Raw genomic sequence first — 114746 nt, forward strand, 5'->3', positions numbered from 1 at the left:
CGAGTAGGCGGAGAATCCGGCGATGATCAGCTTCGGCTTGTGGCTGCGCGCCAGGCGCTCGACCTCGGCGTAGTCGATCTCGCCGGTCTCGGCGTTCAGGCCGTACTGCACGGCATGGTAGTGTTTGCCTGAGAAGTTGGGTGCCGCCCCGTGAGTCAGGTGGCCGCCGTGGGCCAGGCTCATGCCGAGCACGGTGTCGCCCGGCTTGACCAGCGCCATGAAGGCGGCGGCGTTGGCCTGGGCACCGGAATGCGGCTGGACGTTGGCGTAGTCGGCGCCGAACAGGTCGCAGGCGCGCTCGATGGCGAGCTTTTCAACCACGTCGACATGCTCGCAGCCGCCGTAGTAGCGCTTGCCCGGGTAGCCCTCAGCGTACTTGTTGGTCAGCTGTGTGCCCTGGGCCTCCATCACCGCCCGACTGGCGTAGTTCTCCGAGGCGATCAGCTCGACGTGCGCCTCCTGGCGCGCCACTTCCTCGGCGATGGCGGCGGCGATCTGAGAGTCGAACGAGGCGAGATCTGCTTGGTTCATGTCTGGCTCCTGTTGTTATGCCTGGCGTTATGGCGTTGTCAGGAATGCGGCTGACGGCACGGAGGGTTTCCCCCGAATCTATCGGCAACCCGCAGGGGTAAAAAATTTGTAATCCTTATGCCTGGATAATCGTCGCGCGGAGGCGCCGGCTCACGCTGAAATTAATAGCGGAGACCGCAGGCGAAAGATTGAACGAATGCGACAGCTTTCCTGAACGGCCAGGATGCCGAGGACAACGCGCTTCCGTTGGCGAGCGCCGATCGGCAGTGAAACCCGCATGGCTGGAATGCGCGCGATACGTGAGGGAGCGACACAGCGCTCAGATGGCTGGGCGCGATTCGATATGCAGGAAGAAAGGATCGACCCGGTCGCTGTCCGGGTCACCGGCACGCTTGCGCATTTCCGACGGCGGCATGCCGAAGGCGCTGCGGAAGTGGCGCGAGAAATGAGCCGTGTCGGCGAAGCCGCAACGCTCGCCGATCTCGGTGATGCTCTTGCCGGTGTAGTGCAACAGCCAAAGCCCATAACGCAGGCGCAGATCACGGGCGAACTTCTGTGGTGCCACCCCCAGCGTCTCGCGGAAACGGCGCTCAAGATGACGTCGAGACGTTCCGACCCGCTCCGCCAGCGCATCCATCGAGATCGGCTCGCCCAGATGCTGCTCTAGCACGGCAATGGAACGCCGCACCAGACGATCCTCGATCTTGCCGAACACGACCGGCTGCGGCTGCGGATGCGCGCCGATGCGGGCTTCCTCGAGCAGCATGATGCGCAAGCTCTTCATGGCCCATGCCTTGCCCAGATGCCGCTCGACCAGGTAGGCGGCCAGGTCCGCCCCCGCCGCGCCACCCGCACAGGTCAAGCGATCGCCGTCGTCGATGAAAAGGCGATCTGCCACCGGCTCGATGGCGGGAAAGCGCTGGATCATGTCGCGGTGGTGGTACCAGCTCACGCAACAGCGCCGGCCGACCATCAGACCCGCTTGGATGAGGGCAAAGACACCGGTGCAGACTCCCACCAGCGGAACCTCGGCCGCCGCCGCCCGGCGTAAGTAGGCCAGCGCGGTGGCATCGGCCTGCTCGGCGGTGTCCAGTACGCCACCGATCACCACGATGTAGTCGAAGGCCTCCGGCGCCTGAAAGGGTGCGCATGGCGAGATGGCAGCCCCGCAGCTGGAGGTGGCCGGTTCCCCCGTGCTGGTCATGAAGGTCCAGTGACAGCGCAACTGACGGCTTCGATCGCCCTCGTCGGCCGCGAGGCGCAGACAATCGACAAAAGCCGCAAACGGCATCAGGGTGAAGCGGTGCAGCAGGACGAAGCCGACCGAGAGGGGCTCGCCCCGATAGGGAAGATCCATGGCGGCTCCTACCAGACGTGGGGGGCCGGAAACACCGAGCGGGAATACCTGGCGAATCGACTCTATCGGATTGTACAGGACTGGCAAGGCGCTGTGCGGTACAAGGATTCATGGCATACCCGCCGATCTTTTACGAGCTTTCATCACCAACCTCTTCCGCGCGAAACCGAGCGACTGTCAAGGGCGCCCACGCCTCATCCGATTCCTACCCCAGCTAGCGCTTGACACACCATTGTTCCTTATATAGAACGTTCGTTAAAAGGAACAACCAGGCGGCATCTCCATGGACCCTCTTTCGCTCGACACCCTAGGCCACCACCTGCAAAACCTGCGTCGCGAACGGGGTTGGTCGCTCTCGCAGATGGCGGCTGCCGCGGGCATTGCCAAGTCAAACCTCTCGCGCCTCGAGCAGGGCTGCGGCAACCCGACTCTGGATACGCTATGGCGGTTGGCGGTGCAGCTTGAAGTACCTTTCGGCACCCTGGTGGCACCGATTCGCGCGCCGCTCGGCGAGGATGGCGTGCAGGTGATGCTCATCGATCAAGGGCAGGACAAGCCACGCGTGGATGCCTACTGGATGCGCTGCGCGCCTTACACAGAACGTCGCGCCGAACCCCACACACGCGGCGCTCGGGAGTCGCTGACTCTCATCAGCGGCTGGCTGAAGGCCGGCCCCGAAGGTGACACGCACGCGCTGCGCCCCGGGGACACCTTGACCTTCGCGGCAGACCAGCCGCACACCTACGTCACGCGGGAAAACTGGGCAACGCTGATGCTCAGCGTGATCTACGCCGCGCCGGGAGAGAACCCATGACCCAACCCATCGTGCACGCAGCCCCGCGCGCCTGGCTGACGGGGCTGCGCGAGGCCATCCCGTTGATGAGCGGCTACGTACCGGTCGCCATTTCCTTCGGGCTGGTCGCCACCCAGGCTGGCTTCAGCACCTGGGAGGCGACCCTCATCTCGACGCTCGTCTATGCCGGCGCCTCGCAGTTTCTTTTCGTCAGCATGGTCGCCGCTGGTTCACCGCTGTGGCTCGTGGTGCTAATGACGCTACTGATCAACATGCGCCATGTGGTCTATGCCCCCAATCTCGCTCCCTGGCTGAACCAGGGGCGCTGGTGGCCTTGGCTGATGCACGGACTTACCGACCAGATCTTTGCTCTGGCCCATACGCGTCTACCTCAGTTACCGGAGTCGCAGCGGCTCGGCTGGTTCGCCGGTGCCGCTCTGCTGGCTTGGGTGAGCTGGATCGGCGGCACGGCAGTCGGTGCCGTGGCCGGAGAGGAGCTGACCCGCCGCTGGCCGCTGCTCGGCGAGGTCATGCCTTTCGCCCTGCCCGCCCTGTTTCTGGTACTTCTGGCACCACGCTTCACTGGACTCCGCTGGTCGCTGGCGCTGGGCAGCGCAGTGATCGTCGCGGCGTTACTCACCGAGAAGGGACTGTCCAACGCCGCAATACCGCTTGCCGCCGCCTGTGGCGCATTGTGCTTTTACGTGGTCAGGTTCAACGCAACAGCAGGAGGAAAGCGAGATGAGTAGCGCACTCTGGCTCGCGGTCCTGGCCACTGCGGCAGGCACGCTGCTGATGCGTATACTGCCGCTGCTATGGATGCGACATCGTCTCGAGCGCCGCGAGCGCGATGACGACTTCGACGCCATGCCCCAGTGGCTCGGCATCCTCGGCCCTGTATTGATCGCTGCGGTGCTAGGCAGCTCCCTGGTGCCGAGCCCCTCCATTCTCCTCTACTGGTCAGCGACCGCGTGCGGTGTCGCCATCACTTTGCTCGTCTGGTGGCGCCTGCGCTCGCTAGGCTGGCCGGTAGCGGCCGGAGTATCAGCTTATGGGCTGGTGATCATCATCCTGGGGCTGTGATTCCGCGAGGATGAATCCGGCATCCTCAATCCGACTCCTCTCCCATAGTGGCCGTGTAGTTTCACTCACCAAGCGGTAAAGGATGGTGATTTCTGAAGAGGACGATCTCCCGCCTCATGGCCCAGCGAATCATAGATCACCTTGAATGGGTTCGAATCGTTGAATAACCATCTATGAAACTTAATTAATGCGCCATCACGGTGCACATTTTTTTGCCTTTTAAAAGCGATTTCGCTTCATATCCATGTCTATTACGCACATGAGCTATGCAATTGCTGCATATTGGTGCAGCGAAGTATAGTGAGCGAACCCAATTAATCTTAGGCCACGCCATATGACGTACGTACACGACACTCTGGAAGGACTCCGGAAGAGCAGCCCGGCTCAGGGAGAGTTCTATCAGGCCGCCGAGGAAGTCCTCGAATGCCTGCGACCACTGCTCGAAACCGTTCCGCGTTACCATCAGCACAGTATCATCGAGCGCATTGTTGAGCCGGAGCGGCAGATTCTGTTTCGGGTCTGCTGGGTCGACGATGCCGGCAAGGTTCAAGTCAACAAGGGTTATCGAATCCAGTTCAATTCGGCACTGGGGCCGTACAAGGGTGGCTTGCGCTTCCATCCCAGCGTCAACGCCAGCATCGTCAAGTTCCTTGGCTTCGAGCAGATCTTCAAGAACGCCTTGACCGGCTTGCCCATAGGGGGAGGCAAAGGCGGCTCCAACTTCGACCCGAAGGGTAAATCCGACGGTGAGATCATGCGCTTCTGCCAGTCTTTCATGAACGAGTTATACCGCCACATTGGCCCAACCATCGACGTTCCGGCAGGGGATATCGGCGTAGGGGCACGTGAAATCGGCTACCTCTATGGCCAGTACAAGCGCCTCACGGGACGCTACGAAGGAGTCTTCACCGGAAAGGGCCTCAACTGGGGCGGCTCGCTCGGTCGCAAGGAAGCCACTGGCTACGGCGCAGTCTACTTTGCCCAGAACATGCTCGAAGCACGCAGTGACAGCATCGCGGGCAAGACCTGCCTGGTGTCGGGGGCGGGCAATGTGGCCATCTATACCATCGAGAAGCTCTATCAGCTCGGCGCCCGCCCCGTAACCTGCTCGGACTCGCGCGGAACGATCCACCATCCGGAAGGCATCGACCTCGATACGCTCAAGCTGCTCAAAGAAGTCAAGCGCGCCTCCTTGCGTGAGTATGTCGAGCACCACCCCGAGGCACACTACATCGATGCCCGTGACTACCCTTCCGACGGCCATGCCGTGTGGCGTTTCAAGGGTGACGTCGCCTTCCCCAGCGCCACCCAGAACGAAGTGACCGAAGCGGATGCCATCGCATTGCTGCAGAACGGCGTGCACTGCATCAGCGAAGGCTCGAACATGGCCTCCACCGCAACAGCCGTGGACCGCTTCCTTGGAGCCAAGATCGCCTATGGCCCCGGCAAGGCCGCCAATGCCGGTGGTGTCGCCACCAGTCAGTTAGAGATGGCGCAGAACAGCAGCATGCAACAGTGGTCACTGGAAAAGGTCGATACCAAGTTGCAAACCATCATGGCGGATATTCACCGACAATGTGCCAGCACGGCTGAGGAATTCGACGATCCCACCAACCTGGTGCTTGGTGCGAACATCGCCGGCTTCCGCAAGGTGGCGGATGCCATGATCGACCAGGGCGTGGTGTAAACACTTCACCCCGTTCACGGCCCGACCCACCTGGTCGGGCGCTGTTGGCCTTCCGCAGCCAAGGCGATTCTGCACTATGCTCGAAGTGCCAGTGGCTTCTAAGGAGGGCGACATGGACAAGGCCGTCATCGACGCAATACGGAAAAAAGAGCAGCTACCTGACAGCATGACGGATAGCGAAATAGCTCAGGAATACAAAGGGACATATACCGCAGCCAGAGCCGCTGTGAGCCTGCATCATAAACCGCTCGACCAAGTGCTCGCTGACGCAATGGGTAAAGTGTTCCCATTTATGAAGAAAAAGAAGTAACTGGAGTGACAGCACTTTCCCAGTGCGGGCGTTTTCGGGCAAGGTGTTCTGAACAGAAAGGAGAAACCGATGGACACCTTGCTCATTGTCCCAGCCACCGCAAATCAAGGTTTTTGGCAAAGCTTCACTGTCGATAACTGGATTTCGTTGTTTTCGTCCCTTCTCACCTTCGTTATCGCAGCAGCCGCCCTTGGCCAATGGCGCTCATCACAAAAAGCGCATAGGCAGGAAAATACGCCGATAGTAAAGAGTGACTTTCACTTTCCAGGTGTTAGGCCCGGAATGGTTACTTTGACGAATAGCGGGCTGGGTCCTGCACTGCTCCAGGAAATAAACATTTTTCTTGGGGGAAAAAAGTTTGAAGGGATATTAAAGGAAGCATGTGAAGAGGCCATCCACACGATAGGAGATACTTCCGGAGCCCCTCTTGTGGTAACGCGTAATTATGAGTACCAGAGAGGTTACCCAATAGGTAGAGATGAAACGATCCGCCTTGTTGAATTTCGATTCTTCAACGAGAGCCGGCCAAACGTGGGGGCTATCAAAGAGGAAACAGAGAAGAAAAGCCTTCAAATCGAGGTGGTCTATCAAGATATTTTTGGCAGACGACACGTCGCTCTTGACCCACAACCTGGCAATACCCTATAGATCAGCTTGATTCAGCGTCGCTTGGAAGGTGGATTCGAATCGCTGGGCAGAATGTTCCGCAAAAGGTTGAGAATCCTGAATCTTTAAGCGTTCACAGCTTTGTTCTCAAAACCGCTCCCAAAGGCCAGAAACGACAAAGGGAAATCGAGCTCACCGCTTGATTTCCCTTTAAAATGCTGTGGCGGAGGGGGAGGGATTCGAACCCTCGAAGCCTTTCGACTTACACACTTTCCAGGCGTGCTCCTTCGACCACTCGGACACCCCTCCACATTGTGGTCCTCACGCCTTTTGGCTATGCCTTGTGCGTCAGAACGGCGCAAAGTCTAACGGCTTAAGTATGCGTTTGCAAGCCGGTTTCGGCTTCGAGGATCAGCCGGCAGGCAGCACGGCGTAGTCGCCGCGGGCTTCCAGGCATAGGGTATCGCCGCACCAGAGCTGCTGCGCCAGGCCGATACGGCCACGCCCCCGGCTCGCCAGGCGCTCGGCAAGCGTCTCGGGCCCCCGCCCGCTTTCGGGTTCGCAGGTCAGACGGTAGTCGCCGGTAACGGGAGCCAGGAAGCACTGACCGGCCTCGGCCACCACCACGTCGCGGACGTAGCCGCGCTCGCGCAGCCAGAGGGTGGTCCAGCACCAGCCCAGCAGCGTGGTCTGGGCGGTGAGTGCGCCGCCGAAGCCAGTGCCCTTGTCGTTGAGATTGGGCGCAAGCGCGAGCTCCCAGACCAACCGCTCCCCTTCCCGACGCATCTTTTGTATGCCCAGGTGCTCGACCATGGGGATGGCGTCGCCGAGCCAGGCGAGAAAGACCTGCAGATCGTCTCTCTGGCCGGGGTCGGGCAGCGGCAGGCGCGGATGGGGAACGCCGACTTTACGCATGGCTTCAGGCCCAGCGTTCGACGAAATCGCTGATACGATGCTCGGCGATCGACTTGTGGCGCCCGCCGAGCTGACCGAGGTAGATGAAGGCGATCAATTCGTCTTCCTCTTCCAGGCCGAGCCCCTTGCGCACGGTGGGGTCGAAGGCGTACTTGCCGCTGCGCCACATGGCACCGAGCCCTTGGGCGTGGGCGGCGAGCAGGATACCGTGAGCGGCACAGCCAGCGGAGAGCACCTGCTCGATCTTCGGCACCTTGGGCACATCGGGAGCCACCTTGGCGATCACCGCGATGATCATGGGGGCGCGCAACGGCTTCTTGCGCACCGCATCCAGCTCGGCGTCCTCGATGCTGGGGTCTTCACGATATTCGGCTTCGGCGAAGAGTTCCCCCAGACGTTCGAGGCCTTCGCCGGAGAACTCGATGAAGCGCCACGGGCGCAGCTCCTTGTGATCCGGCGCACGCAGGGCCGCCCGATAGATCGCCTCCATCTGCTCGGGGCTGGGTGCCGGGCCGGTCAACTTGCCCATCGAACTACGCTGGTGCAATAGGGTAATTGCGTCCATACGGTTTCCCTTGTTAAGGAAACACTGCACAAATGTCTGCGCGCGCGAATCACTGCGTTGCGCGGTGCCGAAGCGGCGGACCGTCGGAATCATCACATATACCCCATATGCTCCGGTAGACTCGAAGCCTACGGCTTCTCGCCCCTTCGGGGCCATCCTGCGGGTGTTTGTCGCTTCGCTCGGTGCTGCGCTCCGTGCGCCTTGTGCTTCATTTCGCTCGCCGATTTGTTCAGCGTTTCCTCTAAGTCTTCGACAAAGATCGATCAAACTTTACCAGTTGCTGCGAAGACTGTCGTGCCGGGGCTTACTGTCTCGCCAAGCGCAGGGGCTCCGGCGGCCGTTCGCCGGGCGTGGCACGCCAGGGGCTGATGTCGAGCCCGCCGCGACGCACGTAGCGCGCCAGCACCAGTAGCCGCTCGGGGCGAGCGCGGGCCATCAGGTCGGTGAAGATGTGCTCCACGCAGTGTTCGTGGAAGTCCTGATGTTGGCGATAACCGATCAGGTAGCGCAGCAGGCCCTCGCGGTCGAGTTTGGGGCCACGGTAGCGGATCAGCACGCTGCCCCAGTCGGGCTGGCCGGTCACCGGACAGTTGGACTTGAGCAGGTGCGAGTAGAGCGTCTCTTCGACGATCTCCTCCCCCACCCGCAGGTGCTCGGCGCTGGGCGTGTAGTCGTCGATCTCGACATCGAGCTCGTCGAGGCACTCGCCGGGCAACCGGCACGCAGCGAGCGCTTCGTCATCGACGCCGAACAATTCCACCGTGACCGGCGCCCCGGCCGCCTGGGCCAGGTCGCGCTCGAGCACGTCGATCACCTGCTCGCGGCTTTCGAAGCGGGTCTGATTGAAGCCGTTGAGATAGAGCTTCCATGACTTCGACTCGATCAGGTTGGGCGACTCGGCCGGCAGCCGGAAGCGCGCCACAGCTACCAGCGGCTTGCCGCGGGCGTTGAGCCAGCTGATCTCGAAGGCGTGCCACTCATCCTCGCCGATGAAAGGCAGCTTGCCCTCCTCGATGCCCAGCGGCGCACGATTGGCGGCGCGGGGAATGGGATAGAGCAGCCCGGCATCGTAGTGCTCGGGGTAGGCGGACTCGCGCCCCAGCGGGGCATGTTCGAGCGTATCGGGACGATGATGACTCATGATCGGATACCTTTGCCCTGCTCCAGCATCCACAGGGCGATGCCAAAGAGCACGACGATGAAAGCGACGATGGCGGCCAACGCCCAGCCTACCGGGATGTCGGAAACCCCCAGGAAGCCGTGACGGAATACATTGACCATGTACAGGATCGGGTTGAGCAGCGAAGCGCCCTGCCAGAACGGCGGCAACAGCGAGATCGAGTAGAACACCCCGCCCAGGTAGGTCAGCGGCGTCAGCACGAAGGTCGGAACGATGGAGACGTCATCGAACTTGTCGGCCAGCAGCGCATTGATGAAACCACCGATGGAGAACAGCGCCGCGGTGAGGACCACCACGCCCACGGTCAGCAACGGATGCGCCACGCTGAGGCGGGTGAAGAACAGCGACACGATAGTGACGATCAGCCCAACACCCAGGCCGCGGGCCATGCCGCCGAGCACGAAACCGGCGAGGATCACCCAGTTGGGCATCGGCGAGACCATCATCTCCTCCACGCTGCGCTGGAACTTGTTGGAGAAGAACGATGAGGCCACGTTGGAGTAGCTGTTGGTGATCACCGCCATCATGATCAGCCCGGGCACGATGAAGTCCATGTAGCTGAAGCCATCCATCTCGCCGATACGCGAGCCGATCAGGCTGCCGAAGATGATGAAGTACATGGTCATGGTGATCGATGGCGGCAGCAGGGTCTGCGGCCAGATGCGCGTGAAGCGCTTGACCTCCTTGTACACCACGGTCCAGAGAGCGATGGCGACCTGAGTGGGATTCATTGACTCACCTCCGCCTTCTTGACCGGATTGGCGCGATTCCCCTCCTCCACCATGGAAACGAACATCTCCTCCAGCCGGTTGGCCCGGTTGCGCATGGAGACGACCTCGATGCCGCGCTCGCCCAGGGCGGTGAATACATCATTAAGGCGCTGGCCGCGGTGCACCACCACGGCAAGCTGGGCACTGTCCACCTGCCTTACCTCGAAGCCCTCGATCGCCGGCGCATCTTCTACCGGATGAGCCAGGTCGAGCAGGAAGGTCTCGGTATCGAGTTCGGCCAGCAGGCCGCGCACGCTGGTGTTACGCACGATCTCGCCGTGGTTGATGATCGCCACGTTGCGACACAGGCTCTCGGCTTCCTCGAGATAGTGGGTGGTGAGAATGATGGTGGTGCCCTCGTCGCGATTGATGCGGCGCATGTATTCCCACATGCTGCGACGCAGCTCGATATCGACCCCGGCAGTGGGCTCGTCGAGAATCAATAGCTTGGGCCGATGCATCAGCGCGCGGGCGATCATCAGGCGGCGCTTCATGCCGCCGGAGAGCATGCGCGCGCTGCCGTTACGCTTGTCCCACAGGCCGAGGTCCTTGAGCAGCGTTTCGGCACGGGGCAGCGCCTCGCGCCGCGGCATGCCGTAGTAGCCCGCCTGCGCCAGCACGATGTCGATCACCTTCTCGAACTGGTTGAAGTTGAATTCCTGCGGCACCACGCCCAGGTGATACTTGGCGCGTGCGAAGTCTCGGTCGATGTCGATGCCGAAGATCGAGACCGCGCCGGCGGTTTTCTGTACCAGAGAGCACACGACGCCCAGCGTGGTGGACTTGCCGGCCCCGTTGGGGCCCAGCAGGGCGAAGAAATCGCCCTGCTCGACGTCGAGATCGATGCCCTTCAGGGCGTGAAAGCCGTTGCCGTAGACCTTGGTCAGGCCACGGATCGACAGCGCCGGTTCGGCCATGGGACATCCTTGGTTTAGATGGAAAACGAGTTCAGGACATTAGGGCGCGAAGGAATTTTTCAAGCCTGACCCAGGAAAAACGCAGCGTGACCTCGCCCATGGGCAAGGTAAGCAAATTTTTTTGGGGGAGAAAATGGAGCGGGAAAGGAGATCGACCGGGCTGGCGCACCAGATCACGACCCGAGCCATGGCACCCTGGAAAACGGATAAGGAAATGGAGCGGGAAAGGAGATCGACCGGGCTGGCGCACCAGATCACGACCCGAGCCATGGCACCCTGGAAAATGGATAAGGAAATGGAGCGGGAAAGGAGATCGACCGGGCTGGCGCACCAGATCACGACCCGAGCCATGGCACCCTGGAAAATGGATAAGGAAATGGAGCGGGAAAGGAGATTCGAACTCCCGACCCTCGCCTTGGCAAGGCGATGCTCTACCACTGAGCTATTCCCGCTTATCGACACGGTACGTCGAGGTGGCGTCCCATAGGGGGTTCGAACCCCTGTTCCCGCCGTGAAAGGGCGGTGTCCTAGGCCACTAGACGAATGGGACGCAAAAGACAGGCATGACAACATCACCTGAAAAGATGATGGAGCGGGAAAGGAGATCGACCGGGCTGGCGCACCAGCTCCCGACCCTCACCTTGACCTGCTCACCTGCCGAAGCAGGATTTGGAGCGGGAAAGGAGATTCGAACTCCCGACCCTCGCCTTGGCAAGGCGATGCTCTACCACTGAGCTATTCCCGCATGCACGACAGTCTATGCTATCACTGACGCAACCGCTATCGCTGCTGCAACCGGAAAATGGCGTCCCATAGGGGGTTCGAACCCCTGTTCCCGCCGTGAAAGGGCGGTGTCCTAGACCACTAGACGAATGGGACGCAGCTGGAGCGGGAAAGGAGATCGACGGGGCTGCCGTCGCCGGGCTGGCGCACCAGCTCCCGACCCTCACCTTGACCTGCTCACCTGCCGAAGCAGGATTTGGAGCGGGAAAGGAGATTCGAACTCCCGACCCTCGCCTTGGCAAGGCGATGCTCTACCACTGAGCTATTCCCGCACTCCGGTACCTTGCTGAAGGTGAAAACGAGTGGCGTCCCATAGGGGGTTCGAACCCCTGTTCCCGCCGTGAAAGGGCGGTGTCCTGGACCACTAGACGAATGGGACGCAGCCGTCTCGCTCTCGCCTCAACGAGGTGGCGCGAATGTTACTCAAGCCCCTCGGGGCTGTCAACAGTCGGCCTGGGTTGGCCGAAGGAATGGAAAGCAGCCAGACTTTCGGTGTCAGATGACGAGTCGCATCAGCAGGAGAGAGGCCATGCGCAAGAAGATCGAGAAGAGCGACGCCGAATGGCGCACCCAGCTCACCCCGGAGCAGTACCGCGTGACGCGACAGCAGGGCACCGAGCCGCCCTTCTCCGGCGACTACCAGGTCAGCAACGAGCACGGTATCTACCACTGCGTCTGCTGCAATGCCCCGCTGTTCGAGAACGAGCACAAGTTCGAGGCCCACTGCGGCTGGCCGAGCTTCGACCGACCTCTCGGCCAGGCCGCGGTGGAGGAGCGCTTCGACGAATCACACGGCATGCGCCGCACCGAGGTGGTTTGCGCACACTGTGACGCCCACCTGGGTCACGTTTTCCCCGACGGCCCGCCTCAGACCACCGGACTGCGCTACTGCATCAACTCGGTGGCCATCTCGTTCCACCCCGGCGAATAGCCCGCCCTCTGCCCTGCCAAGGCCGCCCTTCTGCTATGATGGGCGGCCTCGTACGTTTGCAGGAGTGGCACATGCTCGGCTGGTATCCGGGACACATGAACAAGGCGCGCCGCCAGATTCAGGAGGCGCTGCCGGAAATCGACGTGGCGATCGAAGTGCTCGACGCCCGCCTGCCCTACTCCAGTGCCAACCCCATGCTTGCCGGACTGACGCGCCATAAGCCGGTGCTCAAGGTTCTCTCGCGAGCCGACCTGGCCGACCCGGAGCGCACCCGTGAATGGGTGGCGCATTTCGATTCGCTGCCCGATACCCGCGCGCTGGCCGTGACCACCACCAACGCCCGAGAACTCAAGCGCATTCCCAAGCTGTGCCATGAGCTGGCTGGGCAAGTGCGCGCCGATCGAGACGTGCGTGTAATGGTCATGGGCATTCCCAACGTGGGCAAGTCGACCCTGATCAACGGCCTGGCCGGTAAGGCCATCGCCAAGACCGGCAACGAGCCGGCGGTGACCAAGCGTCAGCAGAAGGTGCGCATCCAGGGCCGCGTGGCGCTGATCGACACTCCCGGAGTGCTGTGGCCCAAGATCGAGGATCAGGCCAGCGCCTATCGCCTGGCCGCCACCGGCGCCATTCGCGACACCGCCATCGACTATGTCGACGTGGCGGTGGTCACCGCCGCCGAGCTGGCCCGCCGCTACCCCGAGGCGCTACAGGAGCGCTACAAGCTCGGCGAGCTGCCGCGCTATATCCCCCATCCCGAGGCCGAACGGGTCGAGGCTGACGGCCCCCAGCGCATCGACCTGCTGGCCGTGGCCGGCTTCGACGGCCATGCGATTCTCAGCGAGATCGCCAGCCGTCGCGGCGGCCTGCGCCCCGGCGGCGAGGTGGATCTGCACCGCGGTGCCGAGGTGCTGCTGCATGAATTACGCGACGGCAAGCTCGGCCGCCTGACGCTGGAGACCCCGGCCGACGTGCCCGCCCCCGAAGCCGTTGAAGATACCGCATCGGCTGCGGCTGATGGCGATAGCGGCGAAGGCGCCGAGCCCGCATAATCAACGAGCTCCGGCAACCCGCCTGACCGGAGCCACCGGACATCACAGGAATTCGGACATCTCCATGGACACGCCCTCCCTATTCAGGAAATCGCATAAGCTCGACAACGTCTGCTACGACATCCGCGGCCCCGTGCTCGAGCACGCCAAGCGGCTGGAAGACGAAGGCCAGCGCATCCTCAAGCTCAACATCGGCAACCCGGCGCCATTTGGCTTCGAAGCGCCCGAGGAAATCCTCCAGGACGTGATGCGCAACTTGCCCACCGCTCAGGGTTACTGCGATTCCAAGGGGCTCTATTCGGCACGCAAGGCGATCATGCAGGAGTGCCAGCGCAAGGAGATTCCGGGCGTCGGCATTGAGGACATCTTCATCGGCAACGGCGTCTCCGAGCTGATCGTGATGGCGCTGCAGGCGCTGCTCAATGACGGCGACGAAGTGCTGATTCCCGCTCCCGACTACCCTCTGTGGACTGCCGCCGCCAACCTCGCCGGCGGACGCGGAGTGCACTACCGCTGCGATGAGCAGGCCGATTGGGCGCCGGACATCGCCGATCTGCGCTCCAAAGTGACCAGCCATACCCGAGCCCTGGTGATCATCAACCCCAACAACCCCACCGGCGCGGTCTACCCGCCCGAAGTGGTGCGCGAGATGCTAGAGGTGGCTCGCGAGCACGACCTGGTGGTGTTCTCCGACGAAATCTACGACAAGATCTTGTACGACGGCACCGAGCACGTCTCCACCGCCGCCCTGGCCGACGAGGACCAGCTGGTGGTGACCATGAACGGGCTGTCCAAGAGCTACCGCTGCGCCGGCTTCCGCTCCGGCTGGATGATCCTCTCCGGCAGCGTCGCCATGCAGCGCGCACGCGACTACGTACAGGGTATCAACATGCTCGCCTCGATGCGCCTGTGCGCCAACGTGCCGGCCCAGCACGCCATCCAGACAGCGCTGGGCGGCTATCAGTCGATCAACGACCTGATCCTGCCGGGTGGGCGGCTGTTGGCCCAGCGCGACATCACCTACGAGAAGCTCAACGCCATCCCAGGGGTGTCGTGCACCAAGGCCAAGGGTGCGCTCTACGCCTTCCCGCGGCTCGACCCCAAGGTCTATCCCATCCAGGACGACCAGAAACTGGTGCTCGACCTGCTGTTGCAGGAGAAGATCCTGTTGGTGCAGGGCACGGCCTTCAACTGGCCGGAGCCGGACCACGTGCGCATCGTCACCCTGCCCTGGGCCGACCAGCTCGGCGACGCCCTGGATCGCTTCGCTCACTTCCTGTCGCGCTATCGCCAATGAACCGCCAGAGACGCCGCCGCGAGCCGAAATGACGTTATGCCCTTGAAACCTCCCTTAACGAGCCGTATCTAATCAGCAGATTACAGGCCGAGCTTCCACGGCCCCCGACTCTCATGACGACCGGAGTTTTCCGACGATGATGCGAATATTGCTCTTCCTGGGCACCAACCTGGCGGTGATTATCGTCGCCAGCATCACGCTGCGCCTGCTCGGAGTGGAGGGTTACCTGACCGAGCAGGGCATGAACTTCAACGCCCTGCTGATCTTCTGCTTCATCTTCGGCATGGCCGGTTCGATGATCTCGCTGTTCATCTCCAAGTGGATGGCCAAGCGCTCCACCGGCACGGTGGTGATCGAGCAGCCGAGCAACGCCACCGAGAAGTGGCTGCTCGATACCGTGGCCGAACTCTCGCAGCAGGCCGGGATCAAGATGCCGGAAGTGGGCATCTTCCCCGCACAGCAATCCAACGCCTTCGCCACCGGCTGGAATAAGGACGACGCCCTGGTGGCCGTCTCCGCGGGGCTGCTCAATCGCATGCGCCCGGAGGAAGTGCGCGCGGTGCTGGCCCACGAGATCGGCCACGTGGCCAATGGCGACATGGTCACCCTGGCACTGATCCAGGGCGTGGTAAATACCTTCGTGATGTTCTTCGCGAGGGTGGTGGCGCATCTGGTGGACAACTTCCTGCGCTCTCGCAGCGACGGCCAGGGCGGACTCGGCTTCATGGGCTACTTCGCCGTGGTGATCGTCGCCGAGATCGTGTTCGGCCTGGTAGCCTCGGCCATCGTGGCGTGGTTCTCGCGCTTTCGCGAGTACCGTGCCGATGCCGCGGGGGCCCAGCTCGCCGGCAGCGGCGCGATGATCAATGCCCTGGCGCGGCTCAAGGCCGAGAGCGACATGCCCAACCAGATGCCGGAAACCCTGACCGCCTTCGGTATCAATGCCGGCCAGACGCGCAAGATCATGGAACGCCTGTTCGCCAGCCACCCGCCGCTGGACGACCGGATTCGGGCCTTGAAGGAAGCCGCTTACCGGTAAGCCCGGCTGCTGTGAACCCGGTGCTGTATACCAGAAAGGGCCCGTCGGATGACGGGCCCTTCTCATTGAGCTTCACCTCACGCTCAGCCTCAGCCCCGCGCTCTGCAGCCATGTCGACAAGGCCTGGCCATCGTGACCCAGCTCGACCGCGAGCGTCGAGAATTCCCGACGCAGCGGGTAATTCGCTCGGCAGGCGTCGAAGCCCTTGGCCATGCCCTGCCGATGGCTCTCGCGCAACAAGCTGTCATGGTCGCGACGCACGTCGTAGACCGTGCGCAGGCAGAGCCGCAGCGCCTCCTCCGGCGCCAGCCCGCCCTGTAGCGCCAGCAGCGACACGGGCGGAGCCGGCAGCAGGTCGGTCAGGGCGAGCCGCGCCGGAAGCCCCAGACAGCGTGACAGCGCCGTGTAGACTTGGTGAGTGCCGCGCAGCTTGCCGTCGAGGCTATGGCCGGCGATGTGCGGCGTGGCCAGCTCCGCGAGACCGCGCAGGGTCGGGTCGATGTCCGGTTCGTTCTCCCAGACGTCGAGAATAACGCTGATGTCGCCCGCGTTCGCCAGGCGCTGCCCCAGAGCCCGGCCGTCGACGCAGTCGCCGCGCCCGGCGTTGAGCAGCACCGTGCCGGGGGTCAGCCGGGCGATGCGCGGCGCATTCAACAAATGATGGGTGGCATGCGGGCCTTGGCGAACGAGCGGCGTATGCAGGCAGAGCACGTCGCACTTCTCGACCAAGGTGTCGAGGTCGTCGTAGCCTTCGCCGCCTTCCGCCTCAGCCCGGGGCGGATCGCAGGCCAGGCAGTCGAGACCCATGGCGGCGAGACGAGCCCGCAACCGCCCACCCACGTTGCCCACCCCGACGATGCCGATACGCCGCTCGGCGAGCCGCCAGCCCTGGCGTTCGGCCAGGGTGAGCAGGCTGCCCAGCACGTAGTCGACCACCGCCTCGGCGTTGCAGCCCGGCGCACTGGCAAAACTGATGCCGTGTCGTGCCAGCGCCGCCTGGTCGACGTGGTCGGTACCGATGGTGCAGGTACCGACGAAGCGCAGCGGCGATCCCAGCGCCCTGGCCGCGTCGAGCGTCGCCGCATCCAGCCGGGTAATGGAGCGAATGACCAGGATATCGATATCCGCCAGCGCCGCGGCATCGATCTCGCGCCCTGGCAACCGGACGAGTTCGCCCAGCGGGCCGAAACAGGCCTCTGCTCCCGGCACGTTGGCATCGACCAGTATCTTCACGCTGATTCCCTCTCCATGCAGTGTTCCATGCACGCGGTGTGCTCATGAAGCCGGCATCCCGCGAACCCTCGGCCATGGCTTGTCCAGCCGGCTCGATGCCTTACAATACCGCGACCCGATTCTTCGCGCCGCCCGGGGCGGCGCCTGACGCTTGTGGGAGCCTTCGTGATCGTCCGCTGGGAAAGTGACCATGACTACGTGCTGGTGCATATCCACCAGGACATGTTCGGCGACTGGATCTTCAGCCGCGCCTGGGGGCAGATCGGCACCCAGTTCGGTGGGCTGAAACATAGGCTGGCCGACGATCACGATCAGGCGATGATGTGGCTCGGCGACGAGGCCACCATTCAATCGTCCCGCGGACTGCACAAGGTGCTCGAGGTGGACGCCGAGAGCGACGAGGGACGGGCTGCCGTACGGCAGCTTTCCCTGCTGGACAACGCCTAGGGAAACACTGCAGTACTTCTCTAAAGCAAGTACCGTCGCCCGCTTGGCCGCCGTGCAGGCGCTCCACCCTCCTCTTCCCTTAGGTCCCGGGGTTCTGGTTCGCCAGTCTTCAGCTGCTGCCAGGCAGCCTCGTCGAGCCGGTCTCGCTCGGCCAGCCAGGCCGCCAGGCGCGGCGCCTCGAAGCCCATGTCGAGTTCCTCCCCCGCCTCGTCGACCAGTACCGGGATGCGCACCCCGTAGCGTGCCATCAGGTCGTCGTCTTCGCTGATCTCAACCCTGCTCAGCTTGAGCTCGCCGCGGTGCAGCTGCGACAGCAGCGCCTCGAGCCGTTCGCACAAGTGACAGCCCAGGGTGGTGTAGAGCGTCAGATGCGTCATGCGGCCTCCCGGTGGCGAATCAGGAACACGTGATGAATATCGGGGCGACGCTGGAAGTCGGGGTCGAAGGTGCGCGCCGAGATGTCCTCGATGGCGAAGCGTTCGACCAGCCCCGCGTCGATGTTGAAGCGCCGCTGGTTGTTGGAGAACACCAGGATGCCGCCCGGGGCCAGCCGCGCCATGGCCAGCTCGACCAGGCGGACATGGTCGCGCTGCACGTCCAGGGTTCCCTCCATCCTCTTCGAATTGGAGAAAGTCGGCGGATCGAGGAAGATCAGGTCGAACTGCGCCGAGGCGGTCTCCAGCCAGCGCAGGCAATCGTCGCGCACCACGCGATGCCGCGCCGGGTCGAGCCCGTTCAGGGCGAAGTTGTCGCGCGCCCACTCCAGGTAGGTGTTGGACAGATCCACGCTGACGCTGTCACTGGTCCCGCCGGCCTCCTCGGTGCCCAACGCCGCCTGCACGGTGGCCGCCGCGGTGTAGCAGAACAGGTTGAGGAAGCGCTTGCCGGGCGCCATCTCGGCAAGCATGCGGCGCACCGGGCGATGATCGAGAAACAGCCCGGTATCGAGGTAGTCGCGCAGGTTGACCCATAGCCGGGCTCGCCCCTCGCGTACCTGAAAGCGCTCACCGGTGGCGGCCTGCTTGACGTACTGCGCCTTGCCGCTCTGCTTCTCGCGTCGCTTGATCACCACCTGGCCGGCATCGACGCCAAGCACCTCGGGAATCACCTGCAGGGCATCGTACAGCCGCTTCTGCGCCTGGGCGGGGTTGATCGAGCGCGGCGGCGCATACTCTTGCACGTGTACGCGACCGTCATAGACATCTACCGCCAGCGCATACTCCGGCATGTCGGCGTCGTAGAGCCGATAGCAGGTTTCGCCGCTCTGTTTGAGCCATTTCTTCAGCCGCTTGCGGTTCTTCTCCAGGCGATTGGCGAACATCTGCGCCCCTTCGCTGCGCGATGCGGCCGGCGTTTCTCGCTCGCCCGTGGCTCGCACCTCACCGGTAGCTGGCACATCCATCAGCAGCAGCTTGGCCTCCAGTGGCCCGTTTCTCAGCGAATACTGCTTGTCGGCGCGCAGCCCGATGCGGTGACCCAGATCCGGGTTGGCGGTGAACACCGCGAGGCGCCAGCCGGGAAAGGCATGGCGCACACCCTCGCCCAACGCGCCGTAGAGCGTCACAAGTTCAGGCAACTCCCCCAGGCGTTCGCCGTAGGGCGGGTTGGTGACGATCAGCCCGCGCGTCTTATCGTCCAGCTCGGCCGGCCGCTGCAACTGGTTGAGCGAAGCCCCCGAGAACTCGATCAGTGCCGGAATGCCGGCGCGCATGGCATTCGACTTCGCGGCAGCCAGCGCCGGCGGGCTCTCGTCGAAGCCATACAGGCGGTTGCGACAGCGTTTGCGCCCGATGCTGGCGCGCGCCTCGGCCTCGCGCTTGAGTTCGGCCCACAGCGCCTCGTCGTGCTGTGCCCAGCCATGGAAGCCGAAACGCCCCCGATTAAGGTTGGGCGCCATATCGGCGGCCATCAGCGCCGCCTCGATCAGCAGGGTGCCCGCGCCACACAGCGGATCGACCAGCGCCTCGCCGTCGCGCAGGCGCTGCGGCCAGCCGGCACGGATCAAGAGGGCCGCCGCCAGGTTCTCCTTGAGCGGGGCATGGCCCACATCGCGGCGATAGCCACGCCGATGGAGACTCTCACCCGAGAGGTCCACGCCCAGGGTCAGCCGCCCCCGGTGCAGATGGGCGTAGAGACGCAGGTCGGGACGCTCCAGATCGACACTCGGACGCGCCTGGCCGGCCGCCTGCAAGGCATCGATCACCCCGTCCTTGACGGTCTGAGCACCGAACCGGGTATGACGAATCTGCTCGCTGCGACCATGAAAGTCCACCGCCAGGGTGGCGCCGGGCCGCAGGTGGCGCGTCCAGTCGACGCCCGACACCGCGAGCAGCAGCGCCTCGGGGCGCTCGATGCCCTCCTCGCGCAGCAGGCTGAGCACGATGCGATTGGCCAGCCGCGACCACAGGCAAGCGCGGTAGGCCGCCGCCAGGTCGGCCTGGAAATGCACACCGGCCACGGTGGTCTTATGCGGCTCGGCGCCGAGCGCGCGCAGCTCGTCGGCAAGCAGCTCTTCCAGCCCCTTCGGACAGGTGGCCAGGAAGGTCAGGGTGCGATGTTGAAATGGCTCGTTCATGGGTCGTGCCCGCCCGTACGGCGGGCATATTCCTTTCGTTACAAATTTGTCTCGGTCTTATGACGAAACATGGGTCGACAATGAGCCCCATGATGGGCTAAGACTAGTCATGGTAGCTACTGGAAAGACGCATGCGTTCACTTCGCGGGCCCTTATGCCCCGCATGACCTCGCTCTGCCGTCGTAATGGACTGGGTACGGCTGGCGAACGAACGGTGGAACGCCGGGATGCGCATGTCGTGCGTCCCCAATTGGTACCTTTTAAAGAGGTCATCCGATGAAAAGACAGAAACGTGATCGCTACCAACGCGCCTATGTCCATGGCTACAAGGCCGGAATTTCCGGGCGCTCCCGCGACGACTGTCCCAGTCAGGATGTCAACATACGTGAATACTGGATGAGTGGTTGGCGTGAAGGTCGAGGCGACCAATGGGCCGGCATGACCGGCGTCTCCGGCATTCACAAGAACCCCATGGTGTTGTAACGAACCCGCCACTCATCAACGTCCCTCCGTCATCGACAAGATGGCGCAGTTGAGCTAAGCCCGTGCATGCACGGGCTTTCTTGTTTAGCCCTCCCGACGCCAGCGCTCGCCAAGTTTCCTCACAAGCCGCCTCGCGACTTGCCTGACGCGGCCCTGATCGCGCGGGCACACCCGTCGACCAGCGCGGGTCCGCGATAGATGAAGCCCGAGTAGAGCTGCACCAGGTCGGCGCCCGCCTCGAGCTTGGCCACTGCCGCCTCGCCGCTGTCGATACCCCCCACGCCGATGATCGGCAGCCCCGACAGGCGTTGGCGTAGCTCGCGTATCACCGTGTTGGACGCCTCGAACACCGGCCGCCCCGAGAGTCCGCCCGCCTCGTCGGCATGAGGCAACCCGGCCACGGCGTCGCGCGAGACGGTGGTGTTGGTAGCGATCACCGCGTCGATCCCGCTCCCGGCGATGCTCTCTGCCACCAACCCCACTTCCTCAGCGCTCATGTCGGGGGCGATCTTGACGGCCAGCGGCACCCGCCGCCCCGTAGCCTGGTCCAAGCGGCTACCCGCCTCGCGCAGGGCGCCCAGCAGAGTGTCGAGATGTTCGCCGAATTGCAAATTGCGCAGCCCCGGGGTGTTGGGCGAGGAGATGTTGACCGTCACGTAATCGGCGTGGGCGTGCACTTTCTCCAGGCAGGCCAGGTAGTCATCGACGGCATTCTCCACCGGCGTGGTGAGGTTCTTGCCGATATTAATGCCGACGATGCCGTCGAAATGCGCCGCCTTCACCCGTTCGACCAGGTGGTCGACACCGGCGTTGTTGAAGCCCATGCGATTGATGATCGCGCCGCGCTCCGGCAGACGAAACAGGCGCGGCCTGGGGTTGCCGTCCTGGGGCTTGGGCGTGACGGTACCGACCTCGACGAAACCGAAGCCGAGCGCTCCCAGCGCATCGAGGTGATCGGCGTTCTTGTCCAGCCCCGCAGCCAGGCCCACCCGGTTGGGAAAACGCAGCCCCATCAGCTCCACGGGATCGTCGACCCGCGCGGCGGCGAACCGCCCCGACAGTTTCAGCCGATGCGCCAGGTCCAGGGCCGAGAGCGCAACCCCATGGGCGGTTTCGGCATCGAGGCGAAACAGGATCGAGCGGGCAAGCGCGTACATGGCAACTCCTGGCGGTTGGCTGGCAACGAGGCGGGCGGATTATACCAGCGCCGCGAAGCCAAAACGACGAACCCCGCCATCGGCGGGGTTCGTCTATCGCATATGCTGCTTCGCGCGATCAGGTCTCGCCGTTGCTCTCGGCCAGATCAACCAGCTCGCGCACCGCCACGGCGAATAGCGGGAAGCTCGCCTGAGTACCGCCGCTATGCACCTCGGCGAGCAGGCGACACCAGCGGTCGTGCAGCGAGGCGTGCGTCGACAACCAGTTGTCGACCCGCTCATCGGCTTCACGCCCGACCTCGGATTTGAGCACGCTGATGGTCAGCGCCAGCTGCTGGCGATCGATGTCGTCGCGGAAGGTCTCGCGGGCCTGAGCTTGCCAGCTGTCGCGCACGTGTAGCTCGCTCACCTGCTGGATCATCCAGGGCAGCTCGAGGCGGTTGCCGATTTCGAAGAACACCTCGGCCACGCGCTGCGGTTTCTCGTCGGTCTGGCGTGCCGCCTGGATGATACCGAGCGCCCCGTACAGGCTGCCCGATGCCGCTACCGTGGCGGCCAGCTCTTCGGGCACACCGGCGTCGAGTAGCTCGTCGCGCTTGTGCTCCCAGCGGCTGTGCTCCTCGCCGCGCAGCAGTTCGCCGATATCCTCCTGCAGCTGGGCGACACGCGGAGCGAAGTATTCGATCGCGTCCCGCGTCGAGAGCCCCAGACGCTGGCGCAGGAACCAACGCGTGGTGCGCCGGATCAAGCGCATCAGATCGAGCATCATCGAATACTGCACCTCGCTCGGCACCTGATTGTCCAGCAACTCGATGCGCTCCCACAGCGTGGAGAGCTGGAAGCTGTCGCGGGCAACGATGTAGGCGCGGGCGATGTCGGCGGGATCGGCACCGGTGGAATCGATGAGCCGACGCACGAAGACGATACCCATGTGATCGACCAGGTCGTTGGCCACTTGGGTCGTGACGATTTCCCGCTTCAGGCGGTGTTCGTACATCTCGTCGCGGAAACGCTCGACCAGCACGCGCGGGAAGATCCGCTCCACGTACTGCTGGATATACGGGTCGTCGGGCACGTCCGAGGCCAACACGTCGCCCTTGAGCACGCTCTTGGCGTAGGAGATGAGCACCGAGAGTTCCGGATGGGTCATGCCCTGGTCGGCGTTGGCCCGTTCCTGCAGCACCTCGTCAGAAGGCAGGAACTCCAGTTCCCGGTCGAGCTGGCCGGCGGCCTCCAGTTCGCTGATGAAACGCCGGAAAGGCGCGATGCCGAAGCGCGACAGCCTCAGCGAGAGGTCGAGCGCCTGGGTTTGGCGATAGTTGTCGAGAATGACCAGGTCGGCCACCTCCTCGGTCATGTCCGCCAGCAGCTGATTGCGCTGCTTGTCGGTCATGTCGCCGCGCTTGACCACTTCGTCGATGAGGATCTTGATATTGACCTCGTGGTCGGAGCAGTTCACCCCGCCGGCGTTGTCGATGAAGTCGGTGTTGACCAGCACGCCCTTGGCGGCGGCTTCCATCCGTCCGCGCTGGGTCAGGCCCAGGTTGCCGCCTTCGCCGACCACCCGGCAGTTCAGCTCGTAGCCGTTGATGCGCAGCGCGTCGTTGGCCTTGTCGCCGACCTGGGCATCGGTCTCGTCGCCGGCCTTGACGTAGGTACCGATGCCACCGTTCCACAACAGGTCATAGTGCGACTTGAGCATGGCGCGAATCAGGTCGTTGGGCGAGAGCCGCTCCTCCTCGATGCCGAAGGTCTCCTTCATCTGCGGCGAGATCGGGATGGACTTGGCGCTGCGCTTGAACACGCCGCCCCCTTCAGAGATCAGCGAGGCATCGAAATCCTCCCAGCTCGAGCGCGCCAGCTTGAACATCCTTTCGCGCTCGGCAAAAGTGGCGACCGCATCGGGGTTGGGGTCGACGAAGATATGCAAATGGTTGAAGGCGCCAACCAGGCGAATCTTGTCGGATAGCAGCATGCCGTTGCCGAACACGTCACCGGCCATGTCGCCGATGCCGAGCACAGTGAATTCTTCCTGCTGCGTGTTGAGACCGAGATTGCGGAAGTGGCGCTTCACCGATTCCCAGGCACCGCGCGCGGTGATGCCCATCTTCTTGTGGTCGTAGCCGTTGGCCCCGCCGGAAGCGAAGGCGTCGCCCAGCCAGTGGCCGTACTCGGCGGAGATCTCGTTGGCGATGTCGGAGAAGGTCGCGGTGCCCTTGTCCGCAGCCACCACCAGGTAGACGTCGTCATCGTCGTGGCGGACCACGTCCCGCGGCGGCACCACCTCCCCGGCGACCAGGTTGTCGGTGACGTCGAGCAGCGCGCGGATGAAGGTCTTGTAGCAGGCAATACCTTCCTGCTGGATGGCGTCGCGATCACCGCCCTCGGGCAGGCGTTTGCAGATGAAGCCGCCCTTGGCGCCCACCGGCACGATCACGGCGTTCTTGACCTGCTGCGCCTTGACCAGCCCCAGCACCTCGGTGCGGAAGTCCTCCTGGCGGTCGGACCAGCGCAGGCCGCCGCGGGCCACCTTGCCCCCGCGCAGGTGCACCCCTTCCACGCGCGGCGAGCAGACGAAGATCTCGTAGGCCGGGCGCGGCTTGGGTATGCCGGTAACCTGGCGAGGATCGAGCTTGTAGGCGATGTAGTCCTTGGGTCGTCCGTCGCCACCGGGCTGGAAGTAATTGGTACGTAGCGTGGCCTGGATCAGCTCCATGAAGCGGCGCATCAATTGATCGTCGTTGAGGCTGGCCACACCCTCGAGGTGACGATGGATGCGCTCCACGCAGGCGTCGACCTCGCCCTCCTCGGGGCGCCGGGCCGGATCGAAGCGCATGCGAAACAGGGTGACCAGCTCGTGGGTGATCTCGGGATAATTGGTCAGCGTGGTGGCGATGTAATCCTGGGACATGCCGAAGCGGATCTGCTTCAGGTAACGCGCATAGCCGCGCAACATGGCGACTTCGCGCCAGTCCAGGTTGGCGGCGATCACCAACCGGTTGAAGCCGTCGTTCTCGGCCTCGCCCCCCCAGATACGCTTGAACGCCTCGATGAATGGCTCGCGCATCTGCTGCAGGCTGACCTCGGTGGTGGTGTGATGCTCCAGGTCGAAGTCGTGCAGCCAGTAGCGCACTTCCGGCGTATCGATCTCGTACGGGCGCTCGCCGATGACACGCAGCCCCAGGTTCTCCATCACCGGTAGGACGTCGGAGAGCGGAATCGGGCGGTCGCGCTGGAACAGCTTGAGGTTGACCCCGCTGCCCTCCTCCTCGACCAGTCGATAGAGTGTCAGCGCCAGCGGCTCGCCCTCGTCGAGCTCGGCCAGGTACTGCAGGTCGAAGACCGCCGTGCGAGAGCCGAAGTCATCTCGATAGCTGGCCGGGAAAGCGTCGCGGAAGCGATCCATCAGCCGGTTGGCCTGCTCCTCGCCGTAGCCTTCGATCAGCGCCTCGTGCAGCTCGTCGCGCCAGCTCCGGGCGAGCTGGGCCACCTTGGCTTCCAGACGCTTGAGATCGACCTCGCGGGGCGTCTCTCCGCGGAAGCGCAGGATGAACTGGATGCGCGCCAGAATCGACTCTGAGAGATAGGTGTTGAAGTCGCCGAAGGTGGCGTCGAGCTCTTCGCACAGCAGGTTCTGAATACGCACGCGCAGGTCGGTGGAGAACACGTCGCGCGGCACGAACACCAGGCAGGAATGGAAACGCCCGGAGCGGTCGGTGCGGATGAACAGGCGCACCCGGCGTCGCTCGCGAATGTCGAGGATGCCGAGCGCCGTGCGCGCGAGCTCTTGGGTATCGATCTGGAACAGGTCGTCGCGCGGGTAGACCTCGAGGATCTGCAGCAACTGCTTGCCGTTGTGCCCCTTGGGGTTGAAGCCGGCAATCTCCATCACCGCGCGAAGTTTACGTCGCAGCAACGGAATGTTGCGCGGCGAGTCGTTGTAGAGGCTCGAGGTGAACAGGCCCAGGAAGCGATGCTCACCGATCACCCGCCCTTGCTTGTCGTAGCGGTCGACGGAGATGTAGTCGGGATAGGTAGGCCGATGCACCCGGGCATGGTGGGCACTCTTGGCGAAGGAGAGCAGTTGAGGTACCAGCACGAAGCGATTGCCCTCGATCCCGAGCTCGGTGCGGATGCGCTCCTGATAGCGCGGCAGATCCAGGCGGAACACGCCGAGATCGCTGCCCTCCATCTTGGCCAGCCGGTCGCCGTCGGGGCCGGATTCGACGGTATAGGCGTCGTAGCCGAGAAAGGTGTAGTTGTCGCGCCGCAGCCATTCGAGAAAGGCGATGGCCTCCTCGTGGTCGCCGGCCTCGATCTGCTCGGGGCAGCCCGCCTTGAGCTCATCGATCGCTTGCTGCACGCGCTCGCTCATCGCTTGGTAATCGCCCACGGCGATACGCACGTCGCGCAGCACCTCGTGCAACGACCGCTCGATATCGGCCAGCACCTCGGGGTTGGAGTGGCGATCGATCTCGATGGCGATCAGCGACTCTCGGCTCTCCGGGGCTTGCGTATCGCGCGGCGAGCAGACCTGTACCAGTTCATGGCTGCGATTGCGCTCCACCGCCAGGACGGCATTGTGAATGGCGTGCACGGTCAGCCCGCGACGATTGAGCTCGATGCGCACCGAGTCGACCAAGAACGGCATGTCCTCGTGCAGCACGGCAACGAAGGTATGCGACGACTGCCAGCCGTGTTCTTCGAAGTCGGGATTGAAAACCCTCACCTTGGGTTCGGCATGATCGAAGTGTTGGATGAAGTGCCATACCGAGAGAGTGGCGCCGTAGAGGTCGTCGAGCCGACGGTCGATCAGGTCCTCCAACGGCACCGTGGCGTAGAAATGCCGGGCGAAGGCTTCCACCTCTTCCGCCCGCTCCTTCTCCAGTCGGCTGTCCAGGCGTTCGCGCAACTGCTTGAGAATATCCTGTCGGCCAACTTCGATCGTCTCGTATTGCATCCCTCACCTCGGCTGCCTGGGGCCCGTCTCGGCCCTGGGAATAAAATCGGCGTGGCCCGGGGCCACGTGACGGGAAGCTTACTGTAGCCTCGCGCCGCACCCCATCGACTTGCCAGTCTTCTCATGGAGCATGTCGGTTGTGCATCGAGGCTCGACGTTTTGTCACTTGACATTTCTCGCGGAACGGGAAAATGAAACGGTCTGACGAGCGACGACTCAGGCGAATTTCCTCTCCAGCAGCACCCCGCACTCGCAATGGTGAGTCCAGGGAAACTGGTCGAACAGGGCGAAACGGTTGATCCGATGGGTGCGGCACAAGGTCTCCAGGTTGCGCTCCAACGTATCCGGGTTGCATGAAATATAGACGATTCGTGGGTACTCGCTCAGTTGGCGGCAGCTCACCTCGTCGAGACCGGCGCGGGGCGGGTCCACCAGCACGGTGGAGAAGTCGTAGTCCTCGAGCGCCATGTCCGCCACTCGACGCCCACCCTTGTCGCCACGCAGCGCAGCGGCGAATTCCTCCGCCGACATGCGCCCGACCTCGGCGTTGTCGACGTCATTGGCCGTCAGGTTCTCGCGCGCGCTGGCAACCGAGGTGCGCGAGATCTCGGTGGCCAGCACGCGGCGGAAGTTCTCGGCCAGGGCGATGGTGAAGTTGCCGTTGCCGCAATAGAGCTCGACCAGGTCGCTTGCCTGGCTGCCACGCGTCACGTCGCGTGCCCAGGACAGCATGGCGCGGCTGATCTCGGCATTGGGTTGAGTGAAGCTGTTCTCAACCTGCTGATAGTGCAGCGTGCGGTCATCGACCTCCAGGCGCTCCCAGACGTGGTCGCGTTCGAGTACCAGGCGCTGCTTGCGCGAGCGGCCGATAACGAGAATGTCCAGGCGCTTCTGCAGCCGCCGCGCCTCGTTTTCCCAGGCGTCATCCAGCGGGCGGTGGTAGATCAGGGTGACCAGCGCCTCGCCGGCCAGCGTGGTCAGGAATTCGACCTGGAACAGCCGCCGACGCAGCACATCGCTCTCGAGCAACGCCTCGCGCAGTCGCGGCATCAGTTCGTTGATGCGACGACTGGCCACCGGATAGTCGTCGAGACGAATCACTCGCTTCTTCTTCGGATCGTCGGGGTCGACCTCGAACATGGCGTAGTAGAGATCATCGCCCTCGTGCCACAGGCGAAACTCGCAGCGTTGACGATAGTGGCTCGGGGGGGAGGGAAAGACCTCCAATGCCGGCGGCGAGAAGCGTTCGAACTGGCGGACGATGCGCTCACGCTTGGCCTCGAGCTGCGCGTCGTAGCGAGCGGGTTCGACAACGGGAATGGACACGGCGGCTCCTGTCGCATGCGTGGGTGGAAAAGGTATTCAGCCGACCGTCAGCAGCTGCGGTTCAGCAAAATCGAAGGCGGCGACGGCCCGCACCAGCCGGGCATCGGGCCCCGTTGCCAGGCAGCGGTCTCTCTCCCGGCGCAGTGCCGCCACGCCCATCACCTGAACCGTGCGCTTGGCGATGGCATCGCTTGAGTCCACCAGCTGGATCGTTCGCGGGGCCGCGGCGGAAATTCGCTCTTTCAGAAGGGGGAAGTGGGTACAGCCGAGCACCACGGTATCGAGATCCTGCTGCTGCCATAGCGGCGCGGTGACCGCTCGGATCACGTCGGGGTCCGGGGCATCGCCGGCCAGTACACGCTCGGCCTCCCTGACCAGCGGGTCGGCAGCGACTCGGGTGACTCGGCAACCGGCGGCGAACGCCTCGATCAGGCGGTCGGTGTAGGGGCGCGACACGGTGGCGCTGGTCGCCAGCAAGCCGATATGTCGGCTGCGGCTCAAGACGGCGGCCGGCTTGATCGCCGGCACGGTACCCACCACGGGGACCGCCAGTCGTGCCCGCAGCGCATCCAGCGCCAGCGTGCTGGCAGTGTTGCAGGCCACCACCAGCACGCTGCAGCCGCTAACGGAGACAGCGGCTTCGCACACCGCGAGGATGCGCTCCACCAACCAGGCGTCCGGACGCGTGCCGTACGGCAACATGGCGTTGTCGCATGCATAGACCAGCGCGGCATCGGGCAGCCGCTGGCGCATCGGCGCAACGACCGACAGGCCGCCGACGCCGGAATCGAAGATCAGTATCGGGCCGGACATGACGAAACGGCACTCATGGGAATCGCTCGGCTGCTGCGGGAAAAGCCGTCATTCTAGCAGCTAGCCGAGCGACCTGAAGCCTTCGTCTTGAGGGGGTCACGCCGCCGTTTCGGGGGCTCGGGTCTCGCGAAGTTCGGCGTAGAGTTCGGGATAGGCCTCCTGGAGCCGCTCCAGTTTGGCCGAGGCCCCATCGGGGAGCGCGCTGGTCAGCAACTCCATGTCGTGATCGTCGAAATGCTCGCGGAGCAGCGGGAACAGCAGTTCACGTTCGTCACGCAGATAATTGCGATGTGCGGTGAGATAGGCCCGGAGGTCATCGGCGAAGCGATCCATGGGGATCACGGCATCCATCAGGATCATGTCGATGTCGTCGGACAAACGCTTGAGGCGCTTGCGCAGGGCCTGATAGTCGCTTGACAGACGCTCGGTCAGGTCCCGGCACTCCGGCGCCAGTTCCTGCAGGCGCTGCGAACAGACGCGCTCCAGCGGTACGGTGAAATCTTCCATGTAGCCGAGGATGTAGTCGACCACTTCCCGAACGAGCTGGAAGTTGGGCCGTTCACCGGCAGCCAGGGCTTTCTGCTTGAGCTGAAGGACGTGCAACATGCGCGCCATATTGGCATGATCCTGACGCAGCTGAGTCAGCATGGGCATGTCGAGGCCTCCTCTATGCGATGAGCGGTTATAGTGGTTGGATTCGCGGGACAGAAGCAGGTTCAGTCTTGCCGATGCAATGATGCGGCGCGAAAGGCAGGATGCTGTATCCACCGTAGACCCTTTGATCCGATCCCGCACATCGCCCAAGGTCGTATTGACGACCAACGGCATCCCAAAGCTGTAAAGGAGAAAGTCCTCATGGATCTGTTCGGCCAGGCGTCCGACGCTTCCGCACCGCTGGCCTATCGCATGCGCCCCCGTCGCCTGGAGGATTACGTGGGCCAGCAAGCCCTGGTGGGCCCGGGCAAACCGCTGCGGCGCATGGCCGAGACCGGCACCGTGCGTTCCATGATCCTGTGGGGCCCACCCGGCACCGGAAAAACCACCCTGGCCGAAATTCTGGCCGAAGAGTCCGGCGCCCACCTGGAGCGGCTCTCGGCGGTCATGGCGGGAGTCAAGGATATTCGCGCCGTCGTGGACCGGGCCCGTGCCCTGCAGGCTCAGGGCCGCCCCACCCTGCTGTTCCTCGACGAGATTCACCGCCTCAACAAGAGCCAGCAGGACGCTCTGCTGCCGCATGTGGAGTCGGGCTTGCTGACCCTGATCGGCGCCACCACCGAAAACCCCTCCTTCGAGGTCAATTCGGCACTGCTTTCGCGCGCCCGGGTCTATGTATTGCAATCGCTAGAGCAAGCCGAGCTGATCGAGGTGATGCGTCGCGCACTGAACGATCGCGAGCGGGGCCTCGGTGAACGCCATATCGCCGTTGAGCATGACGTCCTGGCCACGCTTGCCCGCGCCGCGGCCGGCGATGCCCGCCGCGCCCTGGGGCTGCTGGAAACCGCCTGCGACTTCACCCAGGCCGAGGCCGACGGTGAACGCCTGACCCACGATGCGCTGGAAGCGGTGATCGGGCATCAGGCCAGCGCCTTCGACAAGCAGGGCGACCATTACTACGATCTGCTCTCGGCGATCCACAAGTCGGTGCGCTCGTCGCGCCAGGATGCCGCCCTGCTCTACATTGCCCGCTTCATCCAGGGCGGGGGCGATCCGCTCGACGTCGTCCGCCGACTGGCGGCGATCGCCTCCGAGGATGTCGGCAACGCCGATCCGCGCGCCCTGCCCCTGGTGATGGCGGCCTGGGATGCCTATCTGCGGCTGGGTGATTACGAAGGCCAGCGCGCCATCGCCCACGCCGCCATTCATCTCTCCATTGCCCCCAAGAGCAATGCCATCGACCAGGCCTGGAAACGGGCCAAGGCATTCGTCACCGCCCAGCCGCGCCTGGAGGTTCCCACCTATCTGCGCAACGCCCCGACCAAGCTGATGGAGTCGCTGGGTCATGGCCATGGCTATCGCTATGCCCACAACGAGCCGGAAGGCTATCCGGCGGGCAGCGCCCACGACTGCTGGCCCGAGGAACTGCCGCGCGAGGCCTTCTACCGGCCCAGCGAGCACGGCCAGGAAAAGCGTTACGCTCAGCTGATGGCGTGGCGCACCGAACTGGATACCCGGGCCGACCAAGGCAGCACGGACGAGTAGCCACCTGCCGAAAACGGCAGCGACGCCCCGAGGGCGGCGCTGGGTGAAGCAAGAGACGCGATGTCAGGGCACGATCAGTGCGTGTCGCGGATGACGTCGGCCCCGTCAGGAATCTGGAAAGCAAAGCGGCCGTCGTCGAGGTCATGGTTCATGCGTACGTCGCTGAACTCGATGACGGTCTGCTGGCCGGTGCTGTCGGTCATCTGCAGTGCCGCCAGTTGCTGACCGCGGAAGGTCATCTGCAGCTCCTCGAAGAGGGTGTCGTTCGACTTCGGCACCAGCCGAAACGTCTCGTTGTCGCCCTGCTGCTGGTGCGACACCTCGTAACTCTCGGTCAGCTCGCCGGTTCTGCCGGAGAGCAGCAGCGCGGGGGTATGAGTAACGCGCTGGTCCAGCTCCTGCACGGTGACTTGTTCGAGGTCGGGGTCGTAGAGATAGACCTCGTTACCGCCTGAGACCACTTCCTGCTGGTAGGGGGCATCCACTTCCCAGCGGAACTTGCCGGGCCGCGACAACCACATCCGGCCGTTGGCCTGCTGCAGGCGCTCGCCACTGGCGTCGAGGATCAGCTGCTCGAAGCGCGCCTCGTAGGTTTCCAGCGGCTCCAGGATACGCGCCAGACGGTCGGCGCCTTCACTGGCCAAGGCGGCAACGGGCACGGCGATCGTCAGGGCCAGTGCGGCTAGGGTCTTTTTAACGCTCATCACGCTCATCTATCACTCCCTGGGCGGGTTCCGGTTGGATCCTGTCCTTCGGACCCGTTACGTGCCGGCGGGTTGCATTCCCGCCGGTGCTTTCACGGTTGCTGCATGGTTGTCGCTCGCAGCCGACGCCGCCATCAGTTTCCTACCGGCGGCGGCGCCAGCACTTCGCGGCTCCCATTGGTGCCCATGGAGGAGACCACGCCGGCCGCTTCCATGGCTTCCACCAGGCGGGCGGCACGGTTATAGCCGATCTTGAAGCGCCGCTGTACCGCCGAGATGGAGGCGCGCCGGCTCTCGGTAACGAACTGCACCGCCTCGTCGTAGAGCGCATCCTGCTCGGCATCGCCGCCACCCTCGCTGCCGTCGGCCTCGAGCCCGGTCAAGGCTTCGGCCGAGACGCCGCCGGCAAGAATCTCGTCGATGTACTCCGGTTCGCCACGACGTTTCCAGTCCTCGACCACCCGGTGGACTTCGTCATCGTCGACGAAGGCACCGTGTACGCGAGTCGGCAGCCCTGAGCCGGCCGGCAGGTAGAGCATGTCGCCGTGGCCCAGCAGGTTTTCGGCGCCGCCCTGGTCGAGAATGGTGCGCGAATCGACTTTCGACGACACCTGGAAAGCCATGCGCGTGGGAATGTTGGCCTTGATCAGGCCGGTGACCACGTCCACCGAGGGCCGCTGGGTCGCCAGGATCAGATGGATACCGGCCGCCCGCGCCTTCTGCGCCAGGCGGGCAATCAGCTCCTCGACCTTCTTGCCGACGATCATGAACATGTCGGCGAACTCGTCGATCACCACCACGACGTAGGGCAGCTTCTCCAGCACGGGCGGCGGCTCGTGCATTTCCCAGGGCTGCGGCTCCCACAGCGGATCGGCGACCTGCGCGCCGGCGCGCTCGGCCTCGTCGAGCTTGCCGTTGAAGCCAGCGATGTTGCGCACCCCCATGGCCGCCATCAGCTTGTAGCGACGCTCCATCTCGGCGACGCACCAGCGCAGCGCGTTGGCGGCCTCCTTCATGTCGGTCACCACCGGCGCCAGCAGGTGCGGAATGCCGTCGTAGACCGACAGTTCCAGCATCTTGGGGTCGACCATGATCAGACGCAGCTCCTCGGGCGTGGCCTTGAGCAGCATCGAGATCAACATGGCGTTGACGCCCACCGACTTGCCCGAACCGGTGGTGCCGGCCACCAGCAGGTGGGGCATCTTGCCCAAGTTGGCCACCACGGGACCGCCACCGATGTCCTGACCCAGCGCCATGGTCAACGCCGAGGCTTCCTGCTGGTAGCGGTCGGAGTCGATCACCTCGCGCAGGCGGATCATCGCCCGGTGCGGGTTAGGAATCTCGATGCCGACCGTGGGCCGGCCGGGGATCACTTCCACCACGCGCACGCTCTTGACCATCAGCGAGCGCGCCAGGTCCTTGGCCAGGTTGCTGATCTTCGACACCTTCACGCCAGCGGCGGGCTTGATCTCGAAGCGGGTGATCACCGGCCCCGGCCAGGTGTGCACCACCTCGGCCTTGACCCCGTACTCGCGCAGCCGGGTCTCCAGCAGTTCCGCCATGTCGGTCAGTTGCTGCTCGGTGTAGTTCTGCTGATGCGGCTCCGGGGGCGTCAGCAGGCGCAGGCTGGGCAGCTCGCCATCCGGCTCCGGCATGTCGTCGAGCACCGGACGCTGGCTCTGCAGATGCTCCACCGTCCACAGCGCGGGGCCATCCGGCTCGGCAGCCGCGGCACGAGCCTGCTCGGCGGTGGCAACCCGCCCATGCTGCGGCTCGCCTTCGGCATCGAAGTCGCCATCGGCATCGAAGTCGCCATCGGAATCAGGCAAAGCCGCAGCCGGCGTTTCGCGCCAAGAGCGCAGGCCCTCGGCTTGATCGGCGTAATGCCGCGAGGCAGGCTCTTCCGGCGCGCTCGCTTGCGATTCGGACTCGTCGGCTTCGGGCTGGACGTCCTGGCGAGCGTCGGCGCGCTCGTGCGACTCGCCGCCGATCTCGCCCCAACTCAGGCGAGGTTCCTGCGCATCGGCCGGTTCCGCGGGCTGCAAGTCGCCAAGACCCGGCTCGCGACGTGTTGCCTCGCGCTTTCCTGACACCGCCGCATGCGACTCACCCTGCCTCGGAGCCGGCTCGGCAGATGCCCTCGGCTCCTCGGACCGAGCTTCCGGGCGCGCCGCGGCAGGCGTCGCTGCGCGGGCATCTTCGTCATCCGTCGCCCGGAGCGGCATGGCGCCGGTCGCTGTCGGCTCGTCGTGGCGACTGGCCGTGAGCGCACCGGCGACGGTCACAGGCACTGTGTCGCGCTCGGCCCCCAGGCTCGGCTCCGGCGGCGCCACCGAAGCCGGTGTCGGCCGCTGCGAGGCGACCTCTGGCCGTGAGAGCTTCGGCTCGGCCTGACGGGCGCTGTAGGCCGCCTCGGGGCGCTTCGCCGACGGTGTTCGCTCGGGCACGTCCCAGGGAATATCGGTATTGCCGTCGTCGCCGAATTCCGAGGCCAGGCCGGGCTCATGCTGCGGGGAGGCGGCGGCGTCGCGACGACGCCAGAAACGCCAGCGACGGCGCGGCGCGGCGGTGACCGACTCCTCCTTCGGCCCCTCCTCCGTCAGGTCTTCCTCATCGTCCCAATGCGGTTCGTGGCGACCGCGTGCCAGCCCGAACGGGGCTGCCGCCCAGCGCCACAGACGCAGAGAACGATGGCCGATTTCATCCATCACCGTCAGCCAGGACTGACCGGTGAAGAGCGGGAAGCCGCACAGCATGGCCGCGACGGCCAGCAGACCCGTGCCCCCCGATTCGACCAGCGGCACCAACGCGCCGACCAATCCCTCGCCGAGAATGCCGCCCGAGGCATAGGGCAGCACGCTGTCGGGATGGTAGAAATGCAGCGCCCCCAGGGTGGTAGTGCCCAGCAGCAGCAGCACCAGGCCACCCAAGCGCACGGCCAAGGCCGTGGCATCCCATTCGAGGCGTACCTTGCGCGTGCGGATCAACCACCAACCGGCAAAGCCCAGCATGCCCGGCCACCATAGGGCACTGGCGCCGAACAACGAATAGAGCATATCGGCCAACCAGGCACCGAAGGGTCCCATCCAGTTGGCCACCTCGGTTTCCGGGCCACGATGGGACCAGCCGGGATCCGACGGCTGGTAGCTGAACAGTGCCAGCAGCAGAAACACACACGCCGCCAACAGCAAAATGGTGGCCCCTTCTCGAGCCGCGCCGTGCAGGTGGAGTCCCCGGCGTTCGGTCGGCTGCTGGGCGTCTTCCGCCGACTCGCGTCCCGACACGCTCTTTTCCTTTGCACTCAACTCGCCAACCCCCTCGCACCGTACGCGACGGTGCCTCTTCTGAACTTGCCATCCGAAATGGATTCAGCCGCCATCATACCGGGAGTGGAGCCACCGGCACAGTGGCCGCGAAGGCAGTTGAGCCGAAGCGACTCCAGCGTCAGACTAATGTCACCCAAGCCAACGAGGAGCGCCCCTGTATGCTGCCCTGGCTTCCCGAGCGCCCGGTGCGTTTTCCACCCGTCTCGCAGGCCCTGCGCGATCCCGAGGGATTACTGGCCGCCGGGGGCGAGCTGACGCCGGACTGGCTGCTGGCCGCCTACCGGCACGGCATCTTTCCTTGGTTCAGCGACGACCAGCCGATCCTGTGGTGGTGCCCCAATCCGCGGATGGTGCTCTTTCCCGATGAGCTACGCGTATCACGCAGCCTGGGCAAGCGGCTGCGCAACGGCGCCTTTCGAATTACCTTCAACCGCGACTTCGACGCCGTGGTCGAGGCCTGCGCCGCGCCGCGACAGGGCCAGCCTGGCACCTGGATCACCGGCGAGATGCGCGACGCCTACGCTGCGCTGCATCGCCTGGGCTATGCCCGCTCGGTGGAGGTGTGGCGCGACACGCGATTGGTGGGAGGGCTCTACGGCGTGGCCATGGGCCCGATGTTCTTCGGTGAATCGATGTTTTCGCACGAGAGCGATGCCTCGAAGGTTGCCCTGGTCCATCTGGTGACGGCCATGCGCGCCGGCGGCGGCCGCTTGATCGACTGCCAGATGCATACCCGCCATTTGGCCAGCCTCGGGGCGCGCGATATCGCCCGCGCCGAGTTCATCAACTATCTTGAGAAATGCCTGGCGACACGGGATTCGACGGACGGCCATCCGCTGCCCTGCTGGCCGCTGCCCGACGATCCCGCGCGAATCGAGACCCTGTCCGCACTCACTTAGGAGGCGATCCACGTGAGCAGCAATGCGCCTCACCATCCGATTCGGGACCTGCGCTTCTTCCTGACGGTGCCCCACGCCTGTAGCTATCTGGAGGAACGCGAGGCCACCACGCTGTTTCTCGACCCCCAGGAGTCCCATGGTCAGGGCGTCTACGACTCGTTGGCCCTGCTCGGCTTTCGGCGCAGCGGGCGCCACCTCTATCGACCGCATTGCGAGGGTTGCAACGCCTGCCTGTCGGTACGCATACCGGTCAACGACTTTCATCCCAGCCGCAGCCAGCGACGCGTTGCCAAACGCAACGGCGACTTGCGGCTGGTCGAACGTCCCGCGCTGTTCGATGCCGAGCACTACGCACTCTACGAGCGCTACATCGAGGTTCGCCACAGCGATGGCGACATGTACCCGCCGAGCCAGGAGCAGTACCGCACGTTCCTGACCCTCGACGAGCCTTACGCCCGCCTGCTCGAGTTTCGTCTCGGCGAACGACTGCTGGCGGTGTCCGCCTTCGACCGGCTGGAACACGGCCTGTCCGCGATCTATACCTTCTTCGATCCATCATCCGAATGGGAACGTCGCTCGCTCGGTACCTACGCCGTGCTGAGCCTGGTGAACGAGGCCTATCGACAGGGGCTGCCTCATGTCTACCTGGGCTATTGGATAGAAGAGTGTCGCAAGATGTCCTACAAGGAAGCCTATCGGCCGCTGGAAGTGCTCGAAGGCCGCCACTGGCGCCGCCTTCTACCCATGACCGCCCCGGCATAGCGAGGCGCGCTTTGCCTTGACGCTCGGCTTGCGGCACAATATCGCGCTATCGTATAAACGGGCGTCGCTTTTTCACGCCCCTTTCTTGCATGCCTGACGTCGCGCAGGGCGACGTTGCATCGACATCATCAGCGAGGAACCGCCTATATGGCACGTGAAGACCATATCGAAATGGAAGGCGTCGTCGTCGATACCCTTCCCAACACCACGTTTCGCGTCGAGCTGGAGAACGGCCACGTCGTGACCGCGCATATCTCGGGCAAGATGCGCAAGAACTACATCCGCATCCTCACCGGCGACAAGGTCAAGGTCGAGCTGACTCCGTACGACCTGACCAAGGGCCGCATCGTCTACCGCTCGCGCTGATCCTACCTCGAGCATCGCAGCGACCCCGCCGGGGCATACCCCGGACAAGACAACGCCCCGTCCGGAGACAGGGCGCTGTGTCTAGGCCGAGGGAGCACCGGATCAGGGCGCGTCGGCCATCTCCGACTCCGTGGAGAGATGCAGTTCGCCGTCCTCCACCGTGACGTGCACCACCCCACCGTGTTCGGATAGCTCTCCGAACAGGATCAGCTCTGCCAACGGCTTCTTGAGCTTCTCCTGGATCAACCTGGCCATGGGGCGTGCGCCCATGCTCGGGTCGTAGCCCTGCTCGGCCAGCCAGTCGCGAGCGTCCATGTCGACATCCAGCTGGACCCGCTTCTCGTCGAGCTGCGCCTGCAGTTCCACCAGGAACTTGTCCACCACGCTGCGTACCACCGAGGTGGGCAGAGAGTGGAACTGGATGATGCCATCCAGGCGGTTGCGGAACTCCGGCGAGAAGGTCTTGCGGATCACTTCCATCGCATCAGTGGAATGATCTTGGGTCTGGAAGCCAATGGAACGACGCGCCTGCTGCTCGGCACCGGCATTGGAGGTCATGATCACGATCACATGGCGGAAGTCCGCTTCGCGGCCATTGTTGTCGGTCAGGCGCCCGTGGTCCATCACCTGCAGCAGCAGGTTGAAGACTTCGGGATGCGCCTTCTCGATTTCGTCGAGCAGTAGCACGCAGTGCGGCTGCTTGGTGATCGCCTCGGTCAGCAGACCGCCCTGGTCGTAACCGACATAGCCGGGGGGGGCGCCGATCAGCCGCGACACGGTGTGCCGCTCCATGTACTCCGACATGTCGAAGCGCACCAGCTCGATGCCCATGTTTCGGGCCAGCTGACGGGCCACTTCGGTCTTGCCCACCCCGGTGGGGCCTGCAAAGAGGAAGCTGCCCACCGGCTTGTCGGGCGACTTGAGTCCGGCCCGCGACAGCTTGATAGCGGCTGACAGGCTGTCGATGGCCTCGTCCTGACCGAACACCAGCATCTTGAGGTCGCGATCGAGGTTCTCGAGCAGCTTACGGTCGGAGCTGGAGACGCTCTTCGGCGGAATCCGCGCGATCGATGCCACTACCGCTTCGACCTGATCGACATCGATGGTGTCGACCCGCACCTCCGGCGGTAGCAGCCGCTGATGGGCACCGGCCTCGTCGATCACGTCAATGGCCTTATCGGGCAGGTGGCGATCGTTGATGTAGCGATCCGCCAGCCGTGCGGCGCTTTCCAGGGCGGCATCGGTGTACTTGAGGCTGTGGTGCTCCTCGAAGCGCGAGCGCAACCCCTTGAGGATGCGGATGGTGTCGTCCACCGAAGGAGCCATGACATCTACCTTCTGGAACCGGCGCGCCAGCGCGCGATCCTTCTCGAAGATGCCGCGGAACTCCTGGAAGGTGGTGGAACCGATGCAGCGCAGCTCACCCGAGGAGAGCAGCGGTTTGAGCAGGTTGGAGGCGTCCATCACGCCGCCGGAAGCCGCACCGGCGCCGATCACCGTATGGATTTCGTCGATGAACAGGATCGCGTTGGGCTGCTTCTTGAGCTCCGCCAGCAGGCTCTTGAGGCGCTTCTCGAAGTCGCCACGGTACTTGGTACCGGCAAGCAGCGCGCCCATGTCCAGTGCATAGACCACGGCGTCGCCGATCACCTCGGGGACGTCCTCCTCGACGACGCGCTTGGCCAGCCCCTCGGCGATGGCGGTCTTGCCGACACCGGCCTCGCCCACCAGCAGCGGGTTGTTCTTGCGCCGCCGTGCCAGAATCTGGATGACACGCTCAAGCTCATGCTCGCGGCCGATCAGCGGATCGATCTTGCCCATGCGAGCCTGCTCGTTGAGGTTGGTGGCGTATCCGGTCAACGGGTTGGCGCTGGTCTCGCCGCCGCCCTCCTCGGCCTCCTCGGCATCGCTGGGCGACGACGAGGGGTTCTGGCCATGGCCAGCCACCTTGGAGATACCGTGGGCGATGTAGTTGACGGCATCGACCCGGGCCACATTCTGCTGTTTCAGGAAATAGACCGCCTGGCTCTCCTGCTCGGAGAAAATCGCCACCAGCACGTTGGCCCCGGTGACTTCGCTCTTGCCGGAGGACTGCACGTGAAACACAGCCCGCTGCAACACACGCTGGAAGCCCAGCGTCGGCTGCGTCTCGCGATCGCTCTGATCCTCGGGGATCAGAGGCGTGGTGGAGTTGATGAAATCCTGCAGGTCGGACCGCAACTTGTCGAGGTTGGCCCCACAGGCTCGCAGCACGTCTGCCGCCGAGGCGTTATCGAGCAATGCCAGCAGCAGGTGCTCCACGGTCATGAATTCGTGGCGCTTGGAGCGTGCCACGGTAAATGCCGTGTTCAGGGTCAGTTCAAGTTCTTTGCTCAGCATGGCAGTCCCCTTCTCGCCGCTTAGGGCTTGCATCGGATCTTTCGTGGTCCGGCATCTTCAACATCGGGCACAAACGCTGCCGTTGCAAGTCCTCTTCCTCAACGACTGCCATTCCTACCCCGTCTCGAGCATGACCGGGAATCAGTCCGCCGCCTCGATATCGCTGAGCAGCGGATGCTGACACTCTCTTGCATATTGATTGACCTGATGACTTTTGGTTTCCGCGATGTCACGCGTGAAGATGCCGCAGGTGGCCCTGCCCTGGGTATGTACCGTCAGCATTACCTGGACCGCGGTCTCGCTGTCCATGTGGAAAAAGCTCTGCAGCACCTCCACCACGAACTCCATGGGGGTGTAGTCATCGTTGTGCAGAACCACCTTGTACATGGGCGGGCGTGCCACCTCGGGATCCGACGACTGTACCGACAGATCGCCGTCGTCTTCCTCCTCGGGGCGTGTCGGCCGCGTCATGCCTGACATGATACCGACCGACTCCCACTCGCTCGGGTCGTCTTTCTTGAACATAAAAGCCACACACCGTCTCGACAAGCCGTCCACACCAGGCGTCTCTGCATCGCTTAGACGCCGTGCGGTCGACTGGGTTCAGGTTAGCACGCAAAAGGCCCCCGTCCGCCAAGCGAACGGGGGCCCCGGATGGTTCATCGGCCCGCTTACATATTGTCCGCGACGGCCTGTCCGAACTCGGAGCACTTAAGAAGCTTGGCATCGTCCATCAGGCGATGGAAGTCGTAGGTGACCTCGCCTTTGGAAATTGCCTTCTCCATGCCCTTGAGCACCAGGTCGGCAGCCTCGACCCAACCCATGTGACGCAGCATCATCTCGGCGGAGAGAATCAGCGAGCCGGGGTTGACCTTGTCCTGGCCCGCATACTTCGGCGCGGTGCCGTGAGTGGCCTCGAACATGGCCACGGCGTCGGCCAGGTTGGCGCCCGGTGCGATGCCGATACCGCCCACTTCCGCCGCCAGAGCGTCGGACAGGTAGTCACCGTTGAGGTTCAGCGTGGCGATGACGTCGTACTCGGCCGGACGCAGCAGGATCTGCTGCAGCATGGCATCGGCGATGACGTCCTTGACCACGATGTTCTTGCCGGTCTTGGGGTTCTTGAACTGCATCCACGGGCCGCCGTCGAGCAGCTCGGCACCGAACTCCTCCTTGGCGAGCTCGTAGCCCCAATCCTTGAAGGAACCTTCGGTGAACTTCATGATGTTACCCTTGTGTACCAGGGTCACCGACTCGCGATCGTTGTCCACGGCGTACTGCAGGGCCTGACGCACCAAGCGCTTGGTGCCTTCCACGGAGACCGGCTTGACGCCGATACCGCAGTTCTCGGGGAAACGGATGTTGGTCACACCCATTTCCTCGCGCAGGAACTTGATGACCTTGTCGGCTTCGGCGGTACCCGCCTTCCATTCGATGCCGGCGTAGATGTCTTCGGAGTTCTCGCGGAAGATGACCATGTCGACGTCGGCGGGCTTCTTGACCGGGCTCGGCACGCCCTCGAACCAGCGCACCGGGCGCAGGCAGGTGTACAGGTCGAGCTTCTGGCGCAGGGCCACGTTCAGGGAGCGAATGCCACCGCCCACGGGAGTCGTCAGCGGCCCCTTGATGGAGACCACGTAGTCCTTGACGGCTTCGAGGGTTTCTTCCGGCAGCCAGGTGTCGGGGTCGTAGACCTGGGTGGCCTTCTCGCCAGCGTAGACTTCCATCCAGTGGATCTTGCGCTCGCCGTTGTAGGCCTTCTGCACGGCGGCATCGATGGCGATCTTCATGGCCGGCGTCACGTCGACGCCGATACCGTCACCCTCGATGAACGGGATGATCGGCTTGTTCGGCACGTTCAGGGTGTTGTCGGCGTTGACGGTAATCTTCTCGCCGCCTTCAGGGACGACAATTTTCTGGAACCCCATTGAGAACTCCCCTGTCTGGTCTGTTCAGTGGAGCGCGGAGTATAGCATTCACCCGGACTCTCGGAGTAGGCTTGCCCCCACATTTGTCGACAATCTATGGTAGCAAGACCTTGGTCGCATGAGCGCACTCTACCTGCTGCACAAGCCCTACTGCATGCTGTCCCAGTTTACCGACCGCCCGGCCCCCGGCGAGACGCGGCGGGCGACGCTGGCCGACGTCATCGCCGTCCCGGGCATCTACCCCGCGGGACGGCTGGACTACGACTCGGAGGGGCTGCTGCTGCTGAGCGACGACGGCGAACTGATCCACCGCATCAGCGACCCGCGCCACAAGCAGCCCAAGACCTACCGCATGCAGGTGGAGGGCGTGCCCGACGATGCCGCGCTGCAGGCGCTGCGCCTCGGCGTCGAGCTGGGCGACGGCCCGACCCGTCCGGCCAAGGTGCGGCGCCTCGACGAGAGCGGTTTGCCGGAACGCTCACCGCCGCTGGACCCGCGACGCCATCCGGTGACAAGCTGGCTGGAGTTGACCATCAGCGAGGGTCGCAACCGTCAGGTACGTCGCATGACCGCCCATGTCGGGCATGCCACCCTGCGCCTGGTTCGCGTGGCCATCGGGCCCTGGCGGCTGGATGGACTGGCCCCGGGAGAATGGCGCAGGGAAACGCTGCACGCCCCGCGCAGTACAATAAGGCGCCCGACGCGCCGTAAAGGAGGTCGCCGATGAGCCGCTGGCATCCGCAGGTCACCGTGGCCACCGTCGTGGAACGCGCCGGTCGCTTCCTGATGGTGGAGGAGGCGCCGAGGGGCAGCCGGGACACCGTCCTCAACCAGCCGGCCGGCCATCTCGAGCCCGGCGAGCGGATCAAGGAGGCGGCGCTGCGCGAGCTGCGCGAGGAGACCGCCTGGCAGGTCGGCATTACCGACTATCTGGGGCTTTACATCTACGAGACGCCTAACGGCCAGACCTTCCACAGCCATGGCTTCTTCGGCATGGCACTGGCGCATCTCGGCACCCCGCTGGACCCGGCCATCGTTGCCGTGCACTGGCTGACCCTCGACGAACTCGAGGCACTGGACCGCCAGGGCCGGCTGCGCAGCCCGCTGGTGCTTCGACGTGTGCGCGATGCCTTGGCCAGCCGGTTCTATCCCATGGATGTGCTGCACGAACGCTAATCCCGCATCAGCAGCCGGTACAGCGCCGGAATCACCAGCAGCGTGAGCAGCGTCGAGGCGACCAGCCCCGAGATGATCGCCCAGGCCATCGGCGGCCACAGGGTCGACTGGGTCAGGGTCAGCGGCACCAGGCCGGCCACGGTGGTCGCTGTAGTGAGCAGCACCGGTCGCGTGCGCCGCGCCACCGCGGCGGTCACGGCCTCCCCTACCACCAGCCCCTGGCGACGATTGGCGTTCATCAGATCGATCAGCACGATGGCATTGTTGACCACTATGCCGACCAGCGCCACGACACCGAGTATCGCGGTGAAGCCGAACGGCTGCCCAGTCAGCCACAATCCCGGCACCACGCCGACGATCGCCAGCGGCACGGTGGTCAGCACGATAAACAGTTGGCGGAAGGAGTTGAATTGGGCCAGCAGGAACACCACCAGCAGCAGGCCACCGAAGGGTAGCGTCTGGAACAGTGCCGTATTGGCGTCTCCCGCCGATTCGGCCGCCCCGCCCACGACATAGCTCGCCCCGGCGGGCAGCTCGAGTTCGGCCAGCCGTGGCAGCACCTCCTCAAGCACCCCGTCATAGGTCCAGCCGTCGGCCACCTCGGCCAACACCGCGGTCATCCGGCGCAACCCGCGGTGCTGAATCACCGCCGGACGCCAGCCCACTTCCAGCGCGGCGACTTCACCGAGCGGCACCGTGCGCCCGTCGTCGGCGCTCAGGCGCAGCCCCTCCAACCCCTCGGTCGGAAAGCGCTCTCCCTCCGGGGCTCGCACCAGCAGCGGTGCGGGATCGCGGCCGGCGCGCCAGGTACTGACCTCGACACCCCGACTGGCCCCGGCCAGCGCCACGGCGACATCGCGGCGTGAGAGGCCGTATTCGGCGGCACGAGCGTCGTCGGTGGCGACCCGCAGCGTCGCCAGCCCCTCCCCGAGACGATGACGCGCATCGCGCGCACCCTCGGCGGCACGCACCACCGAAAGGATGCGCCCAGCGGCCTCGGCCAGCGCCGCCCGATCCTCGGCGAAGACGCGAATTTCCACCGGCGCCTCCAGCGGCGGCCCCTGCCCCAGCCGTCTCGCCACCACTTCGGCCTCCGGCAATCGCTCCGGCGCCACCGACCGCACCCACGCCATCAACTCCCCCAGGTCGTCGGCCGATTTAGCCTCCACGACGAGACGGGCCAGATGCGGCTGACGCGGCTGTTCGACCAGGTTGTAGTAGAAGCGCGGCCCGCTGAAGCCGACGAAGCGGTGCACCGCATGCACCGCGGGTCGCTCGGCCAATGCCACGGCCAGCGTCTCGGCTTCATGGGCGGTGTGCTCAAGATGGGTGCCTTCGGGAAAATTGAGGTCGACGATCAACTGGTTGCGATCGGTATCGGGGAAGAAATCATGATTGAGCAGCGGCATCATCGCCATCGCTCCGGCCAGCAGCGCCCCGGCTCCCAGCAGCACCCAGACCGGCCAGGCCACGGCGACCCGACCGATGCGATGCCCCATTGCCTGCAGGCGTTCGCGCCCTGTCGTGGCGCGCGGCTTGAGAATGGCCGCGGCGAATACCGGCGTAACGAACACGGCATAGACGTAGCTCACCGCCAGCGTCAGCATCACCATGACCGGGATGGCGCGGGTGAAGTCGGCGGTGTTGCCGCTGGAGAGCAGCAGCGGCACGAACGCTGCCAACGTGGTCCCGGTCGCGGCCAGCAGAGGGGTGGCGAGTTCACGCACCGAACGGATCACGGCCTGGGCCGCCGAGCGGCCCTGGTCGCGGTACCACTGGATGTTCTCGACCATGACGATGGCGTTGTCCACCAGCATGCCTAGCGCAATCACCATGCCGGCCACGGCAATCTGGTGCAGCACGCCGCCTCCCATGGCATACAGCGCCAGGGAAGAGAAGGTCACCAGCGGCACGATCACCATCACCGCAAGCCCCAGCCTCAGCCCCATGGACAGAAACAGCAGCACGCCGAGGATACCGATGCCCAGCAGCAGCGAGGCGCCGAGCTCGGCCAGGCGCCGCTCGACCCAGCGCGGCTGGTAGAAGGTTTCCTCTATCGTGAGCGGCGCATAGGCCGGGCGCAGCTCTTCCACCAGCGCCCGCAGCCGTTCGCCGAAGCGCACGGCGTTGACCCGGTCGTTGGAGAGCACGAGACCCAGTGCCACGGCGGGGCTACCGTCGTGCCAGAAGCGCTCGGTGGGCGGTTCCTGGGCAGCGAGACGAACGTCGGTCAGCTCGCCGAGTGGCACCAGGTCGCCCTGGACGGTGCGAATCGGCGCGGCGGCGAGCTCGTCGAGGGAGCCGAACTCGGTATGCGGATCGAGAACCAACGAGCGCCCGCCGATCGCCAGGCTGCCGCCGGGCGAGGTCAGGTTGCGCGCCGCAAGCTGATCACCGAGCGCGCGCGCATCGAGCCCGGTCAGTTCCGCCAGGGTATCGTCCCAAGCGATCACCACCTGCGGCTCTGGGTCGGCGAGCAGATCGATGCGGGCGATCTCCGTGAGCCGAAAGAGGTCCCGCCGCAGCCGCTTGGCCGCTTCACGCAGCTCGAGCAGGTCATCGGAGCCGGTCACTGCCAGCACGACGCCATGCGCATCGGAGTCGCGGTCGTTGACTTCCGCCTCGCCCACACCGTCGGGAAATTCTCGGCTCGCCCGGTCGACGGCAATACGCACGCGCTCCCAGGCGGCATCGGTATCGTAGACGTGCTCGTGCATCTCGAGGGTGACGTGCGCCACGCCCAGCCGGGCGGTGCCGATGATGTCGTTGACCTCCTCGACCTGCGCCAGTTCTTCTTCCAACGGATTGAGCACCAGCCGCTCGACCTGCTCCGGCTCCGCCCCGGGATAGGGCACCAGCACCTGGCCGAAACGATAGGGAAAGAAGGGGTCCTCCTGACGGTCCATGGCCACCCAGGCCGCCAACCCCAGCAATGCCAGCAGCCCTGTAACGGTCAGCAGCAGCCGCTTGTACTGCAGCGAGGCGAGCAGCCAGCTCATGGCAGTACCCTCACCCGCATCCCCGCTTCGAGACGCCCCTGCCCAGCCGTCACCACCTGCGTGCCGGGCTCGAGCGATGCCGTGACCGTGACCCAGCCCCCCGCCAAGCGGCCCGGGGTCACCGCTATCCGCTGAACGATGTCGTCGCGCAACGCCAGTACATGGGGATCATGTCCGCCGGGATCGACCACCGCCGCCAATGGCACCTGCAGGGCCGGCTGCGCGGCGACGGCCAGCTGCACCCTGACCGGCTCGCCCAGCGCCGGGCCGGGATCGGCGTCGATCCCGACGATGACCGGCGCCAGGCCTTCGCCCGCGCGGCCGATGTCGCGAATCGTTCCCGCAAAGCGCTGCGCACCGGACGTCGCGAACAGGTTCGCCGCCTGACCCGTGGCCAACCGAGCGGCAAAGGCCGCGGGCACGTTAATCTCCACCTCTCGTTCGCCGATGCCCGCCAGGCGCAGCACCAGCTGGCCGGCAGTGACGAACTCGCCGGGCTCGACCAGCAGGTCGGTGACCTCGGCGTCGAAGGGCGCTCGCAGGGTCAGTTCCTCGAGTTGCGCGTGGGCATCGGCACGCCGCGCCAGAGCCTGCTCGCGAGCCTGAACGGCGGCGTCGCGCTCCGCCGTCATGCGATCCAGCTCCTCTTCGGCACTGAGGTTGCGCTCGCGCAGGGTTCGCGAACGCTCCACGTCACGCCCCAGCTGGCGCAAGCGGGCATCCCACTCGGCTACCTGAGCTTCGGCCGCCGCCAGCGTAGGCGCCATTGCCGGGTTGTGCAGTGTCGCCAGCGGCTCACCCTGCGCCACTCGCTGCCCACGCACCACATGCCGCTCGCGGAGCACGCCGGCATGCAGGAAGGCCGGTGCGGCCCTCTCGCTTGCCCGCACCGTGCTGGGGAAACGGTAGTGCGCCTCGCCGTTCGCCATGCGCACCGTCGCACTGCGCACCAAGGGCTCGGCGGCCACATCCGGCTCGGCCTGAGCGGCCGCCCCATCGCCGCCCACCAGCCATGCAAGCGCCACCGCCAAAGCGCCTCCCCGTAACCAGCTCACCCCCCTTCCCATGATTCTTCTCCTCTCGGCATTGCCATGGCGAACCAACTTCAACGAACTGGTCGACCAGTCAGTTAGCAAGATAAACGAATCCCCGCGTCAGTCGCGGGGCGTGACCCCTTCCATGAAGATTTTCAGGAAATCCTCGAGAAACGCCTCGTCGGTCCCCATGCCCGGCCAGTGCTGATGGTGGCACTTGGCCTCGAACCACTGGGTACAGGTCATCACGAACAAGGCGATCACGTGGGTAGGGTTGATATCCTGACGCAGCAGGCCCCTTTGCTGCGCCTGGCGTACCCATTCTGCCCCCGCCCCGACGAGCTGGTTGTCGAGTTCGCCACAATGGCTGTCGCCTTCCAGATGCGTCCAGGCGAAAAGCCGCACCACGCCGGGGTTGTCGCGCAGGAAGTGGAAATAGGCTTCCACGGAGCTGCGCAGCAAGGCGGCATCGGGTTCGCCCGCCTCTTCCAGCATGGCCATCTGCGCGGTGAAGTAACGCTCGAAAGCGCGGTCCTTGACCGCCTCCCACAGCTGTTCCTTGCTGCCGAAGTGGTGATGGATCAGGCTCTTGGTCACCTCGGCCGAACGCGCCAGCGCGCTGAGCTTGACGGCGGAGAAGCCCTGCTCGATGAACAGCGCCTCCGCGGCGTCAAGGATACGGACGCGGGTCAGCTCGGGATCTCGGGTCTGGATTCGGTTGGTCATATCACGACGATAGCCCTAACTGGCCGGCCGGTCAATAAGCTGTTCCGCCTCTGAGACCGTTCGCTCGCGTCGCCTTCATGGTGCGGCCACGCCACAGGATGAAGCCCTCGGGCAAGATGCGGTATAATCCCCGCCCATTTGCGACCCATCCAATCCGAGAGCGCCCATGACCGCCACCTCAGGCAAGGTGATCGTCGGCATGTCCGGCGGCGTCGACTCCTCCGTTTCCGCTCTGCTGCTGCTCGAGCAGGGCTACCGGGTCGAAGGCCTGTTCATGAAGAACTGGGACGAGGACGACGGCACCGAATACTGCACCGCCAAGGAGGATCTAGCCGACGCCCAGGCCGTGTGCGAGAAGCTCGACATCAAGCTGCACACCGCCAACTTCGCCGCCGAGTACTGGGACAACGTGTTCGAGCACTTTCTGGCCGAGTACCAGGCCGGGCGGACGCCGAATCCGGACATCCTGTGCAACCGCGAGATCAAGTTCAAGGTATTCCTCGAGTATGCCGAGATGCTCGGCGCCGCGAAGATCGCCACCGGCCACTACGTTCGTGGCGGCGAGCGCGGCGGGCGACCGCGGCTGTTAAAAGGGCTCGATGCCAACAAGGACCAGAGCTATTTCCTGCACGCCGTGCCGGAGGCCGCCATCGCCCGTACGCTGTTTCCGGTCGGTGAATTGGACAAGCCCGGGGTGCGCACCATCGCCGAGCGCCATGGCCTGGCCACGGCGCGCAAGAAGGACTCCACCGGTATCTGCTTCATCGGCGAGCGACGCTTCCGAGATTTCCTGCAGCAGTACCTGCCGGCCCAGCCGGGCGTGATCGAGACTCCGGAGGGCGAGGTCATCGGTGAGCACATGGGGTTGATGTACTACACCCTGGGCCAACGGCAGGGGCTCGGCATCGGCGGGCTCGCCAATCACCCCGAGGCCCCGTGGTACGTGGCGGCCAAGGATCTTGAGCGCAACGTGCTGATCGCAGTACAGGGCAAGCACCATCCGCTTCTCTATACCGATTCGCTGGCCACCGAGGCGATGGATTGGGTCGCCGGCGAGCCGCCCGCAAGCGAAGGGCGTTTCACCGCCAAGACCCGCTATCGCCAGACCGACGTGCCCTGCCACATGCGCACCCTTCCGGATGGCGGCGTCGAGGTCCGCTTCGATGCCTCCCAACGCGCCGTCACTCCAGGCCAGTCGCTGGTGCTCTACGATGGTGATATCTGCCTCGGCGGCGGCGTGATTCGCGATACCTGGAACGCCACGGAGACCGGCGCATGAATACCACTCCCATCCATCGCGCTCCTGACTCCTCCACGGCGCGCCAGGCGCTGGCCCTGGCCGGCGTATTCCAGGCCGCCAGCCTGGTCGACGAACTGGCCCGCACCGGACAGGTCGAGCCGCGCGCCTGGGAGACGCTGATCCGCGCCACACTGGACACCGATCCTGAAAGCTTCGAGGCGATCTACGGCGGTCATCCCAACAATCTGCGCCGCGGCCTGGAAACGCTGGAGGGCGTGGTTGGACGTCGCCAGGCTAACCCCGCCGTGCTGCGCTACGGCTTCACTCTGCTGTTGCTGATGAATCGGCTGCGCGGCGACGACGCCATGATGACCGCCCTCGGCCAACACTTGAACCGCATCCAGGGCCAGGCCGAGCGGTTCGGCGCCACTCACGAGAACGTCATCGCGAGCCTCGGTGAGGCCTACCAGGAAACGCTCTCCACGCTCAAGACACGCATCGTGGTCCAGGGCGATCCTTCGATGCTGCAGAGCCGAATGATGCCCGAACGGGTGCGCGCCATCCTTCTTGCCGGCATCCGCTTCGCCCTGCTCTGGCACCAGCAGGGCGGACGCCGCTGGAAGCTGGTGTTTCAGCGCGGCGCCCTGAAGAAAGCCCTGGATCAACTGGGCTGATAGCTTTTACACGCCTTTCCCACCACGCACCGGATACCGATCATGCAAGCCGCTTCCCTGCCCCTCACCGCTCTCACCGCCCTCTCACCCGTCGATGGTCGCTACGGCAACAAGACCGAGGCGCTGCGCGAGCACTTCAGCGAGTTCGGCCTGATTCGCGCCCGCGTGATCGTCGAGGTCCGCTGGCTGCAGCGCCTTGCCGAGCAGGGCGGCATCGTCGAGGTGCCGCCGCTCTCCGCCGAAGCCACCGCCTTCCTCGAAGCCATGATACGGGACTTCTCGCTGGTCGATGCCGAGCGCATCAAGGAGATCGAGCGCACCACCAACCACGACGTCAAGGCGGTGGAGTACTTCATCAAGGAGAAGATCGCGGCTCAGCCGGAGCTGCATGCGATCACCGAATTCGTGCACTTCGCCTGCACCAGCGAGGATATCAACAACCTCTCCTACGGCGTGATGCTGAGTGACGGCTTGAAGTCCCTGCTGCCGGTGATGCATCAGGTGGCCGACGAAGTGGCGCGCCTGGCGCACGAGCATGCCGATCTGCCGATGCTCTCGCGCACCCACGGCCAGACGGCAAGCCCCACCACCCTGGGCAAGGAGATGGCCAACGTCGCCTATCGCCTGCGCCGTCAGCTGAAGCAGATCGAGAGCGTCGAGCTGCTGGGCAAGATCAATGGTGCGGTGGGCAACTACAACGCCCACCTGGCCACCTACCCCGAAGTCGATTGGGAAGCCAACGCGCGCACCTTCGTCGAGGGCCTGGGCCTGAGTTTCAACCCCTATACCACGCAAATCGAGCCCCACGATTACGTCGCCGAGCTGTTCGACGCCGTGTGCCGCTTCAACACCGTACTGATCGATTTCGATCGTGATGTCTGGGGCTATATCTCGCTGGGCTACTTCAAGCAGCGGACCGTGGCCGGCGAGATCGGCTCCTCGACCATGCCGCACAAGGTCAATCCGATCGACTTCGAGAACTCCGAGGGCAACCTGGGCCTGGCCAACGCCGTGCTCAGCCACCTGGCACAGAAACTGCCCATCTCGCGCTGGCAGCGCGACCTCACCGACTCCACGGTGCTGCGCAACCTCGGCGTGGGTCTGGCCTACGGTCTGATCGCCTACCACGCGGCGCTCAAAGGCATCGGCAAGCTCGAGGCCAACCCGACGCGCCTGGCCGAGGATCTCGATAATAGCTGGGAGGTACTCGCCGAGCCGATCCAGACGGTGATGCGCCGCTACGGTATCGAGAAGCCCTACGAGAAGCTCAAGGAGCTGACCCGCGGCAAGCGTATCGACCAGGCCGGCTTTGCCGCCTTCATCGATTCACTGGCGCTGCCGGCCGAAGTGAAGGACGAGCTGAAGGCGCTGACGCCGGCCAACTACATCGGCAACGCCGCGGACCAGGCCCGCCGGCTCTGATCCCGACGCTTCGAGGAGGGAGGCAGGATGGTCAAGCTGACCAAGATCTATACCCGCACCGGCGACAAGGGCGACACCGGCCTGGGCGACGGCAGCCGGGTGGCCAAGCACGATCTGCGCGTCGAGGCGTTCGGCTCGGTGGACGAGACCAACGCCGTCATCGGCATGGCCCAGCTGCATGCCGAAGGCGAACTGCATGAGGTCCTGGCCCGCATACAGAACGACCTGTTCGACGTGGGCGCCGACCTGTGCACACCGGAGCAGGAAGCGCCGGAGTACCCGCCGCTGCGAGTCACGCCGGCGCAGGTCGAAAACCTTGAGCGGCGAATCGACACCTACAACACGGAACTCGCCACTCTACGCTCCTTCATCCTGCCGGGAGGCACGCCGCTGGCCGCCCATCTGCACCTGGCGCGTACCGTCACCCGCCGCGCCGAGCGGCTGGTGACGGCGCTGATGGCCGAGCAGACGGTCAATCCCGACGTGCTACGCTACCTCAACCGCCTTTCCGATTTGCTGTTCGTCCTCGCGCGCCGGGCCAACGGCAACGGCGAACGCGACGTGCTATGGGTACCCGGCGCCAATCGATGAGCTTTCTCAGGAGAACACCATGGCGAGCGACACGCCCCTGCCCCTGCTCGGCGGCCTAAGCGCCGCCGAGTTCCTGCGCGACTATTGGCAGCGGAAGCCCTTGCTGATCCGCGGCGCGCTGCCCGACTTCGAGAGCCCGCTCGAGCCCGACGAACTGGCGGGACTCGCCTGCGAGGAGGGCGTCGAGGCCAGGCTGGTGGAGGAAGACGGCCCCGATGGCCCCTGGCAGGTCAGTCACGGGCCCTTCGACGAGGCCGTGTTCGGTGAACTGCCCGAGCGCGACTGGACGCTATTGGTGCAGGCCGTGGACCACTACGTGCCGGAAGTGGCCGAACTGCTCGACCGGTTCGATTTTCTGCCGCGATGGCGCCTTGACGACATCATGGTCAGCTACGCTCCGCCCGGCGGCAGCGTCGGCCCCCATGTCGATCAGTATGACGTCTTCCTGCTACAGGGCAGCGGCCAGCGTCGTTGGCAGCTCGGCGGAAAGGTGACCGACGATGCTCCTATCCTTGCCGGCATCGATCTGCGCATCCTCGAGCGCTTCGAGATCGAGCCGGGCGACGACTGGGTGCTGCAGCCCGGCGACATGCTCTACCTGCCGCCGGGCTGGGCGCATCATGGTGTCAGTCAGTCCGAAGACTGCATGACCTACTCGGTCGGCTTCCGCGCCCCCTCTGCGGACGAAGCGATCACTTCCTTCGCCGACTACCTAGGCGAGCAGTTGCCCCCGTCGCTGCGCTACGCCGATGCCGGCATGACCCCGCCGGCCGACCCCACGGAGCTGGACGACGCCGCACTCGAGCGCATGCGCCGTTTTATCCTCGAAACCCTCGACGAACCGGCCCAGCTCGCCCAGTGGTTCGGTCGCGTGATGACCCAGCCCAAATATGTCGACCAGCTCGTACCCAGCGAGACCCCTACCGACGTCGATGAGCTTGTCGCTCTACTACACGAGGGTGAAGAACTGCTGAGGAGCCCCGGTTCGCGTTTCGCCTGGCGCGCGCTGGACGACGAGAACGCCACCCTGTTCGTCGATGGCGACGGCATCGAGTGTCCGTCACCGCTGGCTCGTGCCGTCGCTGCCGATACGCCGCTGGATGTCGAGCTCCTGGAATTCCCCGGCGCCGCCGAGCTATTGGCCGCGCTGCTCGATGCCGGCAGCCTGACCTGGCCCGATGACGAAGAGGAGTAGCGCATGACCGGTTCCATCGAAATACGCGAAGGCAGTTGGGCCGAGCTCGGCGCCGAGGCCAGCGAGATCCGCCGGATAGTATTCATCGAGGAGCAGCAAGTCCCGCTGGAAGAGGAGTGGGACGGTCGCGACGATGAATGCCGCCATTTCCTGGCCTGGCACCGAGAAAAAGCGCTGGGAACCGCCAGGCTGCTACCCGACGGACATATCGGCCGTGTCGCCGTGCTCGAGGAAGCACGCGGCGTGGGCATTGGCGCGGCGCTGATGCAGGCCGCCATCGAGTCGGCACGCCGGCTCGGCCATGCTCAGGTCGAACTCGCCGCCCAAACCCACGCTCTCGCCTTCTACGAGAATCTCGGCTTCACCGCCGTTGGCGACACCTTCATGGACGCCGGCATTCCGCACCGCAATATGCGCCTTTCCTTGAGCGCCTGAACCTCTCCGCCACCTTCTGATCACGAAATTCGACTACAGGAATGGAGGCCCGAACCTCCATCTTGTAGTCGAACTACAACCCTTCTTCCCCCCAAGTGATGATTGTGAAGGCCAGTCTTCATGGGCATAGTGAACCCAAGACGACGTTAAAACGGCCGTTCGATAATGCTCGAAAAAATTGAGCACATGAGCCGTTCGAACATCGCACCGGATTCGACCAACGCCGTAGAGACAAGCGATTCGTTCTGGTTGAACCTGACATTACTTCGCAGTTGCAGCATGACTCCGGCTCGACCGGCTGAATGCTACCAGCGAGCGATCGACAAGGCAGCGAGCGCCGCCGCAGGCAATCAAAGCCGACGTCCCAACCTCTGATCGGAAGGATGGCACCATGTCATACAAAGACGACATCAAGGCACTGGCTCAACTGCGTGAAGCCCAGCAGGGCAAGTGGGCGAGCATCAGCCCCGAGAATGCCGCCCGCATGCGCGCCCAGAACCGTTTCAGGACCGGCCTGGACATTGCCCGCTATACGGCAAAGATCATGCGCGAGGACATGGCCGCCTATGACGCCGACAGTTCCCAATACACACAGTCGCTGGGTTGCTGGCACGGTTTCATCGGCCAGCAGAAGCTGATTTCGATCAAGAAGCACTTCGGCACCACCAAGCGCCGCTACCTCTACCTCTCCGGCTGGATGGTCGCGGCGCTGCGTTCCGAGTTCGGCCCGCTGCCCGATCAGTCCATGCACGAGAAGACCTCCGTATCGAGCCTGATCGGGGAACTCTACACCTTCCTGCGCCAGGCCGATGCCTGGGAACTCAACCACCTGTTTCGCGACCTGGAAGCGGCCCAGAAGGCCGGCGACAAGGCCAAGGCCGATGAGCTGATCGCCAAGATCGACAATCACGAGACCCACGTGGTACCGATCATTGCCGATATCGACGCCGGGTTCGGCAACGCTGAGGCCACCTACCTGCTGGCCAAGCAGATGATCGAAGCCGGTGCCTGCTGCATCCAGCTCGAGAACCAAGTCTCCGACGAGAAGCAGTGCGGTCACCAGGACGGCAAGGTCACCGTGCCGCATGAAGACTTCCTGGCCAAGATCAATGCCGTACGCTATGCCTTCCTCGAGCTCGGCGTGGAAGATGGCGTAATCGTTGCTCGCACAGACTCCCTGGGCGCCGGTCTGACCCAGAAGATCGCCGTGACCAAGGAGCCGGGTGATCTGGGCGACCAGTACAACAGCTTCCTCGACGGCGAAGAGATCACTTCGGCTTCCGACATCGACAACGGCGACGTGGTCATCAAGCAGAACGGCAAGCTGGTCAAGGTCAAGCGCCTGGCTTCCGGCCTCTACCAGTTCAAGCCGGGCACCGGTGAGGATCGCGTGGTGCTCGACTGCATTACCAGCTTGCAGAACGGCGCCGACCTGCTGTGGATCGAGACCGAGAAGCCCCACGTCGGCCAGATCGCCAGCATGGTCAATCGCATCCGCGAAGTGGTGCCGGACGCCAAGCTGGTCTACAACAACTCGCCGTCCTTCAACTGGACCCTGAACTTCCGCCAGCAGGTATTCGATGCCTGGGAGAAGGAAGGCAAGGACGTCTCCGCCTATGACCGCGCCAACCTGATGAGCGCCGAGTACGACGACACCGAGCTTGGCAAGCTGGCCGACGAGTGGACGCGCAACTTCCAGCGCGACGCTGCCCGCGAGGCCGGGATCTTCCACCACCTGATCACGCTACCGACCTACCATACCGCGGCCCTGTCCACCGACAACCTGGCCAAGGGCTACTTTGGCGACGAGGGCATGCTGGCCTACGTGGCGGGCGTGCAGCGCCGCGAGATCCGCGAAGGCATCGCCACCGTCAAGCACCAGGACATGGCCGGCTCCAACATCGGCGACGATCACAAGGAGTTCTTCCACGGCGAAGCGGCGCTCAAGGCCGGCGGCAAGGACAACACCATGAATCAGTTCGGCTGACATGGCGAAGCGGTAAACGACTGGAACCCTTGGGAGGCCTTGCGCCTCCCTTTTTTGTGTCTTTTACGTCACGGCCGCTGTCCGGTACCTCACTGTCAGCTCAAGAAATTTCCTCATTTTTTGACGCCTCTTCTTCCCTTCGCGTGGCAACGAAGCCGCCCCGTGCTGGTCAAACGATTCACGACTGATTAAGCTGCTTTGCAAACAGCGTTTTCCTAACACGACAGGATGAGCCGCAAACGCGGCTTCGACTCGACCATGGAGGTGTTCATGAAGCGTCTTCTCCCCGTAGTGGCCCTAGGTATGTTGACCCTGGCCGGCTGCGCCAACACATCCACCATGGGTGGCGAAGTCTACCGAGGCAGCCAGGCCCAGACCTCCCAGACCGTAACCTTTGGCACCATCACCGCACTGCGCCCAGTTCAGATCCAGGCCGACAGCCGCCTGGGCGGGCTGATCGGCACCGGCGGCGGCGCCGTGATCGGCGGCCTGCTCGGCAGCCAGGTAGGCGGCGGTTCCGGTCGGCGCCTGGCAACCGCGGCCGGGGCCATCGGTGGTGCCGTGGCGGGCAGCTCGGCCGAAGAGTCGGCCAACCGGGTACGCGCTTGGGAGATGGAAATCCGTCGCGATGACGGCCAGAACGTCGTGGTGGTACAGAAAGCCGATCGCGACTTCCAGGTAGGCCAGCGCGTGCGCCTCATCGGCAGCGGTGCCAACGTTAGCGTTGCGCCCTACTGAGCGGCCCCCTGCGAGAGCCCCATCGCTTCAGTTCTATCGATACGGAAAGGCCCGCGGCACTGCCGCGGGCCTTCTTCATTCCGTCACCGGCAAGATCACCCTCAGTGGAAATTGGCCCTGCCCAGCGCCCAGTCCGCCAGCTTCTTGACGACCAGCAGCAGGACCGCCACGACGATGGCCGTCAGCAACATGTCGATGGGGCGTACCAGCGTGGTGGCACCGATCACCGCGAGCGCCAGGCTCCATACCCAGCGATTGTCGTGACCGCTCTTGAGGACCCGGGGCATGATCTTGTTAAGCCCCGGGCTGACGGACGATTCCCACTTGATGTAGCTGAAGTAGAAAATCAGAGCGAAGGCGATCAGCCAGAGCACAGTTACGGTCATGGGCACACTCCAAGCAAAGGGTTGGCTCGATAAGGGATGTAAAGTGAATTCAGCTAGGGTAGTCGCGGGGCTCCAAGGGCGCAACCGCGCGAAAAGGCGTGAATGACATTCAGGTGCTGCCTGGCCTGCCTGAAAATTTCTCCCAACCCCTGACAGTCCCGGCATCGCGCGTTACCATGGTTTCTACATGCACTCACCGAAAGGTTCCTTCATGCAGATTGCGCAGAATTCCGTCGTCAAGTTCCATTACACCCTGACCAACGACGCAGGTGAGGTGCTGGACAGTTCGGAAGGCCGTCAGCCGCTGACCTATCTTCACGGCGCCGGCAATATCATTCCTGGGCTGGAGAAGCAGCTTGAAGGCCACGAAGTCGGCGAAAAGCTCAACGTATCCGTCTCTCCCGAAGAGGGGTACGGTGAAGTGCAGCCGCAGCTGGTGCAGGAAGTGCCGCGCGATGCCTTCCAGGGCGTCGAAGCCGTGGAGCCGGGCATGCAGTTCCAGGCCCAGACCCAGGGCGGCCCGCTGATGGTCACCGTGACCAAGGTGGAAGGCGACACCGTGACGGTGGACGGCAATCATCCGCTGGCCGGCCAGAAGCTCAACTTCGACGTCGAGATCGCCGATGTGCGCGAAGCCAGCCAGGAAGAGCTCGAGCACGGCCATGTGCACGGCGAAGGTGGCGTCGAGCACTGAACATCCCCGTTCGACACGACACCGAGGGCAGCCGAAGAGGCTGCCCTTTTCGTTTCCTGGCGTTCTATCGCTCCAGTTGGCGCAGGGTGCGATAGCCACCCCATAGTCGCATGGTCGTAGTGATCAGGCAGGCCACGGCGAAGAGCGTGGCGAGCAGCGGAAAGTGGGCCGGGAAAAGGCAGAAGACCACAAAGGCCAGGATGGTTTCGGTGCCTTCGGTGAGCCCATGCAGGTAATAGAAGGCCTTCTTCTGGAAATGCGGCCGCTCCAGGCCGTGTCGTGTCGCCATGATGGCGAACGCCAGGAACGAAGTGCCGGTGCCGATGAAGGCGAACAGCAATAGGGCCGCCGGCAGCGCATGGGTCTCGGGCTCGGCCAGAGCGAAGCCCAGGACCACCGCGGCGTAGAAGACGAAGTCCAGGCCGATATCGAGGAAGCCTCCCGCGTCACTGGCTCGGCCACTGTGGCGAGCCACGGCGCCATCCACGCCATCGCCAAGGCGATTGAGCAAGATCGCGACCAGCGCGGTGAGGTACCACTCCAGCGCCAGCAACGGTAGAGACAGCATACCGACGGCGAAAGCCACCACGGTTACCTGGTCGGGTTGCACTCCCCAGGCGTCGAGTCGCCTCGCCAGCCACCGGAGGGGCGGCTGGGTCATCGGCATGGTCCAGCGGTCAAGCATTCCGACGACCCTCCCTGCGCCAACGGAAATAGCGTGCCATCCAGCCCAGCAGGCGTTCGGGCTTATGGGCATTTTTCCAGCGCCCGGCCGTTGCCTTGGTCGCCTCCGACCAGGTCGGATAGGGGTGTACCGTGCCCAGCAGCTTGTTGAGACCGATGCCTCGCGTCATCGCCAGAGTGAACTCGGCGAGCATTTCGCCAGCACCCTGCCCGACGATGCTGGCGCCGAGAATACGATCCCTGCCGGGCACGGTCAGCACCTTGACGAAGCCTTCGGTACGACCCTCGGCAATGGCCCGATCCAGGTCGGACAATGCATAGCGGGTCACCTCGAAGTCGATGCCCTGGGCACGGGCTTCGCACTCGCTTAGCCCCACCCGCGCCACTTCCGGCTCGGTATAGGTGACTGACGGCAGCGCCCGATAGCTGACCCGGAAGCGCTTGAGCTCACCGAACAGTGCGTTGATCGTGGCATGCCAGGCCTGGTGGGCGCTGGCATGGGTCAACTGGAACGGCCCCGCCACGTCGCCGCAGGCCCAGACGTTGGGCAATACGCTCTGCAGCTGTTCGTTCACCGCCAAGGTGCCGTCCTCGCGCGTTTCCACGCCCAGCGCCTCCAGTCCCAGGCCCTCGACGTTGGCCTGCCGCCCCACCGCCACCAGCAAACGGTCGAAAGCCAGTCGCTGGGTTTCGAGTTCGCCGCCCGCCCGGCGTCGCTCCACCACCAGGACATCGGCGCCATCCTCGTCGGCCCCCGGCTCCACGCGCACGGCGCGAGTCTCGAGCCAAAGGTCGATACCCTCTCGCTCGAATCGCTCGCGCAGGGCTTCGGCCGCATCCGAATCCTCGCGCGGCAACAGCTGGGGGCCCTTCTGCACCAGGCTGACACGACTGCCCAGACGCGCAAAGCTCTGCCCGATCTCGCAGCCGATGGGGCCGCCACCGAGCACCACGAGGCGCCCGGGCAGCGCGTCGAGCTGCCATAGGTTGTCCGATGTCAGCGCCTCGATCCGTTCGAGCCCCGGCAAGTCGGGCATGCGTGGCCGGGCGCCGCTGGCAATGATCACGTGGCGCGTGGTCAACACGCGTTCGCCCTCGGCGCCGCCTACGCGTATGCGCCAGGGATCGTCGAGCCTCGCCTCGCCCGGCACGACCTCGACCCCCAGCTCTTCGTAGCGTTCGCGACTGTCGTGGGGCTCCACCTCGCCTACGGCGCGTCGCACGTGAGCCATGACTTCGCCGAACGCGATGCGCGGCTCACCCGCATGAATACCGTAGCGACGGGCCCCGCGAACCTCCTCCGCCACCCTTGCCGCGCGAATCAGCGCTTTTGACGGCACGCAGCCGGTATTGAGGCAATCCCCTCCCAGGCGGTCGCGCTCGACCAGCCCCACCCTCGCCTTCACTGCCGCGGCGATATAACTCGCCACCAGCCCGGCGGAGCCGGCGCCGATCACCACGATGTCATAATCGAAGCGTGACGGCCGGTGAAAGCGCCGAGCCAGGCGACGTCGCCGAACGACGGCCACCAGGGCGCGCGCCATCCACGGGAACAGACCGATCAGCACGAAAGAGCCGACCAGACCCGGCGAAAGGATGCCGGACAGCGACTGAAGTTCACCCAGTTCGCGCCCCGCGTTCACGTATACCGCCGTGCCCGGCAGCATGCCCAGTTGGCTGATCCAGTAGAATGTCCACAGGCGCATGCGCGTCAGCCCCATCACCAGGTTGATGACGAAGAAGGGAAACAGCGGGATCAGTCGCAGCGTAAAGAGGTAGAAGGCCCCCTCCCGTCGGATGCCGGCGTTGATGCGTTCGAGCTGGGGAGCAAAGCGCCTCTCGAGCGGACCGCGCAGCAGGGTGCGAGCGATCAGCGCGGCCAGGGTCGCCCCCAGGGAACTGGCGAAGGAGATGATCAAAAGCCCCCAGCCGAGGCCGAACAGCGCCCCACCCAGTACCGTCAACAGTGTGGCCCCGGGCAGGGACAGCGCCGCCATGAGCACATAAATGGCGAAGAATCCACCGATGACCGTGACCGGATCACGCACCAGCCAGGCCTGGAAACGCGCCTGCTCCGCTTGTAGGTTGGTCAGGGTCAGCAGCTCGTCGACGCCGCTCAGGAAAAAAGCGACGACCAGGACAACGATAAGCGCAACGATCCACAGGCGGTGGCGAGACAAGGGGCGACTCCGAGTTGAAGGCGTTCCGAAGATATTAAACAGAGGTTATACGGAACCTGGGTCTCGTAATAGCCTCAAACCTGAAGCCTGTCACGAGGAGAGCCCCATGGCCCTGTTACGCAACGCTTCGCTCGTCAGTTTGATATCGATAGCCCTGTCGGTCGGCGCGGCCAGTGCCGAGGAGGAGGCTGAGGGTACGGCCACTGCGGTTTTCGGCGGCGGCTGCTTCTGGTGCGTCGAGGAGGCGTTCGACGAGGTGGAGGGTGTCGTCTCGACCACCTCGGGGTACAGCGGCGGCCATGTCGAGAATCCCAGCTACGAACAAGTCGTCGCCGGCGGTACCGGCCATGTCGAGGTCGTCGAGGTGGAATACGACCCCCGACAGGTCGACTACGCGGAACTGCTGCACGTGTTCTGGCGCAATGTCGACCCCTTCGCCGAGAATCGTCAGTTCTGCGACGAGGGCGAGAGTTATCGTAGCGTGATCTACACCGCCAGCGATGAGGAGCGTGAACTGGCCGAGGCCAGCCGAGACGAACTCGTCGAGCGCTTCGATCGGGACATCGCCACAGAGATCACTTCCTTCGAGACGTTCTATCCCGCCGAGGAGTACCATCAGGACTACTATCGCAAGAATCCGGTGCGCTACAACTTCTACAAGTCGGCCTGCGGCCGCGAGGATCGTCTCGAGGAAGTGTGGGGCGACGAAGCCGGAGGTGGGAAGGCGCACTGAGCTTCCCCAGCGTGACACGGCCGGATCGGGCGGCGTTTACCGCTCGCACCCGATAGTCAATGGGTCGGTTTACCTGAAGCCGCTGGCGCCCCTCGCTGCGAGGCGCACTCGCCCCACCATAGCCGCAGCGCAATACCCAGTGTCACCGTCAGCAGTAGCCAGGAGCCGATGGCCACGCCGAGCCAGCCGCCACGCTGCCAGAACGGCTCCAGCCAGACGCTGCCCAGGCTCGCTCCCATGTAATAGAACACCAGATAGAGCGCGGAGGCGCTGCCCCGGGCCCGCTGTGCCTGACGACTGACCCAGCTCGACGCCATGGAGTGAGCGAGGAAGAAGCCAACGGCATTGACGGTGAGGCCCGCGACGATCCAGGCCAGCGAGTTCGACAACGTGATCAGGGTACCGCCCATGAGGATCGCGATGCCGAGCAGCATGCAGGCCGGCTGGCTCAGGCGGCGCGCCAGCCGCCCCGAGAGCGCCGAACTCAGGGTCCCGCCCAGGTAGGTCAGAAAGATCATGCCCAGCCAGCGTGCGCCGAGTCCGAACGGCTCGTCGGCCAGGCGAAAGGTGATGTAGCTGTACTGATTGATGAAAATGAGAAAATTGACACCGCCAAGCAGGTAGGCCGCAAGCAGTGGCGGATGGCGCAGATGCCCTCCCAGGTCCGCCAGCGCCGCGCGCAGTTCGAAGCGGCGCGGGGTGAACTGTCGGGGCGCTGGCAGCAGTTTCCAGAACAGCGCCACTCCGGCCAGGGTCAGCCCCCCCACCGCCAGGAAGCCAGCGCTGGCGCCGCCGATCTCGCCGACGCCCCCTCCGATCAGGCGACCTCCGATGCCGCCTAGGGTGTTGGCCCCGATATAAAGCCCCACGGCCGAGAGCAGCGCCGGCCGATCGAATTCGTCGCCCATCCAGGCAATCGCCACCGCCGGCAGCCCACCGAGAACGAACCCCTGAACCAGACGCACTGCCAGCAGCGTCTCGAAATTGGGCGCAAGGGCCAGGGCCAGCGAACAGAGCCCCGCCAGCAGCAACGTCACGCGCATGATAGCGCCGCGACCGATGGCGTCCGACAGCGGTCCGAAGACCAGCAGCGCGCCTGCGAGGGACAGGGTGGCGACCGACATGACCAGGCTGACCCCCAGCGTCGAAACCCCGTAGGCGTGACGCAAGTCAGGCAGCAGCGGCTGTGGGGCATAGAGATTGACGAACACCAGGATGGAGCCGAGGCAGAGCGCCAGGGTGGCGCGCCACCAGGCTCGCGTACGCAATGTGATCATTCAGGCAACCTGAGCGGGAAACTTGCCTTGCATGTTCGCCTGTGCTGTATGATAAGCCAAACAGGATAAAACGATCACAGCCATCTTGATTTCTTATGGATATCCACACATGGCCCTCCCCTTCGATCTGCGTGCGCTGCGGGTTTTCCTCTGCGTCGCCGACCGCGGCGGCTTCAGCGCCGCCGCCCGCAACCTCCACGTGGCGCAGTCGGCCGTCAGCCAGACCGTGGCCAATCTGGAGCGTCAGCTCGAACTGACCTTGTTTCATCGGCATGAACGGCGCATTGGCCTGACGCCCGAAGGCGAGGCGCTCTATGCGCATGCGCACGAACTCATTGAGCGCGCCGAAGCCACCCACTTGGCCATGCGCGAGCTGCACGGCCTGGTGAAGGGGGAAGTTCGCATCGGTATTCCGTCGATGCTCGGCTCCTATTACTTCCCGCCGCTATTGATGGGGTTCAAGGCGCAGCACCCCGGCATCCGGCTGACCGTGGTGGAAGCCGGCGCGCGCCGCCTGCAGCGTATGATCGCCGACGGTGAGCTGGATCTCGGCGTGGTGATCGACGACGAGCAGAGCCAGCCCATGGAGCGGCGGCGGTTGCTCCGCGAGGAGATGGTGGTCTGCGTGCCGCGAGCACACCCCTTTTCCGGGCGGTCCAGCGTCAGCGCCGAGGAGTTCTTCCGAGAGCCGCTGGTGCTGTTCCAGGATGGCTACTTCCACCGGGAATTCGTCGACACCCTATCGCAGCGAACCGGCTTCGTCGCCAACGTGGCCTTTCAGTCGAACCTGATCCCGTTGACCAAGGCGATCGTGCGTCAAGGCTTCGGCATCACTACCTTCCTGCGCCGGGTCGTGGACGAATCGGAGCTGGCCGCCGTCTCCTTCGACACCCCGGCCTGGCTCGACCTGTCGCTGGCCTGGGCGCGGAATGCCTATCTCTCGCGCGCCGAGCGCGCGTTTGTCGAGTACGTCGTCGCCCACCGCGAAGTCTTGTAGCTGGTAAAAGACCTGTCGGAGATAAAGTGCCTGCGCTCAAGCCACGGGATTGGAAATGTCAGCCTTGCTTCAACCTTGGTCCGGCTCGGTAATGCGCAGCGCCAGGGTGGTCGGCTCCAGGGTCCGGCGGGCCTGCCAGTAGTAGCGCTGCCAGTAGCTGTTGTCGAGCTCGGAGATGATTACGCCCTGAGAAGTCGAGGCGTGGAGGAAGTAGCCATCGCCGACGTAGATGCCCACGTGATCGTAACGTCCGGGAGGACGGAAGAAGACCAGGTCGCCGACCTGCAACTCGTCACGGGCAATCGGCGTGCCTTGCTGAACCTGCTCGCCGGTTGAACGCGGCAGCTCGAGGCGAAAGGTCTCACTGAACACGTTCTGTACCAGCGCCGAACAGTCGATGCCGCGGCGGGAGGTTCCCCCCAGCCGGTAAGGGGTCCCCGCCCAGCGCTCGTGCTGTGCCAGCAATGCCTCGCGCACCAGCTCGGGCGGCGGGTTGTGCAGACTGCTGACGCGCGAAATGGGGTTATCCACCGGCGACATCATGGGATTCGACGACATGCCGGGAAGCTGTCGTGCGAAGTAGTCGTCGGGTGCTTCCAATGAAGAGGACGAGGTTCCGGCACATCCGGACAGCAAGGCGAGCAAAAAACCCAGCAACGCGATACGACGCGATCCCGTGGCAACCATCTTGCGAGGTTCCTCGTTCTCTGAGCCGCACGCATACTCGGGTGGAGCAATGGCTCTACCTGACATTCCCGAGAGGATCGCTGTGGGAGTGATGCTGACAGCACCGCTGTCCGTACCACTGCCAGAGCGGCCTTGCGGCGACTCGTGACATGGTGAAGGCTCCGTTAATCGGGAGCCGATCTCGAAACAAGCCGACTATAAACTACATCTAAGTTTCATGGCGATGCCTAATGTAGCGTTCTTATATCACCCGGTAATGTATCGATATGCAGCGGTGCCCAATGCCGCGGCCTGGCGCCGGGAAAATCGAGGCTCGCCCAAGGGCCGGCCAGCGGCGGCGCTCCGGACAGCCAGGCCACCAGCGCTTGGCGGAAGCCACCGAGAAAGGCCTCCCGTTCGGGCGTCTCGCCCATGAAGAACGAGAACCCGGCGTATAGTCCACGCGCGTACTCTTCCCAGCTGCCGTAGTGCTCGGCAGCTAAGGTATAGGCCCGCTCCAGCACGCTGCTGAACGCCGCGCCGTCCAGCCAGCCGAGCTGACGTCCGGCGATGGCCAGGTCCACGGCCTGGGCCACGTCCCAGGCGGTCATGTCCAGTTCGTTGCAACCGTCGGTATTGTCACGCACGCGCTGCAGGCGCAGCAGGTGGTTGCGATCATCTTCGCTGCAGTCACCCGATTCCAGCACGGCGATTTCAGAGCCCAGCCGCTGGCTATTCAATGTATAGGGAGCATAGTTAATCTGATACTCCTGCCGATCGCCGGCTTCGAGCAGGAAGTCAAGAAACTCAACCAGCTCGGCGCGTCCGTGCAGCCCATAGTGACCATCGATCCACTCATGTATGGCGGTCGACTCGCGCTCGCTCTCCCTGTGCGGCTCGCTCCAGGCGGCATTATTGAGCGGCCCGACCAGTGCCATGGCGGTGAAGCGCGACAACGTGGGGCGTGGCCCCGGCTCCTGCCACTGGGTGCTACGCCAGTCTAGCCAATGGAACGGGCTGCCCGGGTCCTCGAGATGCCAGCGGATCTCGTTGACCAATGATGGATGTTCGCCCTCGGGCAGCAGCGTCTCCCATTGGGCCCAGGCCTCGAGCAGGCGGCGCGAATCGGGATAGAAGCGACACAAGGTACCGCGCAACGCCTCGGCCAACGCTTGCAGGGCGGCGTCATCGAAGGCTTCGCTATCCATCGCCATTTGCAGATAAAAGGCGTACTTCTCGGCCATATGAATGGTGGCGGCATGGCGTGAGCCCTGCTTCAGCGCCTCCAGGCTGACGAGATCGGCAGCCTCGGGGCGTCCGAACGGCGTATTCGGCGATGGCAAGGCGCCGTGAACGGCATCCGCTGCCAGCTGATTGAGATGGTGCGCCTGGGCGGGTAGCCAATAGCGCGCCAGTGCCTCCGTCCCCTCGTCGGGATGCAGTCCCAGGGTCTCGTCGAGATAGCGCAGCGCATCGGCACGCCGCTCGGGCGCCAGGGGAGCGGCCGGACCCTGGCGCATGCCGAATTCGGGTTCGCGTACCGATGCCAGCGCCAGCACCCAGTGGCGCGGCGAACGTCGCCAGTCCGCCAACGCCCGGCGCGATGCGTCACGCTCCTCGTCGCTCAAGAGCTGTGGCAGCGGGGTACGCCACGGGCTGACCGGCGACTGCAACAATAGCCCCCAGTCGCGCTGCATCTCGCCCAGACGATCGCGCCCTTCGAACAGGCTGCATCCCCGCTGGTAGGCGCGCGCCACCGCGGACCAGTCGCTATAGCGGCGCAGGACCAGATCTGCCCCATGATTGGCAAACGCCTGCGCTTCGACGGCCTCGAGCCAGCCGGCACAGATACCGGCCCAGGCCAGGTCGACCAGTCGCAGCCAGTCCCAGGCGGCCCATTCCAACGGCTCGCCGCGCTCGACGAAGGCGAGCAGCACCTGGCCATACTCGCGCTCGGCACCGGCGAGCCCTGTCAGCCATTCCTGTCGTCCGCGCTCGTCTTCCATCAACAGCCGTGTGGCATCGAGATCCCACCCCTGACGGTGCCCGTGGCCGGCCAGCCACAGCAGGCTCTGAATCAGCCCGGTGCGATCGTTGATCTGCCAGTGGCTCCCCAGCCATTCGCGTGCGTCCGGCCAGTCGACCGCGCCCGCCGGCGCGACCAGCACCGGGGAAAAAGCCGCGCGCAGGCGCCAGGCACGCGCCTCGGGGGCATCCGGCCATAGCGACGCCGTCTCGCGATGGGTTGTGATCCATTCGGTCAACGTCTGCCAGGTAATTCCCTCGCCGTCGCGCTCTAGGGCGGCCAAGGCTTCGCACGCTTCATGAAAGCCATCGTCGCCCCGCACCCAACCCTCCGCGCTCCGGGCGCGTCGCAGCGCTTCGAGCCAGGTTTCCAGGCTCGCGTGCTGACGAACGATCTCATCGGTCAACCGCAGCAGCCAGCTGCGCACGCGCGCTTCGGGTAGCCAGCCGGCCGCCCCCGCCAAGGCCAGCAGTTCGAGCGCTGCCAACAACTTGGCCGGGTCGGCCGGGCCGACGCCGAAGGTCTCGACCAGGCGCCAGCCCAACTCGCCGCGATCGGCCACGTCCAACGCTCGCAGCCTGGCCTGGGCCGCATCGGGTTCGATCGCGATGGGTTCGGGCTCGAAGGCCCAGCCGCACAACACCAGCTGTTGAGCCCACCAGGCGTAAAGGGGATCGACCAAGGCTCACCTCGACGTTCAAACACGGGAAGGATACGGACTCGCCGTACCGAGAAATCGGCGCCTAGTGTAGCGGAAAGCGTAGCGTACGCCGATGGCTGGCCGGTGGAAAAAAGCCGCATGGCACAGGGTGAGGAAGCTTGGCGAAATGTTTTAAATAATGCACACTCAGCTGACAAGATAATCAACACAGTGGAGCCCCCATGCCCTTCTCAGCGGAAATCATCGACAAGGCCTACATCGCGGGCCAGTGGCGCGGCGGCGAGCGCCGCTTCGCCGTGACCGACCCCGCCACCGGCGAGACCCTGGCCAACGTACCCGACCTTACCGCAGACGACGCCCGCGACGCTCTCGCCGCTGCCGAAGCAGCCTGGCCGGCCTGGCGCCGGCAAACCGCCAAGCAGCGCGCCACCCTGCTGCGTGCGTGGTACGACGCCATCATGGCCCATCAGGAGCCGCTGGCCCGACTGATGACGCGCGAACAGGGCAAGCCGCTGGCGGAATCCCGAGGCGAAGTCGCCTATGGTGCGTCGTTCGTGGAGTTCTACGCCGAAGAAGCCAAGCGCATGGCAGGCGAGACGCTGCCAAGCCATGGTGCCGACAAGCGCATCCTGGTGCTGCGCGAGCCCATCGGCGTAGTGGCAGCGATCACGCCGTGGAACTTCCCGCTGGCGATGATCACCCGCAAGTGCGCCCCGGCACTAGCGGCCGGCTGCCCGGTGGTGATCAAGCCGGCCGAGGCCACGCCGCTGACCGCCCTGGCGCTGGCGAAGCTGGCCGAGGACGTCGGCTTCCCCGCCGGCGTACTCAACGTGATCACGGCGAGTCAGCCGGCGGTGATCGGCGAGGTGCTGACCACCGACCCGCGCGTGCGCAAGGTCTCCTTCACCGGCTCCACCCCGGTGGGCAAACGCCTGCTGGCCCAGTGCGCCGCAACGGTCAAGAAAGCTTCAATGGAACTCGGCGGCAATGCCCCCTTCATCGTCTTCGATGATGCCGACCTGGATGCCGCCGTCGAGGGCGCGGTGGCCTCGAAGTATCGCAACTCGGGCCAGACCTGCGTATGCACCAACCGCCTGCTGGTGCAGGCAGGCGTCTACGACGCCTTCGTTGCCAAGCTGGCCGCCCGCGTGGCTGAGCTCAAGGTAGGCAACGGCCTCGATGAGGGCGTGATGCAAGGGCCGCTGATCAACCCGGCCGCGGTCGACAAGGTGCGCTCGCATATCGCCGACGCGCTGGGCAAGGGTGCGCGCCTGGTATGCGGCGGTGAGCCCCATGCCCTGGGCGGCACCTTCTTCCAGCCCACCGTGCTCGCCGACGTCACCGACGAGATGCGCGTGGCCCGTGAAGAGACCTTCGGTCCCCTGGCGCCGGTCTTTCGCTTCGACACCGATGCACAGGCCGTCGCCATGGCCAACGCCACCGAGTTCGGCCTGGCGGCCTATTTCTACGCGCGCGACTATCGGCGTATCTGGCATGTCATGGAGGGCCTGGAGTATGGCATGGTGGCAGTCAACGAAGGGATTCTCTCCACCGAGCTAGCGCCCTTCGGCGGTGTCAAGGAATCCGGCCTGGGTCGCGAAGGGTCGCATCACGGTCTGGATGAATTCACTGAACTAAAATACGTCTGTGTCGGCGGCCTGTGATCGCCCGCAACGTTCTTGCATGGAGGTAGCTAGATGACTAACGCACAGCTCAACGAACTCAAGCAGCGCTACGTGGCCAACGGTGCCGCAAGCCCAGCAACCCAGTTCGCCGATCGCGCCGAGAACGCCCTCGTGTGGGATGCCGACGGCAATCGTATCATCGACTTCGCCGGCGGCATCGGCGTGCTCAATATCGGGCATCGCCATCCCAAGGTGGTGGAGGCGGTGAAAGCCCAGCTCGACCGTGTCATGCACACCTGTCAGACCGTGATGCCCTACGAAGGCTACGTGAAGGTCGCCGAAAAGCTGAGCCAGATCACCCCCGTGCGTGGCCACGCCAAGGTGATGCTGGCCAACTCCGGCGCCGAGGCGCTGGAAAACGCGGTGAAAATCGCCCGTGCCGCCACCGGCAAGAACAACGTGATCTGCTTCGACGGCGGCTATCACGGCCGCACCTTCATGACCATGGCCATGAACGGCAAGGTGGCGCCCTACGCCACCGACTTCGGCAGCATGCCGGGCAACGTCTTCCGCGCGCCCTACCCGGTGCCCTATCACGGGGTCAGCGAGGACGAGGCGCTGCGTGGCCTGAAGATGGCCATCAAGACCGACGCCAACCCGCACGACACTGCAGCCATCGTGCTCGAGCCGGTGCTCGGCGAAGGTGGCTTCTACCCCGCCCCGACCAGCTTCCTCAAGGCGATCCGCGAGATCTGCGACGAGCACGGCATGCTGATGATCGTCGACGAAGTGCAGTCCGGCTTCGGCCGTACCGGCAAGATGTTCGCCATCGAGCACAGCGGCGTCGAACCGGACATTATCACCATGGCCAAGAGCATGGCCGACGGCATGCCGATCTCCGCCGTAGTGGGCACCGACAAGGTGATGGACGCCTCGGGCCCCAACTCGCTGGGCGGCACCTACACCGGTAGCCCGGTCTCGTGTGCGGCAACGCTCGCCGTGCTCGAGGTCTTCGAGCAGGAGAACATTCTCGAGAAGAGCCAGGCGCTCGGCGACAAGCTGGCCAAGCGCTTCGCGCAGTGGCAGCAGGAGTTCGACTGCGTGGACAACGGCCGCAACCTGGGCGCCATGGCGGCGATCGACCTGGTCACCGACAGGGCCAACCACACCCCGGATGCCGACCTTGCCGCCGCACTGTGCAAGAAGACTCGCGAGAAGGGTCTGATCCTGCTCTCCTGCGGTCTCTACGGCAACACCATCCGCTTCCTGATGCCGGTCACCATAGAGGACGAGGTGCTCGAGGAGGGCCTCGGCATCGTCGAGGCCGCGCTCAAGGAACTGGTCGGCACCACGGCTACCGCCTGATCTCTTCCCGTCGCTAAACGCCCGCTGGCTCTTGCCGGCGGGCGTTTCCGTTTGCGCCATATCGTCGCGCAGGAAGTTATGCAGGCATATCGTTCGCTTTCGGATCCCGCGCCCAAACCCGATGCTGCCCCATGGCATCGCGCAGCGGGGTAAAGACATCGTCCACTGCGGCGCCCAACAGAATGCCCTCCTCGGCAGTGGGCACGCCCGCAGCGTCCAGCAACGCCTTGCCCTCGCCCACCGCGGCGATGGCTTTGAGGTGCTTGTAGGCCTCCTGGACGTAGTAGCGGCCCTGCCCCGACCGGGCCAGCGAATCGACGCTCGCACTTCCACCCGGCACGAATACCGCATCCATGGCCACCGACGGCATGCCATTGAGCATGGCGTCGGGCGTCACGCTTTTGCCGTCGGCCGCCTTCACCGGTGCCATGCTGGGAGCGATCACCATGCCCTGGGCGCCTTCGGCCTCGAGCCGTTTCTTGATCGCCTCGACCTGACCGGCGTCGACGCCCTCGGCCACCAGAATGGCAACCTTGCGATACTTGATGTTGCCGGGCAGGCGCGCCATGAGGCTCAGCGCCGGAGAGTCCAGCTGTGAACTGGTGCCCAGCTCCTCCGGGGCGGCCGGCTTGCTCGTCGGCGCTTCGAGGCCGTGGTTCTCGCCTACGCGGCGCGCCAGTTCCAGGTCGATGTTGGGCAGTATCTCCTTGATCATGCGCTCGCGAATCCAGGGACGCTTCACCTTGGAGAGTTCAAAGGTATAGGCGGCGATGATGTGCTCCTTCTCCACTTCGGTCTGGCTGTTCCAGAACAGGGTGGCCTGGGAGTAGTGATCGCCGAACGAGGGGCTTCGGGCGCGGACCTTGCGCGCGTCGATACGCTCGTGATAGCTCTCGAAGCCGCCGTTCTCGGGGCCCGCCGGCGTCTCGGTGGGCCAGCCATCGTCGATCGAGTTGGGCTCGTAGGACGCCTGGCCCTTGTTGATGGTCTGGCGGTGCATCGAGTCGCGCTGATTGTTGTGCACCGGGCATACCGGCTGGTTGATGGGGATCTCGTTGAAGTTGGGCCCGCCCAGACGCAGCATCTGAGTATCCAGGTAGGAGAACAGCCGCCCCTGCAGCAACGGATCGTTGGTGAAGTCGATGCCCGGAATCACGTGGGCCGGATTGAAGGCGACTTGCTCGGTCTCGGCGAAGAAATTATCCGGGTTGCGGTTGAGCACCATCTTGCCGATGGGAGTGACGGGCACCTGCTCCTCGGGAATGATCTTGGTCGGGTCGAGCAGATCGAAGTCGAACTTGTGCTCGTCCTCTTCCTCGACGACTTGAATGCCAAATTCGTATTCGAGGTAGTCGCCGTTCTCGATGTCCTCCCACATCATGCGGCGATTGAAGTCGGGATCGCGTCCCCAGAGCTTCTGCGCCTCGTCCCAGATCAGCGAGCAGGTGCCAGCCAGCGGCTTCCAGTGGAACTTCACGAAGCGCGACTTGCCCTGCTTGTCGATCAAGCGGAAGGTGTGCACGCCGAAACCTTCCATGTTGCGATAATGCCGGGGAAAGGCGCGGTCGGACATGGTCCACAGCACCATGTGGGTCGACTCCGGCATCAGCGAGACGAAATCCCAGAAGGTGTCGTGGGCCGACTGACCTTGGGGGATCTCGTTGTGCGGCTCGGGCTTCACCGCGTGCACGAAGTCGGGGAACTTGATGGCATCCTGAATGAAGAATACCGGCATGTTGTTGGCCACCAGGTCCCAGTTGCCCTCGTCGGTATAGAACTTGGTGGCGAAACCGCGTACGTCGCGCACGGTATCGTTGGAGCCACGTGAGCCCTGTACCGTGGAGAACCGTACGAAGACCGGCGTTTTCTTGCCGGGATCCTGAAACAGGCCGGCCTTGGAGTACTGGGCGGCGTTGTCGTAGGGCTGGAAGTAGCCGTGAGCCGCCGCGCCGCGGGCGTGCACGATGCGCTCGGGGATACGTTCGTTGTCGAAGTGGTTGAGCTTCTCGCGGAAGATGAAGTCCTCGAGCAGCGTCGAGCCCCGTTCACCCGCTTTCAACGAGTTGTGGTTGTCGGCGATCCGTGTGCCGTGGTTGGTACGCAGGTCGTGCCCCTCGGCGTCACTGCGGTATTTCTCCAGGTTTTCCGACTTGCTGTGTTCGGTGGTCTTGAAGCTTGTGTCGTTCGGCTTTCCGCTGTTGGGCGTGGTGTGGGGATTGTTCGCCATGATCGCATTCCTTTTCGGCCGGTTCGTTTCCTCCCTCGCTCCCCCGCCGGTCGAAGACAGTTAGGCGGAGGCGATGGTTTGCGCTTCGCCTGAAAGGTAGTTCCGCCCTCAAGGGGTGCCAATCAACCGAAACTATGGGTACAAAAGGAAACATTTATCGCGTTTCACTTCATTTAGCGTCGACCGATACTCGGGGAGCGAAGCGGGGCGGCATTAGCTGCCTCATCCGAGCATGGTGATCAAGGGACCCTGACATGAAGCAGAAGACGACGACCGGACTTGCCCTCGCCCTATGCCTGCTGGGCACACCGCTGGTCCAGGCCGACGATGGCCGTATGACGCTGGGGGCGGTAGCCGGTACCACCGGACTCGGCGTGGACCTGGCCTGGCGCTACAACGAACGCTTCGGTGTCTCCGCCCGCTATACCGGCGGGATCGAATGGAATACCGACTACAGCACCGACGACGTCAATTACGATGGTGACGTGAATCTGGCGGGCGGCAAGCTGACGCTGGACTACTACCCCTTCACGACCGGCTTCTTTCTGAGCGCGGGCCTTATGTTGCCCGATATCGACGCCGACATCGTGGGTCGTCCTCGGAATGCAACCTACCGGTTCAATGGCCAGGAATACCCGGTCGATGCCCTCGGCACTCTGAATGGCAAGGTCACCCTCGCCGACGGCGTCCAGCCCTACGCGGGGCTCGGCTGGCGCCAATCGCACCGCAGCGGTTTCGGGATCTTCGCCGAGGTCGGCGTGATCCCCACCGATCCGGACGTTTCGCTGAGAACATCGGAAGGATACGAAAACTGGGACAATCCGATTTCGGCACAGCTGCGCGAGGAGATCCGCCAGGAGGAAAAGCGGCTCAAGGACGAGGCCGAAAAATGGCCGGTGTATCCCGTTGCCGTGCTGGGCGTGAGCTATACGTTCTAGGGGCCCGCTCGCGCCCGCTGGCAATAGACGCAAACGACTCGGCCCGGGCAAGCCCGGGCCGAGTGGTGTCAGGAGAGTTGAACGGCTAAGTCTTACGAACCTTGGCGATGATCCATAGCAGCACGACCGCGCCCACCGTCGCCGTGACCAGCGAGCCGATGAAGCCCCCGGCCTCGAGTCCCAGCAGACTGAACATAAAGCCGCCGATCAGCGCGCCCACAATGCCCACACCAATGTTCCCAAGAATGCCGAAACCGCCGCCGCGCATGATATTGCCGGCGATCCAGCCGGCCAGGCCACCGATGATCAGCCAGGCGATGAATCCCATATCGTCTCTCCTTTCCTTGTGGTCGATACTATCGTTCGAGGCAGCTCCAATGATGCCCCGGTGCATCCTTTAAAAAAAGGGTAGCTCAAAATGACGAGCCGGGCTGTTCTAGGAAAGCCAGCTCCTCGGTCGTGGATGCCCGGCCGAGAATGGCGTTGCGGTGCGGGTAGCGGCCGAAACGCAGCAGAATGTCCCGGTGCAGGCGCTCGAAACGCAAGTTCTCTTCCAGCCCCGGCTGATCGAACAGTCGCAATGCCTCGTCGTGAACCTTGAGCGACTCGCTGTGCATGTAAGGCATGTAGAGAAAGCTACGCCAAAGCACTCCGAATTCACGGTCGATGTCCAGGGCCACGGCCTCCTGGGCCAGTACCAGCGCCATCGGATCCTGAGCGAACGCCCGCGGGTCGTCGCGGTAAAGGTTGCGCGAAAACTGGTCAAGCACCAGGATCTCGGCAAGCCGGCCCTGAGGCGTGTCGCGCCATTGCCATAGCTCGCCGGCGGCGGCCGCCGCATGCAACGCACCGAAGCGCTGGCGAATGTGCGCATCGAGCTCGGCATCCTTGCGAAACCAGTGGACGGGCTGGAGCTCCTCGAACCAGAAGGCGATCACTTCGTCCTGCAGCGGCAGCATCGCGCTCATACGTTTCCTCGCGGTCGGACAGCGACTGGTATCATCGCTCAAGGTTTAGCACCTTTTCGTTTGCATTCGCTACAGGAGTCGTCATGGCGCCTCTGGACATGCTGGGCATGTTCGCCTTCGTCTTCAATCTGGTCGGGCTGATAATCTGCATCGTCGGGCTGACCCTGGCCCAGCGCATGCCGAAGCGTTGGCCGGGCTATACCCTGGCCGGCGTGGGCTTCGTCATCGCTGCCACGCCGCTCTGGGCGCAGCTGCTGGCCAACCTTTGAGCGACAGCGCCACGCTGGGTGAAGGTGGCGTACCGCCCGGGTGTCGGGAACGGTGCGATGATGTCTGTTTCGGTGGGACATTGGTCATTGCGGACATGCGTCGCCGAGGTGAAACTGGCCTCTCAACCCGGAGGGAGCCGTCATGCCCCGCACCGTCGTCTTTCTGGCTTACCCCGACTGCCAACTGTTGGATGTCAGCGGGCCGTGGCAGGTGTTCGCCTCGGCCAACGATCTGAGCGGCCACCCGCTCTATCGGCTCCATCTGGCCGCCGATGCGCCGGGCAGCCTGCCGACCAACGGCGGATTGCCGCTGCAGGCGGATACGGCCTGGTCCGCGCTGGATGCGCTCGGCCCGTTGGATACACTATTGGTCGCCGGGGGCCGAGGGGTGATGGCCCAGCGCAACCACGCCGAACTGCTCGCCATGCTGCGTCAGCAGGCCGAGCGGGTATCCCGGTTGGGCTCGATCTGCACCGGTGCCTTCCTGCTCGCCGCAGCGGGGCTGCTCGACGGCCACCGGGCCACGACCCATTGGCGCCACTGCGCCCAGTTTGCCCACGAATACCCCGAGGTTCGCGTCGTACCCGATGCGCTCTACGTCGAATCGGCCGGACGCTATACCAGCGCCGGCGTCACCGCCGGCATCGACCTGGCCCTGTCGCTGCTCGAAGCGGATCACGGCAGTGGCCTGGCCGGTCAGGTCGCCCGTGAGTTGGTGTTGTTCCTGCGACGCCCCGGTGGGCAGTCGCAGTTCAGCGAAGTATTGGCCAGTCATGGCCGCGTCAGCGGTGCGCTGCGTCGACTGCTCGACCGACTCCACGCCGACCCCGCCGCGCCCCATCGTCTAGAGGAACTGGCCGAATCGGTGGGCGTGACGCCGCGCCACCTGTCGCGGCTCTTCCGACGCCAGCTCGACACCACCCCGGGCGCTTACCTGACCCGGCTGCGCCTGGAGCAGGCCCGCCTGGCGCTGATCGACGACCACCGGCCACCACCGCTGGAACGCCTGGCCCGGCAGTGGCGGCTGGGCGGCGCCGAGCAGCTGCGACGCCTGTTCCAGCGTCATTACGGCATTTCCCCTACGCTATATCACCAGCGCTTCGGCCCGTGCAGCGAGCCGACAACCCACCAAGTCGAACGAGTCCGCCCAGGAGCCCACCATGCCTCTTAGTGTCACGCTGCTGTCCCTGTGCCAGGCGCTGTTGGTCAGCGGCAATATCCTGCTGATCGCGGTCTCGCCGCTGATCGGGTCTCGCCTCGCTCCCGACCCGGCCTGGTCCACCGCTCCGGTCGCCACCCAGTGGCTGGGATTGATGTGCGCCACCATTCCCGCGTCGCTGATCATGGCGCGCCTGGGGCGCAAGCGGGGCTTCGTACTGGGCAATCTGATGGGGCTCGTCGGCGTGGCGGTGGCGGCCCAGGCGCTGGTTGCCGAAGCCTTTCTGCCCTTCATGCTGGGAACCTGGCTGATCGGCATCGGCATCGGCTTCGGCCAGCTCTATCGCTTCGCCGCCGTGGAGGCCGCCCCGCAGGCCCTGCGCGACCGGGCCATCGGGCTGGTCATGGGTGGTGGCGTGCTGGCCGCCTTCTTCGGCCCATGGCTGGCCCGTATCAGCCGTGAAGCCGCCACCACGCCCTTCCTCGGCAGCTTCCTCGGCCTGGGGGCACTCTACCTGGTAGCGCTGATGGTGTTGCTGGCGATTCGTCTGCCGCCACCGGAAGCGACCCATGGCCAGGGTCAACCGCGACCGCTCGGCGAGATCGTGCGGCAGCCGGCGTTCCTGGTCGCAGCGCTGTCGGCGCTGATCGGCTACGGGGTGATGAACCTGGCGATGACCGCCACACCGCTGGCCATGGCGGGGGCTGGCCATCACTTCGATCACGTCGCCACCACGATTCAGTGGCACGTGCTGGCGATGTTTCTGCCTTCGTTCGTTACCGGTCATCTGACCGCTCGCTTCGGTGCACCGAGAATGATCGCGCTCGGCTGTGCGCTGCTGGCAGTGAGCGGCCTGGCGTCACAGGTCGAGGCCGGCGTGACCGGCTTCAATGTCGCCCTGATCCTGCTCGGGCTGGGCTGGAACTTCACTTTTTTGCCCGCGACCGGCCTGCTCACGGAAGCTTACCGGCCAGAGGAGAAGGCCCGCACCCAGGCCGCCAACGAGTTTCTGGTGTTCACTACGGTGGCCGCCACCGCGCTGCTTGCCGGGCCGCTGGTGAACCTGCTCGGCTGGTCCCTGCTCAACGCCCTGCTGGTGCCAATGTCGCTGGTGCCGATCGTCCTGCTCGCCTGGCAACGCCTTGCCAGACGCGGCCAAGACCCTCACATTAGCGGCTGACACTGCTGTGAAGGGATTCCTCGCCGATGCGCCAGTCGCTCACCCGGGAGCTGACCAATCTGATCGAACGCGGCCGCGACCGCCAGCTGCGCCTGGCGGTCACCGGGCTTTCCCGCTCGGGCAAGACCGCCTTTCTCACTTCGCTGGTCAACCAGCTGCGCCACGCCGGCCTGGAGGCGCGACTGGACCTGATGCCGGCGGCCCGCGAGGGGCGGCTGCTGGGTGCCCGGCGGGTCAGCCAGCCCGACCTGGGCGTACCGCGCTTTCCCTACGACCAGGCCATAGCGGCGCTTGATGCCGACCCGCCTCGCTGGCCCGAGCCCACCCGCGGCATCAGCGAACTGCGATTGACGATCCGCTACCGTCCGGCACGCCGGGGGCTGCTGCGCAGCGAGACCGCCGAGCTCAGTCTTGACCTGTTCGACTACCCCGGCGAGTGGCTGCTCGACCTGCCGCTGCTGGGCCATAACTACCTCGACTGGAGCCGGAGCATGCTGGCAGGCGCCGGTGAGCAGCGCCGCGCCCTGCTGGGCGAATGGGAGGCCGCCGCCGCCGGGCTCGACCCCGCCGCCGAAGCCAACGAAGCCGAGCTCGCCGACATCGCCGCGCTCTACGCCCGCAGCCTGCAGACCGCCCGCGAGGCGGGATTCGCCAACCTGCAGCCGGGGCGCTTCCTGCTGCCAGGCGACCTGGAAGGGGCGCCGGTGCTGCAGTTCTTCCCACTGCCGGCGCTGCGCGAGACCGACGACGCCGAGCTTGCCAAGCTGCCGTCGCAGAGCGTCTATGCCACGTTGGCGGCGCGCTTTCGCCACTATCAGCAACACATCGTGCGACCCTTCTATCGCAATCACTTCCGCCGCTTCGACCGGCAGATAGTGCTCGTCGACGTACTCGGCGCCCTCAATGCCGGGCCGGAGCGCTTCGAGGATCTTTCCCGAGCGCTTGGCACGCTGATGCAGAGCTTCGATTACGGTAAGCGCAGCCTGCTCTCGCGGCTGTTCGCGCCGCGCATCGATCGCCTGGCGATCGCCTCGACCAAGGCCGACCACGTCACGCCGGAACAGCACGCCAACCTGACCGCGCTGCTCGAGGCCCTGCTGGCCGAGCCGCTTCAGGACCTGCGCTACGCCGACGTGCCGGTCAAGGCCCTTTCGCTCGCCGCGATTCGCGCCACCGATGCCTTGGAAGTCACTCACCAGAATCAACGCACGCCGGCGCTGCGCGGCACCACGCTCGAGGGCGAGGAGGTGCTCATGTTCCCGGGCGAGGTACCAGGACGGCTACCCGAGGCCGATTTCTGGACCCGACAGGGTTTCGAATTCCGCGCCTTTCGCCCCGCCCCGCGGGACAATGGCGCCCTGCCCCATATCCGCCTCGACGCCGCGCTCGACTGGCTGATCGGAGACAAGTTGCAATGAGCGACCCCCAACGCCAAGGCACGCCAGACGACGATCCGCGCCCGGCCCGCCGCTTTACCCTCGACGAGCCGCCTCCCCTGTCGGCTGGCGAGGTTCCGCGCCCGCGCCAGGAGTTCGACAGGCAGCTGCCCGCTCGCCCTCTGGAGGAGCCACTACCGAATGCCGCCGAACGCGACCTCGACGTCAGCCTGGGGCGCCCGCGCAAGCGGCGCTGGGGGCTGCTGACCCTGCTCGCTGGTGGCCTGGCCCTGGGCACGGCGGAGCTCGCCCTGCGCCTGCCCCAAGCCCTGCTCGGCGGCGACTGGCTCTCCAGCGGCTGGCACCTGCTGGGGCTCGGCGCCATCACCCTGGGTGCGGGGGCACTGCTGCGCGAGGCCTGGCGGCTACGCCGTCTCAAGCGTCACGACGCGCTACGCCAGCGCCTGGCCCAACTGCCACAGGCCAATACCAAGCAGGCGCTCGATTTAGCCCAGGTGCTCAAGCGCCAGCTCCGGCTCGACGACGACCACCCACACTGGCAGGCTTTCCTCGCCGCCCGCGAGCCGCATCACGCCGGCGCGGAAGTGCAGGCGTTGCTGGCCCACCACCTGCTCGCGCCGCGCGACCGCGAGGCCCGCCGCATGATTTCGCGCATGGCCGGCGAGACTGCCGTGATGGTGGCGGTGAGCCCGTTGACACTGGTCGACATGGCCGTGGTGGCGTGGCGCAACCTGGCGATGATCGATCGCCTCTGCCGCCTCTACGGCCTCGAGCTGGGTTACGCCAGTCGCCTGCGCCTGCTGCGCACGGTGCTCTCCAACATGGCCTTCGCCGGCGCCACCGAGATGGCCAGCGACGCCGGGGTGGAGCTGCTGTCGCTCAATCTGGCCAGTCGGCTCTCGGCGCGTGCCGGCCAGGGCATGGGAGTGGGTCTGCTCACGGCGCGTCTCGGCTTGCGTACCCTGCGTCTCACTCGGCCGCTGGTGTTCGCCGAAGGCGAAGCGCCGCGCATGGCCGACCTGCGTCGCGAGCTGTGGCAGCAGCTACGCCGGTTAGAGGACAAGCAGGGCTGAGCGGGATTGGCGCCGACTTGACCCCGGTCATGACGTCCTGCACGGGAGGCGCTAGTCTCGGGGAATAGTTCGCTCACCCCGCAGGAGGTCTCACCATGTTCCACTCCATCCTGGTTCCCGTCGACGGTTCCGAAGGCGCCAAGAAGGCCCTCGAGGTCGCCTGTCAACTGGCCGACCGGGCCGACGCCACCCTGCATATCCTGCACGTTCCCGAGGAACTCTCCCATGAGACGACGCTGGTCTGGGGGATCGGCGCCATCGCCATCGAAGCCTCGCGCCAGGAACTCGAGGACGTCGGGCGTCAGGTGGTGGACAAGGCCGCCGAGTCGGCCCGTAACCTGGGCGTCACCAAGATCGAGACCGTCATCGGTCAGGGCGACCCCGCCCGCGCCATCGTCAGCGAGGCCAGACGGCGCGGCGTCGAGGCCATCGTCATGGGCAGCCGCGGCCTCAGCGACCTGCGAGGGCTGGTGGTGGGCAGCGTCTCCCACAAGGTCAGCCATGTGGCCGACTGCAGCGTGATCACGGTTCGCTAGCGCTGAAGCCCATCTGTTGACGGCCGAGGGGCGTGAGGAGGTCGGATGTCGCGCGCCCCTCGAATCCCACCTCGAAGTGGTCGGGGGCAAAGTCCGGCGGCGTGCGCCCCGCCTCGAAGGCCTCGCGTTGTCCGCGCAGGTAGGCCGCGTTCTTCTCGCACCAAGGGGCCGAGCCGATGTACATCACGTTGCTGTCGTGTTCACCGTCGTGCTCGGGGTCGACGGCGTGTACCACGTCGCAGTGCCACCACACGGTATCGCCGGGTTCGAGATCGGGAATCGGCGTCATCGCCTCGATCAGCGGCGCATGCCAGGAGGGATCCGCCGAGAGGGCGCGCCCCGGCCGGGCGCCACACAGGTCGTCCTCGGCGACATCGTCCTGAAGCGCACGCAGCAGGAGGTACGCCATCACGTTGGCGATTGGCGCCAGATTCAGCGTTCCGGCTCCGGAGCGCTGCGGCGTCAGGGCGGTCCAGCCTTGAAAGGTACGAAACATCGAACATACCGCGGGCGAAGGAAACTCGCGGACCTGTGTCCTGCCTTCGCCGTCGAAAGGATCGAAGCGCCCCGACTCACCGGCAAAGACATGGCGGTACACGTAGCGAAAGTTCGCATCCAGCCAGCGCTCGACCGAGCCGCCATCGACGTGCGGCGATAGACCCAGGCTCGCCGACCCCGGCGGACGGCGGCGGATCCGATCGGCATAGGTCGCCATGCGCTCGGGATCGAAATGCTGGTGTCCGTGGCTCGAGGTCTTCCATAGCCGGTTGAGAAAGACCTGGGCTTGCTGCAGGCGCTCGCTTTGACGCGCCTGGACCTGAGGCTGCGACCAGTAGACACCATAGATTTGCGGCTTTCCCTGGGCGAGGTTGCCGAAGTAGCTGTCCTCAGCGGCGTGGGCCAGGCGCTCCTCGAAGCGATTCGTCTCTAGGTAGCGACCGATGTCAGCGTTCCATTGACTCGCCAGGCCGCGTTCGAACACGCCGGCGATCACGCATGCGCCGGTGACCCTAACCTGGTGACGCCGAGCGTCGTCGATCCGCCCCGACACGATGTCGTCGATATCGATGCGCGGGATCGGGTTTCCCCCCCGTTCGCGACAGGCGCGTATCGCGTCGACCTGCCTCAGCAGATCCGTCTCCACTTCCAGAAAGGCCTGGCGGTAGTTCGGCAGCGCCCCGCGCAGCGTTCGCTTCACTTGCCGAATGGCGTCGGGCAGATCGTCGTCGCCGATTCCGAATGGGTTGGCTAGCGTCATGTGCGTCTCCTCTTCAGGCCAAACGCTTCTCCGTCTCGCTGTCGAACAGCACCGCGCGAGCCATGTCGATGCGCAGCGCCAGGCGCTCACCCGCGGTGGCCCGACACTTGGGCCCGACCCGGGCCGTCGCCTCCCCTTCACCCAGCCGCAGCTGCAGCAGGATGTCGGCGCCGGTGGGCTCGACCACGGTGATACGCGGCGTGAGCAGCACGCCCTCGTCGTAGTCGCTCAGCCGCGCATCGTCCTCGGTGAAATGCTCGGGTCGCAGTCCCAAGATCACCGGTTTTCCGACTCGCTCGGCCATGGCCGGTGTCTGTCGTGCGTTCGGCCAGGGCAGTTGCAGTGTCTCCTCGCCCGGTGTATCGACGCGCAGCCGATACTTGCCCGCCTCGCTCTCCAGCGTTGCGGCGATGAAGTTCATCGACGGCGAGCCCATGAAGCCGGCCACGAAGATGTCCACCGGGTCGTTGTAGACCTCGTCGGGAGAGCCGAGTTGGAGGATGCGGCCGTCGCGCATCACCGCGATGCAGTCGGCGAGCGTCATGGCCTCGATCTGGTCGTGAGTGACGTAGACGATGGTCGTCCCGAGGCGCTGGTGCAGCTTCTTTATCTCGGTGCGCATGTCGACGCGCAGCTTGGCATCGAGATTGGAGAGCGGCTCGTCGAACAGGTAGACCTTGGGTTCACGCGCCAGCGCCCTGCCCATCGCCACCCGCTGACGCTGGCCACCGGAGAGCTGCGACGGCTTGCGATCGAGTAGATGCGAGATCTGCAGCAGGTCGGCGACCCGCTCGACGGCGGCTTCGCGCTCGGCCTTGGGCACCTTGCGCATTTCCAGTCCGAAGCTGATGTTCTGGCGCACCGTCATGCTCGGATAGAGCGCATAGGACTGAAAGACCATGGCGATATCGCGCTCCGCCGGGGTCTGCCAGGTGACCTCCTCGCCAGCGATGCGGATCTCTCCGGAGGTGACCGGCTCCAGACCGGCGATGGCGTTCATCAGCGTCGACTTGCCGCAACCCGACGGCCCCACCAGAATCAGAAACTCTCCCGAGTCGATCGCCAGGCTGACATCCTTGAGCACTTGCTCGCTGCCGAAATCCTTGCAGACGTTACGAATTTCCAAAGCTGCCATGTCGATAACCTCTTGTTGTTGGATGCTCAGCCCTTGACCGACCCGGCCGTGAGCCCACGGACGAAGTACTTGCCGGCCAGCACGTAGACGACCAGGGTGGGCAGCGCGGCGATCATCGCCGCCGCCATGTCGACGTTGTACTCCTTGGCCCCGGTCGAGGTATTGACCAGGTTGTTGAGTGCCACCGTCACCGGCTGGGTGTCGTGGGCCGAGAACGCGACGCCGAACAGGAAGTCGTTCCAGATCTGCGTGAACTGCCAGATCACCGAGACCACGACGATCGGCGCCGAGACCGGCAGCAGGATGCGCCAGAAGATGCGGAAGAAGCCGGCGCCGTCGAGCTTGGCCGCGGAGATCAGCTCGGTGGGCACCGCCACGTAGAAGTTGCGAAAGAACAGCGTGGTGAAGGCGATGCCGAACACCACATGGACCAGGATCAGTCCGGCCCGCGAACTCGACAGCCCCAGCCAGCCCAGCGTCTGCGCCATGGGCAGCAGCACCACCTGGAAGGGAATGAAACAGCCGAACAGCATTAGCGCGAAGACCAGCTCGGAACCCTTGAAGCGCCACTTGGTGAGCGCGTAGCCGTTGAGCGCACCGATGGCGGTCGAGATGAGCACGGCCGGCACGACGATGGCGATGGAATTGTAGAAATAGCCGCCCACCCCTTCGCAGCGCATGCCGGTGCAGGCCTCCCCCCAAGCCTTGACCCAGGGCGCCAGCGTCGGCTCGCGAGGCAGCGAGAGCAGCGTACCCGGCGTGATCTCCTCCAACGGCTTCACCGACGTGATCAGCATCACCACCAGCGGCATGAGATAGAACAAGGCCGCCAAAATCAGCACGGCGTAGAGCGAGAAACGAGCGACACGGGCGCCGATCGTACGACGCCGGATCACGTTATCCATGGCGACGACTCCTCAGTTCGGAGTAGAGATAGGGCACCAGAATGGCCAGTACACCGCCGAGCATCAGCATCGCGCTGGCCGAACCCAGGCCGATCTGTGCCCGAGTGAAGGCGTGCGCGTACATGAAAGTCGCCGGCAGATCGGAAGCGTAGCCCGGCCCCCCGCCGGTGAGCGCCACCACCAGGTCGAAGCTCTTGATGGCGATATGCGAGAGAATCATCACCGCGCTGAACACCACCGGGCGCAGGCAGGGAATCACCACGCGCCAATAGATTCGCGGCAGGCTGGCCCCGTCGAGCTGGGCGGCCTTGAGAATGCTGTCGTCGATGCCGCGCAGACCGGCGAGGAACAGCGCCATGACGAAGCCGGAGGCCTGCCACACGGCAGCGATCACCAGGGTATAGACGGCCATGTCGGGGTCGACCAGCCAGTCGAACCTGAAATTCTCGAAGCCCCAGCCGCGTACCATCGCCTGAATGCCGAGCCCGGGGTTGAGCAGCCATTTCCACACCACACCGGTGACGATGAACGAGAGTGCCATCGGATAGAGATAGAGGGTTCGCAGCGCCCCTTCCTGGCGGATGCGCTGGTCGAGCAGGATCGCCAGCAGCAGTCCCAGCACCAGGCAGATCGCCACGAACAGGCCGCCGAACACCACTAGGTTGGTGGAGGCGACCCACCAGCGATCGCTGGTCATCAACCGGGCGTACTGGGCGAAGCCGACGAACTCGTAGCTGGGCAGCATGCGCGAGCTGGTCAGCGAGAGAATGAAGGTCCACAGCATGAAGCCGTAGACGAAGAACAGCGAGATGGCGATGGACGGAGAAAGCACCAGCCGCGGCAGCCAATCCTGGAACCGGGCGGCCGGCGAGGGGCGACCGGCACGCGGGACAATCACGCCGGGCCGAGCCGCGGGTGTCGATGCGGGTTTCATGCGGGTTACCTCGACTACGGGAGACGGGAAGCCGGCAGCCCGCCCTGATGACGGGCTGCGCAGCGCGGCGTGTCAATGCCTCAGCCAGCCGCCTCGGCTGCCCGGGCCAGTCGCTCGGCGGCCTGCTCGGCGGTCATCTCCGCGGAGTTGAAGTAGTTGGTGATGATGTCGAAGAAGGCCCCCTGCACATCGCTGTTCATGGCCATGCGATGCGCCATGCTCGGCACCAGGGTGTCGCCGTCGCGGGCTTGCTCGAAGTCTTCCAGCGACTGCTGGGCGCAGCTGTCGAATTCGCTCATGTCGAGGTCGGGGCGTGCCGGAATGGAGCCCTTGACCTTGTTGAAGGCCTCCTGGAACTCAGGCTCGAGCACTAGGCGAGCCAGTGTCTGCTGGGCCTCCTGGGCCTCCGGCTCGGTGACACGGAACATGGCGAAGCTATCGATGTTGAAGATGAAGTCCGATTCGGTACCCGGCACGGGCGAGCACACGTAGTCCTCTCCCGCCTCCAGACCGGCGGCGATGAATTCCCCCTTGGCCCAGTCACCCATCAGCTGCATGGCCGCATCGCCGTTGATTACCATGGACGTGGCGAGGTTCCAGTCACGCCCCGGCATGCCCTCGTCCATCAGGTCCCGCAGGCGCTTGAAGGTCTGGAGCGCCTCGATCATAGTGTCGCTCTCGAGCGTCTCGACATCGAGGTCGACGAATGCCTTGCGATAGAAGTCGCTGCCTCCCAGGCTCAACACCAGGCTTTCGAAGACGGTCGCATCCTGCCAGGGCTGGCCACCGTGAGCGAGCGGAACGTAGCCGGCTTCACGCAGTTGCTCCCCGATATCGAACATTTCGTCCCAACTGGTGGGAAGCTCGACCCCCGCATCTTCGAGCACCTCGGGATTGGCCCACAGCCAGTTGACTCGGTGCACGTTGACCGGTACCGCGACGTAATTCCCTTCATAGCGCATCATGTCGGCGATGACGTCGGGCAACAGCTCATCCCAGTCGCCTTGCTCCGCCACTTCGTCGAGGTTGCCGAGCAGCCCCAGCTCCCCCCACTCCTGGATTTCCGGCCCGTTGATCTGCGCCGCCGACGGTGGGTTGCCCGACATGGCGCGCGACTTGAGCACCGTCATGGCACTGTCCCCGGCGCCGCCGGCCACCGCGAAATCCTCCCAGGAGTGCCCTTCCGCCTCGACGAGGTCCTTCAGCACCCCGACGGCCTGAGCTTCGCCACCTGAGGTCCACCAATGCAGCACTTCCACTTCGCCGGCCTGGGCGGTGGACATGGCAGCGGCTACGGTCAGGCCGAGTAGCGTCTTGCGGAACAGGGGAAATGGCGTGAGTGCATGCATGAGGCGTGTCTCCATATTGTTAGAGTTCAGCGGCCGCAAAGAGACGGCCAAGGACTACGCTAGCCCATCCGGGTCCAGCACGGGGTTACCTAGTAATGGATAGTGTTGCGTGGTCATTGCACGCTTGAAACATTCCGCAGGGTTTCGATGACGTCGTAGCAGGCCCCCATGGTGTGATAGTCGACCTTGCCCGCCGGGCTCTTCTCGTCGGAGTAGCGACGGTTGTCAGGCGTCAGGATGCGATACCAGGCGCCATGGCGGTGGTCGATCATGTGACGCCAGCTGTAGTCCCATAGCCGCTCGTACCACTGCCAGAATACCGGCTCCCCGGTACGCTGACCGAGCATAGCCGCACAGGCCAGGGATTCCGCCTGTACCCAGAAGTACTTGTCCTCATCGAAGAGATTGCCCTCCAGATCCAGGCCATACACCAGCCCGCCGTGCTCGGGGTGCCAGCCGGCCTCCACGCTGCTCAGGAAAAGTCGGCTGGCGGTGGGCAGCAGCCAGGCTTCGGACGCGCGACGCTCAAGCAGCAACAGCAACTTGGCCCACTCGGTCTGGTGGCCCACCTGGTAGCCCCAAGGCCGGAACAGGTGGCGCGGGTCGTCGCGGTGATAGTCCAGATCGCGCCGCCACTGGCGATCGTAATGCTCCCAGATCCAGCCTCCCTGCTCGGGCTTGCGCTCGCTCGTCGCGTCATGCTGCGCTGACTCCAGGCAGAAGGCGCGGGCCAGCTGCAGCGCACGCTCAAGGAAGGCTCGATCGCCCGTGGCATCGTAAGCGGCAATCAGCGCTTCGCAGCTATGCATGTTGGCGTTCTGGCCACGGTAGTCAGACACCTGCCAGTGGCGGTCCGCCTCATCGGCGTAGCGCTGCCACTCCGCTTCCCAGAAACGACTCGTCTGGAGCTCATGCACGCGGTAGAGGCCTTGGCGCGCCTCCTCGACACCCGCCTTGAGCGCCGTTGCATAGGCCAGCAACACGAAGGCCAGGCCATAGCAGTGGTTGGTATCGTCCTCTACCCGTCCGTCGACCAGCGTCCAGGCGTATCCCTGGTAGTCGGGCTGGAAATGGAAGCGTTCGAGGAAGTCCAGGCCGTGCCGCGCCCAGTCCAGGTATTCCGGTTGCTGGAAGTGCTCGGCGTAGCGAGCGTAGGTCACGACGTAACGAGCGCTGGAGACCAGGTGCCGGTGGCGCCGATCGTAGGTCTCGCCATCATCACGCAGATAGTGGTGAAAGCCACCCTGAGGGTCGATCGCCCGCGGATGATAGAACGCCATGGTCTTGCGGACGTGAGCTTCGAGGCACGCGGTGTCGTAGACGTCCATGGTCGAGTCCTTGAAAGCTTGGAAAGCTATAACCTACTCGATCGCTTCCGCCTCGCCATGTTTCCTAGTGCTGCAAAGTATTGCACTCGTCCCGCCGGGGAACGGTCAAGGTGACGAGCAGTCCGCCGTCGGGATGGTTGGCGAGCGCGATCTCGCCCCCCATGGCACGGGCGATGTGACGGGCGATTCCGAGTCCGAGACCGCTGCCCCCGGTATGGCGGCTGCGCGAGGGCTCGAGGCGCACGAAGGGCGCGAACACACGCTCACGCTGCGCTTCGGGAATGCCGGGACCGTGATCGCGAATGAGGATCGTCAAGTGCTCGCGCCCCTCGTGCAGCGTGACCTCGGCGTGCCGGCCATAGAACATCGCATTCTCCAGCAGGTTCGCCAGGCAGCGCTTGAAGGCCAGCGGCTTGACCGGCAGCGGCTCGGCGTGTCCCTCGACGGCGACCTGTCCGCCCTGCAGGGCCAGTTCCTCGGCCAGCTCCTCCACGACCCGGCGCGGGTCGACCGCCTCCACCGCCTCGTGCAGGTCGAATCCCTTGACCGAAGCCAGCGCGCCCTTGACCAGCAGATCGAGCTCGTCGAGCGAAGCGCAGAATCGCTCGCGCTGCTGAGGGTCGTCGAGCATCTCGGCGCGTAGCCGCAGCCGGGTGATGGGCGTCTTGAGGTCGTGGGAGATGGCCGAGAAGAGCCTTTCGCGCTCGTCGACCTGCTCGCAGATGCGCTCCTGCATCCGGTTGAAGGCGGCCGCGGTGGCCGCCACCTCTCGCGGCCCCGTTTCGCGCAGCGGCGGTGCATCGAGGTCGTCGCCGAGCTGTCGCGCCGCCCTGGCCAGTCGGGCCAGCGGCCGGGTGACGCTACGGATGCCGAGCAGCGACAGGCCGATCACGGTCAGCAGGACCATGAATCCCGCCAGCAGGCGCTCACCCGAGATCCAGCGATTCTCGTTGAACAGGTCCGGTACCGGCAGCAGGGTCGCCACGTAGAGCCAGGTCTCGGGGCCGAGCTCCATCTGCACCACCAGGATGGGTGGCGACAGCGGCTCCATCAGCAGGCTGTGCTGCCCCCAGCGCGGCGGCAGGTCGTGAAGCAGCACCTCGTTGTTGTAGACACGCAGCGTCTCGGGGCGCGAGAACTCCACCAGCACGTCGTCGATGCTCAGCTCGCGCGTCAGGATCTCGCGGAAATTGTCGACCACCAGCGCCTTCTCCGGCCCCGAGCCGATGTCCTCTACCGGTATGCGCCGCTCGTTTACGCTGACGAAGAAGCGCGTACCACCCATGTTGCGCAGCTGGTCGAGCACGATGTGGCGGTATTCGTAGGGCAGCGAGCGGAAGAAACGCATGGTCGAGGCCACGCTGTAGGCCACGTTGCGCGACAGCTCGTCGAGCTGCTCGAGCTGGCTCGAGCGCACCTGTGAGGTCCAGATGGTGTAGCTGGCGAGCTGAGCCGTGAGCACGCCGACGATCATGATCAGCACGAAACGGCCGCGCAGGGTGCGCGGCAGAAAGCGTGCCAGGTTGCGGCGCCACCTCTGCCAGTGCGCCTTTATCACGTCAGCGCTTCGACCCGGGCGGTGAAGACATAACCCGCGCCACGCACGGTACGGATCAGCTGATGATACTGCGCATCCTCGCCGAGACGCTGGCGCAGCCGACAGACATGCACGTCGATGGAGCGGTCAAGCGGCGGCGCCGGGCGGCCACGGGTCAACTCATAGAGCGCCTCGCGCGTGAGCACCCGCTCGGGATGCTCGAGAAAGACCTGGAGCAGCTGGAAATCGGCACCGGAGAGCGGAATGCGCTCGCCCCTGTCGTCGATCAGCTCACGGGTCATGCGATCGAGGCGCCAAACGCCGAAGGCGACCAGTCGCGCCCGGGCCGGGTCGGTCGCCGCGCCGCCACGAACCCGACGCAGTACCGCCTTGATGCGGGCCAGCAGCTCGCGCGGATTGAACGGTTTGCCGAGGTAATCGTCGGCGCCGAGCTCCAGGCCGAGGATGCGATCGGTCGCGTCGGCGCTGGCGGTGAGCATGATGATCGGCACCTCGCTGTCGCGTCGAATGTCGCGACAAATGGTGAAACCGTCGTCGCCGGGCAGCATGATGTCGACGATGAGCAGGTCGGGCGTTTCGCTCGCGAGTAGGCGATGCAGCGCTTCGGCATCCTCGGCGGCCAGGGCGCGATAGCCATGGCGGCCCAGGTAATCGACCAGCAGTTCGCGGATCTCGGGGTCGTCATCGACCACGATCAGGGTGGCGGGCGTAATCGTCATCGTTGTCCGATGGTAAGGGGCGATACCGGGGCAGCGCCAATGAATCGTTGTCGTTATCGGCTTCGATGATGGGCGTCCGGCAGCGGCACGACAAGGGCCTTGCGACCAAGGTCGCAGAGCACCGTGTCATGTCCGGAAAGCCCCGAATACCGGTGGATTTCTCCCCTACCCCCTAGAGAACGAAGCGTTCGCGAAGATGCCTCGCCACGGCGGTTTCGGCATGGTGACCGATGCGATGTGCCTTCGGCACGCGACCTGCCAGCTCGGGGTGAGCGTTGGCCATCACGTGCGCCTCACCGGCGAACGCGAGCATTTCGGTATCGTTGAGGTTGTCGCCGAAGGCCAGGCAGCGCTCGCGGTCGATTCCCAGCGTCGCCAGCAGGGCTTTCAGCGCGGAGCCCTTGTTGACGCCGCCGGCCATGATCTCCAGCGAGTTGACGGTGGAATAGGTGACGTGCAGCCGCTCTCCGTGGCGCGAACGTATCGATGCCTCGAGACCTGCCAGGCGCTGTGGATCGCCTATGTAGAGCACCTTGCCCACGCCCTCGCCGTCGAGCCGGTGAGGCTCGACCACGCGATAGCCGAAGCCGGTATGGGCATGGTACGCCAGCAGCCGTGGCTCGGGAGCGTCGATCAACCATTCGTTCTCGAGGTAGAGATTCAGGCGCACGCTGGCGTGGCGTTCCAGCGCGATCAGCTCGCGTGCCAGCTCGGTTTCCAAATGGCGCGAAGTCAGCAGCTCGCCAGCGGGATCGTGCAGATAGGCGCCGTTGGTGCTGATCACGTGGATGGGCACCCCGAGTCGATCGCGAAAGGCAAGCATGTCACGATAATGCCGCCCCGAGGCGAATGCCAGATGATGGCCCTGCTCGGCCAACAGGCGCAGGGTCTCGATGGTCTCGGAGTGCAGGTCGTGGTTGGCATCTAGCAGCGTGCCGTCGAGGTCGGAGACGATCAGGTGGGGTGTCATGGGCATCCTGGCGCTTCGGGGACCCGATACAGGCTAACGCAGCCATCCCGCGAATGCACTTCGTTCGCGGCAAGCGGGATAGCGATGTGCATCCGTCAGGATCATCGGTTCGCTCCGTAGCGGCCGGCTACGCTGCCCGACCCCTCCACCGTCGGGCAGCGGACAGGGGCTAGCGCTACCGCCCCAGCGCCTGCGCGAGGGAGGCGGCCTGGAAACCGACTACCAGATGCCAGACGTTGCCGCCCAGCGCCTGTGTCCCTCGGCACCCCAGTTGCAGGAGCGCCGCATCGTCGAGGCGTTCGCCGTCGGCCAGCTCGACGCGCAGGCGGGTCTGGGCCGTGGCTTCGAGTCGGTGCAGATTCTCTTCACCGCCCAGCGCGGCTACCCAACGTGAGCTATGTTCGGCCGACAGCGGCGCGCCGGATGTCTCGGCAGGCGCCGAGGGGGTAGCTTCCTCGGCCTTGCCGTTCATCGACACCCTGCCTTCGGAATGGGCCGCGGCGGCGCGGATCTCATCGGCTACACCATCGGCGATGGGTCCCAGGATGACCTGCACACCGCCACCGCGCAGACGCATCACGCCGCGGGCGCCCAGGCGCTTGAGCGCCTCCTCGTCGATAGCCTCGGGGTCGTCGAGCACGAGTCGCAGGCGGGAGGTACAGGCGCCGATACTGCTCAGGTTGCGCGCCCCGCCCAGGGCGGTGACGAACGCGGGGCCGCGCTCGCCGGTCGCGGAGGGGCCGCTGACGGAAGGCGTCGCCGTCTCGGGCTCGCGGCCCGGCGTGATCAGACCAAAGCGGGCAATAGCCCAGCGAAACACGCCATAGTAGAGCACGAAGTAGGCCAGCCCCACCGGCAGTAGCATCCAGCCGTTGTTGGAAAGTCCATAGGAGAGCGCGAAGTCAAAGGCGCCCGCCGAGAAGGTGAACCCCAGCTTGACGTCGAGCCAGTGCATCAGTGCCATCGAGATTCCCGTCAGCAGCGCATGCATGAGGTAGAGCAGCGGGGCCAAGAACATGAAGGTGAATTCGATGGGCTCGGTGACCCCGGTCAGGAACGCGGTAAGCGCCAGCGACAGCAACAGGCCGCCCACCTGGGCGCGGCGCTCCTTGGGGGCGGCATGGTACATGGCCAGCGCCGCCGCCGGCAGACCGAACATCATCACCGGGAAGAAGCCGGTCATGAAGCTTCCCGCCGTCGGATCACCGGCAAAGAAGCGGTTGAGGTCGCCGCTGGCCACCGTGCCGGAGGCCGCCTCGAAGCTGCCGAACACAAACCACACCAGGCTGTTGAGCACGTGATGCAGCCCGGTCACGATCAGCAGGCGGTTGAGCGTGCCATAGACGAACAGGCCCAGCTCGCCGGCATCGATCAGCCACTGGCCAAGGGCATCGATGCCTTGTTGTACCGGCGGCCAGAGCATGCCGAAAACGACTCCCAGCAAGACGGCGACCAGCCCCGTGGCGATGGGTACGAAACGTCGGCCGCCGAAGAAAGCGAGATACTCGGGCAACCGTATGGTCTTGTAGCGGTTGTAGAGCAGCCCAGCCACGCTGCCGATGATGATGCCGGCCAGCACCCCCATGTCGATATCCGGGTTGAGCGACATCAAGACGGCATCGAGTACTAGATAGCCGACCACGCCGGCCAAGCCCGCGGCGCCATTGCTGTCGTCGGCGAAGCCGATCGCCAGGCCGATGGCGAAGATCAGCGCCAGGTTGGCGAAGATGGCTTCGCCGGCGCTGGCGACGAAGGCGATGTCCAGCAGGTCCGGCTGACCCAGCCGCAACAGCAAACCGGCGATGGGCAGCACGGCAATGGGCAGCATGAGGGAGCGTCCGAGCTTCTGCAGCCCGGCCATGGTCCAGGACCCCATATCGTTCATCTTCATGACGGCAACCTCTCGATAGTCGTTGTCGTGAGATCTCGCTCGCTCGCCTGCCAGCCCCTCAGGCGCTCACGCACCGCTGCGGCATCCGCCAGGCGCATCAACGCCGGCAGTTCCGCGGCCAAGCGCCCGGCGTCGAGTCGCCTGACGGCAGCCTTGATGGCAGGCACTCGGGCAGGCTCGACGGAAAGCTCATCAACACCCAGGGCAACCAGCACCAGTGATGCCAAGGAGTCGCCGGCGGCAGTGCCGCAGACGCTGACGGGGCAACGTCCGGCGGCCCCCTCCACGGTTGCCTTGACCAGCCTGAGCACCGCAGGATGCAGCACGTCTGCCCGCGACGCCAGGTCCGGATCCTCGCGATCCATGGCCAGGGTGTATTGCGTCAAGTCGTTGGTGCCGATGGAGAGAAAATCTGCCTCCTCGGCCAGGCTGGCCGCGCACAGGGCGGCACTCGGCACCTCCACCATCACGCCCAGTTGGGGCCGTTCGGCGAGACCGAGCTCTCGCGCCACACTGTCGAGGCGCCGCCGCACGTCCACCAACTCGGAAACCTCGCTCACCATCGGCAGCATGATGCGCAGCGATTCGAGCGGCTCGACCCGCAGCAGTGCCTTGAGCTGGGTTTCCAACAGATCCGGCAGGCGCTGCCAGAGGCGCACGCCGCGTACCCCCAGCGCCGGATTGGCGACCGCAGGCAGTGTCAGGTACGGCAGTTGCTTGTCGGCGCCGATGTCGAGGGTGCGTACGACGACCGGCTTGCCACCCAGGGCGTGAATGCTGGCTTGGTACTCGCGGTGCTGGTCCTCCTCGCTGGGGGCGGTGCAGCGCTCGAGGAAGAGGAATTCGCTGCGCAGCAGGCCAATGCCGTCGGCACCGGCTTGCACAGCCAGCTCGGCCTCGGCGGACGAGCCAACGTTGGCGCATACCTCGACCCGATGATCGTCAAGCGTGGTGGCCGGCAAGTGGGCGGCCCGTCGCTCTTCCTTTTCTTGGCGCTGACGTGCCAGCAGCGTGACTTCCACCTCGGCCAGGCGCTCAGTGGATGGCGAAACCTCCAGCCGGCCACGCTCGCCATCCAGCACAGCCCGCTCGCTTCGCGCCCGCTCCAGCGCGGCGCCCATCGATACCAAACAGGGAATGCCTCGCGCCCGCGCGAGAATCGCCACATGCGCCGTCGTGCCGCTGCGCGCCAGGCAGAGGCCGGCGGGGCGACGTTCGGCCAGCGCGACGAACTGCGAAGGTGTCAGCTCGTCGGCCACGACGATGGCGCCCTCCGGCACTACCGCTTCTTCGCGCTCCCCGGGCTCGGCCAGCAGCGCCATGACGCGCTGCTGCAAGTCGCGCAAATCAGCGATACGGCCCGCCAGCAGCGAGTTGCCACTCTTGCCGAGCCGCTCTGCCTCGGCATCGAGCGCCTCGCGCCAGGCCTGGCCGGCGCTGCGCCCGGCGCGTATCGACGCAAGCGCGGCGTCGCCGAGGGCAGGATCCTCGAGCCAGGCCCGGTGGGCGCCGAATATCTCCGCCTCGCCGTGTTGGCCTCGCTGCACGGCCTGGACCTCGGCCTGCGCCAGGTCCTCACCCGCTTGGCTCAGGGCCTGCTGCAGCCGAGGCCACTCCACCGTCTCGCCCTCCCCGTCCCGCGGCACTCGGGGCAGTGGCGGGCGATACGCCACCAGCGGGCCTACGGCCATCCCGCTACTGGCCACCAGACCTGCCAGTTCCCCTTCGCCCAATGGCTCAGAGGACGCCGTGGCCTGGCGTGGCGCGGCGTGGTCATCGGCCTCGGCGGTGGCCAGCAGCGCCACGGCCGCCTCCAGGGCGACCTCGGCCCGCTCACCGCTGGCCGTCACGCTCAACTCGTCTCCCTCGCCCAGGCCCAGGTTCATCAGGGCGCTGATGCTGTCGGCCTCGGCCGTGGCTTTGTCATGCGCCACCGTCATGCTCACAGCGTGACGCCGTGCGATATCCCGCAGCTTTGCCGCCGGCCGTGCATGCAGGCCTGCACGGAGGGCCAGCGTGATGCGCCGGGTCGCGGTGGGACGTGCCGCATCACAATCCGCCGGTGCCACGACATCACGCGCCTCGGCCACCAGTTCGAGCAGGGGCTCGCCAAGGTCGACGCGAGCACCACCAGCGTGGCCGGGCCTCGACAGTCGCCAGCCGTCGGCGGCCGTCACGACCAGCGGCGTGATCAGGGAGAGTGCCCGTTGCGCGACCCGGTCGGCATCGAAGCGGCACAACGGATCGCCGGTCGTCACCCGGTCGCCCACGGCGACGACTAGCTCGATGCCCTCGCCGGCCAGCTCGACGGTGTCGAGACCCAGGTGAATCAGCAGCTCCACGCCGGCCTCGGTCCTGAGCGTCACGGCGTGGCGGGTCCGAGCGCACTGAACCACCTCGCCATCGCAGGGGGCGTAAAGACACTCACCGAGAGGATCGAGGGCGATGCCCTCGCCCAGGATGCCGTCGGCAAACACCGGGTCAGGCACTTCGCCGAGGGGCACCACAACGCCATCGACGGGCGCGTGCAGGATCAGAGGAGATGTGGTCATGAAGACCTCCGTTGTTGTTATGCGTGCGCCGGGGCTCCCGGCCGTCGTCAGAGAGTGCGGGTCACCTTGTTGAGGTGGCGGGGTCGATCGGGATCGCTGCCCCGCGCCGCAGCCAGTTTGGCCACCATCACGTAGAAGCTCTGAATCGCCGAGAGCGGCTGAAGCGCATCATGGCCGGCATCGACCAGCGTCAATTGCCGCCTGGCCACGTACTCGTCCGCCGCCAGGAGCACCTGCGCACCGATGCTCTCGAGCCGCTCGGCGAGCTCCAGCAGCCCGGCCTGTTCGGTGCCCGGCGGGGCGAACACCAGCACCGGGTAGCCCGGGCCGATCAGCGCCATTGGGCCATGGCGCACCTCGGCCCCGCTGAAGGCCTCGGCCTGGATGGCGCAGGTTTCCTTGAACTTGAGCGCCGCCTCCTGGGCCACGGCCAGTCCGGCGCCGCGGCCGATCACCATCAACCGGTCGCAGCCTGTCAGCGCCTCGACCGCGGCCGACCAATCCTGCGCCAGGGCCTGGCCCAGGTGCTCGGGCAAGCTTTCCAGGGCGTCCAGCAGGGCGCGATCCCGGTTCCAGTGGCCCAACAGTTGGGCCATGGCGGCGAGTGTCGCCAGGTAGCTCTTGGTGGCGGCGACACTCTTCTCGTTGCCCGCGTAGAGCGGTACTTCCAGGTCGCTGACCGCCCCCAACGGCGATTCGGCGGTATTGACCAGCGCCAGCGTGCGCGCGCCGGCCTCGCCGAGCGCGCGCTGAGTGGCGACCAGGTCGGGGCTCTGCCCCGATTGCGAAACCGCCAGCGCCAGTTGCCCCTCGAGCCGCCAGGGCGCCCGGGCCAGGGTGGTGAGCGATAGCGGCAGCGAGGCCACCGGTATGCCGCGGCTCTGCATGCACAGATAGGCGAAGTAGCTGGCCGCGTGGTCCGAACTGCCGCGTGCCACGGTCACTGCCGCCCTGGGTGGGTCGCGGCGCAGCCGCTCGCCGAGTTCGGCCAGGATCGTGGCGTTGCGCGGCAACTGCCCACGAATGCGCTCGGGCGCATTGCGAGCTTCCTCGAGCATCAGGGACATCAGTGGCCTCCTTCGATGGTGCGGCCTTCGATCACGACCGCCTGCAGGTCGAGGCGAGCATCCAGCATGACCAGGTCCGCTACGGCCCCTTCCGTCAACCGCCCGTGTTCGACCAGGCCGAGGAAATCGGCAGGGAAGCGCGACAGGCGTGCGGATGCATCGGCCAGCGACAGGCCGAGTTGGACCAGGTTGCGTAGCGCCTGGTCCATGGTCAGCGTGCTGCCGGCTAGAGTGCCGTCGGCCAGGCGCACGCCACCCAGGCACTTGGTCACGGTCTGCTCGCCGAGGCGGTAGTCGCCGTCGGGCATGCCGGCGGCGGCCGTGGAGTCGGTGACCGCATAGAGGTAGGGAATGCAGCGCAAGGCGGCGCGAATGGCACCGGGATGCACGTGCTGCAGGTCGGGGATCAGTTCGGCATAGTCGGCGTGGGCCAGGGCGGCCCCCACCATGCCCGGTTTGCGGTGATGCAGCCCGGTCATGGCATTGAACAGGTGGGTGAAGCCACAGGCGCCATGACCGAGGGCAGCGACGCCCTCCTCGTAGCTGCCCAGGGTATGCCCCAGCTGCACGCGAATGCCGCGGGCCGTCAGGTGACGAATCAATTCGCCGTGACCGCACAGCTCCGGCGCCAGGGTCACCAGTCGGATCGGTGCCAGTTCGCACAATGCGTCGACCTCGGCAATCTCTCCTGGGCGCGCATGGGGAGGCTGGGCGCCTAGCTTGCCGGGGTTGATATAAGGCCCCTCCAGATGCACCCCCAGGACGCGGGTGGCATCGACGGCAGGCGCCTCCATGTAATCGGCAACAGCCGTCAATGCCCGGCGAATTTCCCCTTCGGGTGCGGTCATGGTGGTAGCCAGTAGGCTGGTGGTACCGAAGCGTGCGTGCGTACGGGCCAGGGTCGCCAGCGCCTCGCCCCCTTCCATGGTATCGGCGCCGCCGCCGCCATGGACATGCAGGTCGATGAAGCCCGGCAGGATGCGCGGATGCGCATTGTCCTGCGGATCGACCGGCTTGCCCGAGATGCGGCTGATGCGCCCTGCTTCCCACTCGACCTCGCCCAGGCGCCAGCCGTCGGGCGTCAGGATGTTGCCATAGAACATATTGACCCCTAGCGAGTCAGTTCGACCATGAAGTCGTAGTAATCGGTACGGCAGTAGGTAACGGTGAGTTCCGCCGCCGTTCCGTCGACCAGATACCCCAGGCGGGTAATCTTCAGCAGCGCTTGACCGCCGGGTACCTCGGCCAGCTCGGCCAGCTCGGCATCGGCGTTGATCGCCGTGACATGCTGCAAGGCTCGTACCACCGGCTTGCCGGCCGCCTCCATGACGGCGTAGAGCGAGGTCTCCACCGCCATCGGATCGGACAGCACCGAGGCAGGCAGGCAACTCTCCTCCACCGCCATCACCACGTCGTCCGCCAGGCGCAGCCGCCGGAGTCGCGCCACCCGCGCGTCGGCACCCAGTCCCAGCCGCATGCTCTCTTCGGCACTCGGAGTCGCCAGGCTGCGGGAGAGCCAATGGGAGCTTGGCGTAAAGCCGCGCTGGGTGAGCATCTCGGTGAAGCTCACCAGCCGCGTGAGGGATTGGTTGAGGCGTGGCGTGATGAAGGTGCCCGAACCGCGGCTACGGCGTATGAGCCCCAGCTCGGCCAGCCGATCCAGGGCCTTGCGCGCCGTGATGCGCGACACGGCGAGCGTTTCGGCCAGGCTGCGCTCCGAGGGAAGTGCTTCCCCCGCCTGCCAGGCTCCCGCCTCGATGGCTTGTTCCAGCTGCCGGGCAAGCTGTTGATAGAGCGGCGTGGCCCCTGCGGGATCGAGCCGCAACTGCTGAAAACGAGTGTCCATGAGTATCTCGTCGTCTAACCAATGTAGTACCAATATAGACCCACATAGATACCAATCAAATACCAATTTTCCGCAACTTTGGTCGCAGAACAATCCGGCAGGCTAGAGCGGGGCCAGCTCTTCCGGTGAATTAGCGCTTTGATTTTTCGCTACCGCAGCGCGAGCGTTTGGCGCCGGCTGCGGGAATCCGTATAGTGGCCCTCCTACCCCGCCACACGTTCGTGACCATGCTTCAGAACAACCCGCTGCTCGCCCAGCTCAAGCAACAGATCCGCAAGACCACGCCCCGCGCCGAGGGCGTGATCAAGGCCACCGACAAAGGCTTCGGCTTTCTCGAAACCGACGACGGCCAGTCCTATTTCGTGCCACCACCGGCCATGAAGCAGGTGCTGCACGGCGATCGCGTTCAAGCCGTCATCCACGAAAACGGCGATAAGACCTCAGTCGAACCCGACACGCTCATCGAAGCGGGCCTGGACCGCTTCATCGCCCGAGTACAGAAGCGCGAAGGGCGCCTGGCAGTGGTCCCTGACCACCCCTCGATCAAGAACGCGCTCAAGGCACGCATCAAGAACAGCCTCGACGAGGCGAGCATCGGCGACGCCGACTGGGTCGTGGCTCGGCTGGTACGCCACCCGCTCAAGCCCGACGATCGCGCCTTCTTCACTCAGATAGACGAGCTGGTAGCCAAAGCCGACGACCCGGCGGTGCCGTGGCGGGTGACACTGGCGCGCCATGCCCTGGAGCAGGAATGCCCCGAAGCCGGCAATGACTGGCCGCTGCGCGACGAGGGGCTAACGCGTGAGGATCTCACCGCCGAGCCGTTCTTCACCATCGACAGCGAAAAGACCCGCGATATGGACGATGCCCTGCGCATCGAGCCGCGCGAGGGCGGCGGCTGGCGGCTGACGGTGGCGATTGCAGACCCCACGGCCTACGTCGAGGAGGGGCACGCCGCCGACCTGGAAGCGCGCACCCGTGCCTTCACCGTCTACCTGCCGGGCCAGAACGTGACTATGCTGCCCGAGCAGCTCGCCGACGATCTCTGCTCGCTGCGCGAGGGCGAAGAGCGCCCGGTGCTGGCCTGCGCTCTCGAGGTAGAACCAGACGGCAGCCTTGGCGACTACCGCTTCTTCGCCGCTACCGTTCGCTCGCAGGCGAAGCTGGCTTACGATCGCGTGTCTGACTGGTTGGACGGTCAGGACGAATGGGTACCGACGGAGGAGATCGCGCCGCAGCTACGCGCTCTGCGGGACATGACCGAGGCGCGCAGCACCTGGCGCGCCGAGCATGCCCTGGTGTTCAAGGATCGTCCCGATTACGTGTTCGATCTGGACAAGGCCGGCAACGTGCTCGGCGTGCGGATCGAGCAGCGGCGCATCGCCAACCGCATGATCGAGGAGTCGATGATCGCAGCCAACGCCTGCTGCGCGCATTTTCTTGCCGAGCACGTGGGTCACGGCATCTTCAACGTGCACCGAGCGTTCGATCCGGAGAAGGCCGAGGCCGCCCATGAGTTTCTTACCGCTCAGAAGATCGAGATTGAGCTCGAAGCGCTGTCGGAGCTGCCCCGCTACAAGGAGCTCAAGCGCGCGCTGGAGAGCCGCGACGATGCCTGGCTGGATGCCCGGTTGCGCCGCTTCCAGGGGTTCACCAGCATGTCGGCCCGCCCCGGCCCGCACTTCGGTCTGGGCCTGGCCGCCTACGCCACCTGGACCTCGCCGATCCGCAAGTACGGCGATATGGTCAATCATCGCTTGATCAAGCGCGTGCTCAAGGGTGAACAGGCGCCGGCCGAGGCGACCCAGGCACTGACCGAGCAGCTCACCGAGCGCCGGCGCCTCAATCGCATGGCCGAACGCGACGTCAAGGATTGGCTCTATGTGCGCTATCTGAGCCCGGCCGCCGAAGCCCAGGAGACCTTCGAGGCAGAAGTCTTCGGCATCAGCCGCGGCGGCATGCGGGTTCGCCTCCTCGCCAATGGCGCCACGGCGTTCGTACCGGCACCGATGCTGCACAGCGACCGCGACAAGGTGGTCATCGACGACAAGGAAGGCCGCATCCAGATCGAGGGTGAAGAGCGCTACAAGTTGGGTGACGTCATCCGCGTGGCGCTGGTCGAGGCGCGCGAGGAGACCCGCTCGCTGGTGGCTCGCCCCGCGGTGTAAAGCCGTTTCCTGGTGGCAGCACTAGAACGCCTCGACAAGTGTCGAGGCGTTTGTCTTGCTGATGACCTTCCGTAATGCTAGCCCTCAGGCCGTGCTGGGACCTGCCTGGTCCACGGTATTGGCATGCGACAAGAAGAAACGCAGCATCTCCTTGGCCGCATCGGGTCCCCTGGGGTCCGTATAAGAGCCGTGAGCATCCCCCCCTGACCAGGCATGGCCGGCACCGTGGATCACCCACTGCTCAAGGCACGACTGCCCGTTCGCATCACGATGACTGGTCCGCGTATAGGCGTAGCCATCGGGGACCTGCCCCCGTTCCACGCTCACCCCGGTACTGCCCTCTCGGTCGCTCGCCGTCTTGCCAGCCGCACGCCAGGCGGCGTACTGAGCGGCGACGCGGTCCGCATTGCTGGGATGCACCGTCGTGTCGCGATCACCGTGGAATATCATGGCGGGCACTCGCGACACCCGCGTTGACCCACGTACCGATGAGGCGGCGGCCAGCGGACCGGAGCCTCCTTTCATCAACCCCAATGCATCGGGGAGACTCTGGGCCACGCCGTGAGGCAGCCCGGAGTGCACGCCTACCGCCGCATAGAGGTCCGGATAGGTCATCGCCAGTGTCGTTGCCATGGCGCCACCGGCCGACAGCCCTGCGACATAGACCCGGTTCGCATCGAGCTCGTACGTATCGATCACATGACGGGTCATGCCGGCAATGATGGCCGGCTCGCCTCTCTGGCGCTGCTGGTCTTCCGCCTTGAACCAGTTCCAGCACTTCGAACTGTTGGCACTCATCGGCTGGGCCGGATAGAGCACGCAGAACAGTTGCTCTTCGGCCAGCCGGTTCATATTGGTCCCAGCAGCGAAATCATCGGGATTCTGCGTGCAGCCATGCAGCATGACCACCAACGGCAATGCCTGGCCGTGATAGCCGCTGGGGAGATACAGCTTGTAATCCCGCGTGCCGGCATAATCGGTAAAGCGACCCACGGTGAACGCGCCGGGCTCCGCTGCCTCGTTGGCGCCGCGCGCCTGCTCGGGCTGCGTCACGGCCTCACGCAACTGGCGCCACTTGTCGCGCCACGCAGAAGGAAGCCCAAGGTCACTGCCTGGGATCGCCCCGGTGGTCGCCCTACGGGGGTGGCCGAACGCAGCGGATGATGCCGCTCCGGCTGATGACTCGCCTGTCCGGTGCGAACCCGACTCGACAGACGCCGGCCTCGACGCCGATACCTCCTCGTCAACGACCTGCCAGCTCCCCTCAAAGGTGTTCCCCTCGAAGGTATTGCCCGCGGAGTTGGCTTCATCCGGCGTTTCCTCGCCCCTCTTTCCGCTCTTCCCATCCGGCATGGCACCTTGGAGGATGGCCATGGCCTCGTGCAGCTTACCCGCGCGGGTGAGCCGCGTCGCTTCTTCCATTCGTCGCGTCGTGGTGGCGTCGATCATCGTCAATGTCCCTATTGAGTACTTCAGTGGATTCGATCCGCCAGGGCCGCCTTGACCGCCGCGCTGGCATGCAGGGCCCCCAACACGACCACCGATTCGATGGTGGCGCGGGCAAGCTCCGGTGAAACGTCGTCAGCAATGCTGGCCATTCCCAGGACCTGAATCTGCAACGTCTCACCGGCCGATTGCAGAGCCTCGAGATCCGCACGGCTGTAATGCTCGAGCCCCAGCACGAATGCCTTGCGAGTCACGGTTTCCTTGACCACCTCGGCATGGGTCGTCAACTGGTTGCGGATGGCCGTGCGGATCAAATCGGTGCGATTGGAATAGAACCCTTCCTGGACCAGCAGATCGATCTGCCCCAGGTCGACGACCCCCAGGTTGATGGTGATCTTCTCGCTGGTGTCGCCGGTCTTGCGGCGCAGTTCATGCACGCTCATGGGCTATGCCTCGTTGTTCAAGTAAAGGAGTACGAGATTAGGCGCACCTAACCATCCTTCTGTAATCCATACACCATCTATGTGGATGGTACAGGCCAAACTTAGGAAGCGTCAAGGCGCGAGCAAACGAAAACGACCCACCATAAGGCGGGCCGTCAACAAGGGCGCTGGGAGCAAGATGGCTCAGAAGCCGCGCTGGCGTTTCTCTGATGCCCAGTCGATGTCGGGGCCATGCAGTCCATGCCCACCCTGATAGGGGGCATACTCAGGTGGTTGCCAGCCCTCGAGCAGGGACGGAACCAGGCGAAACACCTCAACGCCAATGGGATGGCAGGTCATCAGCGGATCACCGGCGTTGGGACCCCATAGATCCACCGAGAGATCCCCTCCCGGACAGCACGAAAGCGCGCAGAGCAGGTCGATTTCGGCGAACAGCTCAAGGTAGTCCCCCTCTCTTGCCGGGCACGCCTTCATGAAGTACTGGTCGTCCTCGTTGAGCCCCGTGCATTGGAAGACATTGAGCACGTCATGCACGTCGAACTCGGTGAGACCGAAGGGGCGCACGGCACGCACCAGATTGGAGTGGCAGTGATGGTCGAAGTCTTCGCCGGTGAGCAGGCGATTGACGTAGGGATCGCAGCGCGTACCCAGCAGGTCGTGCACGCGGCCGCCCTGTTCGTCGACACCGCTGCCGTTCACGCCATAGCCGGCCAGGGTATCGTCGATGATCGTCGCCATGGGCCGCAGATAGGGCAGCGTCGACCATAACCGATCGAAGGTGGAGACATGGGCGCGCTGCAGCTGGCGGGTTCGCGAGGCCCAGAAACGCTCGCGCGGGTTATGCAGGTGCCAAAGGTTGAAATCGCCGACCTGAGGGCCTTCGAGCGTCGAGAGCCGTAGCACGTGCCCAGCCGGCACTTTCCAGGCGCGGCCGTCGCGGATCGGCACGACCAGCGAATCGACCCGCTCCCGAGCATCCGGGTCGGTCAAGCGAGCGTAGAAACTTCGATCGACATCGAGGATCGAACCTCGGGTCGCCTGGTAAGCGGCAGGAACCTGGGGCATGGGAGCCTCCTTCAAGAACGTTCCCTTCAGCGTAACCCATGTCGTCCCAGCCGCTCACCGCGGCCTCAACGTTCGGTGCGTCTCTCTAATCGCGCATGGCCCTTGCCAGCACATCGCCGATCGGCTTGATCAGATAGCTGGCGAACGTGCGCTCACCGGTATGGATCATGACCTCGGCCGGCATGCCCGCCAGCAACCGCATGTCGGAGGCCATCTCCTCGCGACCTTCCTCAGTGACGCGTACCCGAGCCCGATAGTAGTCACGCCCGGTGCTCTCGTCCTCGAAGCTATCGGCCGAGACATGGATCACCTCACCGCCGATGGCATGGGTGAGTCCCTGGTTGAAGGCACTGAAACGGACCTCGGCCGGCTGGCCGACATACAGGCTATCGACATCGCTGACCGGTACCCGCGCTTCGACCACGAAGCCCTCGTCGCTGGGCACGATGTCCAGAATCGGATCGCCAGCGCCGATCACCGCCCCGAGCGTATGCAGCTGCAGGCCGACCACGGTCCCGGTCACGGGTGCGGTTACCGTGGTACGGCGCACTTCGTCGGACAGCGCCGTGATCCGCTCCTCGGCATCGGTGATGCGCTCCTGCACCTCGCGCAGCTGTTCGCCGGCCTCCGCCTGGAACTCCTGCCGACGGATCTGCTTCTGCAGCGCGTTCTCGCTGATCTGAGCCGCGATGCGGGCGATGACCGACTGCTGCTGGGCGGTTTCCCCCTCGAGCTCGAGGATGTCCCGCTCCAGCTCGCGCAATCGCTGGCGATCTCCCAGGCCTCGCTCGAACAGGTTGCGCAGGTCACCCGCCTCCTCGCGCAGCGAGTCGATCTGCTGGCGATTGAACTCGACCAGGGCCTGCAACCCTTCACGCTGCTCCTCGAACTGGCGGGTCTGCTGGTCGAGCGTTTCCAGGGTGCTGAGCAGCGACTGCCGCCTCGAGAAGAACAGGCCGTGCTGCACCGCCAGCACTTCGTTGACACGCTGGGAATCGCTCTCAAGCAGCTCCTCGGGAAACGACAGGGTCGTCTCCTCGGCGAGTTCGGCGGTCAAACGCACTTCGCTGGCCCGATTGATCAAGTACTGGGTCCTCGCCACCTGAAGCTGCGACGCGGCGCGGGTATTGTCGAGCACCACCAGCACATCGCCGGCCTCGACATGATCGCCGTCGGTGACGCGAATCTCCCTGACGATGCCGCCCTCATAGTGCTGTACCGTCTTCTTGAACGAGGCGACCGACACCTTGCCCGGGGCCACGACGGCAATCGCCAGGTTGGCGGCCAGTGCCCAACCCCCGAATCCGCCCAAGGCGACCAGCAGGATGAGCAGCCCCAGGCGGCGATAACGACGCCCATCGATCGGCAAGGCCGTTGCGGATCGCGACATGTTCCGATTCATCTCCATGGCGCACCGACTCCTGCGGGCAGCCCCTCGTAGGGCACTCGATACTGGGACGCCTTGCCGGACGCCGCCTGCTTGCGCCTTGGCGGAGCGAGGCGTGCCAGAACTTCTTCGCGAGGTCCCAGCAGGCGGAGTTTTCCGTCGCCCAGTACCAGCAGCTTGTCGACCTCGGCCAGTACGCTGCGCCGGTGGCTAATCACGAACAGCGTCGTGCCTTCCGCCTTGAGCTGACGCAGCGCCTCGGCCAGCGCCCGCTCGCCGGCATCGTCGAGATTGGCATTGGGCTCGTCGAGAACGACGAGCACGGGCCTGCCATACAGCGCCCGCGCCAGGCCGATCCGCTGGCGCTGGCCACGTGAGACCGCACCGCTGACGGCGCCGATACGCGTCTCGTAGCCCTCAGGCAGGCGCAGAATCATCTCATGCACGCCCGCTCTCTTCGCGGCCGCGACGACCTGCGCGTCGTCGACCTCCCCGAAACGAGCGATGTTCTCGCCGATCGTGCCATCGAAGAGTTCGATGTCCTGGGGCAGATAGCCCACATGGGGCCCCAGTTCGTCCCGATTCCAGTGCCTCAGGTCGGCGCCGTCGAGCCGAACCGCGCCCGACTCGGGCGGCCAGATGCCCAGCAGGGCGCGCGCCAGGGTGGTCTTGCCCGCCGCACTCGGCCCGATGATTCCCACGTGTTCGCCACGCGCGATCCGAAAGTCGAGTTCGCGCAGGGCCGGTTTCGCGGCCCCCGGCGGCACCAGTGTCAGGGTTTCGACCGCGATTTCCCCCTTGGGCGCGGGCAACGACAAGCGACGCGTCTCCGTCGGCATGTCGAGAAACAGCGCGTCGAGCCGGTAGTAGGCGTCCCGACAGCCGACGAAGCTCTTCCAGCTGCCGATCATCTGGTCGATAGGCGCCAGCGTACGTCCCATGATGATCGACGCAGCGATCATCATGCCCGGCGTAATGCTCGCATCCAGCACCAGCAGCGCGCCCAATCCGAGGATCAACGATTGCGCCAGGATGCGCAGCCCCTTGGACAGGTTGCTCAGCCCGCTGCTGCGATCGCTGGCCTGGGATTGCTTGACCAATGCCGCCACGTGCCGGGCTTCCCAGCGCCTCATGATCGAAGACAGCATTCCCATCGCGTGCAGAACCTCGGCGTTGCGCAGGTTACTGTCGGCCTGCGCTTGGGCCTGAATGTGTTCGTGTCCGGCTTCGGCCAACAGACGCTTGGAAACCTTCTCGTTGATGATCGCCAGCCCCAGCAGCAGCAGTCCCGCACCGGTCGCGAAGACCCCGAACCACACGTTGAACACGAACAGGATGGCCAGATAGATGGGCACCCAGGGCGCATCGAAGAAGGCGAACAAGCCATTGCCGGAAATGAACTGGCGCACCGTCCTGAGATCATCGAGGGGCTGACCGCTCCCCTCTCCCGGCGATGCCAGCCCTCGGGCGAACATGACGCGATACAGGCGGCCGCTCACCAGGGTATCGAGATGATTGCCCACCCTCACCAGCAACCGCGAACGCACCAGTTCCAGCCCCACCATGACCGCCAGCAGAAAGCCCGCCACCAGGGTCAGCATGAGCAGGGTTTCCTTACTGCCGCTGGTTATGACCCGGTCGTAGACCTGCAGCATGTACAGGGCCGGTGTCAGCATCAGCAGGTTGATGAACAGGCTGAAGGCGGCAACCCATAGCAGAGCGGGACGACAGAGACTCAGCGCGTGCTGGAAGTCGCTTCGAGGTTTTGGGGACATGATGTTCACTGCGTCGAAATGATGGGACACCGCAAGCCGTCTCGCTTAGCTTGCGAAACGACACACTAGCAAACCGTCCGTGGGGCTATCGGCTAACTTATTATTCTTTTTGTTACAGGGCGATAGAGAAGCGTAAGCGAGGCAAAAAGCCGTTCCCGAGCCCCGGCATGAAAATCTCCTACGATTCAATTGAATACCGAAACCGACGAATTCGGTCGCCCGATTAAATGTAAAAAAGCGGCGCTCTTCCCCGCGAACCTCGATCGGGTGCTCTTGTTACTCATTCCAAGCTCATTAGCATGCGCAGCGAAGCGTGCGACGGCATCGCCTTTGCACGATCGTATGGCCCCACGCGTCCGCCACGTTGTCATGCAACGACTGCCGCCACGGGGCCGGGCATTACTCACAGGAGGAACCAACATGCCGACCATCGATGTCGCCCGCGGGACATCGGCCCGAGAACTCCAGGAGCTGATCGATACCGCCCCGAGCGAATCGACTCTGCTTCTGGCGTCAGGCGGCTACCGGCTCGACCAGGCCCTGCGCATCCAGCGCTCCGATGTCACCCTCAAGGGAGCGGGTGCCGACTCCACCACGCTGACGTTTACCGATGCGGCTCTCGACGATGGCGACCGCTTCGGCATCAGCGTCCAAGGCGATATGCGAGGCGTGACGCTCGGCACGCTCGCCGCCGACCTTGACGAAGGCGAGCGGAACGTCAGGCTCGATGCCGAGCATGGCCTGGAGCGAGGCGATACGGTGCGGATCTGGGAGGATAACGACACGGCGTTTCTCGATGCGATCGGCGACACCTCCTGGCGCAAGCAGGCACATGCCGAGCTGCGTACCAGCATGGCCAAGGTCGATGCCGTGAACGGCGATACCATCACGCTTGATCGCGGCGCGCATTTCGATTTTGCCGGAGGCCAGGCCAAGCTGGAACGACTCGTGCCTGTGGATGACGTATCTCTCGAGGGATTTACCGTCGACTACGAACTGGGCACTCCCGACGCTTCGGCATTCTCGAACACCCGAAGCGACCTGACCGATTATCAGGCCATCCGCCTGGATGGCACTCTCGATGCACGACTGAAGGATGTCGCGGTCGAGAACGGGCCCTCGACGGCTTTCCATTTCGCCCGCTCACTGGATGTCGAAGCCGACTCGCTACGTGCCGAGGGAGCCCTCAACAAGGGCAGCGGCGGCAACGGCTACGGCTTCGAGCTGAAGGAGAGCTACGACGGCAGCTTCAGCCATCTCGAGGACAGCGGCATGCGGCATGGCGTGCTGTTTGCCTCCTGGCGCTCCTCGGTGGGCAATGAGATCGAGGTCGACTTCACCGACCGCGACATCAACTTCCACGGCGGACGCGACCATGACAATCAGGTCAGGGTGGCGCAAGCCGTCCGCAATGCCGATGCCGACGAACTCTCCCCCACGCTCTGGGTCAATGCCGGCGGAGAGAGCTTCGGCGCCGTCACCGACCCCGACGCCAACGAAGTGCGCTTCGACTACGTGCAGGGCTCGCGGCGCAGCGATGCGCTTCAAGGCAGCGACGACGGCGCCTATCTCAATGGTGGGCTGGGCCACGACACGCTGTTCGGCGGCGCCGGCCACGACGTGCTGGAGGGCGGCCCCGGGGACGACTGGTACGACGGCGACGATCGCATGGTGGGTGGAGATGGTATGGATACGGTGCGCTACGCCCGTGCGATCGATGCCTACCAGGTCGATTTCGACGGCGACCGTGTCACGATACGCAGCGACAAGGGAGCGGTCGATACGCTCGAGGACGTGGAGTTCGTCAGCTTCGATGACGGCACCGTGCTGCACACGGCATCGCGCGGTACCTTTCAGACCACCGCACTCGAGGTTCCCGAAGCCGATCGCATCCTCGACGGCAACGCCATCCCCACCGGCTTGGTGGGCGATGGCATCGAACTGTTGGTCGCGGGCAGCACGAAGCGGCGCTGGGATGACGGCTATGTCGCCGAGATCTTCGTCGAGAACGTGACTGATGAGTCTATTGCGGCCCCCGAGCTGCGCCTGGAGACCGACGACACGATCGACACCCTGTGGAACGGCGAGCTGAGCCGCGACGGCGATGCCTACCACATCCGCGACGACGACACGGGCGAGCTAGCTCCCGGGGAGGCATGGCGCTTCGCCTACCGCGCCTATGGCGACGAGCCCACGCCCGATGCCATCGCCGCCTCGGATGGCCAGGACGTCGCGCTGCTCGGCATGCACGATGGCAGTGATCTCGGCCTGCTCGGCTGAGCATGACGCGCAAAAGCCACACGAAGCCATGAAAAAGGGCGCCCCGAAGGGCGCCCTTTGCATTCGGCGGTTCGCCTGTCGGCTTACCAGCCGGTCACGTCCTTCAGCGCATCGCCGATTTCGGCCAGCGAGCGGACGGTACGCACGCCGGCGTCTTCCAGCGCGGCGAACTTCTCGTCAGCCGTACCCTTGCCACCGGAGATGATGGCACCGGCATGGCCCATGCGCTTGCCCGGAGGCGCGGTGACACCGGCGATGTAGGACACCACCGGCTTGGTCACGTTGGCCTTGATGAAGGCCGCGGCTTCTTCCTCGGCGGTACCGCCGATCTCGCCGATCATCACGATCGCCTCGGTCTTCGGGTCCTTCTCGAACATCTCGAGGATGTCGATGAAGTTGGAGCCCGGGATCGGATCGCCGCCGATGCCCACGCAGGTGGACTGGCCGAAGCCGTGGTCGGTGGTCTGCTTGACCGCCTCATAGGTCAGGGTGCCGGAGCGCGACACGATACCGACCCGACCCGGCTTGTGGATGTGGCCCGGCATGATGCCGATCTTGCTCTCGCCCGGGGTGATCACGCCGGGGCAGTTCGGGCCGATCAGGCGCACACCCAGCTCGTCGCACTTTACCTTGACGTCGAGCATGTCCAGCGTCGGAATGCCTTCGGTGATGCACACGATCAGCTTGATGCCGGCGTTGGCGGCCTCGAGGATCGAGTCCTTGCAGAAGGCAGCCGGGACGTAGATCACGCTGGCCTCGGCACTGGTCTTCTCGACCGCTTCCTTGACGGTGTTGAACACCGGCAGGCCCAGGTGCTCCTGGCCGCCCTTGCCCGGGGTCACGCCACCGACCATCTTGGTGCCGTAGGCGATCGCCTGTTCGGAATGGAAGGTCCCCTGCCCACCGGTAAAGCCCTGGCAGATGACCTTGGTGTTCTTGTCGATCAGGATGCTCATTACTTGCCCTCCGCTGCCTTGACGACCTGCTGAGCCGCATCGGTCAGGCTGGTAGCAGCGATGATGTTCAGACCGCTGGAGGCCAGTTTCTCGGCGCCCAGCTCGGCGTTGTTACCTTCGAGACGCACCACCACCGGCACGTTCACGCCGACCTGCTCGACCGCCCCGATGATGCCCTCGGCGATCATGTCGCAGCGCACGATGCCGCCGAAGATGTTGACCAGCACCGCCTTGACGGAGTCGTCGGAGAGGATCAGCTTGAAGGCTTCCGCCACACGCTCCTTGGTCGCACCGCCGCCCACGTCGAGGAAATTGGCCGGCTGGCCGCCGTTGAGCTTGATGATGTCCATGGTGCCCATGGCCAGACCGGCACCGTTGACCATGCAGCCGATGTTGCCTTCCAGGGCCACGTAGTTCAGTTCCCACGCGGCGGCTTCGGCCTCGCGCTCGTCCTCTTGGGACGGGTCGCGCATCGCCTGCAGGTCCGGATGGCGGTACAGGGCGTTGCTGTCCAGGTTGAGCTTGGCGTCGAGGCAGTGCAGGTTGCCTTCGTCGGTGATCACCAGCGGATTGATCTCGAGCAGCGCCAGGTCCTTCTCGTGGAACAGGCGCGACAGGCCCAGGAAGATCTTGGTGAACTGCTTGACCTGGTCGCCTTTCAGTCCCAGGGCGAAGGCCAGCTCACGCGCCTGATACGGCTGCGCGCCGACCAGCGGATCAATCTCGGCCTTGAGGATCTTCTCGGGAGTTTCCTCGGCGACCTTCTCGATCTCGACGCCACCCTCGGTGGAAGCCATGAACACCACGCGACGTGTGGCACGATCGACCACCGCGCCCAGATAGAGCTCATTGGCGATGTCGGTGCAGTTCTCGACCAGGATCTTGGCGACCGGCTGTCCCTTCTCGTCGGTCTGGTAGGTCACCAGGTTCTTGCCCAGCCACTGCTCGGCAAAGGCCTTGGCCTCCTCGGGGCTCTTGATCAGCTTGACGCCGCCGGCCTTGCCGCGGCCACCGGCGTGGACCTGGGCCTTGACCACCCACATGTCGCCGCCGATCTTCTTGCATGCTTCCGCCGCTTCCTCGGGGGTATCGACTGCGAAGCCCTTGGATACCGGCAGACCGTAATCAGCAAACAGCTGCTTGCCTTGATACTCGTGAAGGTTCATCGATTCATGCCATTGGTTGCATGTGACTCGAATGGCAACCGCGAATGACCGCCGGCGGCGGTCGATGTCGGGTTACCCCCGTTCGCACCCGATACATGGCCGGGCACGACGCGCCATCCGCTGGATGGCGCTTGTTGTCCCTCTTGGCGAACTGGCTTACTTGCGCTTCTTGCGGTTGGCCATGTGGATCGCGTGTCCGTCGACCGCCAGGGCCGCCTCATGGATGGCTTCGGCGGTGCTTGGATGCGCGTAACAGGTCAGCGCCAGATCCTCGGCGCTGGAGCCGAATTCCATGGCGATCACGCCTTGGGCGATCAGTTCACCGGCATGCTGGCTGACGATGTGCATACCCAGGATGCGATCGGTCTCGGCGTCGGCAATGATCTTGGCCATGCCCTCGGGGGCATTGTTGGCCAGAGCCCGGCCGTTGGCCGAGAACGGGAAGGAGCCGGTCTTGACCTCGATCCCCTTGGCTTTGGCGTCCTGCTCCGTCATGCCGACCCAGGCCACTTCGGGCGAGGTGTAGATCACGCTGGGGATGGCGTCGTAGTTCATTTCGGCTTTATGGCCGGCGATGATGTCGGCCACCATCACGCCCTCTTCGGAGGCCTTGTGCGCCAGCATTGGCCCGCGCACGCAGTCGCCGATGGCGTAGATACCCGGCACGCTGGTACGGCACTGGTCGTCGACGTGGATGAAACCGCGCTCGTCGAGACCGACGCCCACATCGTCGGCGATGACGCCCTTGGTGTACGGGCGGCGTCCGACGCAGACGATCAGCTTGTCGAAGGTCAGCTCCTGGTCGCCATTGCCGTCGCTGTACTTGACCACCACCTCGTTGCCCTTGACCTCGGAGCCGGTGACCCGCGCGCCGAGCTTGATGTCCAGGCCCTGCTTCTTGAGCAGCTTCTGGGTCTCCTTGGCGATGGCGGTATCGACCATCGGCAGGAAGGTATCCATGGCTTCGAGCACGACGGTCTCGGCGCCCAGGCGGCTCCATACGCTGCCCAGCTCGAGACCGATGACGCCGGCGCCGATCACGCCCAGGCGCTTCGGCACTTCGGTGAACTCCAGCGCACCGGTAGAAGTGACGACGATGTCCTCGTGCAGCGGGGTCGGCGGGATCTCCACCGGCACAGAACCTGCGGCGATGACGATATTGTCGGCCTCATAGGTGGTCTTCTCGCCATCGTGGCCGGTGACTTCGACCTGCTTGGAGGCTACCACCTTGCCGGCGCCCTCCAGTGAAGTGACGCCATTGGCCTTGAACAGAGCGCTGATGCCGCCGACGTTCTTGGCGATGACGGAGTTCTTGAATTCCAGCATCTTGGCGACGTTGGGCTTGGGCTCGCCCACCTCGATGCCGATCTCTTCGTAGTGATCGCGCGCTTCGACGAACTTGTGGGACGTCTCGAGCAGCGCCTTGGAGGGAATGCAGCCCACGTTCAGGCAGGTGCCACCATGAACGGTCTTGCCTTCCTTGTTGACCCACTTCTCGACGCAGGCGGTCTTCAGCCCCATTTGTGCAGCACGAATGGCGGCCACGTAGCCCCCGGGGCCCGCACCGATGACGATCACATCAAATTTATCGGCCATGTGGTTTTCCTGTTGATCGGTTCGCGTTTAGTCCGTTGAATCGGGGCGCCTTCAAATGTCCAGCAACAGGCGCGCCGGATCCTCGAGCAGCTCCTTGAGCGTGACCAGGAACTGCACCGCATCCTTGCCATCGATCATGCGGTGATCGTATGACAGGGCCAGGTACATCATCGGACGGATCTCGACCTTGCCGTTCACCGCCATGGGACGCTCCTGGATCTTGTGCATGCCCAGGATGGCGGTCTGCGGCGGATTGAGGATCGGCGTCGACATCAGCGAGCCGAAGATGCCGCCGTTGGTAATGGTGAAAGTGCCGCCCTGCATCTCGTCGATGCCGAGCTTGCCGTCACGCGCACGCTTGCCGAAGTCGACGATGCCCTTCTCGACGTCGGCGATCTTCATGCTGTCGGTATCGCGCAGCACCGGCACCACCAGACCTCGGTCGGTGGAGACGGCCACGCCGATATCCTGATAGCCGTGATAGACAATGTCGGTGCCGTCGATGGAGGCATTGACGTCGGGGAAACGCTTGAGCGCTTCGGACGCCGCCTTGACGAAGAAGCCCATGAAGCCGAGCTTGACGTCGTGGGCCTTGAGGAAGGTGTCCTTGTACTGCGAGCGCAGCTCCATCACCGCGCCCATGTCCACCTCGTTGTAGGTGGTCAGCATGGCGGCGGTCTGCTGGGCCTGGACCAGGCGCTTGGCGATGGTCTGACGCAGGCGGCTCATCGGCACGCGCTTCTCGGGGCGCTCGCCCTCGACGACCGGCGCGGCAGCCGCAGCCTGCTTGGGGGCAGCGGCCGGCTTCGCGGCCTTCTTGGCGCTGCCCTCATTGACGGCGCGCTGGACATCCTCCTTGAGGATACGTCCACCCTTGCCGGTGCCTTCGATCTTGTTGACGTCGAGATCGTGCTCGGCCACCAGCTTGCGCGCAGCCGGGGCCAAGATCTTGTCACCGACCTTCTCGTCACTGGCACCGTCGTCGGCGGAAGCCGCCGGCGTCTCATCGGCTGCCGTATCGGCACCTCCGGCCCCCTCGGTGAAGATCGCCAGCACGGCCTCGGACGCGACCTGGCTGCCCTCTTCCGCCTTGATCTCGGCAATTGCGCCATCGGCAGGAGCAACCACCTCGAGCACCACCTTGTCGGTCTCGATGTCGGCCAGCACCTCGTCGCGCTTCACCGCCTCCCCCACCTTCTTGTGCCAGGTGGCCACGGTGCCTTCCTGAATAGATTCCGGGAAGGTCGGCGCCTTCACCTCGTGGCTCTGGCCGCCGGCTGCCGGTGCGCTCTCGGGCTCCGCTTTGGCCTCACTCTTCTTGGCCTCACTCTTCTGTTCGGCCTGGGCGCCGGCCTTATCGTTCTTCTTCTCGCTCTTCTTCTCGTCGCCCTTGGCGCCGCCTTCCCCGATCCTGCCCAGCACCTGCTCGGACTGCACGGTGTCGCCCTCTTCGGCCAGTACCTCGGACAGCGTCCCCGCCTCCGGCGCCACCACCTCGAGCACCACCTTGTCGGTCTCGATCTCGACGATCAGCTCATCGCGCTCGACGCTGTCTCCCGGCTTCTTGTGCCAGGCAGCCACGCTGCCTTCAGCAACGGATTCCGGAAAGGTGGGCGCTTTGATCTCGGTAGCCATGTCGTTTCCCTTGTATGTTCTCTCTCGTCCCGGTGGGGTGCCTCAGATATTGAAGGCGTCTTCCACCAGCTGGCGCTGCTGTTCGGTGTGCACGGACATGTAGCCCGCTGCGGGTGCCGCCGATGCCGGGCGTCCGGCGAACTTGAGCTCGCCACCCAGGCCGTTCTTGAGCATGTCGGCCACGGTCCGCATGTGGTGCTGGCTCGAATACCAGGCGCCCTGGTTGAGCGGCTCCTCCTGGCACCAGACCACGGTTTCGAGGTTGACGTAGGCCTTGAGTGCCTCGAACAGCTCCTCCTTGGGGAAGGGATAGAGCTGCTCGATGCGCACGATGGCGGTATCGGCGCGCTCGTTCTCGGCACGCCAGGCCGCCAGGTCGTAGTAGACCTTGCCGGCACACATGACGACGCGCTTGACCTGCTGGGGATCGAGGTTGCCCTGGTCCGGGAGCACCATGTGGAAATGGCCATTGGCCAGATCGTCGAGGCTCGAAACCGCCTCCTTGTGGCGCAGCAGGCTCTTGGGCGACATCACTACCAGCGGCTTGCGCAGCGGGCGAATGACCTGACGGCGCAGTAGGTGGAAGATCTGCCCCGGGGTGGTCGGTACACAGACCTGCATGTTGTGCTCGGCGCACATTTGCAGGAAACGCTCGAGACGGGCTGAGGAGTGCTCGGGCCCCTGTCCCTCGTAGCCGTGGGGCAGCAGCATGGTCAGACCGCACAGGCGACCCCATTTGGTCTCACCCGACGAGATGAACTGGTCGACCACCACCTGGGCGCCGTTGAAGAAGTCACCGAACTGCGCTTCCCAAATCACCAGGTCGTTGGGGGCCGTGGTGGAATAGCCGTACTCGAATGCCAGCACCGCCTCCTCGGAGAGGAAGGAGTCGTGGATGGTGAAGCGCGGCTGACCGTCGGACATATGCTGCAGCGGCACGTATGTCGTGCCGTCCTTCTGGTTGTGCACCACCGCGTGACGGTGGGAGAAGGTGCCGCGCCCCACGTCTTGGCCGGTGATGCGCACCGGGTGGCCCTCGTCGAGCAGTGTGGCGTAGGCCAACGTCTCGGCGAAGCCCCAGTTCAGGCCCAGGCCACCGGCCTGCATCTTGCGACGGTCCTCGTAGATCTTGGCCACCTGTCGCTGCACTTCGACGCCGTCGGGAATCTCGCACATGCGCGCCGCCAGGCGCTGCAGGCGCTTCATCTCGACACCGGTATCGGCATAGCCGCTCCACTCATGGCCGAGATAGGGCTTCCAGTCGACGAACAGCGAGGTATTGGGCTCCTGCACGAGGGCGTTGGCCACGTGATTGCCGGCCATCAGGTCCTCGCGATAGGTCTCGATCATTGCCTGAGCCTCGTCCTCGGTGACGACGCCCTGCTCGACCAGTCGCTGAACGTAGAGGGAGCGCGAGGAGGGATGCTCCTTGATCTTGCGGTACATCAGCGGCTGAGTGCCGGAGGGTTCGTCGGCCTCGTTATGGCCGCGACGGCGGTAGCACACCAGATCGATTACCACGTCCTTCCTGAACTGCTGGCGGTAGTCCAGCGCCACCTGGGTGGCGTGCAGCACGGCATCCGGGTCGTCGCCGTTGACGTGAAAGATCGGCGCCTGGACCATCTTGGCGATATCGGTGCAGTACTCCGTGGAACGTGTGTCCTGCGGGTGCGAGGTGGTGAAACCGACCTGGTTGTTGATGACGATGTGCACCGTGCCGCCGGTCTTGTAAGCCCGGGTCTGGGACATCTGGAAGGTTTCCATGACCACGCCCTGCCCGGCGAAGGCGGCATCGCCGTGCACGTTGATCGGCAAGACCTTGGTGCCTTCGTAATCGTCGCGACGATCCTGCCTGGCACGTACCGAACCCTCGACCACTGGCGAGACGATCTCCAGGTGGGAGGGGTTGAAGGCCAGCGCCAGATGAACTTCGCCGCCCGGCGTCATAACGTTGGAGCTGAAACCCTGGTGGTACTTGACGTCACCGGAGCCACGCTCGATCAGCTTCTTGCCGTCGAACTCGTCGATCAGTTCGGAGGGATTCTTGCCGAGGATATTGACCAGCAGGTTGAGGCGACCGCGGTGCGCCATGCCGATGACCATTTCCTTGATCCCGTAGCCACCGCCTCGCTGGATCAGCTCGTCCATCATCGGAATGAACGACTCGCCGCCCTCGAGACCGAAGCGTTTGGTACCTGGATACTTGGAGGCCAGGTAGTTCTCCAGCCCCTCGGCCGCGGTCAGGCGCTCGAGCAGGTGCTTACGCACCTCGTCACTGTATTTGGGTGCCGAGCGAACCGATTCGAAGCGCTGTTGCAGCCAGCGCTTCTCCTCGGTATCGACGATATGCATGATCTCGCAGCCGATGGAGCGGCAGTAGGTCTGCTCCAGCGCCTCGACGATCTCGCGCAGCGGCGCCTTGTCTATCCCCAGAAAGAAAGAGCCGGTCTGGAATTCGGTATCCAGATCGGCCTTTGACAGTTGGTGAAAAGAGAGGTCGAGGTCGGGTATGGGGGCTTGGCTGCGCAGCTTGAGCGGATCGATGTCGGCCTTCTGGTGGCCCCGGAAGCGGTAGGCGTTGATCAACTGCAGCACCTTGACCTGCTTCTTGCTCTCGCCGCTGTCGGTACCACCGGCGGTGGCGGCGGTACGACGTGCGCGCGCCAGTTGCTGGAACTGATCGCGG

96 protein-coding genes and 7 tRNA genes (2 of these 103 running past the window's edge) are annotated in these 114746 nt (G+C 64.8%); 40 read left to right on the plus strand and 63 right to left on the minus strand.

Annotated elements, in window-relative coordinates; all coding sequences use genetic code 11:
• Together glyA and CYJ07_RS04220 are read right to left on the minus strand one after the other, a co-directional pair.
• Positions 1 to 531 carry the 5' end (the start) of a serine hydroxymethyltransferase gene (glyA, locus tag CYJ07_RS04215; protein WP_104202441.1) on the minus strand. The gene continues 771 nt to the left of window position 1, outside the view, so only the first 531 of its 1302 coding nucleotides appear in the window; it begins with the start codon at positions 529 to 531; its stop codon lies off the left edge, out of view.
• A gap of 319 nt (positions 532 to 850) precedes the next feature.
• Positions 851 to 1888, minus strand: coding sequence for a GlxA family transcriptional regulator (locus CYJ07_RS04220; protein WP_104202442.1), 1038 nt, complete (start codon positions 1886 to 1888; stop codon positions 851 to 853).
• Positions 1889 to 2171: 283 nt separating this feature from the next.
• On the opposite strand from CYJ07_RS04220, the gene CYJ07_RS04225 reads away from it, so the two are divergent.
• The 6 genes from CYJ07_RS04225 (at position 2172) to CYJ07_RS04250 (ending at position 6409) form a co-directional block, all read left to right on the plus strand.
• A complete protein-coding gene (locus tag CYJ07_RS04225; protein WP_104202443.1) occupies positions 2172 to 2702 on the plus strand; it encodes a helix-turn-helix domain-containing protein in 531 nt (176 codons plus the stop codon).
• Positions 2699 to 3430: an AzlC family ABC transporter permease gene (locus CYJ07_RS04230; RefSeq protein WP_104202444.1), complete on the plus strand. Its 732-nt coding sequence runs from the start codon at positions 2699 to 2701 to the stop codon at positions 3428 to 3430. The genes CYJ07_RS04225 and CYJ07_RS04230 overlap by 4 nt, the downstream gene beginning before the upstream one ends.
• The gene (locus CYJ07_RS04235) at positions 3423 to 3764 is read left to right on the plus strand and encodes an AzlD domain-containing protein (RefSeq protein ID WP_104202445.1); all 342 of its coding nucleotides are present in this window, start codon (positions 3423 to 3425) and stop codon (positions 3762 to 3764) included. Before CYJ07_RS04230 ends, CYJ07_RS04235 begins: the two co-directional genes overlap by 8 nt.
• A 334-nt stretch (positions 3765 to 4098) precedes the next feature.
• The gene (gdhA, locus tag CYJ07_RS04240) at positions 4099 to 5451 is read left to right on the plus strand and encodes an NADP-specific glutamate dehydrogenase (RefSeq protein ID WP_104202446.1); all 1353 of its coding nucleotides are present in this window, start codon (positions 4099 to 4101) and stop codon (positions 5449 to 5451) included.
• Positions 5452 to 5563: 112 nt separating this feature from the next.
• The gene (locus tag CYJ07_RS04245) at positions 5564 to 5761 is read left to right on the plus strand and encodes a hypothetical protein (RefSeq protein WP_104202447.1); all 198 of its coding nucleotides are present in this window, start codon (positions 5564 to 5566) and stop codon (positions 5759 to 5761) included.
• 69 nt (positions 5762 to 5830) lie between these two features.
• The gene (locus tag CYJ07_RS04250) at positions 5831 to 6409 is read left to right on the plus strand and encodes a hypothetical protein (protein WP_104202448.1); all 579 of its coding nucleotides are present in this window, start codon (positions 5831 to 5833) and stop codon (positions 6407 to 6409) included.
• A gap of 179 nt (positions 6410 to 6588) precedes the next feature.
• Here CYJ07_RS04250 and CYJ07_RS04255 read toward each other — a convergent pair.
• The 12 genes from CYJ07_RS04255 to CYJ07_RS04310 form a co-directional block, all read right to left on the minus strand.
• Positions 6589 to 6676: transfer RNA gene (locus CYJ07_RS04255), tRNA-Ser, on the minus strand.
• Positions 6677 to 6778: 102 nt separating this feature from the next.
• Positions 6779 to 7282: a YiiD C-terminal domain-containing protein gene (locus CYJ07_RS04260; RefSeq protein WP_104202449.1), complete on the minus strand. Its 504-nt coding sequence runs from the start codon at positions 7280 to 7282 to the stop codon at positions 6779 to 6781.
• A 4-nt stretch (positions 7283 to 7286) separates the two neighbouring features.
• Complete coding sequence (locus CYJ07_RS04265; protein WP_104202450.1) at positions 7287 to 7847, minus strand: nitroreductase family protein; 561 nt, start codon at positions 7845 to 7847, stop codon at positions 7287 to 7289.
• Positions 7848 to 8151: 304 nt separating this feature from the next.
• Positions 8152 to 8988 carry an NADPH-dependent 7-cyano-7-deazaguanine reductase QueF gene (gene queF / locus CYJ07_RS04270; protein WP_104202451.1) on the minus strand — a complete coding sequence of 279 codons (837 nt, stop codon included), beginning with the start codon at positions 8986 to 8988 and terminating at the stop codon, positions 8152 to 8154.
• Complete coding sequence (locus CYJ07_RS04275) at positions 8985 to 9758, minus strand: ABC transporter permease (protein ID WP_104202452.1); 774 nt, start codon at positions 9756 to 9758, stop codon at positions 8985 to 8987. Before CYJ07_RS04275 ends, queF begins: the two co-directional genes overlap by 4 nt.
• Complete coding sequence (locus CYJ07_RS04280; RefSeq protein ID WP_104202453.1) at positions 9755 to 10714, minus strand: ABC transporter ATP-binding protein; 960 nt, start codon at positions 10712 to 10714, stop codon at positions 9755 to 9757. Before CYJ07_RS04280 ends, CYJ07_RS04275 begins: the two co-directional genes overlap by 4 nt.
• A gap of 377 nt (positions 10715 to 11091) precedes the next feature.
• A tRNA-Gly gene (locus CYJ07_RS04285) sits at positions 11092 to 11166 on the minus strand.
• 22 nt (positions 11167 to 11188) lie between these two features.
• Positions 11189 to 11264 (minus strand) — tRNA-Glu (locus CYJ07_RS04290).
• 120 nt (positions 11265 to 11384) lie between these two features.
• A tRNA-Gly gene (locus tag CYJ07_RS04295) sits at positions 11385 to 11459 on the minus strand.
• A 58-nt stretch (positions 11460 to 11517) separates the two neighbouring features.
• Positions 11518 to 11593 (minus strand) — tRNA-Glu (locus tag CYJ07_RS04300).
• 101 nt (positions 11594 to 11694) lie between these two features.
• Positions 11695 to 11769 (minus strand) — tRNA-Gly (locus CYJ07_RS04305).
• A 31-nt stretch (positions 11770 to 11800) separates the two neighbouring features.
• Positions 11801 to 11876 (minus strand) — tRNA-Glu (locus CYJ07_RS04310).
• Between the two features lie 150 nt (positions 11877 to 12026).
• On the opposite strand from CYJ07_RS04310, the gene msrB reads away from it, so the two are divergent.
• The 4 genes from msrB (at position 12027) to htpX (ending at position 15816) form a co-directional block, all read left to right on the plus strand.
• Entirely contained in the window at positions 12027 to 12428 is a 402-nt protein-coding gene (gene msrB, locus CYJ07_RS04315) for a peptide-methionine (R)-S-oxide reductase MsrB (RefSeq protein ID WP_104202454.1), read from the plus strand.
• Positions 12429 to 12499: 71 nt separating this feature from the next.
• Entirely contained in the window at positions 12500 to 13480 is a 981-nt protein-coding gene (gene ylqF / locus CYJ07_RS04320; protein WP_104202455.1) for a ribosome biogenesis GTPase YlqF, read from the plus strand.
• A 64-nt stretch (positions 13481 to 13544) separates the two neighbouring features.
• On the plus strand, positions 13545 to 14777 hold the full coding sequence (locus tag CYJ07_RS04325; RefSeq protein WP_104202456.1) for a pyridoxal phosphate-dependent aminotransferase: 1233 nt from the start codon (positions 13545 to 13547) through the stop codon (positions 14775 to 14777).
• Positions 14778 to 14913: 136 nt separating this feature from the next.
• Positions 14914 to 15816: a protease HtpX gene (htpX, locus tag CYJ07_RS04330; protein ID WP_104202457.1), complete on the plus strand. Its 903-nt coding sequence runs from the start codon at positions 14914 to 14916 to the stop codon at positions 15814 to 15816.
• 72 nt (positions 15817 to 15888) lie between these two features.
• On the opposite strand, the gene pdxB is transcribed toward htpX, so the two are convergent.
• Positions 15889 to 17049 (minus strand): 4-phosphoerythronate dehydrogenase PdxB, encoded by a 1161-nt coding sequence (gene pdxB / locus CYJ07_RS04335; RefSeq protein WP_104202458.1) that lies wholly within the window; start codon positions 17047 to 17049, stop codon positions 15889 to 15891.
• A 165-nt stretch (positions 17050 to 17214) separates the two neighbouring features.
• Between pdxB and CYJ07_RS04340 the strand changes: the two genes are divergently transcribed.
• Positions 17215 to 17496, plus strand: a complete 282-nt coding sequence (locus tag CYJ07_RS04340; RefSeq protein WP_104202459.1) for a hypothetical protein — start codon at positions 17215 to 17217, stop codon at positions 17494 to 17496.
• Between the two features lie 20 nt (positions 17497 to 17516).
• Here CYJ07_RS04340 and CYJ07_RS04345 read toward each other — a convergent pair whose 3' ends face one another.
• A complete protein-coding gene (locus CYJ07_RS04345; RefSeq protein WP_104202460.1) occupies positions 17517 to 17873 on the minus strand; it encodes a glutaredoxin family protein in 357 nt (118 codons plus the stop codon).
• Entirely contained in the window at positions 17870 to 20071 is a 2202-nt protein-coding gene (gene rlmKL / locus CYJ07_RS04350; RefSeq protein ID WP_104202461.1) for a bifunctional 23S rRNA (guanine(2069)-N(7))-methyltransferase RlmK/23S rRNA (guanine(2445)-N(2))-methyltransferase RlmL, read from the minus strand. Before rlmKL ends, CYJ07_RS04345 begins: the two co-directional genes overlap by 4 nt.
• 276 nt (positions 20072 to 20347) lie before the next feature.
• Between rlmKL and rmf the strand changes: the two genes are divergently transcribed.
• The gene (gene rmf / locus CYJ07_RS04355) at positions 20348 to 20554 is read left to right on the plus strand and encodes a ribosome modulation factor (protein ID WP_104202462.1); all 207 of its coding nucleotides are present in this window, start codon (positions 20348 to 20350) and stop codon (positions 20552 to 20554) included.
• 119 nt (positions 20555 to 20673) lie between these two features.
• Here the strand turns inward: rmf and CYJ07_RS04360 are convergent, their stop codons facing one another.
• From CYJ07_RS04360 to CYJ07_RS04380, 5 genes are all read right to left on the minus strand, one after another.
• The gene (locus CYJ07_RS04360; protein WP_104202463.1) at positions 20674 to 21711 is read right to left on the minus strand and encodes a quinone-dependent dihydroorotate dehydrogenase; all 1038 of its coding nucleotides are present in this window, start codon (positions 21709 to 21711) and stop codon (positions 20674 to 20676) included.
• A gap of 118 nt (positions 21712 to 21829) precedes the next feature.
• Positions 21830 to 26671 (minus strand): NAD-glutamate dehydrogenase, encoded by a 4842-nt coding sequence (locus CYJ07_RS04365; protein WP_104202464.1) that lies wholly within the window; start codon positions 26669 to 26671, stop codon positions 21830 to 21832.
• Between the two features lie 216 nt (positions 26672 to 26887).
• Entirely contained in the window at positions 26888 to 27997 is a 1110-nt protein-coding gene (gene trmA / locus CYJ07_RS04370; protein WP_104202465.1) for a tRNA (uridine(54)-C5)-methyltransferase TrmA, read from the minus strand.
• Between the two features lie 36 nt (positions 27998 to 28033).
• Positions 28034 to 28810: a glutamate racemase gene (murI, locus tag CYJ07_RS04375; protein WP_104202466.1), complete on the minus strand. Its 777-nt coding sequence runs from the start codon at positions 28808 to 28810 to the stop codon at positions 28034 to 28036.
• Between the two features lie 96 nt (positions 28811 to 28906).
• Complete coding sequence (locus CYJ07_RS04380; RefSeq protein WP_104202635.1) at positions 28907 to 29458, minus strand: hemerythrin domain-containing protein; 552 nt, start codon at positions 29456 to 29458, stop codon at positions 28907 to 28909.
• 207 nt (positions 29459 to 29665) lie between these two features.
• On the opposite strand from CYJ07_RS04380, the gene CYJ07_RS04385 reads away from it, so the two are divergent.
• The gene (locus CYJ07_RS04385) at positions 29666 to 31009 is read left to right on the plus strand and encodes a replication-associated recombination protein A (protein ID WP_104202467.1); all 1344 of its coding nucleotides are present in this window, start codon (positions 29666 to 29668) and stop codon (positions 31007 to 31009) included.
• Positions 31010 to 31083: 74 nt separating this feature from the next.
• Here CYJ07_RS04385 and lolA read toward each other — a convergent pair whose 3' ends face one another.
• The gene (lolA, locus tag CYJ07_RS04390) at positions 31084 to 31713 is read right to left on the minus strand and encodes an outer membrane lipoprotein periplasmic chaperone LolA (RefSeq protein WP_104202636.1); all 630 of its coding nucleotides are present in this window, start codon (positions 31711 to 31713) and stop codon (positions 31084 to 31086) included.
• A 134-nt stretch (positions 31714 to 31847) separates the two neighbouring features.
• A complete protein-coding gene (locus CYJ07_RS04395; protein ID WP_231489533.1) occupies positions 31848 to 34997 on the minus strand; it encodes a DNA translocase FtsK in 3150 nt (1049 codons plus the stop codon).
• A 200-nt stretch (positions 34998 to 35197) separates the two neighbouring features.
• Between CYJ07_RS04395 and aat the strand changes: the two genes are divergently transcribed.
• The 3 genes from aat (at position 35198) to infA (ending at position 37066) form a co-directional block, all read left to right on the plus strand.
• Positions 35198 to 35938 (plus strand): leucyl/phenylalanyl-tRNA--protein transferase, encoded by a 741-nt coding sequence (gene aat, locus CYJ07_RS04400; RefSeq protein WP_104202469.1) that lies wholly within the window; start codon positions 35198 to 35200, stop codon positions 35936 to 35938.
• Positions 35939 to 35950: 12 nt separating this feature from the next.
• Positions 35951 to 36700: an arginyltransferase gene (locus CYJ07_RS04405; protein ID WP_104202470.1), complete on the plus strand. Its 750-nt coding sequence runs from the start codon at positions 35951 to 35953 to the stop codon at positions 36698 to 36700.
• 147 nt (positions 36701 to 36847) lie between these two features.
• Complete coding sequence (infA, locus tag CYJ07_RS04410; protein WP_010627817.1) at positions 36848 to 37066, plus strand: translation initiation factor IF-1; 219 nt, start codon at positions 36848 to 36850, stop codon at positions 37064 to 37066.
• A gap of 102 nt (positions 37067 to 37168) precedes the next feature.
• Here the strand turns inward: infA and clpA are convergent, their stop codons facing one another.
• The 3 genes from clpA to icd all read right to left on the minus strand — a co-directional run bounded on the left by clpA (position 37169) and on the right by icd (position 41373).
• A complete protein-coding gene (clpA, locus tag CYJ07_RS04415; protein ID WP_104202637.1) occupies positions 37169 to 39445 on the minus strand; it encodes an ATP-dependent Clp protease ATP-binding subunit ClpA in 2277 nt (758 codons plus the stop codon).
• 141 nt (positions 39446 to 39586) lie between these two features.
• Positions 39587 to 39970 carry an ATP-dependent Clp protease adapter ClpS gene (gene clpS, locus CYJ07_RS04420; protein ID WP_104202471.1) on the minus strand — a complete coding sequence of 128 codons (384 nt, stop codon included), beginning with the start codon at positions 39968 to 39970 and terminating at the stop codon, positions 39587 to 39589.
• Between the two features lie 146 nt (positions 39971 to 40116).
• Positions 40117 to 41373 (minus strand): NADP-dependent isocitrate dehydrogenase, encoded by a 1257-nt coding sequence (gene icd / locus CYJ07_RS04425; RefSeq protein ID WP_104202472.1) that lies wholly within the window; start codon positions 41371 to 41373, stop codon positions 40117 to 40119.
• 118 nt (positions 41374 to 41491) lie between these two features.
• Here icd and CYJ07_RS04430 point away from each other — a divergent pair, with 118 nt between their 5' ends.
• On the plus strand, positions 41492 to 42100 hold the full coding sequence (locus tag CYJ07_RS04430) for a pseudouridine synthase (protein ID WP_104202473.1): 609 nt from the start codon (positions 41492 to 41494) through the stop codon (positions 42098 to 42100).
• Positions 42097 to 42549 (plus strand): NUDIX domain-containing protein, encoded by a 453-nt coding sequence (locus CYJ07_RS04435; RefSeq protein ID WP_104202474.1) that lies wholly within the window; start codon positions 42097 to 42099, stop codon positions 42547 to 42549. Before CYJ07_RS04430 ends, CYJ07_RS04435 begins: the two co-directional genes overlap by 4 nt.
• On the opposite strand, the gene CYJ07_RS04440 is transcribed toward CYJ07_RS04435, so the two are convergent.
• The 3 genes from CYJ07_RS04440 to CYJ07_RS04450 form a co-directional block, all read right to left on the minus strand.
• Positions 42546 to 45548, minus strand: coding sequence for an efflux RND transporter permease subunit (locus tag CYJ07_RS04440; protein WP_104202475.1), 3003 nt, complete (start codon positions 45546 to 45548; stop codon positions 42546 to 42548). The genes CYJ07_RS04435 and CYJ07_RS04440 overlap by 4 nt on opposite strands.
• A complete protein-coding gene (locus CYJ07_RS04445; protein WP_104202476.1) occupies positions 45545 to 46615 on the minus strand; it encodes an efflux RND transporter periplasmic adaptor subunit in 1071 nt (356 codons plus the stop codon). Before CYJ07_RS04445 ends, CYJ07_RS04440 begins: the two co-directional genes overlap by 4 nt.
• Before the next feature lie 87 nt (positions 46616 to 46702).
• Complete coding sequence (locus CYJ07_RS04450; protein WP_104202477.1) at positions 46703 to 47308, minus strand: TetR/AcrR family transcriptional regulator; 606 nt, start codon at positions 47306 to 47308, stop codon at positions 46703 to 46705.
• 166 nt (positions 47309 to 47474) lie between these two features.
• Between CYJ07_RS04450 and mnmA the strand changes: the two genes are divergently transcribed.
• The 8 genes from mnmA to CYJ07_RS04490 all read left to right on the plus strand — a co-directional run bounded on the left by mnmA (position 47475) and on the right by CYJ07_RS04490 (position 55590).
• Positions 47475 to 48587 (plus strand): tRNA 2-thiouridine(34) synthase MnmA, encoded by a 1113-nt coding sequence (gene mnmA / locus CYJ07_RS04455; protein ID WP_104202478.1) that lies wholly within the window; start codon positions 47475 to 47477, stop codon positions 48585 to 48587.
• Positions 48584 to 49222 (plus strand): high frequency lysogenization protein HflD, encoded by a 639-nt coding sequence (gene hflD / locus CYJ07_RS04460; RefSeq protein ID WP_104202479.1) that lies wholly within the window; start codon positions 48584 to 48586, stop codon positions 49220 to 49222. The genes mnmA and hflD overlap by 4 nt, the downstream gene beginning before the upstream one ends.
• Positions 49223 to 49279: 57 nt before the next feature.
• Entirely contained in the window at positions 49280 to 50644 is a 1365-nt protein-coding gene (purB, locus tag CYJ07_RS04465) for an adenylosuccinate lyase (protein ID WP_104202638.1), read from the plus strand.
• A 27-nt stretch (positions 50645 to 50671) separates the two neighbouring features.
• On the plus strand, positions 50672 to 51235 hold the full coding sequence (locus tag CYJ07_RS04470) for a cob(I)yrinic acid a,c-diamide adenosyltransferase (RefSeq protein ID WP_104202480.1): 564 nt from the start codon (positions 50672 to 50674) through the stop codon (positions 51233 to 51235).
• A gap of 19 nt (positions 51236 to 51254) precedes the next feature.
• Entirely contained in the window at positions 51255 to 52430 is a 1176-nt protein-coding gene (locus tag CYJ07_RS04475; RefSeq protein ID WP_104202481.1) for a cupin domain-containing protein, read from the plus strand.
• Positions 52431 to 52433: 3 nt separating this feature from the next.
• A complete protein-coding gene (locus CYJ07_RS04480) occupies positions 52434 to 52865 on the plus strand; it encodes a GNAT family N-acetyltransferase (protein ID WP_104202482.1) in 432 nt (143 codons plus the stop codon).
• Positions 52866 to 53256: 391 nt separating this feature from the next.
• Entirely contained in the window at positions 53257 to 54852 is a 1596-nt protein-coding gene (locus CYJ07_RS04485; RefSeq protein ID WP_104202483.1) for an isocitrate lyase, read from the plus strand.
• Positions 54853 to 55122: 270 nt separating this feature from the next.
• Complete coding sequence (locus CYJ07_RS04490; RefSeq protein WP_104202639.1) at positions 55123 to 55590, plus strand: outer membrane lipoprotein; 468 nt, start codon at positions 55123 to 55125, stop codon at positions 55588 to 55590.
• 101 nt (positions 55591 to 55691) lie between these two features.
• Here CYJ07_RS04490 and CYJ07_RS04495 read toward each other — a convergent pair whose 3' ends face one another.
• Positions 55692 to 55976 carry a hypothetical protein gene (locus CYJ07_RS04495; RefSeq protein ID WP_104202484.1) on the minus strand — a complete coding sequence of 95 codons (285 nt, stop codon included), beginning with the start codon at positions 55974 to 55976 and terminating at the stop codon, positions 55692 to 55694.
• 211 nt (positions 55977 to 56187) lie between these two features.
• Here CYJ07_RS04495 and CYJ07_RS04500 point away from each other — a divergent pair, with 211 nt between their 5' ends.
• A complete protein-coding gene (locus CYJ07_RS04500) occupies positions 56188 to 56670 on the plus strand; it encodes an FKBP-type peptidyl-prolyl cis-trans isomerase (RefSeq protein WP_104202485.1) in 483 nt (160 codons plus the stop codon).
• Between the two features lie 64 nt (positions 56671 to 56734).
• Here CYJ07_RS04500 and CYJ07_RS04505 read toward each other — a convergent pair whose 3' ends face one another.
• The gene (locus tag CYJ07_RS04505; RefSeq protein WP_104202486.1) at positions 56735 to 57355 is read right to left on the minus strand and encodes a CDP-alcohol phosphatidyltransferase family protein; all 621 of its coding nucleotides are present in this window, start codon (positions 57353 to 57355) and stop codon (positions 56735 to 56737) included.
• Positions 57348 to 59534: an FAD-dependent oxidoreductase gene (locus tag CYJ07_RS04510; protein ID WP_104202487.1), complete on the minus strand. Its 2187-nt coding sequence runs from the start codon at positions 59532 to 59534 to the stop codon at positions 57348 to 57350. Before CYJ07_RS04510 ends, CYJ07_RS04505 begins: the two co-directional genes overlap by 8 nt.
• Before the next feature lie 106 nt (positions 59535 to 59640).
• Between CYJ07_RS04510 and msrA the strand changes: the two genes are divergently transcribed.
• Positions 59641 to 60267, plus strand: a complete 627-nt coding sequence (gene msrA, locus CYJ07_RS04515) for a peptide-methionine (S)-S-oxide reductase MsrA (RefSeq protein WP_104202488.1) — start codon at positions 59641 to 59643, stop codon at positions 60265 to 60267.
• A gap of 56 nt (positions 60268 to 60323) precedes the next feature.
• Here the strand turns inward: msrA and CYJ07_RS04520 are convergent, their stop codons facing one another.
• Positions 60324 to 61544 (minus strand): MFS transporter, encoded by a 1221-nt coding sequence (locus CYJ07_RS04520; RefSeq protein WP_104202489.1) that lies wholly within the window; start codon positions 61542 to 61544, stop codon positions 60324 to 60326.
• A gap of 109 nt (positions 61545 to 61653) precedes the next feature.
• Here CYJ07_RS04520 and CYJ07_RS04525 point away from each other — a divergent pair, with 109 nt between their 5' ends.
• The gene (locus CYJ07_RS04525; RefSeq protein WP_104202490.1) at positions 61654 to 62541 is read left to right on the plus strand and encodes a LysR family transcriptional regulator; all 888 of its coding nucleotides are present in this window, start codon (positions 61654 to 61656) and stop codon (positions 62539 to 62541) included.
• 69 nt (positions 62542 to 62610) lie between these two features.
• Here CYJ07_RS04525 and CYJ07_RS04530 read toward each other — a convergent pair whose 3' ends face one another.
• Entirely contained in the window at positions 62611 to 63141 is a 531-nt protein-coding gene (locus CYJ07_RS04530) for a C40 family peptidase (protein ID WP_104202640.1), read from the minus strand.
• Positions 63142 to 63455: 314 nt separating this feature from the next.
• A complete protein-coding gene (locus CYJ07_RS04535) occupies positions 63456 to 65915 on the minus strand; it encodes a DUF1266 domain-containing protein (RefSeq protein WP_104202491.1) in 2460 nt (819 codons plus the stop codon).
• Between the two features lie 200 nt (positions 65916 to 66115).
• Here CYJ07_RS04535 and CYJ07_RS04540 point away from each other — a divergent pair, with 200 nt between their 5' ends.
• Together CYJ07_RS04540 and gabT are read left to right on the plus strand one after the other, a co-directional pair.
• A complete protein-coding gene (locus tag CYJ07_RS04540; RefSeq protein WP_104202492.1) occupies positions 66116 to 67558 on the plus strand; it encodes an NAD-dependent succinate-semialdehyde dehydrogenase in 1443 nt (480 codons plus the stop codon).
• A gap of 33 nt (positions 67559 to 67591) precedes the next feature.
• Positions 67592 to 68884, plus strand: coding sequence for a 4-aminobutyrate--2-oxoglutarate transaminase (gene gabT / locus CYJ07_RS04545; RefSeq protein WP_104202493.1), 1293 nt, complete (start codon positions 67592 to 67594; stop codon positions 68882 to 68884).
• Between the two features lie 76 nt (positions 68885 to 68960).
• On the opposite strand, the gene katE is transcribed toward gabT, so the two are convergent.
• Positions 68961 to 71111 (minus strand): catalase HPII, encoded by a 2151-nt coding sequence (gene katE / locus CYJ07_RS04550; protein ID WP_104202494.1) that lies wholly within the window; start codon positions 71109 to 71111, stop codon positions 68961 to 68963.
• A 254-nt stretch (positions 71112 to 71365) separates the two neighbouring features.
• Between katE and CYJ07_RS04555 the strand changes: the two genes are divergently transcribed.
• Positions 71366 to 72049 (plus strand): hypothetical protein, encoded by a 684-nt coding sequence (locus tag CYJ07_RS04555; protein ID WP_104202495.1) that lies wholly within the window; start codon positions 71366 to 71368, stop codon positions 72047 to 72049.
• A gap of 85 nt (positions 72050 to 72134) precedes the next feature.
• Here the strand turns inward: CYJ07_RS04555 and CYJ07_RS04560 are convergent, their stop codons facing one another.
• Entirely contained in the window at positions 72135 to 72377 is a 243-nt protein-coding gene (locus tag CYJ07_RS04560) for a GlsB/YeaQ/YmgE family stress response membrane protein (RefSeq protein ID WP_104202496.1), read from the minus strand.
• An 85-nt stretch (positions 72378 to 72462) separates the two neighbouring features.
• Positions 72463 to 73017, minus strand: coding sequence for a DUF924 family protein (locus CYJ07_RS04565; RefSeq protein ID WP_104202497.1), 555 nt, complete (start codon positions 73015 to 73017; stop codon positions 72463 to 72465).
• Positions 73018 to 73100: 83 nt separating this feature from the next.
• On the opposite strand from CYJ07_RS04565, the gene CYJ07_RS04570 reads away from it, so the two are divergent.
• From CYJ07_RS04570 to CYJ07_RS04595, 6 genes are all read left to right on the plus strand, one after another.
• Complete coding sequence (locus CYJ07_RS04570; protein ID WP_104202498.1) at positions 73101 to 73286, plus strand: hypothetical protein; 186 nt, start codon at positions 73101 to 73103, stop codon at positions 73284 to 73286.
• A 142-nt stretch (positions 73287 to 73428) separates the two neighbouring features.
• Positions 73429 to 74457 (plus strand): GlxA family transcriptional regulator, encoded by a 1029-nt coding sequence (locus tag CYJ07_RS04575; RefSeq protein ID WP_104202499.1) that lies wholly within the window; start codon positions 73429 to 73431, stop codon positions 74455 to 74457.
• A complete protein-coding gene (locus tag CYJ07_RS04580; protein ID WP_104202500.1) occupies positions 74447 to 75625 on the plus strand; it encodes an MFS transporter in 1179 nt (392 codons plus the stop codon). Before CYJ07_RS04575 ends, CYJ07_RS04580 begins: the two co-directional genes overlap by 11 nt.
• Before the next feature lie 26 nt (positions 75626 to 75651).
• Positions 75652 to 77043, plus strand: a complete 1392-nt coding sequence (locus tag CYJ07_RS04585) for a YcjX family GTP-binding protein (protein WP_104202501.1) — start codon at positions 75652 to 75654, stop codon at positions 77041 to 77043.
• The gene (locus CYJ07_RS04590) at positions 77040 to 78095 is read left to right on the plus strand and encodes a YcjF family protein (protein ID WP_104202502.1); all 1056 of its coding nucleotides are present in this window, start codon (positions 77040 to 77042) and stop codon (positions 78093 to 78095) included. The genes CYJ07_RS04585 and CYJ07_RS04590 overlap by 4 nt, the downstream gene beginning before the upstream one ends.
• 95 nt (positions 78096 to 78190) lie before the next feature.
• Entirely contained in the window at positions 78191 to 78631 is a 441-nt protein-coding gene (locus CYJ07_RS04595; RefSeq protein ID WP_104202503.1) for a universal stress protein, read from the plus strand.
• Here CYJ07_RS04595 and CYJ07_RS04600 read toward each other — a convergent pair.
• The 14 genes from CYJ07_RS04600 to CYJ07_RS04665 form a co-directional block, all read right to left on the minus strand.
• Complete coding sequence (locus CYJ07_RS04600; RefSeq protein ID WP_104202504.1) at positions 78618 to 79889, minus strand: DUF1479 domain-containing protein; 1272 nt, start codon at positions 79887 to 79889, stop codon at positions 78618 to 78620. The genes CYJ07_RS04595 and CYJ07_RS04600 overlap by 14 nt on opposite strands.
• Positions 79890 to 79902: 13 nt before the next feature.
• Positions 79903 to 81024: an ABC transporter ATP-binding protein gene (locus tag CYJ07_RS04605; protein WP_104202505.1), complete on the minus strand. Its 1122-nt coding sequence runs from the start codon at positions 81022 to 81024 to the stop codon at positions 79903 to 79905.
• Positions 81025 to 81050: 26 nt separating this feature from the next.
• Positions 81051 to 81929 (minus strand): carbohydrate ABC transporter permease, encoded by an 879-nt coding sequence (locus tag CYJ07_RS04610; protein WP_104202506.1) that lies wholly within the window; start codon positions 81927 to 81929, stop codon positions 81051 to 81053.
• Positions 81922 to 82863 carry a carbohydrate ABC transporter permease gene (locus CYJ07_RS04615; protein ID WP_231489534.1) on the minus strand — a complete coding sequence of 314 codons (942 nt, stop codon included), beginning with the start codon at positions 82861 to 82863 and terminating at the stop codon, positions 81922 to 81924. Before CYJ07_RS04615 ends, CYJ07_RS04610 begins: the two co-directional genes overlap by 8 nt.
• A gap of 80 nt (positions 82864 to 82943) precedes the next feature.
• Positions 82944 to 84212, minus strand: a complete 1269-nt coding sequence (locus CYJ07_RS04620) for an ABC transporter substrate-binding protein (RefSeq protein ID WP_104202507.1) — start codon at positions 84210 to 84212, stop codon at positions 82944 to 82946.
• A gap of 113 nt (positions 84213 to 84325) precedes the next feature.
• Positions 84326 to 85540, minus strand: coding sequence for an AGE family epimerase/isomerase (locus CYJ07_RS04625; protein ID WP_104202508.1), 1215 nt, complete (start codon positions 85538 to 85540; stop codon positions 84326 to 84328).
• 64 nt (positions 85541 to 85604) lie between these two features.
• Complete coding sequence (locus CYJ07_RS04630) at positions 85605 to 87014, minus strand: ATP-binding protein (RefSeq protein ID WP_197038261.1); 1410 nt, start codon at positions 87012 to 87014, stop codon at positions 85605 to 85607.
• An 80-nt stretch (positions 87015 to 87094) separates the two neighbouring features.
• Positions 87095 to 87817, minus strand: coding sequence for a response regulator (locus CYJ07_RS04635; RefSeq protein WP_104202510.1), 723 nt, complete (start codon positions 87815 to 87817; stop codon positions 87095 to 87097).
• A gap of 172 nt (positions 87818 to 87989) precedes the next feature.
• Positions 87990 to 88787: a Cof-type HAD-IIB family hydrolase gene (locus CYJ07_RS04640; RefSeq protein WP_104202511.1), complete on the minus strand. Its 798-nt coding sequence runs from the start codon at positions 88785 to 88787 to the stop codon at positions 87990 to 87992.
• Between the two features lie 175 nt (positions 88788 to 88962).
• A complete protein-coding gene (nagE, locus tag CYJ07_RS04645; RefSeq protein WP_197038254.1) occupies positions 88963 to 90678 on the minus strand; it encodes an N-acetylglucosamine-specific PTS transporter subunit IIBC in 1716 nt (571 codons plus the stop codon).
• On the minus strand, positions 90675 to 93230 hold the full coding sequence (gene ptsP / locus CYJ07_RS04650; protein ID WP_104202512.1) for a phosphoenolpyruvate--protein phosphotransferase: 2556 nt from the start codon (positions 93228 to 93230) through the stop codon (positions 90675 to 90677). Before ptsP ends, nagE begins: the two co-directional genes overlap by 4 nt.
• A gap of 47 nt (positions 93231 to 93277) precedes the next feature.
• A complete protein-coding gene (locus tag CYJ07_RS04655; protein ID WP_104202513.1) occupies positions 93278 to 94297 on the minus strand; it encodes an SIS domain-containing protein in 1020 nt (339 codons plus the stop codon).
• Positions 94297 to 95400, minus strand: coding sequence for an N-acetylglucosamine-6-phosphate deacetylase (nagA, locus tag CYJ07_RS04660; RefSeq protein ID WP_104202514.1), 1104 nt, complete (start codon positions 95398 to 95400; stop codon positions 94297 to 94299). The genes CYJ07_RS04655 and nagA overlap by 1 nt, the downstream gene beginning before the upstream one ends.
• Positions 95401 to 95408: 8 nt before the next feature.
• Positions 95409 to 96143, minus strand: a complete 735-nt coding sequence (locus CYJ07_RS04665; RefSeq protein ID WP_104202515.1) for a GntR family transcriptional regulator — start codon at positions 96141 to 96143, stop codon at positions 95409 to 95411.
• Between the two features lie 227 nt (positions 96144 to 96370).
• Here CYJ07_RS04665 and CYJ07_RS04670 point away from each other — a divergent pair, with 227 nt between their 5' ends.
• Positions 96371 to 98311 (plus strand): exoribonuclease II, encoded by a 1941-nt coding sequence (locus CYJ07_RS04670; protein ID WP_104202643.1) that lies wholly within the window; start codon positions 96371 to 96373, stop codon positions 98309 to 98311.
• Positions 98312 to 98395: 84 nt separating this feature from the next.
• Here CYJ07_RS04670 and CYJ07_RS04675 read toward each other — a convergent pair whose 3' ends face one another.
• The 5 genes from CYJ07_RS04675 to CYJ07_RS04695 form a co-directional block, all read right to left on the minus strand.
• Entirely contained in the window at positions 98396 to 99760 is a 1365-nt protein-coding gene (locus CYJ07_RS04675) for an extracellular catalytic domain type 1 short-chain-length polyhydroxyalkanoate depolymerase (RefSeq protein WP_104202516.1), read from the minus strand.
• Between the two features lie 23 nt (positions 99761 to 99783).
• Positions 99784 to 100200 (minus strand): CopG family transcriptional regulator, encoded by a 417-nt coding sequence (locus CYJ07_RS04680; protein WP_104202517.1) that lies wholly within the window; start codon positions 100198 to 100200, stop codon positions 99784 to 99786.
• 183 nt (positions 100201 to 100383) lie between these two features.
• Positions 100384 to 101265, minus strand: a complete 882-nt coding sequence (locus tag CYJ07_RS04685; RefSeq protein WP_104202518.1) for an urea carboxylase-associated family protein — start codon at positions 101263 to 101265, stop codon at positions 100384 to 100386.
• An 85-nt stretch (positions 101266 to 101350) separates the two neighbouring features.
• Positions 101351 to 102655 (minus strand): HlyD family type I secretion periplasmic adaptor subunit, encoded by a 1305-nt coding sequence (locus CYJ07_RS04690; protein ID WP_231489535.1) that lies wholly within the window; start codon positions 102653 to 102655, stop codon positions 101351 to 101353.
• 8 nt (positions 102656 to 102663) lie between these two features.
• Entirely contained in the window at positions 102664 to 104427 is a 1764-nt protein-coding gene (locus tag CYJ07_RS04695; RefSeq protein ID WP_104202644.1) for a type I secretion system permease/ATPase, read from the minus strand.
• 420 nt (positions 104428 to 104847) lie between these two features.
• On the opposite strand from CYJ07_RS04695, the gene CYJ07_RS04700 reads away from it, so the two are divergent.
• Positions 104848 to 106707: a calcium-binding protein gene (locus tag CYJ07_RS04700; protein WP_104202520.1), complete on the plus strand. Its 1860-nt coding sequence runs from the start codon at positions 104848 to 104850 to the stop codon at positions 106705 to 106707.
• Positions 106708 to 106790: 83 nt separating this feature from the next.
• Here the strand turns inward: CYJ07_RS04700 and sucD are convergent, their stop codons facing one another.
• From sucD to CYJ07_RS04725, 5 genes are all read right to left on the minus strand, one after another.
• Entirely contained in the window at positions 106791 to 107663 is an 873-nt protein-coding gene (sucD, locus tag CYJ07_RS04705; protein WP_104202521.1) for a succinate--CoA ligase subunit alpha, read from the minus strand.
• Positions 107663 to 108829: an ADP-forming succinate--CoA ligase subunit beta gene (sucC, locus tag CYJ07_RS04710; RefSeq protein WP_104202522.1), complete on the minus strand. Its 1167-nt coding sequence runs from the start codon at positions 108827 to 108829 to the stop codon at positions 107663 to 107665. Before sucC ends, sucD begins: the two co-directional genes overlap by 1 nt.
• 156 nt (positions 108830 to 108985) lie before the next feature.
• A complete protein-coding gene (gene lpdA / locus CYJ07_RS04715; protein WP_104202523.1) occupies positions 108986 to 110425 on the minus strand; it encodes a dihydrolipoyl dehydrogenase in 1440 nt (479 codons plus the stop codon).
• Between the two features lie 51 nt (positions 110426 to 110476).
• Positions 110477 to 112060, minus strand: a complete 1584-nt coding sequence (odhB, locus tag CYJ07_RS04720; protein ID WP_104202524.1) for a 2-oxoglutarate dehydrogenase complex dihydrolipoyllysine-residue succinyltransferase — start codon at positions 112058 to 112060, stop codon at positions 110477 to 110479.
• Positions 112061 to 112102: 42 nt separating this feature from the next.
• Positions 112103 to 114746: the 3' portion of a 2-oxoglutarate dehydrogenase E1 component gene (locus CYJ07_RS04725; RefSeq protein WP_104202525.1), read on the minus strand. The gene runs 191 nt beyond the window's last position; 2644 of the gene's 2835 nt are visible here — the last part of the coding sequence; its start codon lies beyond the right edge, outside the window; its stop codon occupies positions 112103 to 112105.

The sequence above is a fragment of the Billgrantia saliphila genome (genome assembly GCF_002930105.1).
GTDB classification, from domain to species: domain Bacteria; phylum Pseudomonadota; class Gammaproteobacteria; order Pseudomonadales; family Halomonadaceae; genus Halomonas; species Halomonas saliphila.

What these genes read in the sequence shown, in the direction of transcription:
- CYJ07_RS04620 (WP_104202507.1), bottom strand. Translation starts at nt 84,212, where the DNA reads ATGCATGCACTCACGCCATTTCCCCTGTTCCGCAAGACGCTACTCGGC.
- CYJ07_RS04430 (WP_104202473.1), top strand. Translation starts at nt 41,492, where the DNA reads ATGAGCGCACTCTACCTGCTGCACAAGCCCTACTGCATGCTGTCCCAG.
- CYJ07_RS04490 (WP_104202639.1), top strand. Translation starts at nt 55,123, where the DNA reads ATGAAGCGTCTTCTCCCCGTAGTGGCCCTAGGTATGTTGACCCTGGCC.
- sucD (WP_104202521.1), bottom strand. Translation starts at nt 107,663, where the DNA reads ATGAGCATCCTGATCGACAAGAACACCAAGGTCATCTGCCAGGGCTTT.
- CYJ07_RS04275 (WP_104202452.1), bottom strand. Translation starts at nt 9,758, where the DNA reads ATGAATCCCACTCAGGTCGCCATCGCTCTCTGGACCGTGGTGTACAAG.
- CYJ07_RS04325 (WP_104202456.1), top strand. Translation starts at nt 13,545, where the DNA reads ATGGACACGCCCTCCCTATTCAGGAAATCGCATAAGCTCGACAACGTC.
- CYJ07_RS04605 (WP_104202505.1), bottom strand. Translation starts at nt 81,024, where the DNA reads ATGGCAGCTTTGGAAATTCGTAACGTCTGCAAGGATTTCGGCAGCGAG.
- CYJ07_RS04480 (WP_104202482.1), top strand. Translation starts at nt 52,434, where the DNA reads ATGACCGGTTCCATCGAAATACGCGAAGGCAGTTGGGCCGAGCTCGGC.
- hflD (WP_104202479.1), top strand. Translation starts at nt 48,584, where the DNA reads ATGAATACCACTCCCATCCATCGCGCTCCTGACTCCTCCACGGCGCGC.
- CYJ07_RS04635 (WP_104202510.1), bottom strand. Translation starts at nt 87,817, where the DNA reads ATGACGATTACGCCCGCCACCCTGATCGTGGTCGATGACGACCCCGAG.
- htpX (WP_104202457.1), top strand. Translation starts at nt 14,914, where the DNA reads ATGATGCGAATATTGCTCTTCCTGGGCACCAACCTGGCGGTGATTATC.
- odhB (WP_104202524.1), bottom strand. Translation starts at nt 112,060, where the DNA reads ATGGCTACCGAGATCAAAGCGCCCACCTTTCCGGAATCCGTTGCTGAA.
- CYJ07_RS04665 (WP_104202515.1), bottom strand. Translation starts at nt 96,143, where the DNA reads ATGGACACTCGTTTTCAGCAGTTGCGGCTCGATCCCGCAGGGGCCACG.
- CYJ07_RS04610 (WP_104202506.1), bottom strand. Translation starts at nt 81,929, where the DNA reads ATGGATAACGTGATCCGGCGTCGTACGATCGGCGCCCGTGTCGCTCGT.
- CYJ07_RS04345 (WP_104202460.1), bottom strand. Translation starts at nt 17,873, where the DNA reads ATGACGCATCTGACGCTCTACACCACCCTGGGCTGTCACTTGTGCGAA.
- CYJ07_RS04520 (WP_104202489.1), bottom strand. Translation starts at nt 61,544, where the DNA reads ATGATCACATTGCGTACGCGAGCCTGGTGGCGCGCCACCCTGGCGCTC.
- CYJ07_RS04655 (WP_104202513.1), bottom strand. Translation starts at nt 94,297, where the DNA reads ATGTCCCTGATGCTCGAGGAAGCTCGCAATGCGCCCGAGCGCATTCGT.
- ptsP (WP_104202512.1), bottom strand. Translation starts at nt 93,230, where the DNA reads ATGACCACATCTCCTCTGATCCTGCACGCGCCCGTCGATGGCGTTGTG.
- katE (WP_104202494.1), bottom strand. Translation starts at nt 71,111, where the DNA reads ATGGCGAACAATCCCCACACCACGCCCAACAGCGGAAAGCCGAACGAC.
- lolA (WP_104202636.1), bottom strand. Translation starts at nt 31,713, where the DNA reads ATGAGCGTTAAAAAGACCCTAGCCGCACTGGCCCTGACGATCGCCGTG.
- CYJ07_RS04575 (WP_104202499.1), top strand. Translation starts at nt 73,429, where the DNA reads ATGCCCCGCACCGTCGTCTTTCTGGCTTACCCCGACTGCCAACTGTTG.
- CYJ07_RS04630 (WP_197038261.1), bottom strand. Translation starts at nt 87,014, where the DNA reads ATGATCGTCGGCGTGCTCACGGCTCAGCTCGCCAGCTACACCATCTGG.
- CYJ07_RS04435 (WP_104202474.1), top strand. Translation starts at nt 42,097, where the DNA reads ATGAGCCGCTGGCATCCGCAGGTCACCGTGGCCACCGTCGTGGAACGC.
- CYJ07_RS04675 (WP_104202516.1), bottom strand. Translation starts at nt 99,760, where the DNA reads ATGATCGACGCCACCACGACGCGACGAATGGAAGAAGCGACGCGGCTC.
- gdhA (WP_104202446.1), top strand. Translation starts at nt 4,099, where the DNA reads ATGACGTACGTACACGACACTCTGGAAGGACTCCGGAAGAGCAGCCCG.
- CYJ07_RS04245 (WP_104202447.1), top strand. Translation starts at nt 5,564, where the DNA reads ATGGACAAGGCCGTCATCGACGCAATACGGAAAAAAGAGCAGCTACCT.
- clpS (WP_104202471.1), bottom strand. Translation starts at nt 39,970, where the DNA reads ATGTTCAAGAAAGACGACCCGAGCGAGTGGGAGTCGGTCGGTATCATG.
- clpA (WP_104202637.1), bottom strand. Translation starts at nt 39,445, where the DNA reads ATGCTGAGCAAAGAACTTGAACTGACCCTGAACACGGCATTTACCGTG.
- CYJ07_RS04540 (WP_104202492.1), top strand. Translation starts at nt 66,116, where the DNA reads ATGCCCTTCTCAGCGGAAATCATCGACAAGGCCTACATCGCGGGCCAG.
- CYJ07_RS04640 (WP_104202511.1), bottom strand. Translation starts at nt 88,787, where the DNA reads ATGACACCCCACCTGATCGTCTCCGACCTCGACGGCACGCTGCTAGAT.
- CYJ07_RS04380 (WP_104202635.1), bottom strand. Translation starts at nt 29,458, where the DNA reads ATGCTGACTCAGCTGCGTCAGGATCATGCCAATATGGCGCGCATGTTG.
- CYJ07_RS04680 (WP_104202517.1), bottom strand. Translation starts at nt 100,200, where the DNA reads ATGAGCGTGCATGAACTGCGCCGCAAGACCGGCGACACCAGCGAGAAG.
- CYJ07_RS04365 (WP_104202464.1), bottom strand. Translation starts at nt 26,671, where the DNA reads ATGCAATACGAGACGATCGAAGTTGGCCGACAGGATATTCTCAAGCAG.
- CYJ07_RS04475 (WP_104202481.1), top strand. Translation starts at nt 51,255, where the DNA reads ATGGCGAGCGACACGCCCCTGCCCCTGCTCGGCGGCCTAAGCGCCGCC.
- CYJ07_RS04685 (WP_104202518.1), bottom strand. Translation starts at nt 101,265, where the DNA reads ATGCCCCAGGTTCCTGCCGCTTACCAGGCGACCCGAGGTTCGATCCTC.
- ylqF (WP_104202455.1), top strand. Translation starts at nt 12,500, where the DNA reads ATGCTCGGCTGGTATCCGGGACACATGAACAAGGCGCGCCGCCAGATT.
- CYJ07_RS04570 (WP_104202498.1), top strand. Translation starts at nt 73,101, where the DNA reads ATGGCGCCTCTGGACATGCTGGGCATGTTCGCCTTCGTCTTCAATCTG.
- CYJ07_RS04440 (WP_104202475.1), bottom strand. Translation starts at nt 45,548, where the DNA reads ATGAGCTGGCTGCTCGCCTCGCTGCAGTACAAGCGGCTGCTGCTGACC.
- nagA (WP_104202514.1), bottom strand. Translation starts at nt 95,400, where the DNA reads ATGTTCTATGGCAACATCCTGACGCCCGACGGCTGGCGCCTGGGCGAG.
- msrA (WP_104202488.1), top strand. Translation starts at nt 59,641, where the DNA reads ATGGCCCTGTTACGCAACGCTTCGCTCGTCAGTTTGATATCGATAGCC.
- CYJ07_RS04235 (WP_104202445.1), top strand. Translation starts at nt 3,423, where the DNA reads ATGAGTAGCGCACTCTGGCTCGCGGTCCTGGCCACTGCGGCAGGCACG.
- CYJ07_RS04600 (WP_104202504.1), bottom strand. Translation starts at nt 79,889, where the DNA reads ATGACGCTAGCCAACCCATTCGGAATCGGCGACGACGATCTGCCCGAC.
- icd (WP_104202472.1), bottom strand. Translation starts at nt 41,373, where the DNA reads ATGGGGTTCCAGAAAATTGTCGTCCCTGAAGGCGGCGAGAAGATTACC.
- CYJ07_RS04505 (WP_104202486.1), bottom strand. Translation starts at nt 57,355, where the DNA reads ATGCTTGACCGCTGGACCATGCCGATGACCCAGCCGCCCCTCCGGTGG.
- CYJ07_RS04585 (WP_104202501.1), top strand. Translation starts at nt 75,652, where the DNA reads ATGCGCCAGTCGCTCACCCGGGAGCTGACCAATCTGATCGAACGCGGC.
- CYJ07_RS04280 (WP_104202453.1), bottom strand. Translation starts at nt 10,714, where the DNA reads ATGGCCGAACCGGCGCTGTCGATCCGTGGCCTGACCAAGGTCTACGGC.
- CYJ07_RS04690 (WP_231489535.1), bottom strand. Translation starts at nt 102,655, where the DNA reads ATGTCGCGATCCGCAACGGCCTTGCCGATCGATGGGCGTCGTTATCGC.
- CYJ07_RS04565 (WP_104202497.1), bottom strand. Translation starts at nt 73,017, where the DNA reads ATGAGCGCGATGCTGCCGCTGCAGGACGAAGTGATCGCCTTCTGGTTC.
- CYJ07_RS04500 (WP_104202485.1), top strand. Translation starts at nt 56,188, where the DNA reads ATGCAGATTGCGCAGAATTCCGTCGTCAAGTTCCATTACACCCTGACC.
- CYJ07_RS04225 (WP_104202443.1), top strand. Translation starts at nt 2,172, where the DNA reads ATGGACCCTCTTTCGCTCGACACCCTAGGCCACCACCTGCAAAACCTG.
- CYJ07_RS04580 (WP_104202500.1), top strand. Translation starts at nt 74,447, where the DNA reads ATGCCTCTTAGTGTCACGCTGCTGTCCCTGTGCCAGGCGCTGTTGGTC.
- aat (WP_104202469.1), top strand. Translation starts at nt 35,198, where the DNA reads ATGCTGCCCTGGCTTCCCGAGCGCCCGGTGCGTTTTCCACCCGTCTCG.
- CYJ07_RS04220 (WP_104202442.1), bottom strand. Translation starts at nt 1,888, where the DNA reads ATGGATCTTCCCTATCGGGGCGAGCCCCTCTCGGTCGGCTTCGTCCTG.
- lpdA (WP_104202523.1), bottom strand. Translation starts at nt 110,425, where the DNA reads ATGGCCGATAAATTTGATGTGATCGTCATCGGTGCGGGCCCCGGGGGC.
- CYJ07_RS04595 (WP_104202503.1), top strand. Translation starts at nt 78,191, where the DNA reads ATGTTCCACTCCATCCTGGTTCCCGTCGACGGTTCCGAAGGCGCCAAG.
- CYJ07_RS04495 (WP_104202484.1), bottom strand. Translation starts at nt 55,976, where the DNA reads ATGACCGTAACTGTGCTCTGGCTGATCGCCTTCGCTCTGATTTTCTAC.
- CYJ07_RS04470 (WP_104202480.1), top strand. Translation starts at nt 50,672, where the DNA reads ATGGTCAAGCTGACCAAGATCTATACCCGCACCGGCGACAAGGGCGAC.
- CYJ07_RS04560 (WP_104202496.1), bottom strand. Translation starts at nt 72,377, where the DNA reads ATGGGATTCATCGCCTGGCTGATCATCGGTGGCCTGGCCGGCTGGATC.
- CYJ07_RS04670 (WP_104202643.1), top strand. Translation starts at nt 96,371, where the DNA reads ATGCTTCAGAACAACCCGCTGCTCGCCCAGCTCAAGCAACAGATCCGC.
- rmf (WP_104202462.1), top strand. Translation starts at nt 20,348, where the DNA reads ATGAAAAGACAGAAACGTGATCGCTACCAACGCGCCTATGTCCATGGC.
- CYJ07_RS04250 (WP_104202448.1), top strand. Translation starts at nt 5,831, where the DNA reads ATGGACACCTTGCTCATTGTCCCAGCCACCGCAAATCAAGGTTTTTGG.
- CYJ07_RS04385 (WP_104202467.1), top strand. Translation starts at nt 29,666, where the DNA reads ATGGATCTGTTCGGCCAGGCGTCCGACGCTTCCGCACCGCTGGCCTAT.
- CYJ07_RS04625 (WP_104202508.1), bottom strand. Translation starts at nt 85,540, where the DNA reads ATGGACGTCTACGACACCGCGTGCCTCGAAGCTCACGTCCGCAAGACC.
- CYJ07_RS04615 (WP_231489534.1), bottom strand. Translation starts at nt 82,863, where the DNA reads ATGAAACCCGCATCGACACCCGCGGCTCGGCCCGGCGTGATTGTCCCG.
- CYJ07_RS04525 (WP_104202490.1), top strand. Translation starts at nt 61,654, where the DNA reads ATGGCCCTCCCCTTCGATCTGCGTGCGCTGCGGGTTTTCCTCTGCGTC.
- CYJ07_RS04265 (WP_104202450.1), bottom strand. Translation starts at nt 7,847, where the DNA reads ATGGACGCAATTACCCTATTGCACCAGCGTAGTTCGATGGGCAAGTTG.
- gabT (WP_104202493.1), top strand. Translation starts at nt 67,592, where the DNA reads ATGACTAACGCACAGCTCAACGAACTCAAGCAGCGCTACGTGGCCAAC.
- msrB (WP_104202454.1), top strand. Translation starts at nt 12,027, where the DNA reads ATGCGCAAGAAGATCGAGAAGAGCGACGCCGAATGGCGCACCCAGCTC.
- CYJ07_RS04590 (WP_104202502.1), top strand. Translation starts at nt 77,040, where the DNA reads ATGAGCGACCCCCAACGCCAAGGCACGCCAGACGACGATCCGCGCCCG.
- mnmA (WP_104202478.1), top strand. Translation starts at nt 47,475, where the DNA reads ATGACCGCCACCTCAGGCAAGGTGATCGTCGGCATGTCCGGCGGCGTC.
- nagE (WP_197038254.1), bottom strand. Translation starts at nt 90,678, where the DNA reads ATGAAGATGAACGATATGGGGTCCTGGACCATGGCCGGGCTGCAGAAG.
- murI (WP_104202466.1), bottom strand. Translation starts at nt 28,810, where the DNA reads ATGTCCGGCCCGATACTGATCTTCGATTCCGGCGTCGGCGGCCTGTCG.
- queF (WP_104202451.1), bottom strand. Translation starts at nt 8,988, where the DNA reads ATGAGTCATCATCGTCCCGATACGCTCGAACATGCCCCGCTGGGGCGC.
- CYJ07_RS04485 (WP_104202483.1), top strand. Translation starts at nt 53,257, where the DNA reads ATGTCATACAAAGACGACATCAAGGCACTGGCTCAACTGCGTGAAGCC.
- CYJ07_RS04555 (WP_104202495.1), top strand. Translation starts at nt 71,366, where the DNA reads ATGAAGCAGAAGACGACGACCGGACTTGCCCTCGCCCTATGCCTGCTG.
- infA (WP_010627817.1), top strand. Translation starts at nt 36,848, where the DNA reads ATGGCACGTGAAGACCATATCGAAATGGAAGGCGTCGTCGTCGATACC.
- CYJ07_RS04695 (WP_104202644.1), bottom strand. Translation starts at nt 104,427, where the DNA reads ATGTCCCCAAAACCTCGAAGCGACTTCCAGCACGCGCTGAGTCTCTGT.
- CYJ07_RS04450 (WP_104202477.1), bottom strand. Translation starts at nt 47,308, where the DNA reads ATGACCAACCGAATCCAGACCCGAGATCCCGAGCTGACCCGCGTCCGT.
- CYJ07_RS04230 (WP_104202444.1), top strand. Translation starts at nt 2,699, where the DNA reads ATGACCCAACCCATCGTGCACGCAGCCCCGCGCGCCTGGCTGACGGGG.
- rlmKL (WP_104202461.1), bottom strand. Translation starts at nt 20,071, where the DNA reads ATGAACGAGCCATTTCAACATCGCACCCTGACCTTCCTGGCCACCTGT.
- CYJ07_RS04360 (WP_104202463.1), bottom strand. Translation starts at nt 21,711, where the DNA reads ATGTACGCGCTTGCCCGCTCGATCCTGTTTCGCCTCGATGCCGAAACC.
- CYJ07_RS04260 (WP_104202449.1), bottom strand. Translation starts at nt 7,282, where the DNA reads ATGCGTAAAGTCGGCGTTCCCCATCCGCGCCTGCCGCTGCCCGACCCC.
- CYJ07_RS04445 (WP_104202476.1), bottom strand. Translation starts at nt 46,615, where the DNA reads ATGGGAAGGGGGGTGAGCTGGTTACGGGGAGGCGCTTTGGCGGTGGCG.
- sucC (WP_104202522.1), bottom strand. Translation starts at nt 108,829, where the DNA reads ATGAACCTTCACGAGTATCAAGGCAAGCAGCTGTTTGCTGATTACGGT.
- CYJ07_RS04700 (WP_104202520.1), top strand. Translation starts at nt 104,848, where the DNA reads ATGCCGACCATCGATGTCGCCCGCGGGACATCGGCCCGAGAACTCCAG.